This window comes from Streptomyces sp. NPDC054770 (assembly GCF_053611985.1).
Genome location: NZ_JBSHBL010000010.1, coordinates 1 through 109,409 on the forward strand (window position 1 = coordinate 1; position 109,409 = coordinate 109,409).

A 109,409-nucleotide genomic window follows, 5' to 3' on the forward strand; every position below is an offset into this window, starting at 1 on the left:
GTGCGGGGGTCCCCCATATATTGGCCGCCCCCGGGGGGGGGGTTGGGGTAGACGACCCCCCCCCCGGGTTGGTGGGGGCCGGGCCGGGGGGCGTGGCGGGGGGCACCGGGATCGACACCCGGTGCCCCGCCTCCAGGGACCGCCTGGTGTCGTCGCCGGCCTCCGGCTCGACCCCGACGACCCGGATCCCGGGCAGTAGCCCCTTGGCGGCGGTGGCGCTGCCCGCGATCAGCCCGCCGCCGCCGACGGGCACCACCAGGGCGTCCAGCTCGCCGACGTCCTCGATGAGTTCGAGCGCGGCCGTGCCCTGCCCGGCGATGACGTGCGGGTGCTCGTACGGCGGGATGAGCGCGAGCCCGCGTTCGGCGGCGAGGGCCTCGCCGATCGCTTCCCGGTCGCCGGTGTAGCGGTCGTACGTCACGATCTCCGCGCCGTATCCGGCGGTCGCCGCCAGCTTGGCGCGCGGGGTGTCCGCGGGCATCACGATGACGGCGGTGCTGCCGAGTTCACGGGCGGCGAGCGCGACGGCCTGGGCGTGGTTGCCGGAGGAGTAGGCGGCGATGCCCTTGGCCAGCTGTTCGGGGGACAGCCGGGACGCGGCGTTGTAGGCGCCCCGGAACTTGAACGCCCCGACGCGCTGGAGGTTCTCGCACTTCAGGAAGACCTCGGCACCGACCAGCTCGTCCAGGGTGCGCGAGCGAAGCACGGGAGTGCGGTGGGCCGCTCCCTTGATCCGCGCCGCCGCGTCGTGCACGTCCTGGAGGGTCACGGGTGGAGTGTCGGGCATGTTCGTCCTCCGTTCCGGGCGCCGCCGGGCGCCGGATGGGCATCTACCGGATGGACTTATTGTCTATCACCTGGACAAGAAGTCCAGACCCGATCCCGGAGGGGGTACCGCCGGCAGCGCCCCGTCAGGGGCGCTGGGGGTACCCCCGGCCGAAGGCTGGGGGAGGAACTGCGCGACCAGCCACGACGGCGCCGCAGTCGGTAGACGGCAGTCGGCAGACGGCAGAGCGCAGAGTGCGGCACTTCCAGCGGAGCGCTCAGCCGATCTCGACGACCCGTGCCCAGTCGGGCGGTGTGTCCGGTACGTAGTCGGGGTCGTCGTCCTCCTGCCATGACGTGCCGCCGTACTGCCGGGGGAACAGGCCCACCACCGTCCGGCAGGCCGGCTGCGTCTGCGGCCAGGGCGTCTGCCCGTCGGTGAGGACCACCACCACGTCCGGGGCCGGCCGCGCCCGCAGGGCCCTGGCGAAGCCCGCGCGCAGGTCCGTACCGCCGCCGCCGACCAGCGCGATCCCCTCCGCGCGGCACAGCGGCTGCACGGTCCGGGCGGCCGCGTCGCAGGACAGCACGGAGACCAGGTCCCGGCGGCCGCCGACGGCACGGGCGATCGCGGCCACCTCCAGCAGCGCGCTGCCCAGTTCGGCGTCGCTGACCGAGCCGGAGGTGTCGATGACCACCGAGACCCGGGGCGGGCGGCGGCGCAGGCTCGGGAGGACCACGCCGGGCAGGCCGGCCGAGCGGCGCGAGGGGCGGCCGTAGCTGTAGTCGTCGCCGGCGCCCGCCGCCGAGGCGGCCGAGCGGACCGCGGCACCCAGCAGCTCCCGCCAGGGCTGCGGCGGATGGAAGGCCTCCTCGGCCCAGCGCCGCCAGCCCTCCGGGGCGTTGCCCGGCCGGCCGGTGATGGCCTGCGCCACCCGGAACCGGACCCCGTCCCGCTCCTGCTCGCTGAGACCGTGTGCGCCGTCCGGCCCCAGGTCCCACTCCCGGTCCCGGCCGTCGGCGCCGCTGCCGCAGTCCAGCCAGGCGAGGTCCTGGGTCAGCGGCCCGAGCCGGAACTGGCGCAGGTAGTCCTCCATCAGCCCGCCCTCGTCCAGCCGCAGCATGAACGGCAGGACGGCACCCCGGGGCCGCACCAGCCCGTCGCCGTACGCGTCGTCGTTGATCTCCAGGTCCGCCGCGATGTTCATCCGCAGCCGCTCGCCGGCCCCGGTGAGCCCGCGTTCCCTGGCGACCCGGTCGCTGCGCGCGTGGTGCTCGCGGAGCAGGTGGGACACCTCGTGCACCCACACCGCGGCCAGGTCCTCCTCCGGCATCCGGTCCACGAAGGCGGGCGAGACGTAGCAGCGCCAGTGCTTGTCGACGGCCATGGTCGGCACCTGCCGGGACGCCACGACGTGCAGGGCGAACAGGGCCGTCGCGAGGTAGGGCCGGGCGCGGGCGGCGTGCAGCCGGGCGGCGTAGAGCTTGTCCAGGTCCAGTGCTCCGGCGGGCTCCGTGTCCAGCGCCCCGGCCGGCTCCGTGTTCATCGGCCCGCCTGCGCGGCGACGCGTTCGGCCGCCCGGTCGGCGCGGCGGGACACGGACACCGCTCCGGCGAGGCGTTCGATCGCCGCCGGGACGTCCCAGTCGTCCCGGCGCAGCGTGGCCAGGGTGGTGGCGGGGACGACCACCAGGTCGGGGGCTCCGGTGTCCAGTGCCCGCACCAGCAGCGCCCAGGCCGCGTCCCAGCGGGCCCGGTCCGGCCGTTCGCGGACCGCCGCGACCACGCCGTCCAGCACGGCCTGGCGCAGGTCACCGCGCTCCGGCAGGTCGGCCGCGGCCGGGTCGGCGAGCAGCGTCTCGGGGTCCGGGAGCTCCATCCGGTCGACGCTCGCCAGCAGTTCGAGCCCCGGTCCGTCCCCGACCGTGCCCCTGACCAGCAGGGAGAGCACGTCCCGGGAGGAGCCGGCGGCGTGCGCGAAGGCGACCAGGCGCAGCGTCATGTCCCAGCTGCGCGGTGACGGCCAGGCGCCGCCCCGCCGCATCTCGCCGCTCGGCAGCCGGTGGACGAGCGTGGGGCGGGTGGCGAGCAGGCCGCACACCGCGCGGCGGGCGAAGTCCACGGCGGCGGGCAGCCGGTCCGGGTCGAGCCGGGGCAGGGTCGCCCGGGGCCAGGTGCCGCCCAGTCCGCGGACGACGACCTCGTGGTCGTGGGCCCATTGCAGGTGCACGAACCGGTTGGCGAGCGGCGGGCTCAGCTCCCAGCCGTCGGCCGCCGAGGACCGCGGGTTGGCGGCGGCCACGATCCGTACGCCGGGCGGGAGCCGGAGCGCGCCCACGCGACGCTCCAGGACCAGCCGGAGCAGGGCGGCCTGCACGGCAGGGGGCGCGGTGGACAGCTCGTCGAGGAACAGCAGGCCCCGGCCGGCCTGCACCAGCCGTACCGCCCAGTCCGGCGGGGCCATCGGGACGCCCTGGACGGCCGGGTCGTCGCCCACGACGGGCAGGCCGGCGAAGTCGGACGGCTCGTGCACGCTGGCGATCACGGTGGTCAGCGGCAGGTCGAGCGCCTCGGCGAGCCGGTTCAGGGCGGCGGTCTTGCCGATGCCGGGCTCGCCCCACAGGAGGACGGGCAGGTCGGCGGCGACGGCGAGGGTGAGCGCCTCCAGCTGGGTGTCGGTCCGGGGTTCGGTGGTGGAGTCGCCGAGCAGGCCCAGCAGGGCATCTGCGATCGCGAGTTGGTCAGGAGCATGAATGGGCATGAGAGATCACCTGAGGGTGTGAGGGGGCGAGTGGAGGGGGTCAGCGACGGCGGCCGGCGGTGCGGGGGCCCAGGCGGGGGTCGCGGTCGGACCTGCGGTGCCGGGTGCGGACGGGTCCGGTGCGGGATCCGGCGAGGCCCGCCCGGTAGAGGCCGTAGGTGATCCGGCGTTGCGCGGCGGACTCCAGCTCGTCCTTCAACGGGCCGTCGCGCAGCACGGCTTCGGGCCCCAGCAGTCCTTCGACGACGGCGAGCGCGCCGCTGATGTCCCCGTGGTCGAGGCGTTCGCGGACGCCGGTGAGGCAGTCGGGGCGGCGGTGCGCCTCGTCGATCACCCGCAGGCAGGGCAGCGGCGGTCCGCCGAGCGCCACCAGCAGTTCCTCGCGCCGCAGTTCGTCCGGGGAGTGGTCCAGCGGGGACAGCACCCCGTCGACCATGCCGATCCGGTGCGCGGCGCCCCGGCAGTCCACGAGGCGTGGCTGCCGGGCCGGGTCGGGGAGCGGCGCCCGGGCGGCCGCCTCGTGTCCGGGGACGAGTGCCGCGGCGACCAGCGGATGCAGCCGGCCGGCGTCGACCAGCCCGGCGCGCAGCAGCTCCAGATCGGGGAGCCTCCAGGTCGCCGCGTCGGGCAGCACGGGCACCGCGCCGGGCCGGACGGGCACCGCGCCGGTGCCCGGCTCCGGGCCGGTGGTCACGGTCCCGTCGGCCGCGAGATGCAGGGCGAGCCGCTGCCGGCCGCCCAGGCGTACGACGACGGTCCCGGTGTCCCGTCCCTCGGCTCCCAGCACCATCCGCGCCTCGTCCGCCCATCGCTCCGTGGCGCACAACGCCCCCTCATGGGGCTGAAGTCGGCCGAAGAACGAGGGGTGTCCAGCACCCAGTGGCCGGTCGGCGCCCGAGCGGGTGCGCAGTCCGTCGGCGGCGTCGGCGTCCCACAGGTGGCGGTGCAGGTCGAAGCGGAACCGTCGGCTGGGGTGCGGATGCGGGTGTCCCCGGGCGGCGGGCTCGCCCAGGGTGCCGTCCCACAGTGCGAGGCCGATCCGCTGCCCGGCGTCCGCCCAGGCCGGCGGGGTCCGGGCGACGAGGCACAGGGCGCCGTCCCCGGCGTCGTAGTGGGCGAGCGGCATGGTCAGCCCCGGCCGCAGCAGCCCGTCGGGGGCGATCCTCGGCAGATGCCAGCGCAGCAGATCGGGCGCCAGCCGGCGCAGGTCGGCCCGGATCCGGTCCCGGACGTCCCGGCCCCACGTACGGGCCAGTGCGCGCAGGTCGAGGTCGACGTCGAAACCGGCGGCGGCACAGGCGCCCGCCCAGTCCCCGGCGGTGCGCCGGGCGGTCGCGGTCTCGATCATGGCGGGCGGCACGGCGAACTTGCGCACGCGCCGCCACAGGGAGAGGCGGGTGTCCCCGTCCGTGAGGTGAGTGGCCATCAGCACTCACCTGACGTGGACGGGACCCCCAATCTGACAGCAGAGTGAGTGGTCATCGCCGGGAGCATACGGCGGCCTCGCCCCGGTCGGCCAGCCAATTACGCGCGCCTGCCGGGTGGGACCGCTTCAGCCTCCCGAGGGGCGCGGGGAACTGCGCGGACAACCCACGACGACCCGCACCCGCGGGAATACCCCGCACCGGGCCCGCACGTGACGCGGATCACCCCGGCCGAGTGCAGCGTTCTGCCGTCCCCAGGGCCTTTTCCCAGGTGTAGGCAGCCGGGGAGAGCGGGGACCGTGGGAATGGAGCAGGCTCGGGCCGGTGAGTACGACGAGTTCGTGGCGGCCCGCTGGTCGGGGTTGTGCCATCTGGCCCGTCTGCTCACCGGTGGCGATCGGCATCGGGCCGAGGATCTGTTGCAGGAGTCCTTGGTCCGGTTGTGGTTCGTCTGGCCGAAGATCGCCGACGAGGCGCCGGAGGCGTACGTCCGGAAGATCCTGGCGCGCGCGGCGGCCCGCTCGGCGCGGCGCCGGTGGTGGGGCGAGCGCCCCGTCGAGGAGCTGCCCGAGGTCGCGGCGGCCGGTGACATGTCGGCGATCGTCGCGGAGCGTTCCCGGCTGGAGGCCGCGCTGGCGCTGCTGACCCCGCGCCAGCGGGCCGCGGTCGTCCTGCGCTACTACCAGGACCTGCCCGACCGGCAGGTCGCCGAGGTGCTGGGGTGCCCGGTGGGCACCGCCCGGTCGCACGCGGCGCGCGGGGTGGCCCGGCTGCGGGAGCTGCTGGCGGACGTCATCGAGCCGGTGGGGTGAGGAAGAGGCCATGGATCACTTCGAGCGGCAGTTGACGCAGTTGATGCACGGCGAGCGGGAACCGGTGGCGTTCGAGCCCCGGCACCGGGAGCGGCTGCGGGCCGGTGTGCAGGCACGGCGGCGGGTCCGGGCGGCGCGGCGGGCGGCGGGCAGTGTCCTCGCCGCCGCGGGGCTCGGCCTCGGCCTGTTCCTGTGGCCCCACCCCGGCGTCCGTGACGAGCCCGGCGCACCGCACCCCAGGCCCGCGACCAGCCCCACCAGTGGTACGGCACCGACGCCGGGCGTCTCCCCCGGCGCGCCGTCCTCCGGCGCCACGACCTCGGCCCCGCCGCCCACGGACACCACCGCGCCCGAGGACACCCCGTCGGCCACGAGCGGGGACACCGCCTCGACCTCGCCTACCCCGACCTCGACCGCGACGTCCACCCCGGACGCGGGCACGACCCGGAGCACGTCGCAGGGCTCGTCCGGGGGTTCGACCGCCACCACGTCGCCGCCGTCGGGGCCCGCGACCGAGAGTCCCGACCCGTCGGAGGGCTCGTCGGCCCGCTCGTCGGCCGCGGCCGGCTCCACCGGCTAGCCGACGGCACCCGCCCCCCTTCCCCCCTTCCTCCTTCTTCACCCACCCCACCGCCAGGTGTGCCTTCGGCACGCCCCGAGAACGAGTACGGATGCGAAAAAACGCCATGAATCACCCTCGGGCCACCCTGCCGATCCCGGCGCCGCCTCCTCCGGCGCACCACGACGAGCCGGTCCTGGACCTGGCCGTACCGGTGTTCAACGAGGAGACTGACCTGGAACCCAGCGTGCGGCGGCTCCACGCGCATCTGCGGGACACCTTCCCGTACCCCTTCCGGATCACCGTCGCCGACAACGGCAGCACCGACGCCACCCCGCTGATCGCCGCCCGGCTCGCCGCCGAACTGCCCGAGGTGGAGTGGATACGGCTGGCCGAGAAGGGCCGCGGCCGCGCGCTGCGGGCCGTCTGGTCGGCGTCGTCGGCGCCCGTCGTCGGCTATCTCGACGTGGACCTCTCGACCGGGCTCGCGGCGCTGCTGCCGCTCGTCGCCCCGCTGCTCTCGGGCCATTCCGACCTGGCCATCGGCACCCGGCTGGCGCCCGGCGCCCGGGTGGTGCGCGGCCCCAAGCGGGAGGCCGTGTCCCGCTGCTACAACATCCTGCTGCGCTGCACCCTGTCGGTGGGGTTCTCGGACGCGCAGTGCGGATTCAAGGCCGTACGACGGGACGCCATCGCACAACTGCTGCCGCTGGTAAGGGACTCGGCGTGGTTCTTCGACACCGAGCTGCTGGTGGTCGCGGAGCGGGCCGGGCTGCGGATCCACGAGGTGCCGGTCGACTGGGTGGACGACCCCGACAGCCGGGTCGCGCTGCTGTCCACGGCGCTGGCCGATCTGCGCGGCATCGCGAGGGTCGGCCGGGCGCTGGCCCGGGGCGCGCTGCCGTCCGGGCGGTCACCGCGGCCGTACGCCGTCCCCGCGGCCGTCATGGCGCTCGCCCAGCTGCTCCTGTACCCGGCGCTGCGCCCGGCCGCCGCCGAGCAGGTGGCCAACGCGCTCTCCCTGCTGGCGTGTTGGACGCTCGCCCAGCCGCTCCTCGGCCGGCTCCCGCGGCCCGCCCGGCCGGGACTGGCCGCCCGGCTGACCGTCACCGCCGGTTCGCTCGCCGTCCTGCGGCACACGGTCCCCGCCGCCGGGCTCCGCGCGGAACTCGCCGTACTCGCCGCCGCCCACCTGTCCCTCGCCCTGTCCCCCGTCCTCGTACGTTCGGCCGCCGGCGGGCGGCGGCGCCGGACGGAGTCCGCGGCCTCATGACCACGCCCCTCACCCCCTTGAAGAACACGGCACCGCCGCTGCCCGCCGACTCCGGGACCGCCGCGCCGGGCCCCGGACAGCGTCTGCGCGACACGGTCCGCCGCTACGGCCCGGTCCTCGCGATGTACGGCGTCCTGAAGCTCGTCGGCTTCGGCTCCTTCATGTATCTGCTGGACTCGGCCGGGGACTTCCGCAGGAAGAATCCGCGGTTCGGGGGCGGCGCGCACACCTGGGACGTGCTGGGCACCTGGGACGGCTGGTGGTACCAGCAGATCGCCCTGCACGGCTACCACCCCGCGCTGGTCCCGGTCCCCGGTGCCACCGGCCTGATCACCCTCCAGGGCAATTCGGCCGCGTTCTTCCCGCTCTACCCGGCGCTGATGCGGGTGGCGATGGAGGTCACCGGTCTCGGTCCGTTCGGCGCCGGGCTGCTGGTGTCGGTCGTGGCGTCGTTCGCGGCGGCGCTGGGGATCTTCGCGGTCGCCGCGTGGTTCGGCGGTCGGCGGGCGGGGCTGGCGGCGGCCGGGCTGTGGGCGGTGTGGCCCGGCTCCGGCGTGGAGTGGGCGGTCTACTCGGACTCGCTGTACGTGGCCCTGGCCGCCTGGGCCCTGTACGCCGTGCTGACCCGCCGCTGGCTGACGGCGGGGGTGCTGACCTTCACGGCCGGCCTGAACCGGCCCACCGCCGCCGCACTGGTCGCCGCGCTCGCCCTGGCCGCGCTCCTCGCGCTGCGCCGCCGCGCGGACGGCGTCGCCCGTCCGCTGACCGCGATGCTCGTCGCTCCCCTGGGTCTGCTCGGCTATCTGGGCTGGGCGGGTCATCGCATGGGCGACTACGGCGGCTACTTCGCGCTCCAGTCGGGCGCGTGGGGGCACGAGTTCGACTACGGCAGGCAGACCCTGGACGTCCTGACGTCGGTCCCGGTGGGCCACTTCGGCTACCTCTTCGCGCTCCCCTTCGCGGACGTCATCGGGGTCGGGGTGGTCCTGCTCGACCTGGCGCTGCTGCCGCTGCTGTTCCGGCTGCGGCCGCCCGCGGTGCTGGTCGTCCACACGGTGCTCACCCTCGCCCTGGTGCTGGGCAGTCAGCAGTACTTCGCGAACGTCTCGCGCTATCTGCTGCCCGCCTTCCCGCTGTTCGTCCCCCTGGCGGTCGCACTGCGCCGCGTCAGCCTGCCCTGCCTCTGCGTGCTGCTGGGCATCGCGGCGCTGGCCTCCGGCTCGTACGCGGGCTACGCCCTGTTCGAGCTCGGAGTGCCCTGACGACGGCGCGCTCCCGCTCGACCACGGCTCAGTCCTTCTTGACGGCCACTCCGCCGTAGAAGCCGATCTCCTCGGAGCCGGCCGGCGGGGTGGCTTCCGGGCGCCAGAACGGGACTTGGGCGACGCCGGGTTCGACCAGCTCGAACCCGTCGAAGAACCGCTCGACCCGGGCCCGGGGGCGCAGGTTCATGGAGGCGGTCGCGTTGTTGTAGACGGCCTGGGCCTCGCTGCGGTCGTCGGCGAAGTCGTCGGTGGCGTGCGAGAGCACCAGGAAGCTGCCGGCCGGGAGCGCGTCGCGGAGGGTGGCCACGATCCGCTCGGGCTCCTCCTCGTCGCGGACGAAGTGCAGGATGGCGCCGAGGAACAGCGCGACCGGCTCGCCGAAGTCGATGATCCGGCGTACCTCGGGGTGGTCGATGACGGACCGCGGGTCGCGCAGGTCGGCGAGGACGATGCCGGTGGTGCCGGCCCGGCTGAGCAGTGCGTCGCCGTGGGCCTTCACGATCGGGTCGTTGTCGACGTAGGCGACGCGGACGTCCGGCGCCAGCTCCTGGGCTGTCTCGTGCACGTTCGGTGAGGTGGGCAGCCCGGTGCCGATGTCGAGGATCTGGCGGACGCCGCCGAGGACGACGTGCCGGACCGCGCGCTGGAGGAAGCCGCGGTTGGCCCGGACGGAGATCCACACCTCGGGCGCGACGGCGGCGAGCTGGTCACCGGCCCTGCGGTCCACCTCGTAGTTGTCCTTGCCGCCCAGCAGGTAGTCGTAGATCCGCGCCGGATGCGGCTTGCTGGTGTCGATCTCCACGGACCCGTTGCCGTCCTGCGTCACGTGCGCTCCTCTCGACGACCGCCCCGGCCCCCCTTGGCTCACCGACGGATGGCGACAGCTTTCCATATCAACTTCGGCACCAGCGGGCGGAGTTCCGTCCTCGGCGGCGCCTGCCTGGCGCCGGGCGGTGGCCCCGGTCGACCGACCGGGCCGGACTTGACTACCATCGGTCCCAGGTGTCCGGGCAAGTGGCCCGGTTTGGTTTTGTTGGGGGTTCACAACATGGTTTCTGGTCGTGTGGTGCGGTTCGACAGCTCGCGCGGGTACGGGTTCATCGCGCCGGACGGTGGCGGAGAGGACGTCTTCCTGCATGTGAACGACATGCAGATGTCGGAGTCGTACGTCCGCCCCGGCGTGGCCGTGGAGTTCGAGATCGAGGCCGGCGAGCGCGGTCCGAAGGCGTCCGGTGTCCGGCTGGCCCGGAGCGCCGACGTCCGCACGCTCGGGCCGGACGACGACTCGCTGTGCGATCTGCTCAGCGCCGAGGAGTTCACCCGCGAGGTCACCGAGACGCTGCTGGCGTCGGCGCCGACGCTCACCGCCGAGGAGATCGTGCGGGTCCGGGGCGCACTGGCCCAGTTCGCGAAGAACCACGGCTGGATCGAGGGCTGACCCGCCCGCGGCGGGCGCTCGGCTCACGCGTCGCGCGAGCCGAGCAGCCGGCCGCCCGCCGCCAGGGCGGCGACCGCCCACAGGGCCAGGACGCCCAGCCCCTGCCAGGGGCCGATGGGCAGCCGGTCGGTGCCGACGGTCGCCTGGACGGCCAGGCCGGCCGTCATCGGGGCGAACCGCTGGAGGTGGCGCTGCCAGTCCGGGTCGGCCACGACCTGGGCGAGGATCGGGAAGACGAACAGCAGCGCCAGCACGATGCCGATCGCGGTGGCCGAGTTCCGTACGGCGAGCGCCAGGCCCAGGCTCAGCAGGCCGATCAGCGTCAGGTAGAGCACGGAGCCGGCCGCGGCCCGCAGGACGGCCCCGTCGGTCAGCGACAGGGCCGCGTACCCGTGTTTCCGGGTGAAACCCCGGCCCGGCTCGACCAGCCGCCCGACCAGCAGCGAGCCGAGCACCGAGACCGTCGCGGCCGTCAGCGTCACGGCGGTCAGGACGGCGGCCTTGGCGGACAGGACCGTCAGCCGTCGCGGGACCGCCGTGAGGGTCGTGCGCATCATGCCGGTGCCGTACTCGTTGCCGACCGTCAGGACGGCGAGGACCGCGACCGCGACCTGTCCGGCCATGACCCCGGTCAGGCTCAGACGTGCGGGGTCACCGCCGCAGCCCGGGACGTCGCACCGGGCGGACATCGCCACCCCGGCGCCGACCGCCACGGTCAGCGCGACCAGGCTCAGCAGCAGCCAGAAGTTGGCCGCATCGGTGCGCAGCTTCGTCCACTCCGCGTGCCCGGCGCGCCTCATACGTCCCTCCGGCGCAGCAGCACGACGGCGGCCCCGAAGGCGACGGCCGCGTAGCCGCACAGCACCGCGAACCCGGCCCAGGGAGAGAGCGGGAAGTACCCGGACGACGGCGCGTAGACGGTGACCACCTGGTCGTACCGTACGACGCTCTGCTGGACGGCGAACCCGGCCGCCGGGGTGACCCGCAGCAGCCACTCGGCGGCCCCGTCGGGCAGCACCGACGACGTCGCGAGCAGGTAGGGCAGGACCATGCCGGCGATCACCACGGTGATGGCGACGGCGCCGCGCCGCAGGATCGTGCCGACGCCGAGGGCCAGGACGGCGGCGGCGCCGAGCAGCAGGCCGGTGCCGGCGACGACCCGTGCCTCGGTGCCGGCCGGCACGGTGAGCACCGGGAAGCCGCCGGACCGGGAACGCGCCGCGCCGAGCGGGACCATCACGGCGGCGGCGACCGTCCCGGCGAGGAAGGCGACCCCGCCCACCACCAGCGCCTTGGCCGCGAGGACCCGGCCGCGGCGCGGACTGGCGGCGAGGGTGAGGCCGATCAGCCCCCGCCGGTACTCGGCGGTGATGTAGCCGGCGGCGACCACCACGATCACGACGAGCCCGGCGAACGCGCCGACGAGGAAGTTCTCGATCATCCGCACCCCGCTGCCGGCCGGACCGCCGACGACCGGCGCGATGTCCCCGGCCCCGGTCACGGTGTAACCGGAACCGGACCGGACGGCCGTGCCCCTGGTGTCCGCGGTGTAGCTGCCCGAGACCCCGGCGTCGTCGCCGACCTGCTGGTACCGCCAACCGCCCGCCGTCCACCCGCCGTCCAGGGCGATCCGGTCGAAGCCGCCGGTGGCGACCGCGGGCGCGAAGCCGGAACCCGTCCCGGTGGACTGCTCGGCCGACGGCGAGGTCACGAACAGCCCGGCCTGGACGGTGTCCGGGAGCCCGGCGAGGCGGGCGGTGCCGACCTCGCTCCAGGTACGGCCGTCGGCCGACTGGTAGCCGGTGAGGACGTCACCCGCGCGCCGCAGCCGGAGCCAGCGCGGTGACGAGGCGGTGACCGCGCCCGGCGCTCCGGCGACGTCGTGCGTGTAGTCGTACTGCATCCGCACGCCGTGGCCGCCGGTGACCATGACCGCCGCGTACGAAGAGCCCTGCGTCAGGCCGTCCTTGACGATGATCCCGGCCTTCGCCCAGGGGGTGAGGCCGGATCCGGTGTGGCCGGGGTCGGTGGCGAGCACGCCGGTGAGCGAGGTCACGGCCACGGTGAGCGTGCCGTCGCCGGTCAGCGGCCGGTGCACGAAGGAGAAGTCGTCGTTGACCGCTTCGCCGCCAGGGCCGACGGGGAGGGCGGAGCCGGCGCCCGCGTTGCCGGCCGCGGTGGCGAGCAGCCCGACCAGGCAGACCAGCAGGACGGCGCCGAGGCTGCTCACCCACCAGCCGCGCACGGTACGGAACTTGGTCCACTCGGCGTGCAGCAGCGGCCCGAACCCGCCGAGGGTGGCCGTGGTCATCGACCGGCCTCCTCGGGCAGGGTCCCGCGGTACTGGACGGCGTCGCGGGTCAGTTCCATGTACGCCTCCTCGAGGGAGGCGCGGTGCGCGGTGACCTCGGCGAACGGCACGCCGTGCCCGGCGAGCAGCGAGACCACCTGCTCGGCGGCCAGCCCGGTGACGGTGACCGTGCCGGGGCCGGTGGAGCTGACGGTGGCGCCGGCGCGGGCGAGTGCGGTCATGGCGTCGGCGCGCGCGGAGGTGCGCAGGGTGACCTGGCCGCGGGAGACGGACTCCAGCAGCTCACGCACGCCCAGGTCGGCGACGACCCGGCCCCGGCCGACGACGATCACGTGGTCGGCGGTGTCCTGGAGTTCGCCCATGAGGTGGCTGGAGACCAGGACGGCCCGGCCCTCCCCGGCGAGGGCGGCGAGGAAGCCGCGGATCCACTGGAAGCCCTCCGGGTCGAGCCCGTTGAAGGGTTCGTCGAGCATCACCGCGGGCGGGTCGCCGAGCAGGGCGGCCGCGATGCCGAGCCGCTGCCGCATGCCGAGCGAGAAGCCGCCCGCCTTCCGGTGCGCCACGTCCCGCAGGCCGACCTGCCGGAGCACCTCGTCGACGCGTGCGGCGCGCAGGCCCTGGGAGTGCGCCAGCCACAGCAGATGGTGGCGGGCGGTGCGGGCGGGCTGGACGGCCGCGGCGTCCAGCAGCGCCCCGATGTGGGTGAAGGGTGTGCGCAGTCGGTGGTAGGGGCGGCCACCGACGAGGGCGCTGCCCTGGTCGGGCCGGTCCAGGCCGAGGATCACCCGCATCGTGGTGGACTTGCCGGCGCCGTTCGGGCCCACGAAGCCGGTGACCTGGCCGGGCCGGACGGTGAACTCCATCCCGTCCAGCGCCTGTACGCTCCCGAAGCGCTTGCGTAAGTCCCTGACCTCGATCGTCGTTTCCATGACCGCCAGGCTAGGAAGCACGGCGGCCGGATACGTCACCCCTCGGAGCCAGCTTTCGCATCCCTCGCACGGGGGACCACGAGTCCGGACTCGTAGGCGGCGACGACGGCCTGGGTGCGGTCGCGCAGCCCGAGCTTGGCGAGGATCCGGCTGACGTGGGTCTTGACCGTCTCCTCACCGACGACGAGACGGGCCGCGATCTCCGAGTTGGACAGGCCCTCGGCGACGAGCAGCAGCACCTCGGTCTCCCGGGTGGTCAGCGTGCCCAGCCGGGGCGGCGGGGTGCTCGTGGCGGCCCGGTCGGGCAGCCGGGCGAACTCGCCGATCAGCCGGCGGGTGATGGCGGGGGCGAGCAGCGCGTCCCCGGCGGCGACGACCCGGACGGCGTCGAAGAGCCGCTCGGCGGTGACCTCCTTGAGCAGGAAGCCGCTGGCGCCGGCGCGCAGGGCGTCGTAGACGTACTCGTCCAGGTCGAAGGTGGTGAGGATGAGGACCCGCGGTCCGCCGGTCCGCTCCGGTGCCGTGCCGAGCAGCCGACGGGTGGCCTCGATGCCGTCCAGACCCGGCATCCGGATGTCCATCAGGACGACGTCCGGGCGGGTCTCGCGGCACCTGCCGACCGCCTCGGTGCCGTCGGAGGCGGTGCCGACGACGGTGAAGTCGGGCTGGGAGTCCAGCAGGGCGGCGAAGCCGGTCCGGACGACCAGGTGGTCGTCGGCGATCACGACACGGATCGGCGGGGTGGGGGTACTCATGCGCTGTCTTCCGTCCTGGCCTCGGGGTCGTCGCGCGGTGGCGCGGGGAAACGGGCGGCCACCAGGAAGCCGCCGACGTCCGCCGAGCCGGTGCGGACGTCTCCGGCCACCGCGGCGGCCCGCTCGCGCATGCCCAACAGGCCGTGTCCGTCGGGTGGTCGGTCGGTTGCCGGTCCTGGCCCGTTGTCGCGGACGCACAGGTGCAGGCGGTCGTCGGCGTAGTGCAGTTCGACGTCCACGGCGGCACCCGGCGCGTGTTTGCGGGCGTTGGTGAGGGACTCCTGGACGATCCGGTGGACGGCGAGTTCGACCCCCGGGTCGAGGGCGCGGGGAAAGCCGCTGAGGACCAGGCGGACGGAGCCGCCGGCGGCCGAACGGGCCTCGTCGAGGAGGTCGCCCAGGTGGCGCAGGTCCGGCTGGGGGCTGCGCTTGCCGCCGTTCTCGGACCCGGTGTCCTCGCGCAGCACGCCGAGCAGCCGGCGCATCTCGTTGAGCGCGGCGCGGGCGGTGTCCCCGATGCCGAGGAGGCGTTCGGCGCCCTGGGCGGGCATGCCGGGGGTGGCCACCCGGGCGGTCTCGGCCTGCACGGCGATCATGGAGAGGTGGTGGCCGACGACGTCGTGGAGTTCACGGACGATCCGGGCACGCTCGCCCCGCGCCGCGTTCTCCCATTCGGTCACGGCCATGACCCGGCGTGCGGCGGAGTGTGCGCGGCGGTGCTCGGCGGCCCGCCCGGCGAGCCCGGCGCAGGCGGCGGCGGGCGCGAGCACCGCGAGCAGCACCGTGCGGGTGGCCGTGTCCGTGGGGGTGGACAGGGCCAGGGCGAGAAAGGGTGCGCCGAGCAGGAGCGCGAGGAGCGTGGACCCGGTTCGGGCCAGCCGGTACTGGGCGACGAGCTGGGCCGCGAGTCCCGCGGCCGTCAGGGTGTGCAGGATCGTGAGCGAGCCGAGGCTGGCGGCGGTGACCGTGGCCCCGGCCGCGCGCGGGCGCAGGAACAGCACCGGTAGTGCCGTTGCCAGGCAGAACAGCCCTATGACCAGGGTGAGTTGCACATGGCCGGTGCCGGAGGCGGCGTCCGCGAACATCCGCGGGACCGAGCCGTGGCCGACGACGAACTCCGCGAGGGACTCGGCGACCGCGAGGACAGCGGGCAACACCGCCCAGGCGTACGGCCGTCGGGCGATCCGGCGGCACAGCCGGTACCAGGTGTCCTGCCATGCCCCCGCACGCATCACGCCGGTCAGTATGACAGCGGGCCCGTCCGATCATCGAAACGTCATCGTGACGAGGGTCACACTGCCGCGGTCGAACTTTGGCGCCCGTACCGCATCTAGTCCGCGTCGGTTCACGAGCGGCCGCGGAGCAACCCCCCTCCGTTGCCGTCCACTTGATTCAGCAAGGAACATTCAATGGGTTTCATGGCTTACTTCCGCGGCTTCGTCCCGTGGATCGTCGCGGGCGTCGTGTCCGGCTTCGTCGACTGGCGCTGGGGTGCGGTCGCCGGTGTCGTCTCGGGGCTGGTGCTGCTGCTCCAGGACCGCCGTCGCGGGGTCGAGCTCGACGCGCTGATCCTGGAGGCCAGCACCATCCTCTACTTCCTGGTGATCGGCGGCATCTCCTTCGCCGACCCGGAATCGGCGCTGAAGGACCACAGCGACGTCCTCTCGTTCGCCTGGCTGGCCGCCACCGCCTGGGGATCCATGGCGATCCGCCACCCCTTCACGCTGGGCATCGCCAAGCGCCAGACGCCGCGCGAGTACTGGGACATGCCCGAGTTCCTCCAGGTGAACAACTACATCACCGCCAGTTGGGGGGCCGGCTTCACCTTCATCGCCGTCGTCCTTGCCATCGGCAACGCGGTGGACGCCCCGACCTGGGTGGGCATCACCGCCCACGTCATCGGCCTGGCCGCCCCGATCGTCTTCACGAAGGTCTATCCCGAGCGTGCCCAGCGGCGCCTGCTGGAGTCGCAGGGGCTGTCCGCACCCCGGTGACCCGTCACCCGCGTGAGTGCGCTGGTCCGTCACCAGCGTGAGTGCGCCGGTACACGTCGCCGCGTTCGCGGCCGGCCTGCCCGCCGACGAGGCGCGGTCCCTGGCCGGCTCCGAGGACCGCATGATCCCGCCGCACGCCCGGCGCGCGATGGCCGAGCGGGCCGGCGCGACGGTGCCGGAGACCGGCGGCCACCACCTGACCGTGCCACACAGACGGCCGCGGCACCGATCGCCGCGGCCGCCCCGGACCTGATCCAGCATGCGGCCGGCACCGCCCCGCCGGCCCGGACAAGGAAAGCACCATGACCGAAGAGAGCACCCTCCCCCTGTATCTCAAGGGCCGGTTCGCGCCGGTCCCCGAGGAGCACAGCGCCTTCAACCTCACCGTACGCGGCACCCTCCCGCCCGAACTGGACGGCCGCTACCTGCGCAACGGCCCCAACCCGCTGCCCGGCGAGGACGACGGCCACTGGTTCACCGGCCCCGGCATGCTCCACGGCATCCGGCTGCGCGACGGCCAGGCCGAGTGGTACCGCAACCGGTGGATCCGCACCCGGGAGCTGGACGGCCACCCCTTCGTCCGCGAGGACGGCACCATCGACCTGGCCTCGACGCCCGGCAACACCCATGTCATCCGGCACGCGGACACCGTGCTGGCGCTGTGCGAGGTCGGCTTCCCCTACCGGGTCACCCCGGCGCTGGAGACCGTCGGGCCGTACGACTTCGGCGGCAAGCTGACCACCGCGATGACCGCACACCCCAAGGAGGACCCGGTCACCGGCGAACTCCACCTGTTCGGCACCGGGTTCGCCCCGCCGTATCTCACCTACCACCGGGTCACCGCGGCCGGGGAGCTGGTCGACAGCCGCCCGATCGAGGTGCCGGGCCCGACGATGATGCACGACTTCGCCATCACCGAGCACCACATCGTCTGGATGGACCTGCCCGTCGTCTTCCGGCCCGAACTGGCCGGCCGCGGCGGCATGCCCTACCAGTGGGACGACGGCTACGGCGCGCGGCTCGGCATCATGTCCCGTACGCCCGGCAGCACCGAGGTGCGCTGGTTCGACGTCGATCCCTGCTACGTCTTCCACGTCGGCAACGCCTACGAGGACGCGCTGGGGCGGATCGTCCTCGACGCGGTGCGCTACGACCACCGGAAGTTCGAGCAGGCCTGGGGCGACATCGGCGGGCCCACCGGCGTGTCCGTCGTGCCGGAGCCGGGCCTCGTCCAGGCGCCCGCGGTGCTGTACCGCTGGACGCTGGACCCGGCCACCGGCAAGGCCACCGAGCAGCAGCTGGACGACCGGGACGCCGAGTTCCCCACCCACAACGAGACCCTCACCGGGCGCGAGAACCGCTACCTGTACACGGTCGCGGGCGACGGCATAGCCAAGCACGACCTCACGGGCGAGACCACCCGGGTCCATGCGACGCCCGGCGCCCGTTACGCGGGCGAGGCGGTGTTCGTCCCGGCCGGGGACGGCCGGAGCGAGGACGAGGGCTGGCTGCTGTCGCTGGTCTCCGACGACGACGGCAAGGCCGCGGAGCTGCTGGTCCTCGACGCCACCGACCTCTCCGAGCAGGCGGTGGTGGAACTCCCCTACGCTGTCCCGGCGGGTTTCCACGGCAGCTGGCTGCCGGAACTCGGCACCGAGGACTAGCCGGGGCCCGCGAGAACAGAGAGGCCGAGAAGATGCGGTTGCTCCGGTCCCGGCACCGGAAGGACGGGCCCGCAGCCGTGTCCGGCTCCTCCGCCGCCTTCGCCTTCGGCTTCGCCGGTGCGGCCTCATGAGCCCGGTGACGGCCGAGGCCGCCCGCGTGCAGGACGCGGTGCTCGCCCGGGCCGCGCAGGCGGGCGAGGTCGCCGCCCTGGGACTGCTGCTCGAACGCCACCGCGCGGGGATGCGCGCGGTGGCGCTGAGCCTGCTGGGGCCGGGCCCGGACGCCGAGGACGTCATGCAGGACGCGGCCCTGACCGCGCTGCGGCGGATCGGCGACGTCCGCGATCCGGGGGCGGTGGGCGCATGGCTGCGGATGATCGTGCGCAACGCCGCCCGTTCCCTGCTGCGGGACGCGGTTCCCGTGCGGCCGGTGGACGAGGGCCTGCACCTGCCGTCCGCGGAGGCCGGTCCGGAGCAGTGGCTGGAACAGAGCGCGCTGCGGGACTGGATCTGGGAGGCGCTGGAGGAGCTTTCGCCGACGCTGCGCCTTCCGCTGGTGCTGCGCCACTTCACCACGAGTGTCACCTCGTACGAGCGGATAGCCGATGTCTACGGGATCCCCGTCGGCACGGTCCGCAGCCGGCTCAGTCAGGGCCGGGCCAAGCTCGCGGCGGCCCTGGCCGGCACGGCGGACGGCACGCACGGCGACACCGCGCGGCGCACCCGGGACAGCCGGGTCCAGGCCCGGGAGACCCTCGCCGCCGCCGAGAGCGGGCACTTCGGCGCGCTGCTCGCGGAGCGCTGGTCCCCCGAGGTCGCGCTGCTCAGGGGCGGCGAGCGGGTCGGCGGCGGGGACCTGCTGGTGCGTGCCATGGACGGTGACATCGCGGCCGGGGTACGGCAGCGCCTCGTGCATGCCGTCGCCGGCCGGTCGCTGGCCGTCTGGGAGATGGACATCGTCAACCCGTCCGACGACCCCGGGCACTGCCCGCCCGCCGTGGCCTGGCTGATGACGCTGGACGAGGCCGGCCGGGTGCACCGGCTGCGCCTGTTCCATCCGCGGCCGCTGCCGGCCATGGAGCGGCTCCCGGTGCTGTGACCCGGCAGGTGCCGGCCGACTTCGCCTCGGCGGACTCCTACTCGGCGGACTCCGACTCGGCGGCGAGGACCCGGGCGCGCAGGTCCGCCGGGAAGACTCCCTCGAAGTTGGCCTGCGGAGCGCGTCCGTGGCCCTCCGCCGGGAGCAGCGCGTCATGGACGACGACGGCTCCCCAGCCGCTGTGCAGTTCCTCCTCGGTGAAGCACGGGTACCACGGCATGATCGGCCCGTGCCACTGCTCCTGACGCAGCGTCGGGTGCACCCGGGTGGCCAGCGCCCACAGCAGGTCGGAGTCGTTCGCCGGGTCCACGTCGTCGTCGAGGACGTAGACGACCGGGGAGAGCCGGCCGACCCGGGTGCCGTTGAGCACCTCGCCGATGCGGTGCACGAAGCGCGCGGTGTCCATGCCGGGCAGTTGGTCACGCCAGTTCGACGGGACCGTGATCACCGTCCAGAAGCAGGCGGCGCGCAGCGGCAGCCAGGCGGTGGTGACGGGCAGCCCGGCCTTGCGCAGTTCCGCGACGACCTCTCCGGAGATACCGGCGGCGGGTGCGACGTGCGAGTCGTCGACGGGCCGTCCGGCCGGCGCGAGCGGCCAGATGGGGTCGTCCCGGTAGGTGATCGTCTCGATGCTGAACAGCGGCTGCGGCGAGGTCTCGGGCAGCGCCCAGCCGTGGAACTCGGCAAACGGGCCCTCGACGGCGTCGCGGGTCGCGGACAGCCGGCCCTCGATGACGACCTCGGCGGAGGCCGGCACCTCCAGGTCGCTGGTCTCGCACTTCACCACGTCCACCGGCCTGCCGAGCAGCGCTCCGAGATAGGCGCCCTCGTCGACCTCGGTCGGGACGGTCATGCCGCCGACGACGGCGGCGCCCGGGTCCCCGCCCTGGAAGAGGGCGTACGGCATCGGTTCGCCGATGGCCTCCCACTCGCGCCAGATCATCCCGAGGTGCTGGCCCGGCAGCACCAGTCCGGTCATGTGCCGGTCGTCGATCTTCATGATCCGGGAGATGGCCCAGTTGGTCCACCGGCCGTCCGGCGTCCTGGCCACGACGACGCCCCAGGTGTTGACGTAGGGGCCGCCGTCGGCCTGGTGGACGAACGGGATCGGGAACCGGTCGAGCGTGGCGTCCTCGCCGGTCAGGACGTGCTGCTTGCAGGGCGCGCCGGCGGACGGCACCCGCCGGGGCGGGAGCAGTTCCCCGGTGCCCGCCTGCGCGAGCTTCTCGACCAGTTCGGCGGCGGTCGTGGTGTGCGGCAGGCCGAGCGAGAGCGAGATCCGGGCCAGCGGATGCCCGGGGATGCTGGACAGGGCGCCGGGGGCGCCGACCATGCGGAAGCCCTCGTCGACCCCCTTGAGGTGCTCGAAGAACGGGGCGGGGCGGCCGTTCTCGGTGGAGCGCCGGGTGACGGCGGACGCCTCCAGGTAGGGATCGATCACCCGGGAGACGCGCTGGAGGTCGCCCCGCTCTTCGAGGGCGGCGAGGTAGGAGCGGAAGTCATCGGTGGCGGGCATCAGTTGGTTGCGCCTTTCGGTTCGGTCGGGTGGGGCATTCCGTCCCAGCGCTGCGCCGACGGCACCTGGATGCCGATCTGGTCCAGCACCCGGACGGCGATGTGCCCGACGAGGTCGTCGATGGTCTGCGGGCGGTTGTAGAAGGCCGGCATGGGCGGCACGATCCGCGCTCCCATCCGGGAGAGCGCCAGCATGTTCTCCAGATGGATCTCGCTGAGCGGGGTCTCCCTGGGCACGAGCACCAGGGGCCGCCGTTCCTTCAGCGTGACGTCGGCGGCGCGCGGGATGAGGCCGTCGGCGTATCCGGTGCGGATCCCGGCCAGGGTCTTCATGCTGCACGGCGCGATGATCATGCCGTCGACCGGGAACGAGCCGGACGAGATCGCCGCGCCCTGGTCGTTCCAGGCGTACGTCACGTCGGCCAGGTCGGTGACGTCGCGCACCGAGTAGTCGGTCTCCAGATGAATGGTCGCCCTGGCCCACTGGGACAGCACGAGGTGGGTCTCCACGTCCGGCTGCTCCCGCAGTCGGCGCAGCAGTTCGACACCGAAGACGGCACCGGTCGCCCCGGTCATCCCCAGGATCACTCGTCGCGGCATGAGAAATACCTTCCGTACGCGGTAAGTCCGTACACGGATCAATCTAGAGCACCCGCCTTGCGATGGCAAACGCTCCGTGTGCGGAATGACAGTGCACGGAGGTAACCTGGAGTGCATGACGAGTGGTGCTCGATACGACGGAACACTGGAAGACGGCATGGCGCACCAGCTGCGCCGGGCCTCACAGGCGGTGAACGCCTCGTGGCAGCTGCGCAGCGGCGACCTGACTCCGCCGCAGTTCGCCGTGCTCCAGATCCTGGACGAACGCGGGAGCCTGGACCAGAAGACGCTCGGCGCCCTCGCCGCGGTCGACCGGTCGACGCTCACTCCCCTGCTCGACCGGCTCGTGGCCCGCGGTCTGGTCACCAAGAACACGGATCCGGACAACCGCCGCCGCCAGCTGATCGCCCTGACCCCTGCCGGACAGGAGCGCACGGCGCTGGGCCGCGAGCAGGCCCAGGAGACCAGCCGCTGGATCGAGGAACTGCTCGGTCCGGAGCGGCTCACGACACTCACCCTGCTGCTCAGGGAACTCGGGGACGCGGGCCGCGAGGCGTAGCCGCGTTCCCCCGGTCGTCTTGCCGCTCAAGCCTACGCCCGCGCGCTCAGCGCGCGGGCGAGTCGATGCGCTGGAGGATGCGCTCGGCGTCCTGGCCGAGCCGGCGAAGACGCTCGGGAGAGAGGTTGTCCACGACGAGGTGACGGGCGTTGGCCACGTGGCCCGGCGCCGCGGACTCCAGCTTCCGCATGCCGTCGGGCAGCAGGATGGCGTTGGTGAACCGCCCGTCGGTGGGGTCCGGTTCACGCCGGACGTAACCGCGCTTCTCCAGCCGTTTCACCAGGTGCGACAACCGGGACAGCGAAGAGTTGGTCTCCTCGGCCAGCGTGCTCATCCGCAGGGTCCGGTCGGGCGTATCGGCCAGCATCGCCAGGGCCATGTACTCGACCATGCTCAGGTCCGCGTCCCGCTGCAACTGGGCGTCCAGGGCCCAGGGCAGCCGGTTGATCAGACGGACCACCGACATCCACGAGGCCAGTTCGGCGGGCGTGAGCCACAGGTCGGCGTGCTCGTCGTCCTGCCGGGGCTCGTCGGGAGTCGTCACTTCGGGAGCGTATCAGCCCACTTGAGCCTTCACGCGACGCCGTCTCCTCACCCTGCGGGCGGCACGATCTCCTTCTTGAGGATCTTGCCGGTGGGCCCCTTGGGCAGGGCGTCCGCGATCCACACCTTCCGCGGGTACTTGTAGGCGGCGACCTGCCCCTTGACGTAGGCACGCAGTTCCCCGGCCGTCGTACGGGCTCCCGGCACGAGAACGACCGCCGCCCCGACCTCCTCGCCGAGGTCGGGGTCGGGCAGGCCGACGACCGCGGCGTCGGCGACCGCGGGGTGCTCGTACAGCACGTCCTCCACCTCGCGGGGGTACACGTTGTACCCGCCCCGGATGATCACGTCCTTCTTCCGGCCGACGATCCAGAGGTACCCGTCCCGGTCCACCCGGCCGAGGTCACCGGTGTACAGCCAGCCGTCCCGGATCGTCGCGGCGGTCTCCTCGGGCCGCCGCCAGTACCGCTTCATCACGTTGTGCCCGTGCACCGCGATCTCGCCGGTCTCCCCGCGCGGTACTTCCGTGCCGTGCTCGACCACCCGCACCCGGACACCCGGGATCGGGGTGCCGACCGAGCCGGGCCTGGGTCCGGCCCGCAGGGTGTTGACCGAGACGACGGGCGAGGTCTCCGACAGTCCGTAGCCTTCGAGCACCACGCAGTCGAACGCGGCCTGGAAGTCGTACAGCACCTGGACGGGCAGCTCGGCGCCGCCGGCGAGGCACACGCGCAGCCGGGAGACGTCGTGGCGCTCCCTGCCGGGCTGCCGCACCAGCCTGCTGTACACCGTCGGCACCCCGGCGAAGACCGTCACCCGGTGTGCGTCGAGGATCGCGAGGGCCTGTTCCGCGTCGAAGCGCGGCAGCAGGGTGAGGCAGGCGCCGGAGGCCACGGCGGCGTTGAGGGTGCAGGTCTGCCCGAAGGCGTGGAACAGGGGCAGCCCGCCGAAGATCACGTCGTCGGGGGTGAGCCGGAACAGCTCGCCGGCCACCATGTCGCAGTTGCGGGCGAGGTTGGCGTGGGTCAGTTCGGCGCCCTTGGGCCGGCCGGTCGTCCCCGAGGTGTAGAGAATGACCGCGGTGTCGTCGTCGTGACGGTCGGTCAGGTCGTCGAGGGGCGGGGCGGATTCCAGCAGGCCGTCGAGGGCGCCGGGGCGGACGGCGATCGCCGCCGCGTCCGCCTGCCGCGCACCGCCGTGTGCCTCCTCGGCGAAGTCGTGCCAGGCGAACAGCAGCCGGGCCCCCGAGTCGCCCAGGTAGTAGGCGATCTCGCGGGACTTGAGCAGGGGGTTCATCGGGACGACGGTGCCACCGGCCCGGAGTACGCCGTAGTAGACGACGGCGAACTCGGGAACGTTGGGCAGCATGACCGCGACCCGGTCGCCGGGCTTCACACCGTGCTCGCGGAGCAGGCCGGCCATGCGGGCGCTGCCCCGGTCGAGCGCGCGGTAGGAGACGGTGGTGTCTTCGAGGCGGAGCGCGGGGCGGTCCGGGTGTGCCCGGGCGCTGTCGGGCACGTGGTGGGCGAGGTTCATGGCGCGTCCTTCTCAAGCACTCTCCAGCGCTTCTCCAGCACTTCGCAAGCACTTCGCAGGGGCTCGAACGATCAGAGACTAGGCCCGGAACACAGGGAAATCACTGGGCTCGCGATACGACCCCGGGGCCCGAATTGGTGCCGTCGGACCATTCTGCGGTTAGCTTTGAGGCATGGCTGCGGAGCACCCAGAAGCCGTCAAACAACTGTCCGTGGTCGCGGAGAACGTAGGGTCACGTCTTCCGGAGGTCGGCCGCGACATCGGAGACTACGTTCTTGCCGAGATACCCGAGCTCAGGGGCGACGCGACCATCGTCAAGATCCTGCGGGCGAGCATCTCGGAAAACGTCGGCACACTGCTGCACGTCTTCGAGAACGACATTCCCCTGGAAAAGGTCGAAGGGCCCGCGGCCGCCCTCGAATACGCGCGGAGACTGGCCCAGCGGGGCATTTCCCTGAGCGCGTTGATCCGGGCCTACCGGATCGGTCACTGGCGCTTTCTCCAGTGGTGTCTGGACGAACTCAACCGGCAGAACGCCGCCGAGGACCTGGCGGTCGCGACCAACCGGCGGATGCTGCACACGAGCTTCGGCTACATCGACCGGATCACCGAGCACGTCATCGCGGAGTACCAGCACGAACGCGACAACTGGCTGCTCAGCCAGACCGCGGCGCGCGCCGCCCGGGTGCGCGACATCCTGGCCGCGAGCGACGTCGACCTCAACTGGATCGAACCGACCCTCGGTTACCGGCTCCGGCAGCATCATCTCGGGCTGGTGGCGTGGCTGCCCACGCCGACCGACGGGGGCGAGGGGCTCTCCCGGCTGCACCGGACCACCGACGAGATCGCCCAGCGACTGGGCTGCCCGGCACGGCCGTTGTTCGTCCCCCGGGACGCGATCGTGTCCTGGGCCTGGCTGCCGCTGGGCCCGAGGAACGACGTGCCCTGGCACGAGGTCTCGGGCGTGCTGGAGCGCGGCGATCCATCCGTCCGCGTGTGTGCCGGGGGCGTCGGATACGACGTCGAGGGATTCCGGGCCACCCACCGGCAGGCACTGCGCGTACAGGAACTCGCGGCCATGGCCGATCCGGTGCCCCGGTTCACGCACTTCTCCACGGTGGCCCCCATCGCCCTGATGGCCACCAACATCGACGACATACGCGCCTGGGTGTGGGACGTCCTCGGTCCGCTGGCCCTCGATGACGAGAACAGCGCCCGCCTGCGCGAGACCGCGCAGATATTCCTGGACAACAGCTGCAGCTACACGGCCACGGCGAGCGCCCAGATCCTGCACAAGAACACCGTGCAGTACCGCATCCGCAAGGCCGAGGAAATCATGGGGCACCCCATCCAGAAGGAGCACACCGATCTGGAGATCGCGCTGCGCGCCGTCCGGTACCTCGGCTCCACGCTGCTGCGCACGGACACCTGACACAACGCACGGCACGCTCTCCCTGTCAGCGGCCCTGCCAGTGCGGCTGGCGCCGTTCCGCGAAGGCGTGGGCGCCCTCCTGGGCGTCCTGGGAGGCCAGCACCGGGTCGGCGATGAGGTCCTGGTCGGCGAAGGCGTCCTCGTCGCTGAACGCCCGCCGCTCGTTGACGACACGTTTCACGGCCTCCACCGCCAGGGGTGCGTTGAGCACGATGCTGCGGGCCAGTTCCAGGGCCCGGGGCAGCGCCTGCCCCGGCTCCGTGAGCTCGTTGACCAGGCCGAAGCGTTCGGCCCGCTCGGCGGGCAGGGTCCCGCCGGTCAGCAGCAGTTCGAGCGCGATGTTGTGGGGGATGCGCTCGGGCAGCCGCACCATGCCGCCCTCGGGCGGCACGATGCCGTAGCGGACCTCGGTCTGGCCGAAGGTGGCGTTCCGCGCGGCCACGATCATGTCGCAGGCGAGCGCCATCTCGGTGCCGCCGCCCAGCGCATAGCCCTCGACGGCGGCGATGAGCGGCGTCCTGAGGTGGGCGCGGGTGATCCCCGCGAAGCCCCGTCCGGCCACGATCGGCCTGTCGCCGGCCGCGAAGGCCTTGAGGTCCATGCCCGCGCTGAAGACTCCGTCGGCCCCGGTGAGGATGCCGACCCTGAGATCGTCGCGGGACTCCAGCTGGTCGAGGGCGGCGGCGAGGGCCCGCGCGGTGGCCCCGTCGATGGCGTTGCGAGCCCTGGGCCGGTCGATCGTGATCACGAAGATGCCGTCGATCTCCTCGGTCCGTACGGTCGGTGCGTTCCTGGCCGTGGTCATGACGTGTTTCCCTTCTTTCCTGGCGGCCCCCTGGCAGCCCAGGCCTCAGGCGACGGCCTCGGCCTTGTGCAGTTCCTCGATCCCGGCGGTGTCGAAACCGAGGTCACGGAGCACGGAGTCGGTGTGTTCGCCCAGGTCGGGGGCCGGTCGCGGCCGGACCTTGGGTTCCTGGTCCAGCCGTACGGGGCTGTCCACGGTCAGGTGCGGGTCGGTGCCGCCGTCGTCGATCGGTACCAGGATCTTGTTGGCCACCAGCTGCGGGTCGTGGGCGAACTCCTCGATGGTCTGGGCGACGCCGTAGGTGAGGCCCGCGGCGTCGAGCACCTGACGCCACTCGGCCAGCGGACGGGCCGCGAACGTCTTGTCCAGCAGGCCGGCGATCTCGCCGGCGTGGGCGCGGCGGCTCTGCGAGTCGGCGTAGCGCGGGTTCTCCGCGGCCTCGGGGCGGCCGATCGCCTGGAGGAAGAGGGGGACCTGCTTGTCCTCGTTGGCGAAGGCCAGCAGCAGCCAGCGGTCGTCCGCGGTGCGGTAGGCGTTGGCGAGGGCGTTCGGCGGGTCGGTCCTGTCCACCGGGCGGGGGGCCTTCCCGCCGACCAGGACGGCCTGCAGCCACATGCCGGCCGCCCAGGCGCCCTCGGCGACCAGCGACGCGGTGACGCGTGCGCCCTCGCCGGTCCTCTCCCGCCGGTACAGCGCGGTCATGATCCCGGCGAACAGGGTGATCGCCGTCGGGTGGTCGCCCGACCCGAACGCGTTGATCGCCGGGGGCGCCTCGTGCTGGCGGGTGACGTCCATGAGGCCGCTGCGGGCCCAGAACGCGGTCACGTCGAAGCCGGGCAGGTTCGCGTCCGGGCCCTCCTCGCCGAAGCCGGTCACATCGGCGTAGATCAGCCGGGGGTTCAGCGGGGTCAGGTCGTCGTAGTCCAGGCCCAGCTTGGCCCGGGTGTGCGGCGGGAAGTTGGTCACCAGCACGTCCGCCCAGGCCACCAGCCGTTCGACCACGGCCCGGGCGCCGGGTGCCTTGAGGTTGAGTGCGATGCTGCGCTTGTTGCGGTTGTCCAGCTGCCAGGGGTAGTTGACCCCCTCGACACGGGGGTTGGGTGGCATGCGGCTGAGCGAACGGTACGCGTCGCCCACGCCCGGGGGTTCCACCTTGACGACGTCGGCGCCGAAGTCGCCGAGGATGGTGGCCGCGGCGGGCCCTGCGATGAAGCTCGCGAGATCGACGACGTGCAGTCCCTCGAGGAGGGGCGTGCTGCTCATGACGACTCCTTGTCCTCGACGGTCCTCGACGGGGCGCCGGGTCAGTGGTGGCTGGGCGCCGCGGGCACGAAGGCGCTGTAGCCGGTGATGTCCCGGCCGACGATCAGCGCCTGTACGGTGTCGGTGCCCTCGTAGGTGTCGATCGCCTCGATGTCGCACAGGTGCCGGGCCACGTGGTAGTCGAGCAGGATCCCGTTGCCGCCGAGCATGTCGCGGGCGTCGGCGAGGATGGCCCGGGCCCGTTCGGTGTAGTGCATCTTGGCCAGCGCGACCCGGGGCATCGAGTACTCGCCCTCGTCCAGCAGCTGGCTCAGCCGGTGCTGCATGCACAGCATGTCGGTGATGTCCGCGAGCATCCGGGAGAGCCGGTACTGGATGAGCTGGAAGGCGGCCAGCGGCATCCCGAACTGCCTGCGCTGCTTCGCGTAGGCCAGGGCCGTCTCGTAGCCCGCGACCGCGGCCCCGATCGACTCCCAGGCGACGCAGAAACGCGAGGCCAGCAGGACCTTCTCGGTGTCCCGGAAGGTGTTGACGTTCGCCAGCCGGTTCGCGGCCGGCACCCGGACGTCGGTGAGGGAGATCTGCGCGTTCTGGACGCAGCGCAGTGCCGTCTTGCCCGTGATGACCTGTGCGTCGAACCCGGGCGTGCCCTTCTCGACCACATAGCCGCCGACGTGCCCGTCGTCGCCCCGGGCCCAGATGATCGAGTAGTCGGCGAAGGTCGCGTTGCCGATCCACCTCTTGTGACCGTTGATGACGTACGAGTCGCCGTCGCGGCGCGCGGTCGTCTCCAGCTTGACCACGTCCGAGCCGTGCGTGGGCTCGGTCAGGCCGAAGGCGCCGAGCTTCTCCATCCGCGCCATCGCGGGCAGGAAGCGCTGCTTCTGCTCCTCGGAGCCCAGCAGCGCGATCGACATCATGGCCAGGGCCGAGTGGACCCCCATCATGGTCGAGATGCTCAGGTCGCCGCGGGCCAGTTCGAGGATCACCAGGCCCGCCGTCACGTTGCTCATTCCCGGACAGCCGTTCCCGGAGATCTGGAAGCCCGCGATGTCCAGCTGCGCCAGCTTGGGCACCAGCTCGAACGGGAACTCCGCCCGCTCCCAGTACGGGTTGATGACCGGGATGACCTCCTGGTCCATGAACTCGCGGACCTTCTTCTTCAGGGCCCGCTGTTCGTCGGTGAGCAGGTTGTCCAGAAGGAAGTAGTCGGAGAACTCCGACCCGCCCAGCACGGGCGGCTCCACCCCGGACGAGTTCCCGTTGGGGCTCGCGAGAGCGTGTCCCTGATCGGCTGCCGCGCCGTGTGTCGCCTTCATCTGCCGTTCCTTCCGATCGGGGATCCGATGGGTCACTGCGTTCGACGCTAGGAGGCGGCGGAGGCACAGCCACTGGGCGCGGAACACCACATTGCCGACCGATTTGGTGCTCTTGTACCAATTCTTCAGCGAGGCGTCGGCCTTCTCCCGCCGGACAAGCCTCGTACTGTTCTGCCGATCGGCTGCGCGGCAGCGGCTGCCCGGTCCGGTCCAACGGCCCGTTCCCCCGGCCGCCGGCCCTCAAGTACCGCGAGCGGCACAGGTGTTGTGTCAGTAGCCCCAGCAGTTGGCTCCGCACCCGGCCGTACGCACGGCGGTCGGACGCCGCAGTCGCCCGTCGGCCGAAGGGTCCTGTACCGCGGTACCAACAAGCCGCCCGAATCCTGGGCGCGCAGCCCGATGCGCCGCCACTCCCCCGGGCCGAGGGTTGTCCCGTGGCCGCCGCACGGCGCCTCCACGTACCTTCCGTGGCCAACGATCAGGAGCAGTGATCAGCCATGACATCGCACAGGCCCGTCCACCGCGTGGCGATCGTCGGGACCGGCACCATCGGTGCCAGTTGGGCGACGCACTATCTCGTCCGTGGCTTCGACGTCACGGCGACCGATCCCGCGCCCACCGCGGAAACGGCCCTGCGGTCGTACGTGGCGGGCGCGTGGGACGCGGCCGCGGCGATCGGGCTCGCGCCCGGCGCCTCGCCCGACCGCCTCGGTTTCACCCCGGACATGCGTCAGGCCGTCGCGGACGCCGACTTCGTCCAGGAGAACGCCCCCGAGCGCCCGGAGCTCAAGGTGAAGCTGTTCGCCGACCTCGACGACGCCACACCACCGGACGCGATCATCGCGTCGAGTTCGTCTGGCATCACGATGAGTGACATCCAGGTCGACTGCCGGCATCCGGAGCGGACCGTCATCGGTCACCCCTTCAACCCGCCGCACGTCGTCCCCCTGGTGGAGGTCGTCGGCGGCACGCGGACCGCCCCGGAGACGGTCCGGGACGCCATGGAGTTCTACGCCGCGATCGGCAAGAAGCCGATCCACCTGAAGAAGGAGCTTCCCGGGCACGTCGCCAACCGCATCCAGGCCGCGCTGTACCGCGAGGTCGTGTACCTGGTCCAGGAGGGTGTGCTCGACGTGGCCGACTCCGACGACGCGGTGTCCTGGGGGCCGGGGCTGCGCTGGGGCGTGATGGGCCCGCACCTGCTGTGGCACCTCGGCGGCGGCGAGGGCGGCATCCAGCACTTCATGGACACCCTCATGCCGCGGATGGTCGGGTCCTGGGAGGAGCTGGGCACCCCCGAGTTCACACCCGAGCTCAGGGACACGATCGTGAGCGGTGTCCTCAAGGAGGCGGACGGCCACTCCGTCGACGAGCTGTCCGCCCGCCGTGACGCCATGCTCGCCGCCCTGCTGGCCGTACGGGCGCGGCACGACCTGTCCGGACCGCCGACCGGGACCGCGGGCGGGCCGGGCGCGAAGGAGGGGACGTGATGGGAGGCGAGGAGCGGCTCTTCGTGCTGGAGGCCAGCGGCGGTGGCCGTCTGTTCTCGGTGCGCCCCGACGGCTCCGGCAAGACGGTCCTGGTCACCGGGTGCCGGATCCCCGACGGCGTCGCCGTCGACGTCGACGCCGGGTACGTCTACTGGACGAACATGGGCGTCCCGGCGGCGAACGACGGCTCGATCGAGCGCGCGGACCTGGACGGCGGCAACCGGACGACGATCGTCCCCGACGGCGCCACCCACACGCCGAAGCAGATCCACCTGGAAGCGGCCGACCGGAAGCTCTACTGGGGCGACCGCGAGGGCATGCGTGTGATGCGCTGCGACCTCGACGGCTCGAACGTCGAGACCCTCGTGCGGACCGGCGAGGGCGAGGAGGACGGCCGGGACGAGACCAAGTGGTGCGTGGGCGTGGCCGTCGACCCTGTCGGCGGACACCTCTACTGGTCCCAGAAGGGTCCGAGTGACGCGGGACGCGGCAGGATCCTGCGGGCCGGCACCACCCTGCCCGCCGGGCAGACACCGGACGGGCGCACCGACGTGGAGGTGCTGTTCGAGGGGCTGCCGGAGCCGATCGACCTCGAAGTCGACCTCCAGGCACGGGCGTTGTACTGGACGGACCGCGGGGACCCGCCCAAGGGCAACACCGTCAACCGGGCCCCGCTGGACCCGCCGGACGGCCGGTGGACGTCCGAGATCCTCGTGACCCACCTCATGGAGGGCATCGGCATCGCCCTCGACCCGGACCGGGACCACATGTACGTGACCGACCTCGCGGGGACCGTCTACGCCGCCGGCCTCGACGGATCGGACCGGCGGGAGATCCTCGTCGCACAGGGCAACCTGACGGGCATCGCACACGCCGTGGTGCAAGAGGGGTGACCACCATGACCGGAAACTTCGGCGACTTCCAGATCGGCGTCTACTTCGACGCGGTGCACGGCGTCACCTCGCGGTACCCGTTCGACGCCGCGTCCGTCGAGCGCAAGGCGGCCCAGACACTCCCCGACTGGGTGTACCGGTACGTCTCGGCCGCCGCCGGCGACGGGCGCACCCAGCGCGCCAACATCGAGGCGTTCACGCGCTACGGCATCATCCCGCGGATGATGGTCAGCCCGCCCCAACGCGACCTGTCCGTCTCGCTGTTCGGCAAGCGGCTCGACTCGCCGATCTTCATGCCTCCCATCGGCCTGGTCGGCCTGTGCGCGCCGGACTTCCACGGGGACGTGGCCGCCGCCGAGGCGTCGGCCGCCACCGGTGTGCCGTTCACCCTCTCGACCTTCTCCCAGACCCCGATGGAGCAGGTCATCCCGCACTCCGGCGACACGCCCGCCTTCTACCAGCTGTACCTGCCCGGCGACCGGGAGCTGGCGGCCAGCCTCATCCACCGGGCCGCGGACAGCGGCTACTCGGCGCTCGTCCTGACCGTCGACTCCTGGGCACTCGGCTACCGGCCGGCCGACCTGGAGCGGGGCAACTTCCCCCAGTTCCGCGGCTTCTGCATGCAGAACTACTACTCCGACAAGAATTTCCTCAAGCATCTGGACAAGCCGCCGGAGGAGGACCAGCCGGCCGCTCTGCGGCACTACGCGAAGATCTTCCAGCATCCGCTGTCCTGGGAGGACCTGCGGTGGATCCGGTCGCAGACCGAACTCCCCATAGCGATCAAGGGGATCCAGCACCCCGACGACGCCCGGATGGCGATCGACAACGGCGCCGACGTGCTGTACGTCACCAACCACGGCGGCCGGCAGGCGAATTCGGGTATCTCGACGCTTGAGCTGCTGCCGGGTGTCGTGCGGGCCGCGGGCTCCACGCCGGTGATGTTCGACGGCGGTGTGCGCAGCGCGACCGACGCCGTCATCGCTCTGGCGCAGGGCGCGACGGCCGTCGGCATCGGCCGGACGTACGCGTACGCGCTCTCCTACGGCGGCGCCGAGAGCCTGACCCACTTCCTCAAGGCGCTCCTCGCCGAGCTGGACCTCTGCCTGGCGATCTGCGGCTTCAAGGACATCGCCGAGCTCCGCGAGGCCGGCGTCGAACCGGTCGTGCAGCAGCACTGACGCGGCGAGCGAGGCGGAAGGTGAGGAACATGAGAGTCAGGTCGGTCGAGTGCCGCACCCTGCGGACCGAGGTCGGCGAGAACGTCATCCCGGCGAAGGGCAAGGCGAACCGGATGCCCCCGCTCGTGCTCACCTCGGTCACCACCGAGGGCGGCGTCGAGGGCGACTACATCAGCTACTGCACCCCCGAGCGGACCGTCGAGCACGGCGTCGGCATGGTCCGCGACCTGCTGGTCGGCCGCGACAGCTACGACGTCGGCGCGATCTCGCAGGAGCTGGCACATGTCCTGCCGTTCAACACCCACCCGCAGGTGTTCGCCGCGGCGGACATCTGTCTCTGGGACATCAACGCCAAGGCCGTCGGCCTCCCGCTGTACAAGTACCTCGGCGCGTGCCGCGACCGGATCCGCGCCTACGCCAGCACCGTCCCGTACCCCGACGTCGACGGCTACGTCGAGGTCATCTCGGACGCCGTCGCCCGGGGCTGCACCGCGGCCAAGGTGCACCCCTTCGGCGAGGCGAGACGCGACGTCGAACTCGTGCGGGCACTTCGCTCGGAGTTCCCCGGCATCGACCTCATGATCGACCCGGTGTGTGCGTACAACGTTCCCGATGCCCTTCAAGTCGGTTACGTCCTCGACGAGTTGGGCTACTTCTGGTACGAGAACCCGATCTCGGACTACGACCTCGACGGGCTGGCGTACCTCAGCGGCAAGCTCCGGACCCCGCTGGCCGTGGGCGAGCAGAACTACGTCGGGTTCCCGGCGCTGCGCGAGTACCTGAAGTCGGGTGTCGGCTTCTACGTCCGCAGCCTCGGCGAGTACGCCGGCGGCCTGACGCACGTCCTCAAGTCCGCCCACGCGGCCGAGGCGTTCGCCATGAACTACGAGATCCACAGCTACGGTCCGCCGCTGAACCTCGCCATGTACCTCAACGTCGCGCTGGCCGTGCCGAACTGCGAGTTCGCCGAGGTCATCGTCCCGGAGACGCTGCTGGCCATGGGGATGGCCGACATCCCGACGATCGGCGCGGACGGCTGCCTGGAGGCCCCGACCCGGCCCGGCCTCGGCTACCGCATCGACCGGGACGCCGTCGAGAACCTCACCGTCAAGGTGTTCTGACGGCACGTCATGTCCCGTGCGGCCCCTGTGCCGTCGTCCGCAGGCGCGGGCCCCTGATGGACAGCCGGCCGCCGAACTGGGTGATCTGGGAGGCGGTCGCCGCGGTGAACGTGATGGTGCGGGTGACGGCGGGGCGGTGCGGGTGCGAGAGCCAACGGGGCACGGAGTCGGGGGTGACGGTGACGGTGCGGTGCGCCGGGAGGGGGCCGCCGCCGAGGCCCGTGACCCTGCCGGTCAGCTTGCGGACGTAGAGGGTGGCCACCCCGCCGGCGCGCTGCCCCTTGAGCGTGGAGGTGGTCGCCGGCCTGGCCCGGAGGCGGATCGCCGCGCGGCCCCGGCCCGCGGTCAGATCGAGGTTGACGGCGTCCAGCGACCGTACCGTGAACTTCAGGGCCCGGACGGTGCCGGCCCCGGTGCGTACCGAGACCACTCCGCGGAACCGGGCGCCGCGGAGTACGAGCCGGTCGGCACGGAGCACGCAGGGGCCCCTCGCGGGGCGCACCGGGAGCGACGCGTCGAACCGCGCATGAGAAGCGCCTCCGACGCTGTCGGCGCTGCCTGCCTCCTGCGGTACGCCGAGGTGCAGGAGCACGGCGACGCCGGCCATGGCCAGCGCCCCCGCGAGCGGCCGGGCCACACCACCGAACAGGTCAGGTGCCACTGCGCTCTTCTTCCCCCGCAACCGCCGCAACCGTCTGGCCGTCCCCCGCCGTCGGCGGCTCGTCGACCGGTGGCGGCAGCCAGGCACAGGCCAGGGAGCCGCCGACCAGACCGGAGGCCACGCCGAGGAAGAGGCCGCCGAAGTTCGCGACGGGGAAGGAGACAAGGGCGAGCAGGAGGGTGGCGATCCCGGCGAACACCCTGAGGTGGGGGCGGCAGCAGAGCGCGACGCCCAGGGTCAGGAGCAGGGCTCCGATCACCAGCGAACCGGCGCCGGACGTGGTCGACAGGGCGAGCGGAAGGCCGCCCAGGTTCAGGTTCGCGTAGGGCCAGTAGAGGATGGGCAGACCGGCGGCGAAGGTGAACAGCCCGGCCCAGAAGGGTCGTTCGCCACGCCAGGTACCGAACCTCTGCCAGAACTCCGGTGCCCTGACGAGCAGTTCACGTCCTTTGCCGAAAGCGGCCGCCCGGGTCAGAAGCATGAGTGGTCGCCCTGCCGGAGCCGCACCCGCAGGCCCGGGATGTTGAACGTGCCGGCGGAGACGGCGAGCGCGGTCACCCGTACGTCGTTGAGGGTGGTCGACACCGCCTGCTGGGCGACGCCGTCGGGATCGAAGAACCGCGAGTTCCGGTCACCGGACCTGATCGGGCCCTTGGTGACGGCCCCCTGGGCGACGCCGATGTCGAGGCCGTTGAAGTTCGCTTCACCGACCGACTCGGTCGTCGCGTCGATGAAGAGGTTCGAGGCCTCGACCGGCCGGCCGCCACCGCCGGTGAGCCGCAGGGTCTGGGTGCCCACCACCGGGACGTCGACGACGACGGACTGGCACAGTCCCTCGACCGTCGCATGCCGGAAACCGGAGACCGCGACGGGGACGAGCCGGTGCTCCCTGGTCACGTCGATCATGCCGTAGAGGCTGAATCCGCGGGCGGTCAGTGAATCGGCGGAGACCTGGAACTGCTGGCCGGAGATGAAGAAGGAGGCGGCGAGCACGCCCTGTGCCATGGCGACACCGAGGGCGGCACAGGCGGCGACGCCGGGCACCAGGATGACCGCGAAGCGTCTCCAACGGGTCCTTCCCGCGCGGTGCGACATCCCGTCTCCTTCGGTCGTGAGGTGGACCCACCCATGCCGACAAGGCAGCAGATGCACCGATTGTCCGGTGATGGATCCTAGGCTCCCGGCTGCGCGAACCCACTGCACGCCAGGCCCGCCGGACGAGTGACGCAACTTCTGCTGCTCTCTTCGGGCGACCGCCCCGGTCCGGTCCGGTCCTCAGGAGGCGAACGGCACCTGCGCCGACGGTGCTTCGCTCTTCCCGGCGGGGTGCCGCCACACGCCCTCCGCGGCCAGCCGGGGCAGCACCCCTTCGCCGAACCAGTACGCCTCCTCCAGATGCGGATACCCGGAAAGGACGAACTCCTCAATTCCCAGTGCGGCGTACTCCTTGATCCGCTCGGCGACCTCGTCGTGGGAGCCGACCAGGGCGGTCCCGGCGCCGCCCCGCACCAGCCCGATGCCCGCCCACAGGTTGGGGTGGATCTCCAGGGCGTCCCGGCGGCCGCCGTGCAGCGCCAGCATCCGCTGCTGCCCCTCGGACTCGCTGCGGGCCAGCCCCGACTGCACCGAGCGCACGGTGTCCGGGTCGAACCCCTCCAGCAGCCGGCCTGCCTCGGCCCACGCCTGCTCGGAGGTGTCCCGGGTGATGACATGCAGCCGGATCCCGAACCGCAGGGTGCGCCCCTGGGCCGCCGCGAGCCCCCGGATCCAGGCGATCTTCTCGGCGACCTGGGCCGGCGGCTCCCCCCAGGTCAGGTACACGTCCACGGAGCGGGCCGCGACCTCGCCCGCGACCGGCGAGGACCCCCCGAAGTACACCTCGGGCACCGGCTCCGGCACCCGGGCCAGTTTCGCGTCCTCGACCCGGAGGTGCTCCCCGTCCAGATCGACCGTCTTGCCCTCCCACAGCCCTCGTACGACCTCCAGGAACTCACCGGTACGGCGATACCGCGCGTCCTTGTCGAGGAAGTCCCCGTAGGCCCGCTGTTCGTGGCTCTCGCCGCCGGTCACCACGTTGAGCAGCAGCCGTCCGCCGGTCTGCCGCTGGAAGGTGGAGGCCATCTGCGCGGCGAGCGTCGGCGAGACGAATCCCGGCCGGAAGGCGACCAGGAACTTCAGCCGCTCGGTGTGCTGGCTGACCATCGCCGTGGTCAGCCACGCGTCCTCGCACCAGGCGCCGGTCGGGGTGAGCGCCCCCACGAAGCCGAGGTCCTCCGCGGCCCTGGCGATCTGGCTCAGATAGGCGACCGTCGGCGGCCGGTCCCGTCCGGAGGCCGTCGCCGGGGTGCCATGGCCGCCGCCGACGACATGCCGGCTGTCCCCGTTGGTGGGCAGGAACCAGTGGAAGGTGAGGGACACGAGGCGTTCTCCGATCACGAGTGGCCGTTTGTGGGGCGAGACGGGCTGCGGGGCGGTCAGAGCAGGCCGTGGCGGGGCGGCGGGGTGCCGTTGAGGACGTAGCGGCCGATGTGCTGGATCTTCCAGCGGGCCGGATCATGCAGGGTGTGGGTCCGGGCGTCCCGCCAATGGCGGTGCAGATTGAGTGAGTTGAGGGCCGAGCGGGTGCCGGACACCTCGAAGAGCGCGCCGGCGACGGTCACGGCCGTCTCGGCCGCCTGCACCTTCGCGGCGGCCACGGCGATGGACGCCTCGGCGGCCGATGCGTCGGTGAGGTCGGCGCCGGCCGTGTCGACCGCGCGGGCGGCCTCCCGCAGCAGGGCCTCGGACGCCCGCACCTGGACGGCGAGTTCACCGAACCGCTGGATCAGCAACGGGTCCTCGGCGGCGGACTCCACCCCGCTCTCGAACCAGGGCCGGCTCCTGGTGCGGACGAACTCCGCGGCCTCGGCCAGCGCTCCACCGGCGATCCCCACGTCGATGGCGGCGTGCAGCAACTGGGCTACTGCTCCGTGGAGTTGGGGTCCCTGGAAGGTGAGGTGGTGGGGCAGCACGCGGTCGGCGGGGACGGTCACGCCGTCCAGCCGGACGGTTCCGCTGGCAGTCGTACGCTGTCCCATGCCGTCCCAGTCGTCGACGACGGTGAGGCCGGGCGCGTCCCGGGGGACGTACGCCACGTGCAGGTTGTCGTCCTCGGCGCCGGCCAGGACGGGGATCCAGTCGGCGAACAGGGCGCCGGTGGAGTAGTGCTTGATCCCCGTCAGCAGGTAGGTGCCGTCGTCCTGGCGTTCCAGGCGGGTGCGGATGTCCTGGACGTGTTTCGTGCCGGCCTCGGACTGGGCGTTGCCGAAGCGGCTGCCGGCGAGCAGTTCGGCGAAGAAGAACTTCCGCTGCTCCTCGGTGCCCTGACGGCGGATCACGTTGACGTACACGAAGTGGCTCTGCGGGATCTGGGCGAGGCTGCCGTCGGCCGAGCCGAGGAGCCGGAAGATCTCCGCGAGCGTCAGGGCGCCGACGTCGGCTCCGCCGTGCTCGGCGGGCACGGTGACGCTCAGCAGGCCCGAGGCCGACAGGCGGTCCAACTCGGCCCGGGGCAGCCTGCGTTCGGCGTCCCGCTCGGCGGCCCCGGCGCGGAACCCGTCGGCCAGGGTCGCCGCCACGGCGAGGGCCTCGGTGTCGTCGGCGATGACGTGGGCGGTCATCGGGTCAGCTCGCCGCGGCCAGGACGGGCGTGCGGCCGAGGAGCGCGGCCGAGAACTGGTCGACGACCGGGGCGAGCGCCTCGGCGGCGGCCGGTGCGAGGGCCAGGGTGCCGTCCTCGCCCACGGTGATGTCCTTGTCGAGGGTGAACCAGCCCTGGACGATATGGGCGGCGCCCATGGAGTTGAGGACCGGGCGCAGCGCGTAGTCGATGGCGAGGACGTGCGCGACGGAGCCGCCGGTGGCCAGCGGCAGCACGGTCTTGCCGGTGAGCGCGTACTGCGGGAGCAGGTCGAGGAGGGCCTTGAGGACTCCGGAGTACGACGCCTTGTAGACCGGGGTGCCGATCACGACCCCGTCGGCGCGGTCGAACAGCTCGGTCGCCTCGACGATCGCCGGGTGCCGGAAGTCGGCGCCGAGCAGGGCTTCGGCGGGGATGGTGCGGACGTCGAGCGGGACGACCTGGTGGCCCTGGGCGGTCAGCCGCTGGTCCAGGTGGCGCAGCAGACGTCCGGTGCGGGACGAGGCGGAGGGACTGCCGGAGACGGACAGGACGGTGGCCATGGAGCTGCCTCTTTCGTGGCTTCGCAGTGGAGGGAAGGTCAGGCGTGGGCCCGGACGGGCTCGGACTCCCGGTCGGGGAGCCGCGCCTCCGGTTCGCGGACCAGGGGCAGCACCCGCCTGCCGAAGTACTCGACCTCCTCGTGGTAGTGCAGGAAGCCGAGCAGGAAAAGGTCGACGCCGAGCTGCTTGTAGGCGACGATGCTCCCCCAGCCTTCGGCCGGGTGGACCCCCAGGCGATCTGTTCCGGGGTGCCGATCAGGCCGGTGCGGAAGCCGTCGTTGTACCGGACGAGGTCCTCGAAGGAGGCGTCCTGCCACATGCCCTTGCCGTCGGCGGCGGACCGGCCGGCCTGGCGGGCGGCGGTGGAGTTGCCGCCCGGGAAGATCTCCGGGTGCGGGCGCTCGGGGGTGTTGAGCGGCTTGGGCTTGAGCGAGAAGTACCGCAACCGGTAGAAGTCGCCGACGAGTTCGGTGTGGTCCTCGGTCCAGATCCGGCGCAGCGCCCGGATGAACTCCTCGGCGCGGCGGATGGGGGTCCCCCCGGTTCGAGCGAAGCCGAGAACTGGGGGAGTTCGTCGTGCTCCGGCCAGGGCTCGAGGACGCCGGGGTGCCACAGACCGGGGTGGACGGCGGCGATCACCTTCAGGCGCTCGGTGGTGAGCAGCAGGGCGAGGCAGAAGCTGGTCGACTCGTGCTGGTACTCGGCGCCGTAGCCGGCCATGCAGCGGACCTGGCTGAGCGCGTACTCGAAGCCGTTGGTCTCGGCGAGGACGGCGAGTTCGCGGTGGTAGTCGTATCCCCAGTCGGTGCGTTGCTCGATCCTGCTGGTGACGACTCCTCCGCCGACGTCGGGGACCCAGTAGGCGACTTTCACGGGCGCGGCGGGCATGCGGAACTCCTGTTGCGAGTTTTCGGGCACGCCGGAATTCACGGGCCCGGCGCGGTGCGGGCACGGCACGGCACGGCACCGCACGGAAGGCACGGTGAATTCAGGCGGGAAAAGAAGGGAAGAGGGCGCGACGGATCTTGGTGGGGCGATCAGGCCGCGGCGCAACAGGAGGCGCTGGAGACGCGCGCGAGGTCGACGTGGCGTCGCCGCGTGAGGTCCAGTCGCATCTTCATGCCGTCGATGGTCGCAGTCCGCGCCGAGGGCCGTCAAGGAAAACCCGACCGTTCTCGCATCGCGGACCATTGAATTTCACGAACGTGTGACAGGGAAACCCTTGAACACGCTCCGAATAGCGGCGCATTCTGCCGGGGTGCGGACCGAACAGCTGGAATACATAGCGGCCGTGACCCGGCTCGGCTCACTGCGGCGGGCGGCCGACGAACTGCGCCTGTCGCAGCCCGCGTTGAGCGAGACCGTGCGGAACCTGGAGCGGGAGCTGGGCATCGATCTGCTGGAGCGCAAGCGCACCGGCGCGACGATGAGTGCGGCGGGGCAGGAGCTGCTGCCGCACATCGTCGAGGTGCTGGAGGCGGTGGACCGGCTGCGGGTCGCGGCGGGCGAGCAGCACCGGATCAGCCGGATGGTGCGCGTCGGCACGGTCAACGCGGCGACCGTGCCGCTGCTCATCCCGGTGCTGCGGGACTTCCGGGCCACGCATCCGGTCACCCAGGTCGAGGTGGTGGGCGCACAGCAGACGGAGATCCACCGGGGCCTCGCCGAGGGCGGCCTCGACCTGGGGCTGGTGAACCATCTCGACGGGGACGACGTGCCCGCCGGTTTCGAGGCCACCGAACTGCTGCGCGGGCGGCCGGTGGTGTGCGTACGGCCGGACAGTCCGCTCGCCGGCCGGGCCGAGGTGTCGGCCGACGAGCTGCTCACCGTGCCGCTGATCGCCATGCGCACCGGCTATGTGATGCACCGCTATGTGCACCGGCTGCTGGCGGACCGCACCCCGGTCTTCTCGTACTCGACGGACGGTGCCGAGATGGGCAAGCTGATGGTCGCGGAGGGGCTGGGCGCCACGGTGCTGCCGGACTTCAGCGTGGTCGGGGACCCGCTGGAGCGCGGCGGGACGATCGTCTGCCGCCCGCTGGCCGGGGACGCCACCGAGGTGGTGCTGATGCTCCAGCGCCGGCGGGCCGAGTCGGTGCCGCAGGCGGCGCGGGACCTGTACGAGACCTTCGTGCGCCGGGCGGCTGAACTGGGCGGGACGGTGCCGCGGCAGCCCTGACGCCGACTCAGGTGGCGGGCCCGGCCAGGTGGTTCCGCAGTGTCGTGGCGAGCTGTTCCGCCGCGGCGAGCTGGTCCGGGGTGAGGGGGGCCACGAACAGTTCGCGTACGGCGCGCAGATGGGGCAGCGACGCGTTCCGGAAGGCCTCCGCGCCCTCGGGGGTGAGCACCACCTCGGCGCCCCGGCTGTCGGTGGCGCACTCCTCGCGCCGGATCAGCCCGCGCCGCTCCATGCGGCCGATCTGGTGCGAGAGGCGGCTGCGCTCCCAGCCGACGCGGGCCGCCAGTTCCGAGGACCGCAGCCGGCGCCCGTCCGCCTCGCGCAGGGCGAGGAGCACGGCGTAGTCGCCCGGCGACAGGGAGCTCTCGCGTTGCAGGCGGGCGGCGAGCTCGGCGCGGAGCGCTTCCGTCGTCTCGATGAAGTCACGCCAGATCCGCAGTTCCTCAGCGGTGGGGAATTCCCGCCGTCGCGCTGTCATCGTGCCGCCACTCCCTCTTGTTGACATGTCAATCATATGCGAGCGATGATTGATGCGTCAACTACTTCAAGGAGTCCCGTCATGCCCGAACCCGCGACCGATCTCGTCTTCGGTCTCGACACCTTCGGCGATGTGCCCCAGGACGACTCGGGAGCCCTGGTGTCCCACGCGCGGGCCGTCCGGCAGGTCGTCGACGAGGCCGTGCTCGCGGAGGAGACCGGCGTCGACGTCATCGCCCTCGGCGAGCACCACCGCCCGGAGTACGCGATCTCGACCCCGGAGACCGTCCTCGCCGGCATCGCCACGCGCACCCATCGCATCCGGCTGGCCTCCGGCGTGACCGTGCTGAGCTCCGACGACCCGGTCCGCGTCTTCCAGCGCTTCGCCACCGTGGACGCGCTCTCCGAAGGGAGGGCCGAGGTCATCCTGGGGCGCGGCTCCTTCACCGAGTCGTTCCCGCTCTTCGGGTACGACCTGAGCGATTACGACGTGCTGTTCGAAGAGAAGATCGAGCTGTTCGCCAAGCTGCTGGAGGAGAAGCCCGTCACCTGGAGCGGCACCAAGCGGGCCCCGCTGGAAGCCGCCGACGTCTTTCCCAAGACGGAGTCGGGCCGGCTGAGCACCTGGGTCGGGGTCGGCGGCACCCCCCAGTCGGTCATCCGGACCGCCCGCTACGGCTTCCCGCTCATGATCGCCATCATCGGCGGCAATCCGGAGCGCTTCGCGCCGTACATCGACCTCTACCGGCGGGCCGCCGACCAGTTCGGCACGACCGCGCACCCGGTCGGGATGCACTCGCCGGGCTTCGTCGCCGACACGGACGAGGAGGCCCGGGAGCAGCACTGGCCGTACTACCGGGTCATCCGTGACCGCATCGGCGCGCAGCGGGGCTGGCCGCCGATCCGCAGGGAGGAGTACGAGGCCGAGATCGAGCACGGCTCCCTTTACATCGGCTCCCCGGAGACGGTCGCCCGCAAGGTGGCCGGGGCCGTCAAGGCGCTCGGCGTCGGCCGGTTCGATCTCATCTACACGGGTGGGGCGCAGTCGGTCAGCGCCCGCCTGCGCGCCGTCGAGCTGTACGGCACCAAGGTGATCCCGATGGTCCGCGACCTCCTCGCCGGCTGACGCCGTGAACGGAACGGAGAAGGGGGCCACCGGCGTGCGTACGGTCGGGATCCTGGGCGCCGGGAAGGTCGGCACCGTACTGGCACGGCTGGCGGTGGCGGCCGGGTTCCGGGTGCTGATAGCCGGATCCGGCGACCCCGCAGCGATCGCCCTCACCGTCGAGGTGCTCACCCCCGGCGCCGTCGCGGTCGGCGCCGTCCAGGCCGCGGCGGAGGCGGACGTGGTCGTCCTGGCCCTGCCGCTCGGCAAGTACCGCGGCATTCCCGCCGAAGCGCTGCGGGGCAAGCTCGTCGTCGACGCGATGAACTACTGGTGGGAGGTCGACGGTGTCCGCGAGGACCTCACCGACCCGCTGACCTCCTCCAGCCAGACGGTGCAGGCGTACCTGCCGGATTCGCGGGTGATCAAGGCGTTCAACCACATGGGCTACCACGATCTCGAGGACGGGGCGCGGCCCGCGGGCACACCGGGGCGCAGGGCGATCGCGATCGCCGGCGACGATCCGGACGGCCTCGCCACCGTCGCGCACCTCGTGGACGCGCTCGGCTTCGACCCGGTCGTGGCCGGCCCGCTCGCGGAAGGGGTACGGCTGGAGCCGGGCACCGAGCCCTTCGGCGCGTACGTCGGCGCCGAGGAGCTGCGCGCGATGCTCGACCGCTTCCCGGAGTCCGACCGCGGACGCACCGTGCTCGCCGCACGGGCGACTGCCACGACGCCCACCCGACCCGCAGCCTGAAGGCACCTGCCACGACAACGGCTTGCGCACATCGCCCCGATCGTGCGATGCGGGTCTGATTCGTCCGCTTCGCCCCCGGTGTTTCGGTACGGTGGGATCCGCTCCGCGGGAGGGGCCCCGGCCCGGTTTCCCGAGCGCTGACACGGCATTCCGGCCCGGGCAAGGAGACAGCATGCTCTCGGACTCGATCGTCTTCGGCGCCGGGGGCTTCATCGGCCGCTCCCTGGTGGCCGAACTCCTGCGCCGGGGCGGGCGGGTGGCGGCCGCCGTGCGCGGTTCCGGGGACGGACTGACGGCGTGGCTCGACGGGCAAGGCGTGGACCGTACCGCCCTGACGGTGCTCCGGGCCGACGTCACCGCCCCCGGTCTGGGACTGCCCGAGGAGGGGCTGTCCGGGATCCGCGATGTCTACAACACCGCCGCCCGGTTCGCGTTCGGCATCACGGAGACGCAGGCGCGGGCGGTCAACGTGACGGGCGCCGTACACGTGGTCGAGTGGGCGGCGGGTCTGCCGAAGCTGCGCCGGGTGGTCCACATCAGCGGCTACCGCATGGCCGCCGCGGACGGGCGGCCGCCGGACTACCGCCGGCAGGGTGCGTACGAGGCGTCGAAGCAGGACGGCGACGCCGCGGTCCGGGCCCGCGCCCGTGAGCTGGAGGTGCCGCTGAGCATCGCCAATCCCAGTACGGTGATCGGGCCGGGACAGTACCTCGGGCTGGCCGAGGTGGTCTCCGGTCTGTGGCAGGGCCGGCTGCGGGCCCTGCCCGGAGGCCCCGGCGTCTTCCTCCCGGTGGTGCCCCTGGACCACTTCGTCCGGTTCCTGGCAGCTCTTCCGCAGGACCCCGGGAGCACGGACGGCACCTACTGGGTGCTGGACGACTCGACGCCCGAACTCCCGGCGCTGGTCGGCCTGCTCGCGGAGCACCTGGGGGTGCGCCCGCCGCGCCGCTCGATCCCGGTGGGTGTGCTGCGCAGGCTGCCCCGCGCGATCACCCGGGCGGATCCCGAGACCCTCTCGTTCCTGTCGACCGACCGCTACGACACGGCCTCCGCCCGCGCCCTGTCCGCGGCCCACGGACTGTCCATGCCACCCGTGCGGACGGCGCTGCGCGAGTGGGCCGACGACCTGGTCGCCACCCGATTCGGCCGCTCCGGACGGTGCCGCCGCCCCTACGGCTTCCACAGTGTGGCGGGCACCCGGACCTGGGTGACGGGAGAACGGCAGCGCCCCGGATACGTGCTGTTGCACGGGCTCCTGCTCAGCGCGGACGCCTGGGCCGGGGCGGCGGACCACCTGGACGCGCCCGCCCTCGCGGCCGACCTGCCCGGCTTCGGCAGGTCGGGAGCGAGCGAGGCCACTCTCGACGAGTGGCTCGACGACCTGCTGCGGCCGGTGGAGACCCGGCCGGTGCTGGTGGCGCACTCCCTGGCGTGCGGTCCCGCCCTGCGCTACGCCGCGGCCCGGCCCGACCGGCTCTCGGCACTCGTGCTGGTCGCGCCGGCCTTCCTCCAGCGGCCGTCCGCCGCGCTGCTGCGCTCGCCCCTCGCCGTACCGCTGCTGCGCACGGCTTCCGCCGCCCGCCTGGCCCGTTCCCTGGATCTGCCCGAGGGCCCCGGCCTCGACGCTCTCACGCTGGACCTGCGGCGGGCCGGGACCGCACGCCGGGTGGTCGCCGCGGTGCGCGACGCCCATCGGCAGCGTGCGGAACTGCGCCGTGTGCTGCGGGAGTCGCGGCTGCCCGTGGACATCGTCGTCGGGTCGGCGGATCCCCTGGCCGAGCCCGTGGACACACCGGTCACGGTGATCGAGGCCGCGGGGCACTGCCCCCAGGTCACCCATCCGGCGGCTGTCGCGCGCCTGCTGACGTCCTGCCGGGACCGGGCCGCCGCCCCCTAGGCCCCGGTGCCCGTGACGGGCTCCCTCCGCGCGCTACCTCGTGAAGGCGAGGACCACGTTGTGTCCGCCGAATCCGAAGGACGTGGACAGGGCCGCCCGGGCGGGCACCCGCCGCGGGCCGCCGCACACCAGGTCCAGTTCGATCCCGTCGGACGCCCTGTCCAGGTTGCGGACCGGCGGGATCAGACCCTGTTCCAGGGTGAGGACGGTGAAGACGGCCTCGACCGCACCGGAGGCGCCCAGGAGGTGGCCGGTGGCGGACTTGCAGGCGGTGACCGCCGGATGCGGTCCCACGGCCTCCTGTACGGCCCTGGCCTCGGTGGCATCGCCGAGGGGCGTACCGGTGGCATGCGCGTTCACATGGTCGATGTCGGCCCCGGTGAGTCCGGCGTCCCGCAGGGCCGCCCCGATGGCCCGCGTCTGGCCCTCTGCGGCGGGGAGCGTCACGTCGTAGGCGTCGGAGGTGACACCCGCGCCCGACAGGGTCGCGTGCACGTGCGCGCCGCGCGCCCGCGCGAAGTCGGCGCGCTCCAGTACGACCATGCCGGCGCCCTCGGACATGACGAAGCCGTCGCGTTCCCGGTCGAACGGCCGGGACGCCCGGTCCGGGGCGTCGTTGCGCAGGGAGAGGGCGCGCATCCGGGCGAACGCGCCGAGTGCCAGGGGGTGCAGGCAGGCGTCCGTGCCGCCCGCGACGACCACGTCGGCACGGCCGGAGCGGATCAGGAGCGTACCGACCGCCAGGGCCTCCGCACCGGACGCGCAGGCGCTGGTCGGGGCGTGCGTGCCCGCCCGGGCCCCCAGCAGCAGGCCGACCGCCGCGGCACTGCCGTTGGGCATCAGCATGGGCACCGTGTACGGCGAGATGGCGCGCGGGCCGCGCTCCTCCAGCCGGTCGTCCTGTTCGAGGAGGGTGAGCCCGCCGCCGATGCCGGTCCCCACGACCACCGCGAGCCGTTCCGGCTCGACCTGCGGCGCGCCGGCGTCCGTCCAGGCCTCCCGGGCCGCCACCACCGCGGCCGCCTGACTGCGGTCCAGCCGCCGCCGCTGGATCCGGTCCAGCCGGGAGGCGGGGTCCTCGCACATCCCTCCGGCGATACGGACGGGCAACTGCTCGGCCCAGGAGGTGTCCAGGCGGGACACCCCGGACCGGCCGGACAGCAGCGCCCTCCAGCTGGACGGAGCGTCACCGCCGAGCGGGGTGGTCGCGCCGAGGCCCGTCACCAGCACGTCGGGGCTCGGGGGTGTACGCCGGCCGGCGTGGGGCCGGTTCGCTTCAGTGGTCGCGGGCAGCATGAGAGGTTCCTTCCGCGCGGTGTTCCTGTCCCTTGCCTTGCGTCGCCGGCGGCAGGTTCCCCGGCGTCTCCCCGGTCGTCCGGGGGAGTCCGGCCGTCACCAGCGCCATGATGGCGATCAGTAATTCCCCGGTGCTGAGAATTTCTTCGGCCCTTTTCATGCCTTCCCGACGCATTCGAATATCGACCGCTTTCTTCGGCACATCCGCCCGGAGAAATCTACTCGCCCGGCCCGGTCCGGCGCCTCACTCTTTTTCACGAGATCGAGGCGGGCCCGGGAGACCACACAAGGGACCATTAGCAATATAAACAGTCCACCACCTGTCCTATTTTCTTCAGATAGTCGGGCGGCAGGCCCTCTAATTCCGCTGTTGCAGCGACGCTTGAACACGCTGCATAGTGAGGTAGTAATGCCGCAGGGAGAGCTCGACGAACAGGACCTCGCATTTTTCCACCCATCCGAAAGGGGAAGTCAATTCGTGCCTCAATACAGTGAGGGGCAGTTATTCTCAGCCATCCAGGACGTGCGCGTCCTGCGCTGGCCCGTCGAGGTGCAGGAGCTGGAGCAGTTGCGGCGCCGGGGAATCCTCCGGCTCCTCGTGGTGGAGAACGGCGCGACTCCGCCGGTTCCGAGCGACTCGCGGGAGGACTGGATCCGGGCGCCGGTCAGCAGGGCCGACTTCGCGGCCCGGGTCGCGGCGCTCCGGGCCAGAGCCGGCACGCACCGGATCCCCGTCCTCGACCAGGACGGACTGCTCCGGTACGGCACCCGGATGGTCCCCGTGTCACCGACCCAGATGAACCTGCTCCAGCCGCTGGTCGAGCGGTACGGCACCCTCGTGGCCCGGCACGAGCTGATCGCCCTGCTCCGCGACCGGCGCGGAACGGACAGCCAGAACGCCCTGGACCTGCACATCATGAGAATCCGGCGCAAGGTGGTCGCCCTCGGACTGCGTATCAGGACCGCCAGCGGACGGGGATATCTCCTCGAATCCAGCGACTGATCCGCGACTGATCTTCACAACAGCCAATGAAACGAGCCCTGTTGAGCGCCGTGCGCTCGACAGGGCTCGCGCGGAGCACCGCAGGCTCACTGGAGCGCCCCCGGAGCGTGGTCGCCGGTCCGGTGCCGGTCGGGCTCCGGGCCGGGCGGCGCCATCAGGCCCATCCGGTAGGCGTGGATGACCGCGTGCACCCGGTTGCGCAGGTTCAGTTTTTCCAGCAGCCGTTGCACATGGGATTTCACGGTGTTTTCGCTCAGCACCAGCACCGCGGAGATCTCCGTATTGCTCAGCCCGTGGGCCAGCAGCCGGAACACCTCCCGCTCCCGCCGGGTAAGCACCTCGAATCCCGCCGCCCCCGCCGCCGGAACACCGGGGAATTCGGCGGCCCCGGGAAACCGGCCGGCGCCGCCCGCCCGCGGCCCCTCCTCGTCGAAGAAGATCCGGTAGCCGGCCGCCACGACGTGAATCGCGGACAGCAACTGCTCCGGGGTGACACGGTGGCGCACGACCCCGTGCGCTCCGGCCCGCAGGGCGCGCCGGGCGCCCGGGTCCCCCTCGTGGGCCATGAGCAGGACACCGGGCCCTTCGGCGCCGCAGCACGCGGACAGTTCGTCGACCAGTTCGACGGCGTCGGCGGGGTCCGGGAGGGCACCGGCGAGCAGCAGATGCGGCCGGAGTTCGCGAGCCTTTCCCACCGCGCTCGCACGGTCGGACACCTCGCCGACCACCTCGATGCCGCCGTCCTCGTCGAGGACGGACCGGATTCCGGTGCGGGCGATGGACCGGTCGTCCACCAGCAGGACCCGGATCGGTGAGCTCATCGCCGTCCCCTCACACCAGGTCGCCCACGCACCCCGGCACGGCCGGTTCGGGGTCGGCGGGCCGGCCACCGCGGGGGCGCCGCGGTACCAGCAGGACCGCCAGTGCTCCGCAGGCGATCAGGGCGACGCCGGTCCACACCGCCGGAACCATGCCGTCCGTGAACCGGTCCGCGGTGGTGAGGTCGCCGTGCGCGGAGAACACCGAGGCGAGCACCGCGATGCCGAGCACACCGCCGAGTTCGCGCAGCGCGCTGATCGCCCCGGAGGCCATGCCGCGCTCCCCGGCGTCGACCGCGCTCATCACCATGTTCGCGGTGGGCGTGAAGTAGAAGGTCATGCCCAGGCCGCACAGGACCAGGGCGGGAATCAGCGACGGATACGAGACCCCGGGCGAGACCCGGGCGGCGATCCACCCCAGTCCGAGGGCCTGGAAGGCCAGGCCGAGTGCGACGACGGTCCGGCTGTCGACGCGGTCGGAGACCAGGCCCACCAGGGGCGCCACGAAAACGGGCACCGCGGTCCACGGGAGGATCCGCAGACCCGCCTCCAGGGGCGTGTAGCCCAGTGGCCCCTGGAGGAACTGGGTGAGCAGGAAGACCGACCCGAACATGCCGGCGAACATCAGCAGCCCGGCGCCGTTCATCGCACTGAACGTCCGGTGGCGGAACAACTTCATCGGGAACATGGGGTGTTCGACCCGCAGCTCCCGCAGGACGAAGGCGGTCAGGACGGCCGCGCCGCCGGCCAGCGACAGCAGGACGCGCGCGCCGGTCCAGTGGTCCGCATGACCGTTGATGATGCCGAAGACGATCCCGAAGAGCCCGGCACTGGCCAGGACCGTGCCCACCAGGTCCAGGCGGGGGCCGGGGCCGTGGCTCTCGGTGAGCTTCCACCGGGCGACCGGCAGCACCACCGCGCCGATCGGCACGTTGATCCAGAAGATCCACTGCCAGCTCAGGTGCTCCACCACCGCTCCGCCGAGGAGCGGGCCCATGGCGATCGCGACGCCTTCCACGGCGCTCATCGCGCCCAGCAGCGCACCGCGTCGCCGTTCGGGCGCCGCTTCCGTGAGGATCGTCAGGTTCAGCGGCATCAACAGCGCGGCGCCCAGGCCCTGCACGGCGCGGGCGGCGATCAGGGCGCCGATGCCGGGGGCCAGCGCGGCCGCGGCCGACGCGACGACGAAGACGCCCAGCCCGATGCCGAACATCCGCCGCCGGCCGAACCTGTCCCCGAGGGCCGCGCCGGTCAGCATCAGCACCGAGTAGGTGAGGGTGTAGGCGTTGACGGTCCACTCCAGTTGCTGGATGCTCCCGCCCAGGTCCCCGCGGATCGACGGCAGGGCCGTGATGACGACGAGGTTGTCGAGCGACACCATGGCCACGCCCAGGCCACAGCAGAAGAACGTCCACAGCACGGTCCGTTGCCGAACACTCATGTCCACCTCCGTGGTCGGAATGGCTGCGCGGGCACCGGCGTCATTTCCTCGCCCGGGCCCTGCGTCATGGGGCCGCGCGTCCGCACCCGGTTCGTCGCGGGTGAACGCGCGGCCCGTGGGTCGCAACCGCGGTGCCGGGGGCTCAGGGCGCGTCGCGGTCCACCGCGGCCAGCGGTGCCCGGCCCGCACCGCTACCGCGGGCCAGCCGCAGGAGTTCCGGCAGCAGCGCCCCCAGTTCCACCGGCCACCGCGCCCGGGTGCGCCACCGCTCCCCCAGCGGCCTGGCCTGCTGGTGCACGTCGAGCCGGACCTCGGGCCGTACCCGCTGCCCGGCCAGCAGCCGGACCACCATGTGGGAGCTGAGCACGCCGAACGCCATGGCCGTGTAGGCGACCTGCGGAAAGCTGTAGTCGGTCCGGGCGTGGTTGGCCCGGATCTCGGCCAGCATGTCGGTCGGCACGTGCCGCAACGGCACGGCCCGGCGCAGCAGTTCCCACATGTCGTGGCGGTCCGTGTCGTGCGGGGCGATGGCCCCCGCGAACGGTTCGCGGACGTGGCGGTAGTCGTAGCAGCGGACGTACTGGGTGCCCGCCATGTCCCAGCCGGTGATCAGGGGAAGCCTGCGCCGCACGGCGTGGTGATGCAGCAGGAGTTTGGCCCGCCAGCCCTCGGGGGTGGTGACGTCCACCCCGTCGATGATCACCTGGCAGGAGGCCGTCAGCCTCTCGACGGTCTGCCGGGTGACGCCTTCTGTGCAGACCTCGACCGAGGCGTGCGGGTTGATCGCCCGAACCCGGTCCCCGGCCAGCGCGGCCTTGTTCCTGTCGAGGTCGGCGACGGTCGCCGACTGCCGGTTGAGGTTGTTGAGTTCGTACGTCCCCGGGTCGGCGAGGACGAACTTCTGGAGGCCGAGCCGCGTCAGTGGTTCGACGGCGGCGCCCCCGATCGACCCGCAGCCGGCCACCAGGACGGTGGCCGTGCGCAGCGCCCACTGGTCGGCCTCGGGCACCACGCCGGCGTTCCGGGCGGTCAGTTCGGCGTAGAACCCGGCCTTCGCCGTGGGCCCCGCGGTCGTCTCGGGCATCGGTTCCCGGTCGCCGTTCGTCACCTGTGGGCTCCTTCTCGTGCGGGATCGGGACGGTGTCCCGTACGCCTCCTGCGGGCGGCCAGGGTGGTGATCACGGCCTGCCACGAGGCCAGGTCGCTGGTCCCGTCGAGGTAGGAGCGGACCACGTCGCGGTACCAGACGATGTCGGCGGGGACCGGGGCGGCGAACGGCTTGGCCACGACCGTCTGCCGGTAGATCGGCGCCATGGGATCCGATTCGCAGAGGTACGGCGACGTGCCCTCGACGACGTGCAGGTCGAAGCCGGCCAGCCGCAGATGCCGCAGGGCGACGTGCTCCTTGGCGTCGCCGAGTACGACGCGCACGCCGTCGCCCAGGGTGAGCAGCGCCTCGCCGATGCCGAGCATGAGGTGCCAGGGGACCCGGGTGTGCTGCTCGTCCCGTGGCATCGTCTGGTCCCGCAGGAACCGCTTGAACTCGAAGGCCTGGTGGGTGCCCAGGCCGGGCCGTGCGTACCGGCCCAGCAGGTCGATGCCGTGGGCCGCCTCCGTCGGGAACGGGGTACGGCACGCGGAGTCCAGGGGCAGGCTCTCGGTGTCGGCCGAGCAGGCCAGTCCCACGTAGCCGCGGATCTTCCCGGAGCGGGCGCACAGGGTGACGGTGTGAATGCTCTCCACGGACGAGTGCGGCAGTGGCTCGTGGAACGCGGCGGTGCGGTGGACCGCGGCGGCGGAGATCCAGTTCAGCCGGAGGTACTGGGCCAGGCGGAACCCGAGCATCCCCTTGAGGTAGCGGGAGGGGAACTGGCTGTCGCGGCCGGTGACGGTGACCAGTGCGGCGTGCGGGTCCTCGACGAGGGAGAGCGGTTCGCCCCTGAACTCCGTGGGCAGCCGACGGTAGCTGAGCCGGTCGTGGAGCCCGATGATGTCGCGGGCGTAGCGGCGGGCGCGGGGGTCCCGGGTGCCGGCGGGGTCGGCGGCCGAAGCGCCGACGGGCTCCGGGGCCGCAGTGGCGGCGGGCTCCGGGACTGGGGTGGCGGCGGGCTCCGGGACCGAAGTGGTGGCGGGCTCCTGGGCCGGGGTGGCGGGTAAGGCGGGGCCGGTGGCTCGTCCGGCGGCGCTCACCACTCGTCCCGCTCGGCGTAGAGGCTCTCGGTGATGGCGAGCGCCAGGACCTCGGGGGTGCCCTCGTAGATCCGGGTGCCCAGCGCGTCCCGCATCATCTTCTCCACTCCGTAGGAGCGCAGATAGCCGCGGGCGCCGAGCAGGGAGAGGGCCGTCTCCGCCACGTCGATCGCGGTCCGGTCCGCGAACAGCTTGGCCGCGGCCGGTTCGTAGACCGGTGGTGGCAGTTCGTTGTCGACCTTGTCCGCCGCCCGCAGGTACAGCATGCGGGCGGCGTCGACCCTGGCCGCCATGCCGGCCAGCTTCGCCGCCGTGAACTGCTGGTCCTTGAGGTGGCGCCCGCCCTGGACGCGTTCACCGCACCACGCGACCGCCTGTTCCAGGGCGCTGCGCGCCACCCCCGTGGAGATGCCGGCCACCGCGGCGCGCGCCATGTTGCTCTGCGCCATGTTGATGGCCATGCCCTCGCCCTCCGCGCCGACCAGGTATTCGGCGGGCACCCGGACGTCGTGGAACTCCAGCTCGCTGCCCAGACATGCGCGGTATCCCATCTTGTCCGCCACGGGTCCGCGGACCACGCCGGGCAGGTCGAGGGGAACGATGAAGGAGGTGAGTCCGGTCGCCCCCGGGCTGCCCGCCATGTTGGCGAACACGGAGGCGAACGCGGCGACCTTCGCGTTGGTGATGAAGCGCTTGCGGCCCGTCAGTACGTACGCGTCGCCGTCCCTGCGGGCGGTCGTGACATTGCGCGCGTGCTCGGCCTGGTCGGGGACGATGAGGTCGCAGCCCGCGTCCTCCTCGGTGACCGCGTTGCAGGCGAGGACGGGTTCGTCGCCGGAGAACAGGGGCAGGAAGCGGGCCTGCAGCCGCGGATCGCCGGACAGCAGGATCGGCGCCTGGCCGAGCAGGGTGGCCCCGAAGACCAGTGCCGTGCCCGGGCAGATCGCGGCCACCTCCTCGAGGGCGGTGGCGACGCCCAGCATCCCCACCCCCAGGCCGCCGTATTCCTTCGGAATCGCCGCGCGGGTGAGACCGATCCGGTGGCCGTGACCGACGAGGTCCCAGTCGAAATGCGCCGCCGGTTTCTGGTCCAGTTCCTGGACACGGGGCTTGACGATGTTCCGGGCGAATTCCTTCGCGGCCTCCCTGAACTGGTCGACGCCGTTCGGCAGTACGTCGAAGTTCAGCGCCGTCTCGGACACGGATTCAAAGAGAGCGGTGTTCACGTGCGGTGTCACTCCTTGTGCGTCGGTTCGGTGTTCGGGACGGCTTGCCCCGCGGCGGCTCACGCGCCGATGCCGGCGGCGGCCGCGATCTCGGGGTACCGGTCGAACGCGGGGCGCAGCATCGGCACCAGTTCCAGCACCTTGGCGACCTTGCCGCGGATCCGGAGCCGGCCCGTGGCGATGGCGACGGGCACCATGAGCTGCCCCATCCACAGCGCGTGGGCCGTGTCGCAGGACATCCGGAGCGTGATCGCCGCCGGCCCCGCCTGCTCCTCGCCGACCCGGACGCCCTGCGGTGTCACGAGGATCTCGCAGTCGGGCTTCGTGTGGAGGAGCCGCACGGACAGCCCCTCCCGCCGGGCCTTCGCCACGAAATCGTCGTCCTCCAGCAATACGGTGAACAAACCACTGAAGACCTTCACGGCCATTTCACCGGACGGAAAGACGGACATGTTCCCCCTTCGCTCTTCGCTCGTTTTCCCTGCGCGAAAGCGCCCACGAAAGAACGTTAAGGGCCGTCACGGCCTGCATCCACCGTGCCAACACAATGCCGAAGGGAAGCGGACAGGACATGGAAAGGAGGCGCGAGAACCGGGCGGCGGAGAACAGATACCGGAAAGGAAATTCCCTCAGGAGGACCCGGACGATCTGATCCAGCCCAGCGACCGTTCGACGGCCCGCTGCCAGTTGTCGTACTCCGACTCGCGGTGGCCGGGGTCCATTCCCGGCAGCCATCGGGCGGCCGGGTGCCAGTTGCGGCGCAGTACCTCCAGGTCCGGCCAGTAGCCGGCGGCGAGCCCGGCGGCGTAGCCGGCGCCCAGGGAGACCGTCTCGGAGACCATGGGCCGTACGACGGGCACGTCGAGCACGTCGGCGACGAACTGCATGAGCAGGTTGTCCGCGGTCATGCCGCCGTCCACCTTGAGCTCCTTCAGCGGTACCGAGGAGTCGGCGTTCATGGCGTCTACGACCTCACGCGTCTGCCAGCCCGTGGCCTCCAGGACGGCCCGGGCCAGGTGCCCGCTGGTGATGTAGGAGGTGAGGCCGACGATGACGCCGCGGGCGTCGCTGCGCCAGCGGGGTGCGAACAGGCCGGAGAAGGCGGGGACGATGTAGCAGCCGCCGTTGTCCTCGACGGTCCGCGCCAGCGTCTCGATCTCCGGCGCGCTGCTGATCAGTCCCAGCCGGTCCCGGAACCACTGGACCAGTGCGCCGGTGACGGCGATGGACCCTTCCAGGGCGTAGACGGGTTCCCGGTCCCCGATTTTGTAGGCGACCGTGGTGAGCAGTCCGTGGCGGGACCGTATGACCTCGGTACCGGTGTTGAGCAGCAGAAAGCTGCCGGTTCCGTAGGTGCACTTGGCCTCTCCCGGGGCGAAGCAGGTCTGGCCGAAGAGGGCGGCCTGCTGGTCGCCCAGTGCGGCGGTGATGGGAACGCCGGGAAGCAGCGCGTGCGCCTCGTCGTACCTCTCCGCGTTGGATCTGATCTCGGGCAGCATCGGGCGGGGCACGCCGAAGAAGGCCAGGAGTTCCTCGTCCCAGGTGAGGGTGTGGATGTTCATCAGCATGGTGCGGCTGGCATTGGTGGCGTCGGTGATGTGCAGTCCGCCGTCGACGCCGCCGGTGAGGTTCCAGATCAGCCAGCTCTCCATCGTGCCGAACAGCACCTCGCCGTCCTTCGCGCGCTGTTCCAGGCCTTTGACGTGGTCGAACAGCCAGCGGATGCGCAGCGCCGAGAAGTAGGTGGAGGGCGGCAGACCGCACCGGTCGAGGAAGAACTCCTCTCCGGGCCGCTCCCTGAGCTCCTCGACCAGCGGCGCCGTGCGGGTGTCCTGCCAGACGATCGCCCGGCCCAGCGGCGCTCCGGTACGCCGGTCCCAGAGCACCGTGGTCTCCCGCTGGTTGGCCAGCCCGATGGCGGCGACCTGTCCCGCGTCGACGGCCGTACCGGCTCCGGACGTGGCCTCGGACACCACCCGTCGCAGGTTCTGCCATATCTCGACGGCGTCGTGCTCGACCCAGCCCGGCCTCGGAAAGTGCTGCTGGTGCTCCCGCTGCGCGACGGACACCAGCCGCCCGCCCCGGTCGAACAGGATGCATCGTGTGGAATTGGTGCCCTGATCGATGGACATCACATAACGCTCCACCATGATCGGGTCCGCCTTCCGATGGGTCGCGGAGGGAGCAGGGGGCTACCAGCGCGCGGCGCCCAGGTCTCTGGAGATCGCCCGTGCCGCCTCGCGGAGCAGCGTGATCAGGCCGGGCCGGGGGTGGCCCTGGCTGTCGCAGACCCTCTCGACCGGGCCGGACAGCCCGACGGCGCCGACGACGAGGCCGCCGTGCCCCCGGATCGGCGCGGCGAGACCGGCCTCGCCCATGCTCATTTCCTGTATCTCGGCGGCCCAGCCCTGTTCCCGGACCTCGGCGAGGGCGCGGGTGAGCTGTTCCTGGGTGACCAGGGTGTGCCGGGTGTACGCCTCGAGGCCGGATTCCACGGCGGAGTCGAGGGGTGCGGTCCCGTAGGCCAGCAGCACCTTGCCCAGCGAGGAGGCGTGCAGCGGCAGCAGCGAGCCCACGTCCAGGGTCTGGAGCGTGTCGTCCGGCCGGAACACGTGGTGGACGACCAGGACCATGTCTTCCAGGGGCGTGCCCAGGCGCACCGCCTCCCCGCTGCGGGCGGCGAGGGCGTCGGCCCAGTTGATGGACCTGGATCTGAGCTCGTTGACGTCGAGGTAGCTCGTGCCCAGGTGCAGCAGGGCGGCGCCGAGCTGGTACTTCCCGGTCGTCGCGTCCTGCTCCACGAAGTCCACGTGCTGGAGCGTGCGCAGAATGCCGTGAGCGGTCCCCTTGGCGAGCCCGAGGGAGGCCGCCACCTCCCCGAGCCCGAGTCGGCGGGGCCCACCGGCGAGCAGGCGCAGGATCGCGGCCGCCCGTTCGATGGACTGGACCGGACCGGTCATGAATCGAGCCTATTACCGTCTCGGCAGGTCTGCCGTGCGTGCGCAGGGCGCCGCGGCGGCGGGGAGCACGGCGGCGTTCGGTAATGCCGACCCACGTTCATTGACCGACCCCGCCCGGCTGCTTAGCGTGCATTCAGGCCCGGCAACGTGCCGAGGCGCGCGATGCGGGGGCCTGTGACCCTCACCCCTGGAGACACGAGATGGCGGTACAGCTGAACATGCGGGTGCGGGAGGCGAGCGAATACGTCTTCCCGGTGCCGCCCGTCGCCGGTGCCGTCCCGGACATACGACGGCGGGCGGGCGCGGTCCTGGCCGCCTGGCAGGTGTCCCCGGACGTTGTCGAGGACGCACTGCTGGTGGTGTCGGAACTGCTCACCAACGCGATCGTGCATGCCCTGCCCCCGGCGGTGCTGCGGCTTTCGTGGCTGCGGGACGCCGGTCTCGGGACGCTGCACGTCGAGGTCACCGACTCGGGTCCCGCGCGGACGGCGGGACAGCCGCCCGCGGGGATCGATCCGGACGAGCACGGCCGGGGCGAGGGAATCGTCCACGCGCTGGCGACTCGGTACGGCATACAGATCCGTCCGGGCGCGGTCACCCGCTGGGCCGATCTCGTCGCGGTGTGAAACGGCGGGGGTCCACTCCGCCCGGCCCACCTCCCGTCAGCGTCCACGTCCCGATGAGAACGCGGGATCCGTCTGCCTACCGCCCTCGGAGCCGACGACCGCGGACCGGCTGCGCGACACCACGGAAACGGCGCCGCACTCCTCAGGCCCCTCAGGCCCTTCCGGCTCCGGAAGGGCCGTTTCGCGTACCTCCGATGCGGACGGGACCGGTTCGCCCGCGTCCTGCATACGCAGCAGGAGCAGCGCCGCGTCGTCGTGCAACCGGCCGCCCACATGCGCCAGCAGTTCTTCGTGGACCGCCGAGAGGATGTGTTCCGGCTCGCCGGACACATGGCGGGCCACTCGCTCGGCCAGCGGGTAGAAATCCTGAGCACGGTCGCGGGCCTCGATGACCCCGTCGGTGTAGAGCAGCAGCTGGTCGCCGTCGGAGAAGGGCAGGATCTCCAGGCAGGGGGGCTCGCCGACGAGGGCGCGCAGGCCGAGGGGCGGAGCCGGACGGGTGGCCTCGACCGCGATGACGCCTCCTGACCCGGGCATCAGCAGGGGCGGTGCGTGTCCGCAGTTGACCACCTCGAGTTCCCCGGGGCGCGGGTGTCCCACGACCACCGCGGTCACGAAGTCGTCGGGCCCGAGGTTGCGTGCCAGGCTCCGCTCGATCCTGCCGACGACGGCGAGGAGATCGGGCTCGTCGTACGCGGCCTCGCGGAAGACGCCGAGGACGAGTGCGGCGATCTCCACCGCCGGCAGTCCCTTGCCGCGTACGTCGCCGACGATCAGCCTGACCCCGTGCGGGGTGGGCACCAGGGCGTAGAGGTCACCGCCGATCCTGGCCTCCGCCGCCGCGGCGCTGTAGCGGACCGCCACCCGGAACGGGCCGACGGTCTCCGGGATGGGCTTGAGTACGGCGTGCTGGGCGGCCTCCGCGACCGAGCGGACGGCGGCGAGCACCCGTTCCCGGCGCCCGCGCAGTGCGCTGGCCAGGGCGCTCGCCAGGGTGACGGCCAGCACTGCCGAGAGCACGGCCGCCGTTTCGCGTCCCGGACCCGCCTCCTGGATGCCCAGGGTCGCGCCCAGCACCGCGGCGAGGAATCCCACGCACAGGACGCCTCGGGGACCGTTGGTGCTGGCGGCGAGAGCCGGTCCGGCCGCCAGCAGCGGCAGCCAGAACATCCCGGATCCGGCGAAGACGTCGACGAGCGCGATGCCGGAGACGATCAGAACCGGCACCACGGGCATGCCCACGGCCAGTTGTGAGGCGGCGCGCCTGGGGACCGGCGACCCCAGGCCGGGCACTGGTTTCCGGAGCGGCCGCAACGGCCAGTGGTTGCCACCATGGTCTCGCGCCTGCCTCATGTCTCTGTCCGCAATCCTCGCTGATACGAGCCTTAAGCCCTACTTGTCCTTTTCATCCAGGAAAGAGGTTCGGCCCGCAAGCCACAAGGAGACGGATTTCAGATAGTGAGCGAGAGGCCCCTCGTCACACGGTCCGCGGCCGCGAGCAGCCGGGCCCTGGCCTCCGGGAGGCGGGCGATTCGCTCCGCCGGGAGCGAGACACCGAGCGAGCCGAGGATGTCACCGCGGTAGATGGGCACGGCGACGCACACCGTGCCGAGCGAGTACTCCTCGAGGTCCGTGACCGCCGGTGCCATGGGCGAGGCGTCGAGGTTCCGGAGCAGTTCCGGGAGGCTGGTGATGGTCCGTGGCGTCAGGTCGGCGAGATCGTGCCGGGAGAGGTAGTCACGGCGGGACTCCTGGTCCAGTTCGCGCAGTACGGACTTGCCCAGTGCGGTGGCATGCCCGGCGTCCTCGAATCCCACCCAGAGGTCGACCCGGGGCGCGCGAGGGCCGTCGACGATCTCGGCGACGCTGATCTCGCCCTCCTCGTAGAACGTCAGGTAGGTGGCGGTGACCAACTCGTCGCGGAGCGCGGCGAGCGTCGGCCGGACCCGGCTGAGCAGGGCCTGGGTGTGACCCGCGGTGTGCAGCGTCTGCATCTTGTCACCCAGGACGAAGCCACCGTCGTGCAGCTTCCGCACGTACCCGTCGTGGACCATGGTCCGCAGCAGGTGGTAAGCGGTGGCCAGGGGCAGCCCCGTCTCGCGCGCCAGCTGCTTCGCGGGGGCACCGTTCTCGTGCGCGCTCACCGCCTCCAGCAGCCGGAAGGCACGCTGTACGGACATGATGAGCGTGGGACTCTCATGAACGCTCATGCCACAAGCGTGCCCCCGACACCCGGCACGGGCAAGACGCGGAGCTCCGGCCCGCCGACCACCTGGACCGGGGAAGAGACGGATGACGCCGCCACCGAGGTGGGCGCGGAGCTCTTCGCCGACCCGGCCGCCCCTGGAAAGCGGTCACATCACGGCGTCGGTCCGGAGCGGGCCCGCGGTGACGCGGAGCGCCCGGACACGCACCGGCTCTTCCTGGTCGAGGTAGAAGATGTGCATGAACGGGGCGCGCACCACCTGGTCCGGCTCGCTCTTCTTGGCCATGGTCGCCTCGCCACGAAGCAGGCGGACGCCGTCGCCGGCGGCCCAGTACTCCAGGACCTCATGGGTGATGTCCAGCGGTGCGTCGATCTTGACGAAGAAGGCCTTGATGGCCTCGACACCGTGAACGTGTGCGGTGCCGAAGTACATGTCGGTGTCCTCGGTCACTGGCGCGAAGCCCTCATCGAAGTCCAGGGTGTCGATGGCTTCCATGAACTTCAGGACCCAGTCGGGTACGGCCTTCGCGTGTGCGGTGTCTGACATGGTGGTGGTCTCCTGATCAGGCCGCGGTGGGCAGGGCGCCGAGGAACGCGTCGATTTCGGCGTTGACGGCCTCCGGGTTCTCACGCGCGGCGAGGTGGGCCGTGTGCTGCAGCACGCGGAAGGTGCTGCCCTCGATGGCGTCGGCCATCTTCCGCACCACGTGCACGGGGAACTGGCTGTCCTCCTCGCCGGCGATGATCAGGACGGGCACGTTCTGGATGGTGTTCAAGCGGCGGTGCTCGTCCTTACGGCCGATGAGGATGCTGCGCAGCGCCCAGGCGACCGACTTCGGGTCGTCCCGCAGGACGAAGTCGGTGAAGTCGAGGAATTCGGGGTTGGTCGCCTCGGCGGTGGGGCCGGCGAACGCGCCGCGCGCGGCCTTGGCGGCCAACGGCGGCATCTTCGCGTGCAGCGAGAGGTAGGCGGACAGCGCGGTGGCCCAGATGCTCTCGAACATGGTGGGCAGGGATGCGGTGCAGTTGATGCCGATCGCCGCCGCGGTGCGCTGCGGGTGATAGGCGGGGAAGACCCCGGCGAGCATGCCGCCCCAGCTGTTGCCCACGAGGATGCACCTGTCGATGCCGAGCGCGTCGAGTATCTCCACGAGCGCGTCGGAGCAGTCCTTGAGGTCGATGAGCCTGCGCAGAGCGTCGGACTTGCCGTGGCCGGGGCTGTCGACGAGGACGACGCGTTGGGTGGGAGCGAAGTGCTCGTACTGGTACTGCCACATGGTGCCGTCCATCATCAGACTGGGCCAGCACACCATGGCCGGGCCGTCAGGGCGTCCGCCGACGCGGACGTTGACGAGTCCGAGTGAGGTGGGGATCAGCTTCTCGGTGAGTCCCTCGAGCCAGTTGATGGTCATGATCGGTCCTCTCCGCAGTCAAGGAGAAATGCAAGTCCGTCACTGGTAGCGTATGGCTACTAGTATCAAGATGCAACCAACCATGCAACCAACCACTTCCTGCGTCACGTCACATCGATCGGGGTGATCAGCGAGGTCCGTCCTCGGCGGGCACCGGCTGCAGGGCAGAAGCCTCGACCGGCCGATGGCAGCTGCTGCACGCGAGGTACGGGTCGGTCGGATTCCCGCACTCCGTGTGCATCAACAGGTGACGTGTACTGTCGCCGTCCGCCGCGTTGGCTTCGGCCCACCGCGTGATGGTCACGATGGCGGGGACGACGAGTTCGCGGGCGCTGTCGGTGAGCTGGTACTCGTACCACGGCTTGTCCGGCCGGTAGGCGTGCTTGGTGAGCAGCCCCAGCTCGGTGAGGCTGTTGAGCCGCGCGGTGAGGATGTTCGCCGAGATACCGAGCGCCCGCTTGAGTTCACCGAACCGGCCGACACCGAAGAACACCTCACGCAGAATCTGGTAGTTCCAGCGCTCGGAGATCGCGGCCAGGAACTCCTGCCCGTGCTGGAAGGTGACGTGACTCGTACGTTCGGACACGGCTTCTCCTCGTCGACTACCCGGTACCAGTGGTATTGAATTGCAAGTAGTCCTCCAATGTTACTAGTGAACCTCTTGCAGCCGTCGGCGACGCGGACGACCAGCCGAGGGTCCGCCTGGAAGCAACTGCGGCACGACGCCACCAACGACGAGATGGCCGACGTCATCGGCATGTTCGCCAGCTATCCGGGCACGCCGCGCGCGGTCAACGCGCCCAAGGTGCTCCGCGATGGCGGCAGTCTGGACCGGCATCGGCAGCCGCACCATCGCCCTCAGGAATCGCGGGCAACGTTCGCGGATGCGGTCCGGGCAAGGGTGTCCGCCACCGTTGTGCATGCGAGCCGGGCCACGGAGCGCAGCTCGGCGTCCGAGGTGCCGGCACGGCTCAGTACGGCCAGCGACTGGTTGACGGCGACGACGAACATGGCGAGCTCGTCGAGCGTTCGACTGTTGGCAGGGGAGTCCGCCAGTGCGGCGCGTATCCGCCGGCGCTGCATGTCGAGCAGGCCACGCACCCGCACGCCGCCCTCCTCCGTCAGCGTCAGTGACTGCGCGGCGGACTGGGCGATGAGGCACCCCACGGGGACCGACGGGTCGGCGATACGGCCCAGGACGACGTCGAAGAACGCCTCGACCGCGCGCACCGGATCTCCGGGATGCGCCGCGAGCGCCTGCTCGTACTGCGCGCCGTAGATCGACGAGTAGCGGTCGAGGCACTTGCCGAAGAGCGCTTCCTTGTTGCCGAAGGCGCCATAGAGGGAGCCCCGGCCGAGGCCGGTGGCCGAACCGAGGGCATCGAGCGAGGCGTCCGCGTATCCGCGCTCCCAGAACACCCGCATGGCCTGGTCCAGCGCCGCACCGATGTCGAACTGCTTGCGGCCGGACATGGCGTGCACCTCCTCCTTCACGTCCCTGTCGCGTCTGCGCTGCGAGCCTACTCTCATCTTGGATCGATCGGTCGAATTATCTTTGACCGGTCGATCCAAGATGGTTAACGTGGAGGTCTCGGTTCTCGCACTCGAAAAGCCGCACGATGATCGACGACATCGCGCCAGACGTCCGCGTACAGGCCGTTCCGCCCGTCGACGGACGCCGGGCGCGCGCCGGGTTCTGACTGTTCGCCTACACCGGCACGATCGTGTCCACGCTGGCCCTGGGACTCCTCGGCCAGACCATCGACCAGAACGAAGGTGGGCACGCACTCCGGTCGAAAACCCCAGATGAGTTCATAATGGCGCCGTAAACCATAAACATGCCAATTGAATATTTATAGGATCCGGCAACGACACGGACATCGAGCGCCATTCAACGAGCACACCCAACACCGATGAAGGAAAACCATGACCGATCCTGCGATTACCGCCCGTTTCTCCGACAACCCTGTTCGCGACCTGCCGTTGCACGACCTGGCCGGATTCACCCACCGCTGGGTCGACGCGGACGGAATCAGACTTCATGCCGTTGAGGGAGGCCAGGCGAACGGCCCAGCCGTGGTATTGCTCGCCGGATTCCCGCAAACCTGGTGGGCATGGCGAAAGGTGATGTCCCAGCTGGCCGACCGATTCCACGTCATCGCGATCGACCTGCCGGGCCAGGGCCACTCCGAACGCCCGGACGGCAGCTACGACACGCACACGGTCGCCGAGCACGTCCACGACGCGGTGAAAGTGCTCGGGGTTTCCACATACTGGTTGGCCGCCCACGACATCGGCGCGTGGGTCGCCTTCTCCCTCGCGTTGAAGTACGAGAGCCGGCTGCGTGGCGTCGCACTGCTCGACGCCGGAATCCCGGGCATCACGCTCCCCGACACCATCCCGACCGACCCCGAGGTGGCGTGGAAGACCTGGCACTTCGCATTCCATCTCGTGCCCGACCTGCCCGAGACACTGCTCTCAGGCCGCGAACGCGAGTACGTCGGCTGGTTCCTGAGGGCCAAAACCCTCTCCCCCGACACCTTCGACGACGCCGAGATCGAGCAGTACGCCGCGGCCGTCGCCGCTGACGGCGGACTCCGCGCCTCCCTGGCCTACTACCGAGACGCCGCTGAATCGGCTCGGAAGAACCACGAGGCCCTTGAACAACAGCACCTGACGGTGCCGGTTCTCGGGATTTCCAGCAGCCACGGCTCCATCCCTGACATGGCAGGTTCCCTCCGGTTGTGGGCCGACAACATCACCGGGATCGTCGTGCCGGACGCAGGGCACTTCATCCCGGACGAACAACCTGACGCCGTCGCCGCCGCTCTGGCCGGCTTCCTCGCCCAAGGCGACTGACGCCGGCCGAACCTGCCCGCCAGGCGTCCTGCTTGTGCCGGCTCACCGCGAACCCTCTGAGCAGGCTGCGGCTCAAAGCCCCGCCTCTCGACACTCCATCGGCGGGTCGACCGTCAAGGTCCACCTCGCTGCCGACCGCAGGTCCCGCCCCCCGGCGTACGTCCTGACCGCGGAGCAGGCCACGGACAGCCCCCAGTTGATCCCCCTATTGAAGAAGACGGCGAGCCTCAGATCGGCAAGGCCACGTGCCAAGCCCCTCTGTCGAAGGTGTGGGACAGGCCGGCGTGCGGCCACCTCGGCGGCCGGGAGCGCTGCCTACCGGACCCGCGGCTCGGCTCCGGCCCCGGGGTCCGTCTGCTCGGCATCGAACCTGCGCACCTCATTGCGTATGCGCGGTCCCCACTTGGTGAGGAGCGCCGAGACCTCCGGTGTGGCCACGTGCCGGTCGAGGGCTTCCTGGGATGCCCACTGTTCGAGCACCGTGACGGTTCCGGCCGCCGCGTCCTCCACGCAGAACGAGATCATCACGTTCCCCGGGTTCGCCGCAGCAAGTGGGTATGACGTCGCCCGCGCCTCGGCGACAAACGTCTCGACGTCCTCGGCAGGGACGAAAACCCGACCGGCGATGATGACGGCCGTCCGGGCGTCGTCCTGGAGCTTGTTCGGCGAATCCATCGTTCTTCCTCGTCCTTCGTGTCCGGTCAGACGGTGTACTGGTAGGCGGGGTAGGTGACATAGCCCGTGTCGCCGCCCTGGTAGTACGTGGCAGGGTCGGCGGGCGCGAGCGGCAGGCCGGTGCGGAGCCGTTCCACCAGGTCGGGGTTGGCGATGAAGGCGCGGCCGAAGCTGATCAGGTCCGCGCCCAGGCCGAGCCAGTGGTCGGCGGCAGTCCGGTCGGTCTGCTTGGGGCCCATCGGTACCACCGGGTTGACGACCAGGCTGCCCGGCCATGCGCGGCGCAGCCCGGCCAGCACCTCCTCCTCGGCGGTCGCCTCCAGGTGCACGTAGGCGAGGTCGAAACGGGCCAGTTCGGCGAGCAGGGCCGCGTACAGTTCCGGTACCTCGGTCTCCTCGACGCCCCAGAAGGTGCCGCCTGGGGAGAGCCTGATCGCGGTGCGGGCCGCGCCCACGGCGTCGACCGTGGCGGCGACCGCCTCGACGGCGAAGCGGATCCGGTGGGCGATCGGGCCGCCGTAGGAATCGGTGCGCAGGTTGGCGTTGGACGACAGGAACTGTGAGATCAAGTAGCCGTTCGCGCCGTGCAGTTCGACGCCGTCGAAGCCGGCGTCGACGGCGCGTCGGGCGGCCTCGGCGTACGAGCGGGCCTGTCCGGGCACCTCGGAGAGGTCCAGGGCGCGCGGGACCGGCGCGGGCTGCGGCCCCTTCGGGGTGAACACGTCGCCCACGGCGGCGACGGCGGACGGTCCCACCGGCTGGAGGCCGGTGGTGTCGGGGTGCGAGACCCGGCCGCCGTGCATGATCTGGGCGAAGATACGTCCGCCGTTGGCGTGTACGGCGTCGGTGACGGGCCGCCAGGAGTCCACCTGCTCCTCGGTGTACAGGCCTGGGGTGCCCGGGTTGGACTGCCCGACCAGACTGGGCTGCACCCCCTCGGTGACGATCAGCCCTGCGGTGGCCCGCTGGGCGTAGTAGACCGCCATGGACGGGGTGGCGAGGCTCCCGGCCGCCGCCCGGACCCGGCTCATCGGGGCCATCACGATCCGGTTGGGCAACTCCAGACCGCCGAGACGGTAGCGGTCCAACAGCGTGGTCGTGCCGGTCTTGCCGGTCATGCCGGAACTCCTTCGTACGGGGCGAGGGCCCGGGAACGGCGGGCCCGACAGGTACGCTAAAACCTGACATCAATGTGAGATGCAAGTCCTGGGCCAAGGTCACGGTCGGGAGGGTGAGATGCGGATCGGTGAACTCGCGGCGCGGACCGGGGTGAGTGTCCGTTCACTGCGCTACTACGAGGAGCAGGGACTTCTCGTCAGCACCCGCAGCAGCGGCGGCCAGCGGCACTTCACGGAGGACGACATCGAGCGGGTCGATTTCATCCAGCGCCTGTACGTGGCCGGGCTGTCCAGCCGCACGATCCTCGAACTGATGCCGTGCCGCGACGCACCCAGCGACGAGAACTCCGACTCCGCGCTGGAACGCATGGCCCAGGAGCGCGACCGGCTCTCCGCCCACATCGAGGAGTTGCTGCACACCCGCGACTCGCTCGACGGTCTGATGGCCGCGGCCCGGGCCGACCGCGACGGCCGCCGGGCAGCCGCCTGAGGAGGTCGGGACGGTCTCGTCGGCGGCCTTGCGGGAGGTCGCCAGGGGTTCGACGACGAAGGGGTCGTGCTCGGCGAAGGAGTCCTGGCTCCAGGCGCCCGCGGTGCGTTGCAGGAGCACGCCGCTGCCGGAGAGGAAGATCAGTGTCCTGCCGGTTCCGGCCATGGCGCGGATCAGACCGTCGACCGTCGCAGCCTCAACCACCGGGTCGGCCAGGGCGGTGTAGCGGTGTAGAGGACGGCATCGGCCCAGTGCCGCGTCGATCGTGGCGGAGCGCCTGGAATCCAGGTCTGCGGACACGGGGGTGATCCCGTCGGCGGCGAGTGCGTCTGCGGCGAGGTCGGTGCGGGCCAGGCCGGTGACCAGGTGTCCCCGGCCCGTCAGAGCTCAGCCGCGGGGGCTGGTGATCCGTTCGGGCTGGATCACGTAGATCACCCGGACCTGGTCGCGGCCGCCGAACCACGGATAGGGCCCGCCAAGGTACTTCTGCGCGAGCGCCTCGATGTGCTCGACCGCTCCCTCTGTGGTCACCCGCACCACACGGCCGCGGATCTGGACGTAGGAGGACGGCTCCGTGGGGTCGGAGACCGCTAGGGCCACCCGCGGGTCGCGCGCGATGTTCCGGGTCTTCTGATGCAGCTCCACGCTGTTGATCAGGACGTGCTCACCGTCGGTGTCGACCCATGTCTGGGTGAGCTGGGGCGAGCCGTCGGGCATCGTCGTGGCGATGTAGCAGGTGCTGGGGCGTCGCAACATCGCCACCACGTTCTCGCCGAGGGGTACGGGCACGAGGGTTTCTCCAGGTGTAGGACCGGTGGATGCCGGGCCCACGTTAGCCACGCGTGCAGACCGGCCCTCGCCCAGCCCCGGGAACCGCGCACCGGCCGCGGCACAGAGCTCGCGGCACACCTTGTGCAGGGCGGCGTGGGCGCGCGGGCGGACGACGAGCAGGTCGATGTTGACGGGCGAGGGCCGGGGCACCGTCCGGACCCGGGGCATCGCGACCGGTCAAGCTGGCGGAGCGGGGCGCCGCTCTTGGGAGACGGCACTGGGTTTACGTGGGCGAGGATGCAGCCGGGGGCGTCTACTCAGCCTGTTCGCAGGTGACGGTGGCGTCGGGCATGCGGACAGCTCGGCCTCGCGTCGGCGTCTGCCCTCCAGTTCGGTGCGGACCCGCAGCGCGAGGAGTCCGGCCCGCTCCCGGGCGGCGATCCGCTTCGGCCGCCTGCCGCCTGGCGGACTGCACGTGATCGCGAGACATGGTCACAGGATTCCGCATCGTCGCTCCGGCCCGTCGGGCCTGTGGAAAACCCGCGGGCCGCCGGGTACCCGGCCCGTCAGTGGGCGGTCCAGCCGCCGTCGAGCACCAGTGAGGTGCCCGTGACGAAGGACGCCTGGGGGGCGCAGAGATAGGCCACGGCCTCGGCGACCTCTTCCGGTTCGACGAGCCGCTTGACGGCGCTGTCGGTCAGGAGCACCTCGGTCAGCACCCGCTCCTCGGGGATGCCGTGGGCTCGGGCCTGGTCGGCGAGCTGCTTCTCGACCAGTGGGGTGCGCACATAGCCCGGGTTCACACAGTTCGAGGTCACCCCGTGGGGCGCGCCCTCCAGAGCGGCCGTCTTCGACAGACCCTCCAGACCGTGTTTGGCGGCCACATAGGCGGACTTGAAGGCGGAGGCGCGCAGCCCGTGGACGGAGGACACGTTCACGATCCGCCCCCAGCCCTGCCCGTACATGTGCGGCAGCGCGCCCCGGATGAGCCGGAACGGCGCCTCCAGCATCACGGTCAGTACGGTGTGGAAGACGTCGGGCGGGAACTCCTCGATGGGCCGCACCAGTTGGAGGCCGGCGTTGTTGACGAGGACGTCGGTGCCGGCGGCGGTGCGTTCGGCCGCGTCCAGGTCGGTGAGGTCGAGGAGGTACGGTTCGACGGCGCCGCCGCTTGCCGGGTCCAGGGCCCGCCCGGCCGAGTCCACGAGCTCGGCCAGCCCCGTCTCGTCCCGGTCGACGGCTCTGACCCGGGCGCCGGCCGCCGCGAGACGCAAGGTGCAGGCGCGGCCGATGCCCCCGGCGGCGCCGGTGACGAGGGCGGTACGGCCGTGCAGGTCGAGGGCGGGGACGGTATCGGTGCTGGGCGAGCTCATGGCTCGACCCTAGGCGCGACCCGCCCGCTCCCACATGGCGTCAGCACACATACTTCAGCTGAAAGCCGTAGCGTCGAACCATGTGGGTGCGTCCGACAGGGCCTGCTTGATCCGGAACAAGCCGAACTCGTTCAGCTCGGGCAGCGCGTCCACGTCGAACCAGGCCACTTCGAGCGACTCGTCGTCGTTCACGCGGGCCTCGCCACCGACGGCCCGGCAGCGGAAGGTGATGTCCATGTACTGGCAGACATCCCCGTTCGGGTAGGTCATCGGCTCCAGCCCCTGGACGAGGACCACCCGCTCGGCGACACAGTGCACCGCGGTCTCCTCGAAGACCTCGCGCACGGCGCAGGCCGCAGGCTGCTCCCCCGGCTCCGGAATGCCGCCGATGACCGACCACTTGCGGGTGTCGGTGCGGCGGCCCAGCAGCACTCTGTTCTCGTCGTCGAAGACGACGGCGGTGATCCCGGGCAGCCAGAGCAGCTGGTGGCCCGCGGAGGCCCGGATCGTGCGGATGAAGTCAGGAGTAGCCATGAGCCGACCCTAACCGCCCGGTTCCTCGCACACCGCCGAAACGGCGGGGCGTACAGCGGGTGTACGGCTACGCGTCACCGGCGCGACGCCCGCGCAGGCCGGCCCCGATCGCCCAGCCGACGCCACCCGCCGCGACCAGCACCAACGCGATCTCGGGCAGGATGCCCAGCCTGGTCGCGGGCGTCTCGGAGGTGCGCAGCGGCACCTTCTGGACCAGGTAGGCGGGCACGAACATGCCGGTCTTCTGGGTGATCTTCCCGTCCGGCATGATGATCGCGCTGACACCGCTGGTCACCGGCACGGTGACGGTCCGGCTGTGCTCCACCGCGCGGATCCGGGACATGGCGAGCTGCTGGTAGGTCATCTCGCTGCGGTCGAAGGTGGCGTTGTTGCTCGGCACCGAGATCATCTCGGCACCGTGGGTGACGGTGTCCCGGACGTCCCAGTCGAAGGCGGCCTCGTAGCAGGTGGCGAGGCCGACCTTGGTGCCGTCGATGTCGAAGACACCGGGCTTCGTACCCCGGCTGAAGTCCTGGCGGACCATGCTGGTCCAGTCCTTGTTGACGGCGCCGACCAGACCGCGCAGCGGGAGGTACTCGCCGAAGGGCTGGATCTGCCGCTTGTCGTACGTCGAGGTCGGGCCCTTGACCGGGTCCCACAGGATCTGCTCGTTGAGCAGCTTGCCGTCCCGCTCGACCACTCCGCCCACCGAGATGGGCACCCCCATCGCCTTGGCCGCCTCGTCGATCACGGCGGCCGCGTCGGCGTCGGAGAACGGATCGACGTCGGAGGAGTTCTCCGGCCACAGCACGAAGTCGGGCTTGGCGGCCTTGCCCGCCTTGACGTCGGCGGCCAGCTTGAGCGTCTCCTTGACGTGGTAGTCGAGCACGGCCTGCCGCTGCGACGCGAAGTCCAGGCCGGCCCGCGGCACGTTGCCCTGGATGAGCGCGACGGTGACCGAGCCGTTCTCGGCCTTGTCGCTCACCAGCGTCCGCGCGGCGACCGCGCCCACCACGGGCACGGCCACGCTCAGCAGGGCCGCGGCCGCCGCGCCGCGCCGGATGTCGCGGGTGCGCCGGCCCTCGACGGCCAGCCGCCCGGCCTCGTACAGGCCGAACCCGCACAGGACGACGGCGAAACCGAGCACCGGGGTGCCGCCCAGCGCGGCGAGCGGCAGGAAGACGCCGTCCGCCTGGCCAAAGGCGATCTTGCCCCAGGGGAAGCCCCGGAAGGGCACGCGCGCGCGTGCCGCCTCGCCCGCGATCCATATGGCGGCCGCCCACACCGGCCAGGCCGGCAGCTTGGAGACGGCGGCCACCCCCACGCCGACCAGGGCGATGAAGATCGCCTCGATGGCCACCAGCGCGAGCCACGGCCCGGGGCCGACCTCCACGCCGGTCCACACCAGCAGGGGCAGCAGGAAGCCGAGCCCGAAGACGTAGCCGAGACCGAGGGCCGCCTTCCAGGTGCGGCCGCGCAGCACCCACCCGAATCCGGCGAAGGCCGGCAGGGCCAGCCACCACAGGGTGCGCGGCGGGAAGCTGACGTACAGCAGCACTCCGCTGAGCGCGGAGGCGGCGGCCGGGACCAGGCGGCGGAGCAGCCTCAGGGCGCGTGCGCGGGGCGCGGGGCGCGGCGTGAGCTGGTCCGACTGGTCCACGGAAGTTGCGGTGACGGTCACCCCGGGAGTGTACGGCGGTTGACCTTGCGGCCGACAGCACGGTCTCGGCATGCAGGAATCACATGGTTCCCGCGCAAGTCGTCCACAAAGCGGGCATCACCGGTTACGGTGTGCCGAGGCGGGCGGCGGGGCCTGTCACAGGTCGGGGGACCGGGGTACGGGGGGCGACGGTGGGGTCGACCGGGATGACGTCCGCTGCCGACAGGGACGCGGACAACGACAGACGAAACGTTTCTGACGCGGTGGGCGTGGTGGTGCTCGGGGCCTGCGCCGTGTGGTCGCTGATCTCGGCGACCGGACGCGACGCACGGCCCGAGGGCGTGCTGCTGGCGGTCCTCGCGGTGGCCGCGGGCTATGCCGCGGGCCGGATGTCCGGGTCGCTGCTGCCGGTGGCCGCGCCGTGTGCCGGCGCACTGGCCGGGCTGGCGCTCGCGGTGGCGATGCCGCAGGTGGCCCCGGGCCCCCAGTTCACGACCCCGCTCGGCCATGCCGGAGCCGTCGCGGCGCTGCTGGTTCTCGCGACGGGCGGCGCGTGCTGCGCCGCATGGGCGACGCCGGTTCCGGCGCTGCGGTTCGGGCTGCGGATGCTGGCCGCCGGCATCGCGGTGACCGGGGCGGCCGTGGGCTCGGCGACCGGTTGGGCGGGCAGTGCCGTCGTCCTGCTGTGCTCGCTCGCCGCCGGCCGGATGCGGCGGCGGGGGCCCGGCATCGCCGGGCTGGCCCTGGCGGTCGTGCTGGTGACCGGCACGGTCTGGGCGGTCGCCGCTAACGTCCTGCCTGCCGGTCTGACCTCCGCCCTGGAGGGCCCCCTCGGCGAGCCCCGCGTCCAGCTGTGGCGGGACGCCCTGCGTCTCGCGCACCGGAACACCGCCCTGGGCGTCGGCCCCGGGCGCTTCGGCGACCTGAGCGGCACCGCGTCCGAGGCCCTGCTGCCCGACGGCAAACCGCACTCCGCGCCGCTCCAGCAGGCCGCCGAACAGGGGCTGGTCGGCATCCTGCTGCTGGCCACCGCGTTCTGCTGGATCCTCTACGCGCTGTGGCGCTCCCCCCGCTCGACACCGGTGGCCCTCACCGCAGGCGCGTCGCTCACCGCCCTGGCCGCGATCGCCGCGATCGGCAACGCGCTGAGCTTCACGACGGTGTCGGCGGGCGCGGGCCTGCTGGCGGGCCTGGCGACGGCACACCCATGGGTGGCGGGAGTGCCGGGCGGTTGAGCCGTACGGCTGTATGGCCCGGGCACATGTGGCCCGGCCCTACGTGGTCCGGCCCTACGTGGTCCGGCCCTCTATGCGGTGGCGCCTGCGTCAGTGAGCCGTACCCGGTGTGATCGTCCGCAGGCGTTCCCGGATGACCCGCACCGCGGACTCGGCGTTGTCCACGGTGATCGTGAAGGTGTGGCCGTCCCACAGGCGCAGGACGATGCCCTCGCCACGGCGGACGACGACGGCCGTGCCCTTCTCGGGGCGCCAGCGGTAGCCCCAGCCGCCCCAGTTGCGCGGGGTGATCTGCGGGGAGAAGTCGGCGCCGACCACCTGGGAGAGCGGAATACGGCGGCGCGGTACTCCTATATGACCGCAGCGGATTTCGAGGCACTCCCTGTCGAGCTTCAGGTCGACGTGCACGAAGGCGAGGGTGCCGAAGAGGACCAGCAGTCCGGCCGCGATGCAGCCCACGACCGACATCACCAGCGGGGCGATCCCGGAGGTCCAGGCGGAGTCCACGGCCAGCTCGATACCGAGCGCCATGCACGCCGCGCCGACCAGCGCCAGCAGCCACTGGACCCGGTTCGTGGCGCGCCCGGTCCAGACATCCGGGTGCGAGGAGTCCTGGTCCGGGGAGTGGTCGCGGGGGTGGTCCCTCATGTCTACGAGATTACTCAGGTTTCGCTGCGCGGGCACCGCGTTGCGGAGGGTGACTGCTCAGATCGGCGTATCCCCGGCCCCGCGGGCCTCACTGTGACGCGGCAGGACTGGCCGTACGGAGCAGGCGGGCCTCGGCGTAGCCGAGCGCGGCCTCGGGCAGCTCGCCCTCCCGGCCGTTGAGCAGCACCGTCACCGTCCCGGTGGCCGGTGCGCCGGGGGCCGGCTGCGCACCGATCCGGCGCAGCGCCTGGGCGGCCACCGCGCCGGCGGAGCCGTGCAGGGCGAGGGGGGCGGCGCCAGGGCGCTGGACGGCGGCGCGGATACGTTCCGCCAGGAGTTCGTAGTGGGTGCAGCCCAGGACGACGGTCGTCACATCGTCGGGGGTGAGTTCGGCCGCCGCGGCCACGGCGGCGTCGACGGCGGCCTGGTCTGCGTGCTCGACGGCCTCGGCCAGGCCCCAGCAGGGCACCTCGGTGACCGGCACGCCGCCGGCGAAGTCCTCGATGAGGCCCCGCTGGTAGGCGCTTCCCGTGGTCGCGGGGGTCGCCCAGATCGCGACGGGGCCGCCGCCGGCGGCGGCCGGCTTGATCGCCGGGACCGTGCCGATGACCGGGATGCCGGGTTCCAGGCGCGCCCGCAGCGCCGACAGGGAGTTCACGGTCGCCGTGTTGCAGCCGATGATCAGCGCGTCGGGCCGGCGGGCGGCGGCCGCCTCGGCGACGGCCATGGCGCGCTCGGTGATGCCCTCGGGGGTGCGTGGCCCCCAGGGCATGCCCTCGGGGTCGAAGGAGAGGACGAGATCGGCGTCGGGGCGCAGCCGCCGTACCGCTGCGGTGGCCGCCAGGAGGCCGATTCCGGAGTCGATGAGCGCGATCTTCACCCGGCCACGATAGACGATGGGCCGTTGGGGCGAGGTCCCATGGGGCAGACTGCGCGGGTGAGCGCCATCGCGTGGACCGCCGCCGTATCCCTCGCCGCCTGGCTGTGGCTGCTGCTCTGCCAGGGCTTCTTCTGGCGCACCGACGTCCGGCTGCCGCCCCGGCGCGAGCCCGCCGAGTGGCCGGACGTGTGCGTGGTGGTCCCGGCCCGGGACGAGGCCGCCGTACTGCCCCTGAGTCTGCCGTCGTTGCTGGCGCAGGACTATCCGGGGCGGGCGGAGGTGTTCCTGGTGGACGACGGCAGTACGGACGGCACCGGGGAGCTGGCCCGGGAGCTGGCCGGGCGTCAGGGTGGGCTGCCGCTGACCGTGACCTCGCCCGGTGAGCCGCCGGCGGGCTGGACGGGCAAGCTCTGGGCGGTACGGCACGGCATCGCTCTGGCACGCGCGCGCGGTCCCGAGTACCTGCTGCTGACGGATGCCGACATCGCGCACGAGCCGGACAGCCTGCGGCTGCTGGTGGCGGCCGCCCGCACCGGCGGCTTCGACGTGGTCTCGCAGATGGCCCGGCTGCGGGTGGCGAGCCTGTGGGAGCGGCTCGTGGTGCCCGCCTTCGTCTACTTCTTCGCCCAGCTGTACCCGTTCCGGCGGATCGGGCGGAAGGGCTCGCGCACGGCGGCAGCGGCGGGCGGCTGTGTCCTGCTGCGCGCGGACACGGCGGAGCGGGCTCGCGTTCCGGACGCCATCCGGCACGCCGTGATCGACGACGTGGCGCTGGCCCGCGCGGTGAAGGGCACCGGAGGCCACATCTGGCTGGGGCTCGCCGACCGGGTGGACAGCGTGCGCCCCTATCCGCGCCTGCACGACCTGTGGCGGATGGTCTCCCGCAGCGCGTACGCGCAGCTGCGGCACAACCCGCTGCTGCTCCTCGGTACGGTCGCCGGTCTCGCACTGGTGTATCTGGTGCCGCCGGTGGCGGTCCTGGCGGGGGCGTTCACCGGCGGCGCCGCGGCGCTGCTTCTCGGCGCCGCGGCCTGGCTGGTGATGACCGCGACGTACGTGCCGATGCTCCGCTACTACCGGCAGCCGTTGTGGCTCGCTCCCCTGCTGCCGTTCACCGCTTTCCTCTACCTCCTCATGACCGTCGACTCGGCGGTGCAGCACTACCGGGGACGCGGCGCGGCCTGGAAGGGCCGCACGTACGCGCGTCCCGACACGGTCGCCGACGAGGGCTGACCGCCCGGTGTCTCACTTGCGGCCGGGGGTCCAGTTCATGCCCCAGCCGTAGGCGCGGTCGACGGTCCGCTGCGGGCTCACGCCGCGCTCCGGGACCAGATAGCGGGCCTCGCGCTGCACGACCAGGTCGCCGCTGCTGTTGGTGAGCAGGGCGAGGGCGCACACGGTCGAGGGAACCGTGCACTCGTCCAGGGCGAAGTCGACCGGGGCGCCGTGCTGGGGCTGGAGCGTGACCGTGGCATGCAGGTCGGCGAAGGACGTGGCGCCCTGGTAGATCGTCACGAAGACCAGGATGCGGCGGAAGTCCTGTCTGTGGTCGAGGTTGACGGTGAGGTTCTCGCCGCTCGACACGGCACCGGTGCGGTCGTCGCCGTCGAGGTGGATGTACGGCGGCCGGTTCAGGGAGCCGAAGGCGTTGCCCAGCGCCTGGACGACGCCCTTGCGGCCGTCGGCGAGCTCGTACAGGGCACACAGGTCGAGGTCCAGGGCGCCCGCTCCGCCGTGCCGTCCGCCCCAGCCGGAGAGCTGTTTGCGGACCTGCCAGTTGAGGTTGACCCGCAGCGCGCCCGAGGTACCGCCCTGCTTGGCCAGCGAGACGGAGGGCGCCGCCTTGGTGAGCGTCACCTTGGACAGCCGTACCGGGGCGGTCGGCGGGGGCGGCGGCGTGACCGGGCCGGGGACCGGAGCCGGGGCCGGCGGCGTGACCGGCAGGGTGATCGGCGGAGTGACCGGAGCGGGGACCGGCGGCGTGGTGTGCGGCAGGGGCGGCTGGGCCGGATGATGGGGCTCGTCCACCGTGATCCCGAAATCGGTGGCAAGCCCTTCCAGCCCGCTGCTGTACCCCTGCCCCACCGCACGGAACTTCCAGCCGCCCTGGCGGCGGTACAACTCACCCAGCACGAAAGCGGTTTCCGCCGTGGCTCCCGTGCTGTCGAACCGGGCGACCACATTGCCGTCCGCCGCGTTCCGGACCTCGATGTAGAGTCCGGGGACCTGCCCAAACGTTCCGCCGTCGGCCGAGGCCGCGAGGACGATCCGTTCGACCGGGACCTCCACGCGCGCGAGGTCGACGAAAAGGGTGTCGGTGACCAGGTCGCCGGAGCGCCGCTTGCCCTCGTGCCGGACCGCGCCCGAGGAGTGCACCGGCTGGTTGTAGAAGACGAAGTCGCCGTCGGAGCGCACTTTCCCGGCGACCAGCAGCAGCGCGGAGGCGTCCGCGTCGGGGGTACCGGGTTCGGGGCGCCAGCCCAATTCGACCCGCAGTGCCGTGGTCGGCACCGGCGTATTCGATCCTTTCGACATTGACATGTCCGCCCCCATCGCGTGTCGGCATGCCGGGCGCGCCCCGGCGGTCCCAGGTCATCCCTACCCTGACAACCTATTCCCGGGGACAGGGATCTCCCATGAGCGGCACAGGAAGATCCCTGGCCAACTGCGGGTAACCGGCTCGGAACTCGGCCTTTACGTGATCAGAACGTCGATTGCCGTCCTTTTTTGCCGAGTTCGCTCGGATTGGGGATCCGGCGTCACTGCCGACACGGAAAACAACCCTCTTATCGGTCTCCCCAACCAGCACATCGTGGGCTTAACTTATGTGCCATGACCTCCCCCCGCTCCACCTATGGCGGCGGCTACTACTCCGCCTCCTTCCCGGACACCCCGATCTACGACTCGCTCGTCGCCGAGCGGGGCACCCCGCAGATCGCCCCGATCCGGGTCCCACCCGCCTACGACACGGGCAGCAGCTTCAGCAACCTGCCTGCACTGCCGTCGGCACTGCCCGCGCTCCCGGCGGGCCCCTCCCAGCCGGCCCCGGGCTACGGCTACCCGCAGCAGATGCAGCAGCCCGCACCGCTCCAGCAGGCGCCCACGGCGTACATCCCCCAGCAGGCGACGGGACCGCGCGGCTACCCCGCGCAGCAGCCGCAGCCGCCCCGTCCGGCGATGGGCGGCACGGGTTACGAGGCGATGCGTCCGGCGGCTCCGCGCCCCGCGCAGGCGGCCCCGTACCAGGACCCGTACAACAACCAGCAACAGCAGCAGTACCGCGGCTACTGACCGGCACCCCCCGATGTCCGTGCTGCCTGGCACGATGGCGTCATGGGGAAGGCCGAGCTGCAGTCGATTCATGTTCACCCGGTCAAGTCGCTCCGGGGCTTCTCGCCCCGGGAGGCCGTCGTGGAGCCCTGGGGGCTGGCCGGTGACCGACGCTGGGTCCTGATCGACGACGGGGGAAAGGTCGTCACCCAGCGCGTACAGCCGCGCCTCGCGCTCGCCGCCGCCGAGCCGCTGCCCGGCGGCGTTCGCCTGTCCGCGCCCGGGCGCACACCCCTGACGGTGCCGGTCCCCGATCCGGGGGTCACGGTCCCGGTGGACATCTTCGGCACCAAGGTGGAGGCGGTCCTCGCGGCGGACGCGGCCCATGCGTGGTGCCGCGCGTATCTGGGAGCCGATGTCCGCCTCGCCCACATGGACGCCCCCGCGACCCGCCGCCCCATCGACCCGGACCACGCGCTGCCGGGCGAGACCGTGAGCTTCGCCGACGGCTATCCCCTGCTGGTCACCACGCAGAGCTCGCTGGACGCCCTCAACTCCCTGATCGCGCAGGGCGAGCACGCCGACGAGGGCCCGCTGCCCATGAACCGGTTCCGGCCGAACGTGGTCGTGCGCGGCACACCGGCCTGGGCCGAGGACGACTGGAGACGGATCGCCGTCGGTGAGGTCGAGTTCCGGGTCGTGAAGATGTGCGGGCGGTGCGTCGTGACCACGACCGACCAGGTCACCGGCGAGCGCGGCAGGGAGCCACTGCGGACGCTGGCGCGCCACCGCAGGTTCGGCAACCAGCTGGTCTTCGGACAGAACCTGGTTCCGCGCTCCCCCGGCACGATCCGGGTGGGAGACCCGGTGCGGGTCCTCGGCTGAGCTCCGCGCACCCGCCCCGGCCACCCGTACCGATCCGTCCGCAGCGGATCCGCCCGCGCCCCGTCCGCGCCCCGTCCGCCGGCAGCCGAGCCGCCCTCGGCCGAGCGGTCCGCGACCGGAACCCGAGTGATCTGCGTCCCGGCGGGAACCCGAGCGCGCGGCCCGGTCGTTGGGGTCGTGAGAAGTTCATGAAAGTCCCCGCCGGGGGTGATTTCGCTCTCTCTTCGGCAGGGGTCTCGGGTGAACGGACCGGGCGGGGGTTATCACGGAGCGGGAAGGGGGTGGTGGTCGGTGCGAGCGATCCGCGGTCTGTGGCGGTGGCGGCGCAATCCGCTGCGCCGCGCGACCGACCTGGTCGAGGCCTGGGTGGCCCTGGTGACACTGGTGCTGATCGTGGTGGCCGCGCCGTTGCTCGGCTCGTTGGTCGGTGCCGCCGCCCAGGGCACCCTCCAGCGGTCGGTCCGGCAGCAGCAGCACGACCGGCATCTCGTCATGGCCACGGTGGTGCGCAAGCTGGGCGGCGCCCCCGTGGAGCCCGACCCGGACGCCACCAGCGCCCACGACAACCGCAGCCGGGTCCTCGCCGACTGGACCGCACCGGACGGCACCCGGCAGCACGGCCCGGTCCTGACGACTCTCAAATCCCCGCACAAGGGCGACCACTTCGATGTCTGGACGGACCGGCACGGCCTGATAACGGCCCGCCCGCTGGACGCCATGACGGCGACAACCCACGCCGTGCTGGCCGGGTTCGGCGCGGCCCTGCTCACCGCGGGGCTGGTCGACAGCGCCAGACGGATGATCGTCTGGCGTATGGTCCGTCGCAGGTACGCACGTTGGGACCAGGCCTGGGAGCGGGCGGGCCCGGACTGGGGCAAGGCCGGGACGGGCAGCTGACGGCCTTTCCGTCTCTGGTCAATCCACCACCTCGGCGCACGCTACGGTGGACCGGCCGAAGCGTATTCGGCATCGACCCGCGCGCGAGCGAACCGCAGGGGCCCGGCACCGTCCGCGGTGACGCCCCGAAGGCCAGCGAGCGATCTGTACGACGAGGTGGGGGCACGGCAACGCCATGGCACAGGGCACGGTCCAGGTGACGCACACCGGTACATCGAGGTGGCGGCGCCGCACGGGTGAGTACGCGTCGCTCGCCGCCGCCCTGGAGGCCGCCGCCGACGGCGACGTCCTCACGGTCGCGCCCGGCACCTACCGGGAGAACCTCGTCGTCCAGCGCGCGGTGACGCTGCGCGGACCGGAGGGCTCGCCCGGCTCGGTGCGCATCGCCCCGGCGGACGGGGTCCCGCTGACCGTGCGCGCCTCGGCGGTCGTACAGGACCTGCATGTCGAGGGCCAGGACGCGGCCGCGCCCGCGCTGCTCGTCGAGGAGGGCACCCCGGAGCTGCTGGACGTGCGGATCGTCACCAGGTCCGCCGCCGGCATCGAGGTGCGCGGCGGGGCCCGGCCCACCGTACGGCGGTGCACCGTGGACAACCCGGCGGGCATCGGCATCGCCGTACTCGACGGCGGCGGCGGGGTGTTCGAGGAATGCGAGGTCGTGGCGGCCGGCCAGGCGGGCGTGGCGGTGCGCGGCGGCGGCCACCCCCGTCTCGACCGCTGCCGGGTGCACCACGCCTCGGGCCCGGGCATGACGGCGACCGGGGAGAACTCCGCGCTGGAAGCGGTGGGTTGCGAGATCTACGAGGTGCGGGGCTCCGGTGTGCAGGTCACCGCGCGGGCGACGGCGCACCTCACGAACTGCGATGTGCACCGCACCACCGCCGACGGCGTCACGCTGGACACCGACGCGGTGCTGACCCTCGCGGACTGCCGTATCCATGACATCCCGGAGAACGCGGTCGACCTGCGTTCGCGCTCGGTGCTGACACTGACACGGACGACCGTGCGTCAGTTCGGGCGCAACGGGCTGTCGGTGTGGGACCCGGGCACCCGGGTGGACGCCAACCAGTGCGAGATCTTCGACAGCACGGGCGACTATCCGGCGGTGTGGGTCAGCGACGGCGCCACCGCGGTGCTGGACTCCTGCCGGGTGCACGACGTGCCCGACGCTCTGTTCGTGCTGGACCGCGGGTCCCGTGCGGACGTCGTCGACAGCGACCTGTCCCAGGTGCGCAACACCGCGGTGTCGGTGAGCGACGGCGCCACCGCGCAGCTCGACGACTGCCGGATCCGGGACGCGGCCACCGGCGCCTGGTTCCGCGACCACGGCAGCGGCGGCACCCTCAACAACTGCACGGTGGACGGCACCCAGACCGGCGTCATCGTCACCAAGGGCGCCGACCCCACCATCGAGCGCTGCACGGTGGACTCCCCGGCCGAGGCGGGCTTCTACGTCTCGGCGGGCGGCCGCGGCACCTTCCAGAACTGCCGGGTCACCGGCAGCGCCGGATACGGCTTCCATGTGATCGACGGCTGCCGTACGACACTGCGCAAGTGCCGCACCGAGCGGTGCGCGCGCGGGGGCTACGAGTTCGCGGACGGCGGTCCCGACGCGGACTCGGGCACCGGACCGGTGGTGGAGGACTGCACCAGCGACGAGAGCGGCAGCCTGCGGCCGGCCGCGGCGCGCGAGACGGCCGTACAGACGTCGTACCAGTCCCCCGGCCTGCTGGGCGCGATCCCGGGCCAGCGCAGCACCGAGCAGGAGCCGCTCATCACCCCGGCCGCGCCGGAGGAGCCGGCCCGGACCTCCAAGGCCGTGCTCGGTGAACTCGACGCGCTGGTCGGCCTGGACAGCGTCAAGCGCGAGGTCCGTGCGCTGACCGACATGATCGAGGTCGGCAGGCGCCGCCAGCAGGCCGGTCTGAAGGCCGCCTCGGTCAAGCGGCACCTGGTGTTCACGGGCTCCCCCGGCACCGGCAAGACGACGGTCGCCCGGCTCTACGGCGAGATCCTCGCCTCCCTCGGGGTGCTGGAGAAGGGCCATCTGGTCGAGGTGTCCCGGGTCGACCTGGTCGGCGAGCACATCGGCTCCACCGCGATCCGCACCCAGGAGGCCTTCCAGCGGGCGCACGGCGGTGTGCTGTTCATCGACGAGGCGTACGCGCTGTCGCCGGAGGACGCCGGGCGGGACTTCGGCAAGGAGGCCATCGACACGCTGGTGAAGCTGATGGAGGACCAGCGGGACGCCGTGGTGGTGATCGTCGCGGGGTACACGGAGGAGATGGAGCGCTTCCTTTCGGTCAACCCCGGTGTGGCGTCGCGTTTCTCCCGGACCATCACCTTCAGCGACTACGGCCCGGACGAACTGCTGCGGATCGTGGAGCAGCAGGCCGACGAGCACGAGTACCGGCTGGCGCCGGGTGCGTCCGAGGCGCTGCTGACGTACTTCACGGTGCTCCCGAAGGGCCCCGCGTTCGGCAACGGCCGTACCGCCCGGCAGACCTTCGAGGCGATGGTGGAGCGGCACGCCGGCCGGGTCGCCCAGCTCGCCGACCCGAGCACCGACGACCTGACGCTGCTGTACGCGGAGGACCTCCCCGAAGTCGCCTGATCAGCCTGCCTGTTCCTGCTGCGGCCGCGGTCCGGGCAGCTCCGGGCGCAGCCGGGCCAGCAGCCGCTCCCGTTCCACGGCGAAGACCGGGTCCGCCTGGTAGTCGGAGTGGCCCAGGATCGGTGCGGGGAGTGGGTGCCCCGGGGTGCGTCCGTAGGCGAGGGGGTCCTTGAGGGGCGTGTGGTCGACCTCCGGGCCGCCGCCGTCGCAGACCCGCACGGGGCCGCCGATGGGGTCGGTCAGCCGGTAGAGGTTGCGCCAGCAGGCGACCTCGCGGTGCAGGGAGCCGAGTTCGGCCGGGCCGAAGTGCGCCGGGAACCAGCGGCCGTACAGCCGCTCCAGCGGCGAGCCGTAGGTCAGCAGAGCGACCCGCTTGCGGACCGCCGGGGTCAGCTGCCAGGCAGCCGCTGCCGCGAGGACGCTGCCCTGGGAGTGGCCGGAGATCACCAGCCGGCCGCCGGTGCTGCGGGTCCAGGTGTCCATCCGCCAGGTCAGGTCGGGGACCGCGCGCTCGGCGTAGCAGGGCGGGGCGAAGGGGTGGGCGGCGCGCGGCCAGAAGGTGCCGACGTCCCACAGGATGCCGATGGTGCGTCGCGCGGAGGCGTCCTTGTAGGCGCGCCGGCCCCAGGTGACGAAGAGTATGAAGCCGAGCCCGACCAGCCAGGAGCCGAGCGCCTGCGAGACCTGGGCCGCACCGTGCACCAGGGCGAACGTGCGGTCGGCCGCGGCGTCCGGCGCCTTGCCGGTGGCCAGCGCGCCCGCCAGCGCCCCGGCGCCCAGCACCAGCGTGGCGCCGCACAGCACGGTGACGACGAGTGGCGTCCGGTCGGTGAGGACGGCCATCGCCCGGACCCGGGCGATCCGGCGGCTGCGGGCCGTGTCCGCCGGTTCCCCGGGGTGGCCGAGATCGACGGCGGTGCGTTCCACGCGGCTGAGCCGTGAGGTGCCCCAGGACAGCCAGGCGACCGCGGCGAGCAGCACGACGAGCACCAGCGGGATCACCGAGGCCTGCCAGGTCAGCAGCACCGGGGGTCCGGAGATGGAGGTGCCGGTGCCGTCCAGCCAGTCGGAGACCCGCTGGGCGACGCCGCCCGAGATCACCCCGCCCAGCGCGCAGCCGAGCAGCGCGACCGCGGGGCCGCCGAGGCCGCGCATCGCGGCGCGTGCGTCGGGCAGCCGGCGGTGCAGGTCGTGGGCGACGGCGGCGAGGACGATCACCAGCAGGCCCTGGGCCAGGGCCAGGCCGCCGAAGGTGGTGTCCCCGGCGAGCCGCCCCACGGAGTGCCACCCCGGGCGGGACCAGCCGGCGTACACCAGCACGAGCAGCAGCAGGGCCAGCGCGCCGAGCGGCAGGCATCGTACGAGATGCCGGTCGAGTTCCTGGTCGAGGTGGTTCTCGCTGCGGCCCCGGCGGCAGACCACCCACACCACGGCGAGAGCTCCGGCGGTCAGCGCAGCGGTCAGCAGCCACCCGGTCGTGTCCAGTACGGCGGGGCCGCCCCGCCGGCGGTCGAAGGAGGCCGCCGGTGCCAGGACCGCGGCGGCGACGGTGAGCAGGCCCGCCGCGGTGTGGGCGGCACGCAGCCGGGCGACCAGCCGGCGCCCGTACCAGAAGCCGGGGCTGCCGAGGGCGGTGTGGCCGGGCTCGGGGTCGTGGGCCAGTGGCCGGGTGGACTCGTAGGCGCTCCAGGTGCGGTGCGAGAGGTACCAGAGCAGGGCGGTCAGCGCGGTGGGCACCAGGGCGGCCAGCGCGAGCCGGCGTCCGGGGGCGCTCCACCAGCCTCCGTCGGGACGGGCGGGAGACAGGAAGCCGAGCCAGGAGTGCCGGGCGGCGCAGGCGGTGACGCCCGCGCACTGCCAGGCGGCGAGGTCCAGGGCGACCTCGCAGGCGGCGGCGACCAGCAGCACGGTGAGGGTGAGTCCGGCGAGCCGGACCAGCAGTCCGTAGAAGCGCACGGTGCGCTGCCGGTCCTGGGCGGCGGGGCGCATCCAGTGGGCGAGGTTGACCACCATGAACGGCAGGAGCAGCAGCCACAGCGCGCGGGAGGCGTTGCCGGAGGTGAGGTTGCACCACACGTACGCCTCGGGCACCGGCCGGTCGCGGTAGTCGCCGGGCCGGGACTCGGCGTCGACGTCCTCGGCTCGCCGGAAGACGGCGGCGGTGTCGTCGCCGGTGATCCGCACCGTGCGCGGATCACCGAGCATCTTCTCGGGCGTGGTGCCGCCGACGCCGTGGACCAGGAGTTCCAGGTCGATCTCCGGCGCGGCGGGCCGCTCGACGGGGCCGGTCCTCTCGGCGACCGGCCGCTCCTCCGGGTCGGCCCTCGTGACCGTGAGCCGCTGGGCGGAGTCGTTCCTCCCGGCCGTCGTCGGCTCGGCCAGGGCGGTCTTCTCGACGGCCAGTTGCTCGGCCGGGCCGGCCTGCCCGTGCGCGAGCCGCTCGGCCGAGCCGGTCGCCGGGACCGTGCGGCGTTCCGCCGGGGCGGCCCTCGTGGTACCGGGCCGGTCCCCGGGCGCGGTCTCCGTCGCCGTCAGCCGCTCGGCGAGGTCGCCGGCGGTGCGTTCCTGCGCGCGTTCCACTCTTCTCGCACTTCCCCCGTGACGCGCCGATGGTCTGTGTCCGTGCGGATTTCAGGATCGCCGATTCCGGTGTGACGCACACCACTCGTCACTGAATCTCCCCGTTGTGTGTGACACCCAGTGCAACACGTGGTGACCGAATGACGTGTGTGCACCGACACAGGGAGTGGCGCAACCTGTGTGGTCCCGTGAAAGGATGGGGCGCCCGCGCACCGGGGCCCGACGGAATGTGCTGGTCGGGACCGGTACGCAGGGCGTGTCGGACGGCTTGAGGCGAGAGGACCGGAGCGTACGTGAGCGAGAACCAGAACCTCCTCGCGGAGCAGCGCCGCGCCCTGATCCTGGACGAGGTCCGGCGCCGGGGCGGCGTGCGGGTCAACGAGCTGACGCGCAAGCTCGGCGTGTCGGACATGACCGTACGCCGGGACCTGGACGCGCTGGCCCGGCAGGGCGTGCTGGAGAAGGTGCACGGCGGCGCGGTGCCGGTGGTCGAGGCGAGCACGCACGAACCGGGGTTCGAGGCCAAGTCGGGGCTGGAGCTGACCGCCAAGGAGGACATCGCCCGGACCGCCGCCGAACTGGTCGTGCCGGGCACGGCGATCGCGCTGTCCGGCGGTACGACGACATACGCGCTGGCACATCATCTCCTGGAGGTCCCCGACCTGACCGTGGTGACGAACTCGGTGCGGGTCGCGGACGTCTTCCACGCGGCCCAGCGCGTCTCCGGGCAGCGCCAGGGCGCGGCGACGGTGGTGCTGACCGGTGGGGTGCGCACCCCTTCCGACTCCCTCGTGGGCCCGGTGGCCGACCAGGCGATCGCGGCGCTCCACTTCGACCTGCTCTTCCTCGGCGTGCACGGTATATCGGTCGAGGCCGGCCTCTCCACGCCGAACCTCGCGGAGGCGGAGACCAACCGCCGCCTGGTGCAGTCCGCCCGGCGGGTCGTGGTGGTCGCCGACCACACCAAGTGGGGCACGGTGGGCCTGAGTTCGTTCGCCAAGCTGGAGCAGGTCGACACGCTGGTCACCGACGCGGGGCTGCCGGCCTCGGCGCGCGCGGAGATCTCGGAGCATCTGCGCCGGCTGGTGGTGGCGGGCGAGACGGAGGCCTGACCGCGTCGGCGGTGCAGACATCTGACGGGCTGCCAGTTATCGTGGCGAAGCCGATCAACTGCCTTCTCGGCCAAGGGGGTTCTCGTCCATGCCGCGTCGTCTGCGCCCCGTGGGGCTCGACTTCGTCGAGACCGCACCCGTACGTCTGGTCTTCGCGCAGGAGATGTCCGCGCCACCCGAGCGGGTCTTCCACGCACTGAACGACGACGTACCCGGCTGGGCGGAGTGGTTCGCCGCGGTGACCCACGCCGAGTCCGTCGACGACGGTGCCGGGCGGGACATCCGGCTCAAGGGCGGCGGACATTTCCGCGAGACGATCATCGCGGCCAAGGAGGCCGAGGTGTACGCCTACCGGGTGGACCTGACCAACGCGCCCGGCGCGCACGCCATCGCCGAGGAGTGGCGGCTCGTGCCGTCCGGCGGCGGCACCCGCGTGCAGTGGACCTTCGCCGTGGACGGCACGGCACCGTTCCGCCTCGTGGTCAGGGCGGCGCGATCGGGGCTGGGCCGGGCCTTCCGGGGCGCGGTCGTCGAACTGGACCGCCGCCTTTCGAGGTAGCGGCCCGGCCGGACTGCAACGGCGCCCTTCGGGGCAGCGGCTCAGCCGGACTGCACCGGGGCCCTCGCGGCAGCGGCTCAGCCGGGCCAGACTCCCGTCTCCAGCAGCGAGTCGATCGCCGCCGCGTACGGCGTGATGTCCAGGCCCTGCCCGGCGAGCCACTCGTCCGAGTAGTACTTGTCGAGGTAGCGGTCGCCCGGGTCGCAAAGCAGGGTTACCACGCTCCCCTGCCGTCCCCCGGCCACCATCTCGGAGACGATCTTCAGGGCGCTCCACAGCCCGGTCCCGGTGGAGCCTCCCGCCTTGCGGCCGATCGCCCGCTCCAGCGCCCGTACCGCGGCCACGCTCGCCGCGTCCGGGACCTTCATCATGCGGTCGATGGCCCCGGGCACGAAGCTCGGTTCCATGCGCGGCCGTCCGATGCCCTCGATCCGGGAGCCGCAGTCGCAGGTGACGTCCGGATCGCCGGTGGTCCAGCCCTCGAAGAAACAGGAGTTCTCGGGGTCGGCGACACAGATCCGGGTGTCGCGCTGGGTGTAGTGCACATAGCGCGCGAGCGTCGCGGACGTACCGCCGGTGCCCGCCGTCGCGACGATCCACGCCGGCTCCGGGTACCGCTCCAACTCCAGCTGACGGAAGATGGATTCGGCGATGTTGTTGTTTCCGCGCCAGTCCGTGGCCCGTTCGGCGTAGGTGAACTGGTCCATGTAGTGGCCGCCGCTCTCCACCGCGAGGCGCGCGGACTCCTCGTACATTTTCCGTGAGTCGTCCACGAAATGGCACTGTCCGCCGTGGAATTCGATGAGCCGGCACTTCTCGGCGCTGGTGGTGCGGGGCATGACGGCGATGAAGGGCACGCCGATGAGCTTGGCGAAGTACGCCTCGGAGACGGCCGTCGAGCCGCTGGACGCCTCGATCACCGGACGGCCGGGCCGGATCCAGCCGTTGCAGAGCCCGTACAGGAAGAGCGAGCGGGCCAGCCGGTGCTTGAGGCTTCCGGTCGGATGTGTCGACTCGTCCTTGAGGTACAGGTCGATACCCCAGGCCTCGGGCAGCGGGAAGCGCAGCAGGTGCGTGTCCGCCGAACGGTTCGCGTCGGCCTGGACCTTGCGGACGGCCTCTTTGAGCCAGTCGCGATAGGCGGCGTCGCTGCGGTCGACGTCGCGGGTGGCGCCGGTCCGGATCTGCGGGGTGGTGCTCACGGCGGGACTCCTCACGCTTCGCGCCGACGGCGTCCGAACGCGGCCGGCGCATCGATCATAAACACCTTCCACACGCTTCTCACCTGCATAAACGCATCTTTGGGCGGCTCAAAGGAACCCCTGGGGGACAGTGCCGAACAATGGCGCGAACGCTTCGGGGGGCGCATTGCGGCGAGTGCTCCGAGCGCCCCCTGCCCGGCGGTCCGTGCGTACTGGTGCTCCGCGCCGAGGGCGGGCAGACTGCCACCGGACGGGACGAACGTCCCGAACGGGGGCGCACACTGGAGCACGACACGAGCCGGAGCACGCCGGCCGGGGCCACAAGCTTCCGGACCGGCGACCGAGGTACTCGAAAAGGGGCGGGGCAGGATGGCGGAGCCGGAGTTCACGGCGACGGGCGTGCGGATCGACAAGCGGCTGCGTTCACTCACCCGGGCCGGGCAGGTCCGGATAAGCGACGGCAGGCTGCAACTGCTGACCAGCTACGGCAGCGAGATCGACAGCGCTCCCGTGCAGGCGGTACGGGCCTCCAAGCCGTGGTTCGCGTCGGACGACCGGGCCCTGGCCGACCTCAACGGCCAGCGCTACTCACTCACCCTGGGTGACCACGATCCGGCACCGGGCGAGCCCGGACCGCCCGCGGCGCGTCGCTTCATCGAGGCGGTACGGCGGGCCGCGGGGCGCGGCGACTGAGCCGCACCGGCCTGCGGGACGTGAGCACCGAGCCACGGCGAGTTGCGGGACCGTAAGCACTGGGTCACGCTTGTCTCACGTCACTCTGGGTTTACCGGCGATAACGCTGCGAACCAGCCCGCCGGTCACGACAGCAGGCGGCCCCGTGGACGGCGGCACCCTGCTGGATCCGTTCTCCGTGTTCTTCCGGGCCTCACGTCGGGGAGTCGCAGCCGTGATCAAACACCCAAGCAGACACTGCTCGGTGGAGCTCCAAGCATTGCCCTCGCGGATCGGCCAGGTCCGCAGAATCGTATCTGCGCAGTTGCGCTACTGGCATCTCGACCCGTTGATCGACCGGGCCGCGCTAGGTGTGACGGAGTTGCTCACCAACGTCCACCGGCACGCCCAGCCCGACAAGAACTGCACCGTGGAGATCGAGCTCCAGCTCGACCACCTCACGGTGTCGGTCCGTGACCACGATCCACGCCTGCCGGTGGTCGAGGACGGCACGGAGGTCGCGCCGATGGCCACCTGCGGGCGCGGTCTCGCGATGGTGGCGGCGGTCAGCGAGAGCTGGGGAGTACGGCCGCACGACGACGGCAAGGTCGTGTGGTTCACCCTGCCCGCGTCGCCGACGCCCACACCGGTTGCGGCCCGCCCGCAGCGCCGCGCCGCCGAACCGGCCCCCCGCCGGATCGCCGAACCGGAGCCCGCCGTCGCCGGTGCGCCGACCCGGCCACCGCACACGCGGGCGCCGGTGTCCCGGCCACCGCACATGCGACCGCCGCCGCCTCCGGCGCCGTACACGCTCCCGCCCGCTCGGCTGTCGCCAGTTGAGCGGGCGGTGAGTCTCCTCGCCGAGTCTCGCCCGCGGAATCACCGCTTCATGCCGCGCCGCCCTTGCCGATGCGGCCGAACTGCTCCTCCAGGACGGACAGCCTGCGCCAGTACTCGTCCTCGTCGATCTCGCCGGAGGCGAAGCGACGGCCGAGGACCGCGAGGGGCGAGTCGCCGGACGGGCGTCCCGCATCCGCCGGACGCCAGGGTCCGCCGCGTCCGCGCCACGCGGTGCGGCGCAGGAACGTGCCGGCGCCGATCACGACGGCCGCCCAGATCAGCGGGAAGAACAGGATCCACGGGCCGGGGCCGCCGTCCCAGTTCGCCAGGGTCTGCATCTCGGTCAACTCCCTCGTAGCCCCTCGTCGGAAGGGTCTCGTTGTGATGCATCGAGACTGGCCGCGGCGAGGGGTCCGGGTCGTCGTGCAGCCGACGGCAGTCGTTGTACCTCCCGGGGAGTACGCGACGCCGGGCGCTCTGCTCCCGAACGGGCTGGCGTTCTGTAACTACTAGTATGTACAGTCGATGCGTGAGCACGTCGGAACGGTTGATCGAGTCCACCCGTGAGCTGCTGTGGGAGCGCGGTTACGTCGGCACGAGCCCGAAGGCCATCCTGGCGCGCGCGGAAGCCGGCCAGGGCAGCATGTACCACCACTTCAAGGGCAAGCAGGACCTGGCACTGGCCGCGATCCGGCGGACCGCCGCGGAACTGCTGGCCACCGCCGAGGGCGTGCTCACCGGGCCGGGCACGCCGTACGAGCGCATCGAGGCGTATCTGCGGCGCGAGCGCGACGTGCTGCGCGGCTGCCCGATCGGGCGGCTGACGATGGACCCGGACATCATCGCGAGCGACGAACTGCGCGCTCCGGTCGACGAGACGCTGGACCGGATCCAGGAGCTGATCGCCGGGATCGTCGAGGAGGGCAAGGAGCAGGGACAGTTCGGGCCTCGGGTGAACGGCGAGGAGATCGCTGCGACCGTACTCGCGACCGTACAGGGCGGCTATGTGCTCGCCCGGGCCTCCGGTTCCCCGGCCGCGTTCGACGCGGGCGTGCGCGGACTGCTGTCCCTGCTGAGGACGTGACGTACGCACGTGACCGACCACCCGGTCCGAGAGGGAACCAGCGCCATGCACGCCATGCAGTACGAGTTCACCCTGCCCGCCAATTACGACATGGGAATCGTCCGCGCCCGCGTTGCCCGCGTCAGGCATCTGCTGGACGGCTGGGACGGCCTCGGCGTGAAGACCTACCTCATGCGCGAGCGTGGATTTCACGGCTCGCCGGTGAACCAGTACGGGCCGTTCTACCTCTGGAACACCGTGGCGGGCATGAACCGTTTTCTCTGGGGAGGTGCCTTCCAGAGGCCGGTGGACGACTTCGGGCGGCCCCGGATACGGCAGTGGACGGGCCTGGCCTTCGAGGAGGGCACCGGCACCGGCTCCCCTGCCGTGCTCGCCGTGCGGTCGCGGCAACCGGTGCCGGACGGTGTCGAACTGGCCGCCTTCATGGCGGGCGCCGCGGACGAGACGGGACGGCTGGCCGCCGAGGACGGTGCCGTGCTGGCGGCGTCCGCCGTGGACACGGATGCCTGGGAGCTGGTCCACTTCTCGCTCTGGGCGCACCACACGCCCAAGGCCGAGGGCGACGTCTTCCAGGTGCTGCACCTGTCGGAGCCGGGGCGCGGCGCGCTGCCGCGCGGGCGGCAGTGGTGAGCGGTGTCCGTACCGTCGTCCAGGAGCTGAACGACGCGCGCACCGCCCGGGCCGAGCCGGGTGCGGAGCACGTCGAGCGCATCCTCACCGGCAACCCGGCCCGGGCCTTCGCCGTCGACCGGCGCCGACTCGCTCAGGCCACCGAGATGTCCACCGACGGGCGGAGCTTCGCGGCGGCGGCCAGCGCCTCGTGCGCCGGGTGGGCGTCGAAGGCGGCCAACAGGTCCGCGTTCGCGGGGAGTCCGGCCGCCGGGTAGGCGATCTGCTCGAAGGCCGCCTGGAAGCGCGGGCCCCACCGGCGGGTGCCGAGACGGGCCGTGCGGGAGCAGTTGTCGACCATGTACGCCACATCGCGGGCGTGCATGTAGGGCAGCAGCGAGTCGACCGCCTCGATGACGGACTCGTTGACGATCTCCGACCAGGGGTGGCCGCGCTCGGCGAACTCGTCGACCTGCGCCATCATCGTGGCGACGAACACCCCGGCGGTGAACGGCTCGACGGACAGGTCCCGGTCGGCCCGCCGGGCCCGCACCCGCTCCCCCGCCGCCCACATCGGAGAACCGCCGATCCGGCTCATCTCCCGCTTCCCGATGCGCCGTTCGGCCAGGATCACGCTGCGCAGCTCGGTGCCGTCGGCGACCTCGTCGTAGATCTCGGCGACGAGTTCGCGGGCCGGGCCGTACGTCGCCGTGTACGCCCGGTCGAAGACCTCGCGCCCGGCCGGGTCGAGGTCGTCCCGGACGGCCCGCAGCCCCGCCCGGGAGATGGTCCGGGCGATGGGCCCGGTCACGTTCTCGCAGGACCGCTCGTAGGCCGTCACCTCGTCGTCCCCGGCGAGCCGGTAGTGGCTGTACAGGCTCTCCACGATGCCGTGCACGGCGCCGAGCAGGATGGCGCGTTCACCGACGATGTCGGAGCGGTACTCGCTCGCCAGCGTGGTGCGGAAGGTGTACGGCGCGCCGAGCGCGACCGACCAGCCGAGGGCGAGGTCGGTCGCACGGCCGTCCGGGTCGACGGCCACGGCGAAACTGCTGTTGATCCCGGCGCCGTTGATCTCCGCGCCCTGTTCGTAGAGGCGGCGCACGGAGTCGCCCATGCCCTTGGGGCAGACGGCGATCACACCGTGGCCCGCCGGGAAGTCGCCGCCGGTCTCGCGCAGATGGCCGAGCAGGAAGCCGTGCGAGAGGCCGATGACGGCGCCGGGCTTGAGGACGGAGAAGATCTCCTGGTGGTGGGCGGCGAGCGCCGCGTCGGCGATCAGCAGGAGCAGCAGGTCGCTGTCGGCGGCGACGGCGAGCCAGTCGCCGAGGCTGCCGTTCTCCTCGGTGAAGCCGTGCGCGCGGGCGTCGGCGGCCGAGGCGGAGCCCGGGCGCAGGCCGACGGTGACCGTGATGTCGGTACCGGCGAGGGAGTCACGCAGGTTGCGTGCCTGGGCGCGGCCCTGCGGGCCCCAGCCGAGAACGCCGATCCTGCTGATCCCGGCGAACGCCTGGGGCAGCAGCGGGAAGAGGTCCCGTCCGCCGCGCAGGATGGTCTCCGTGCCGCCGGGCACGTCCATCGTTTCGAGTGCGAAGACACCGGAGGTGTAGGTGGTCGTCGAGGTCATGGTCGAGTTGTAGGCTCCGGGCGGATGTTGCGGCAAGCGCAACTTTCGCAGCGCTCTGTTGCGGATCATGAAAGGGACTGGTCAGCGGGTGCGGGACGATCATCGGGGGCTACGGCTCTTCCTCCATCTCGCGCAGTCGCTGAACTTCGGGCGGACCAGCCTGGACTGCCACGTCAGCCCGGCCACACTGACCCGGACCGTGCAGCGGCTGGAGGCGGAGCTGGGCCACCGGCTGTTCGACCGGAGCCCGCGCGGGGTGTCCCTGACGGCGGAGGGGCAGCGCTTCCGCGAATACGCGGTACAAGCACTGGAGTTGTGGCAGACCTACCGCGACGAACACCCCGACCCGGCCGAACTCACCGGCAGACTTGTGGTGTTCGCCACCGTGACCGCCTGCCAGGCGCTGCTGCCCGATCTGTTGGCGCCGTTCCGTACCGCGCACCCCCAGGTACGGCTGGATCTGCGCACCGGGGACGCGGCGGCCGCGCTGGCCCGGCTCGACGAGGGCGAGGCCGACGTGGCCGTGGCCGGGCTCCCGGCGCGGCTGCCGGAACCGCTGATCGGCCGGACGGTCACGGTCACCGACCTGGTCCTGGTCACCGCGCGCGACCGCCCGGACCCCGGCCTGGACGGCCCGTTCGTCCTCCCGCAGCGCGGTCTGGTGCGCGAGGCGGCCGACCGCTGGTTCCGGGCGCGGGGGCGGTCCGTGGACGTCGCCTGTGAACCGGACGGCCACGAGGCCCTGTTGGCCCTGGTCGCCCTGGGCTGCGGCACCGGGGTGGTCCCCCGGCTGGTCCTGGAACACAGCGCGGTGCGGGACCGGATCGCGGTGCTGCCGGCCGACCCCGCACCGGAGCCGTTCCCGATCGGCCTGTGCGTACGCCGAGCCGACCTCAGGCGGCCGCTGGTGGCGGCGTTGTGGAGCCTGACGGCGCAGTGGTAGGGAGGCGCCGGTGGGCCTGCCGGCGGCAGGCCGTTACCGAAGTGCGCCCAGCGGGTCGTCCAGCACCGGCTGCCAGGCCAGCTCGGCGGCTCCCACCAGGCTGTTGTGGCTCAGCGTGCACGGCAGGATCGGCACACTGCCGCTCTGGCCCCACAGGCTGCGGTCGGCGACCACGGCACGCAGCCGCTCCGGATCGGCGTCCAGGAGGGTGCGGTGCAGGCCGCCGAGGATGATGCGGTCGGGGTTGAGGAGGTTGACAAGACCCGCCAGGCCCAGGCCGAGCCGGTCGATCAGGGCCTCGGTGGCCCTGCGGACGGTCGGATCCGCGTAGTGGTCACGGACCAGGTCCTCGGCCTGCCGCAGCAGGGACACCTCGGGGCCGGGCTCGCGGCCCGCCTCGACCAGCAGCGCCAGCGGGTCGGTCTCCACGTCCAGACAGCCCCGGCTGCCGCAGTGGCAGGGGCGGCCCTCCGGATGGACGGCGAGGTGGCCGACCTCCAGGGCCAGGCCCGAACTCCCCGTGTGCAGACGGCCGTCCAGGACCAGCGCGCCACCGACGCCCCGGTGCCCGGTGGCCACGCACAGCAGGTCCCGGGCGCCCCGGCCCGCGCCGTGCCGGTGTTCGGCCAGCGCGGCCAGGTTCACGTCGTTGCCCGCGAACGCCGGACCGGTGATCCCGGCCGCCCGCACGCACTCCGCGAAGATCCGGCGCACCGGCGCGCCCACCGGCCAGGCCAGGTGGAGGGGGTTGAGGGCGAGGCCCTCCGGTTCGGCGACGGCGGACGGCACGGCGAGACCGGCGCCGACACAGCGCAGGCCGGTGGTCCGCAGCAGGTCGGCGCCCGCCTCGACCACCGAGCCGAGCACCTTCGCCGGGTCGGCGTCGACCGTCTCGCAGCCGGGTGCGGTCGCGACGATCCGGCCGCCCAGGCCGACCAGCGCCGCACGGAAACCGTCGGCATGGACCTGGGCGGCGAGCGCGACGGGGCCGTTCTCGGCGACCTCCAGGCGGTGCGAGGGGCGGCCCTGCGACCCGGCGGCGGCGCCCGGGTGGGCGTCGACCCTGATCAGGCCGAGCGCCTCCAGCTCGGCGGCGACGGCGCCGGCCGTGGCCCGGGTGACGCCGAGTTCCGCGGTGAGGACCGCGCGGGTGGGGGCGCGGCCGGTGTGCACGAGTTCCAGTGCGGGTCCGAGTGCGCCGCGTCCTCGGTCCAACCGGGGTTTCGAGATTCCGTTCCCCGCCGGGCCGGGGGCCGTTTTGCCGCTCATGAGAGGGAGTCTGCCATGATCCGTAGTCCTGAACGGTGCCGGTACATTGTGGCTGGTCGCGCTCACGCGGCGGAGCCGCGCACCGATCCGGCCCCGCGTCCCTTGGGGGGCGCGCTCCAGCTGAGGCTTGTCAGAAGCCGCTCACCCTCAGAGTGACGTTGAGGCGGCCGGTCAGACCGAGCTCGGCCGGTCCCGTGCCCGGGTACACCCTCGGCACCCCGTGATAGGCGAGCCGCGACTCACCCCCGAACACGACCAGGTCGCCCGACCGCAGCTCCACGTCCGTGTACGGCTTCACCCTGCTCTCCGTGTTCCCGAAGCGGAAGACGCAGGTGTCCCCCAGGCTCAGTGACACCACCGGTGCGGGCGACTTCTCGTCGGCGTCGCGATGCATGCCCATGCGGGCGTCCGCGTCGTAGAAATTGATCAGCGCGATGTCGTACGACAATCCGCCGACCGCTTCCGGGCCCAGCGCGTCGGTCACCGCGCGGCGGCCCAGTTCGTCGAGCCAGGCCGGGAACGGCTTCACGGGGCTGCCGTCGCCGTCGACGACCGTGCGGGCGTAGGCGTACGGGTACCAGTGCCAGCCCAGACAGACCTGGCGGGCGGTCATCGTGCCGCCCCCGGGTGTGCGGACCGTGCGCAGACCCGCCGGGGGCCGGGCCCAGTCGCGGCAGGCGGTGAGCAGCGCGCGCTGCCGGTCCGTGTCCAGCCAGTCGGGGACGTGCACGGCGCCCGGCGCGATGCGGGCGTACGCCCTCGGGAACAGCTCATCCTCCATGCCCCCATCCTGCCCGACCGGTCCTGAGCTGCGGTTCGGTTAGCCTGGACGCACGATGAGCGACCGTATGACGACTGCCTGGGGCGAGTTCGAGCTGTCCCGCTTCCCGGAGGATCCGCCCGACCGGCTGCGTGCCTGGGACGCCTCCGACGCCTACCTGCTGCGGTATCTCGACCGGGAGCGGATCGGGCTGTCCGGCACCGTCGTGGTGCTCGGCGACCGCTGGGGAGCGCTGGTGACGGCGCTGGCGGAGCACCGGCCGGTGCAGATCACCGACTCGTACCTGAGCCAGGAGGCGAGCCGCGCGAACCTGGCGCGCGCGGGTGTCGAGACGGGCGCGGTGCAGTTGCTGACCACCCAGGATCCGCCGCCGGAGCGGGTGGACGTGCTGCTGGTGCGGGTGCCGAAGAGCCTTGCGCTCCTTGAGGACCAGCTGCTGCGGCTGGCGCCCGCGGTGCACGCGGGCACGGTCGTGATCGGCACCGGCATGGTCAAGGAGATCCATACGTCGACGCTCCGGTTGTTCGAGCGGATCCTCGGCCCGACCCGGACCTCGCTGGCCGAGCAGAAGGCCCGGCTGATCCACTGCACGCCGGATCCGTCGCTGGAGCGCCCGGAGAATCCGTGGCCGTACAGCTACGCACTGCCCGACGGCATCGGCGCGGTCTCCGGGCGTACGGTCGTCAACCACGCGGGGGTCTTCTGCGCCGACCGGCTCGACATCGGTACCCGGTTCTTCCTGGCGCATCTGCCCGAGGGGGGCCGCCGGCTCGTGGACCTGGGGTGCGGGAACGGGGTCGTGGGTACGGCGGTGGCGCTGGCCGATCCGACGGCCGAGGTGCTGTTCGTGGACGAGTCGTTCCAGGCGGTCGCCTCGGCGGAGGCCACCTACAAGGCCAACGGGGTGCCCGGGCACGCCGAGTTCCGGGTCGGGGACGGGCTGGCCGGGGTCGCGGCCGGGAGCGTGGACGTGGTGCTGAACAACCCGCCGTTCCACTCCCACCAGGCGACCAGCGACGCGACGGCGTGGCGGATGTTCAGCGGGGCGAAGCAGGCACTGCGGCCGGGCGGCGAACTGTGGGTGGTCGGCAACCGGCACCTGGGCTACCACGTGACGCTGCGCCGCCTGTTCGGCAACAGTCAACTGGTCGCGAGCGACCCGAAGTTCGTGGTGCTGAAGGCGGTCAGGCGCGGGTAGCCCCGGCGGCGCCGGCCAGCACGCCGATGATCCTGGTCACCTCCCGGGCCATCGCCTCACGGCCGGCGCCGAGGTAGGCGCGGGCGTCGACGGCCTCGGGATGGTCCGCGAGGAAACGGCGGACGGATCCGGTCATCGCCATGTTGAGCGCGGTGCCGACGTTGACCTTGGCGATGCCGCCGGCCACCGCGGCGACCAGGCCCTCGTCCGGGACCCCGGAGGAGCCGTGCAGGACGAGCGGGACCGGCACGGCGGTGGCGAGGCGTTCGAGCAGGTCGTGGTCGAGGGCGGCGGTGCGGGTGGTCATGGCGTGCACGCTGCCGATCGCCACGGCCAGCGCGTCGACGCCGGTGCCGGCGACGAAGTCCCGCGCCTCGGCCGGGTCGGTACGCGCCCCGGGTGCGTGCGCGTCCGGCACCGGCCGGCCGTCCTTGCCGCCCACCTCGCCCAACTCGGCCTCGATCCACAGGCCTTGGGCGTGTGCCCAGTCGACGGCGGCCGCGGTCGCGGCGCGGTTCTCGGCGTACGGCAGCCCGGACGCGTCGTACATCACCGAGCTGAACCCGGCGGCGGAGGCCTGGCGCAGCAGGTCGTCGCTGCGGACGTGGTCGAGGTGCAGGGCGACGGGGACGTGGGCGTGTTCGGCGGCGACGGTGGCGGCGCGGGCCAGCGGGAGGAGTCGTCCATGGCGGAACCTGACCGCGTTCTCGCTGACCTGGAGGACGACGGGTGAACCGGCGGCCTCGGCGCCGGTGATGACGGCTTCGACGTGTTCCAGGCTGATGACGTTGAACGCGGCGACGGCGGACCGGACTTCGGCGGCCCGGGTGAGCAGCGCGCCGGTGGTTGCGAGGGGCACGCTCACTCCTCGCCGGACGGGGCGAGGATCACCGAGCGGGTGAGATGGCGCGGCCGGTCGGGGTCGAGGCCACGGGCGGCGGCGACGGCGACCGCGAGACGCTGGGCGCGGACGAGTTCGGCGAGCGGGTCGAGGGTGCCCTGGATCCACAACCCGCCGGTGGCGCCGACCTGTTCGCCGAGTCCGGCGGGGGCCGGACCGAACATCCAGGTGGCCGTGGAGCGGGTGGTGACGCTGATCGGGCCGTGCCGGTACTCCGTCGCCGGGTAGGCCTCGGTCCAGGACAGCGAGGCCTCGCGCATCTTGAGCGCGGCTTCGCTCGCGAGTCCGACGGTCCAGCCGCGCCCGAGGAAGGTGAACTGGGCGCACTCGACCAGCCCCGGCGGCAAGGGCGTCGACAGGGCGGCGCGGGCGTCCGCGACCACGGCGTCGGTGTGCAGGCCGACATGGGCGCGGAGCAGGGTGAGCGCGCTGGTCGCGAACCGGGTCTGGACGACGGAGCGTTCGTCGGCGAAGTCCAGGACGACGAGGTCGTCCGCCGCGTCCGGCACGGGGGTGTCGGGGTCGGCGGTGATCGCGGCGGTGCGCACGCGCCCCTTCAACCGGCCCAGCAGGTCCAGCACTTCGGTGGTGGTGCCGGAGCGGGTGAGGGCCAGTACCCGGTCGTACGGCCGCCCGTGCGGGAACTCCGAGGCGGCGAAGGCGTCCGTCTCGCCGTGCCCCGCGGACTCGCGCAGTACGGCAGCGGCCTGGGCCATGAAGTACGAGGTGCCGCAGCCGACGATCGCGACCCGCTCGCCCGGGGCCGGGAGCGCGTGTGCTTGGCGGGTGGCCTCGGTGGCGGCTCGTATCCAGCACTCGGGCTGGCTGTTCAGCTCTTCGGTGGTATGTGACATACCACTGTCCCTCCCCTGGGCACCGCATCGTGATTGTTCTTGCAAGATAGAGCCAGTTTCCAATCACAATCAAGCATCTCACCGAAAAGCGGGTGCGCTAGGGTCACCGGAAGATCGAGGAACGGAGGCCGCGGATGTCGCGTGACGCCCGCTGGAAGGCACTGCTCGAGCTGCTGGTCGAGCGCGGCCGCCTCGAGGTCGAGGAGGCCGCGGCCGAGCTGGCGGTCTCGGCGGCCACCATCCGCCGGGACCTCGACCAGCTCGCCGAGCAGCAGATGCTGGTGCGCACCCGGGGCGGCGCGGTGGTCCACGGGGTGTCGTACGAGCTGCCGTTGCGCTACAAGACGGCCCGGCAGGCCTCCGAGAAGCAGCGGATCGCCAAGGCGGTGGCGGACCTGGTCGCGCCGGGCGAGGCGGTGGGGCTGACGGGCGGTACGACCACCACGGAGGTGGCCCGCGCCCTGGCCGTGCGGGGCGATCTGGCCACCGGTGCGCCGGCGCTCACGATCGTCACGAACGCGCTCAACATCGCCAACGAGCTCGCGGTGCGGCCCCAGTTCAAGATCGTGGTGACGGGCGGGGTGGCACGCCCGCAGTCGTACGAGCTCATCGGGCCGCTCGCGGACGGGGTGCTGGGGCAGATCACCCTCGATGTGGCGGTGCTCGGGGTGGTCGGCTTCGACGTCACGCACGGGGCGGCGGCCCATGACGAGGCGGAGGCCGCGGTCAACCGGCTGCTGTGCGAACGTGCGGCCCGCGTGATCGTAGCCGCCGACTCCAGCAAGCTGGGCGGGCGGGCGTTCGCCCGGATCTGCGCGGCGGAAGTGGTGGACACGCTGGTGACGGACACGGCGGCGGCGCCGGAGGAGGTACGCCGGTTCGAGGAGGCGGGGATCCGGGTCCTGAGCGTGTGACGCGGCCTGCCCCGGTGCCTCGGCTCCGGGTCACATCCCGCTGGTGTCGGCACTGACGAATCCCGCGCCCCGCTGGTCGTTGCAGCCGAACACCGGCCGGCCGGCCGGGTCGGGCCAGCTCTTGTGGGCCTGGAGGGCGACGCTGACCAGGGTCAGCAGCAGGTCGACATCGCTCGCGGCGTCGAGTCGTATGGTCACCCACTGGGAGCCCGGGACGATCCGGATCGCCCCCGTGCTCCTGAGGTCCTTGGCGAAGTGCCGGATGGCGTGGGTGGTGAGACGCAGGTCCACATCGCGCTCGGAGTGGAAGTGCGCGATCTCGCCCTCCGCCGAACTCACGGCCTGCCCCAGACCGCAGCTCGGTACGGCCTGGCTCAGGTCGGGCCAGGTCGCCAGTTGCGCCAGAGCGCGCGAGGCCAACGTCATGGGGTCATCATGGCCCGCTCACTCTCCGGTAACCAACCAGCGAGCAGTTATTAACCGAGCTGTTGCCTGACTCTGTCCGAACACAGACGCCGGGGGCGAGTGAATATCCGCAGGATTTCAGTGGTTCGAGTGATCCGAGGGACGAAAGACACCTCTCGGGCATCCGGGACGACTGTGCCCGACGTCACGTTCTCCACAGATCCGGCACCTGCCCTACGCCCGCCTGACCGCCGTCGCCGCGAACGCGTCGGCAGCGGCGAGGTCGAAGTCGCCGTGGTCGCTGCCGAGGCCCTGGGCGACCAGTGCCGCCACGGCGTTGCCGAGGACGGCGGAGTCGTACGGGGTGCGGCCCAGCCCGATGCCGTAGACGAATCCGGCCGAGAAGGCGTCGCCGCAGCCGGTGGTGTCCACGACGTCGATCTCGAAGGCGGGCACCGGCTCGGCGCCCTCCGCGGTGACCAGCAGCGCGCCGTCGCCGCCCCGGGTGACCGCGACCAGCCCGGCGCCGGCGCCGACCAGCTTCTTGGCGCCCGCCAGCAGGTCGTCCTCGCCGGAGAAGCCCAGTACCTGGTCGTCGTTGGGGAGGAGGTGGTCGACGTACGGCAGCGCCGCCGCGATCTGCTTGAAGCTGCCGAGCACTCCGGGCGCGAGCAGGTCCACGGAGGTCGTCACGCCGTGTTCCTTGGCGAAGTGCAGGATGCGCGCGGCGGCGTCGACGCCGATCAACTCCGGGCCGCCGAGGTGGAGATGGGTGGCGTCGGCGAGGGCGTCCCAGGGCACGTCGTCGACGCCGTAGGTGATGTTGGCGCCGAGCAGGTGCAGGGAGGGCCGGTCGCCGTTGGGGCGGATGGGCAGCACGCTCGCCGAGGTGGCGGTGTCGGCACGCCGGACCAGGAAGCCGGTGTCGATCCCGGCCTTGCCGAGCAGTTGCACCAGCATGTCGCCGGTCGCGTCGGCGCCGACGGCCCCGGCGCTCTGCACGGTGGCGCCGAGCTTGGCGAGGCTGAGCGCGGTCCCGCCGGCGGTCCCGGCCGCGGTCATCCTGATGTCCTCGACCAGGGTGGCGTCCTGGCCCTCGGGTATCGCGTCCACCGGCCGGACGAGTACGTCCAGCACATGCACGCCCATCGTGACGACTCTCATGACTTGCCCTCCTGGAGGGATCGAGTGGTGCCGTAGTTCCGGGCGATCGCGGCCTCGATCACCGCGAGTTGCTGCCGTTCGTCCAGGACGCGGGGCGTGCCGAGGGCCGCCGCGTGCTGGTAGACGCCGCAGGCCCATTCGAGCAACAGGGCGTTCTCGACGGCCTTGTCGAGGGTGGGACCGACGGTGACCGAGCCGTGGTTGGCCAGCAGGGCGGCGCTGCGGCCGTCGAGTGCGGCGAGGACCGACTCGGCGAGTTCCGGGGTGCCGAAGGTGGCGTACGGCGCCACCCGCACGGTGCCGCCGAGGGACAGCAACTGGTAGTGGATGCACGGTAGTTCGTCGAGCACACAGGAGAGGGCGGTGGCCATCGGGGCGTGGGTGTGGACGACCGCGCCGGCGCCGTAACGCCGGTAGACACCGAGGTGCAGGTCGAGTTCGGAGGTGGGCTGCAGGGTTCCGGCGACGGCCTTTCCGTCCAGGTCGACCACCGTCACCTGGCCCGCGGTGAGTTGGGCGAGCACCGCGCCGGTCGCGGTGACCGCCACCCGGTCCCCCACCCGCACGCTGACGTTTCCCGCCGTACCGATGAGCAGGCCCGCCGCTCCCAGACGACGGCAGACGTCCGCCACCGCCGCCCGCTCCTGGACCAGCGCGGAGCTTGAGTCCGTCATGGCCGCGACGGTAACGTAAACCTGAAACAATGTCACGTTCAGATTCAGGAGCCACGGGTGACCGAGCCGACCGCCGAGGAGTCCGGGGTCGTGCTGCGCCGTACTCCCCAACAGGCCCGCAGCAAAGCCCGGTTGGCGCGTGTGCTGAAGGCGGCGGAGCGGGTTCTGATCGCCGAGGGCGTACCGGCCCTGACCACGACCCGGGTCGCGGCGGAGGCCGGGGTGTCGGTCGGCTCGCTGTACCAGTACCTGCCCGACCGGGACGCGATCATCGACGCGCTGGCGGCGACGTACTTCTCGCAACTCGAAGCGGTGATGGAGGAGTTCGTGCGGGGCGCGGCGACCGAGCGCTGGTCGGACCCGGTCGGCGTGCTGATCGACGCCTATGCCGGGCTCTACCGCACCGAACAGGGCTTCCGGGCCCTGTGGTTCGGCAGCGGTCTGACCGACCGGACCCGGGCGGCGGACCGGGAGCACAAGCGCCGGATGGCCGACGGGGTGCGCCGGGTGCTGCTGGCGCTCGGCGTCGCCGGCGACCCGGAGGGGCTCGGCCGGGCCTGCCATGCCGCCGTCCTCGCCGCCGACGCGCTCGCCCAGGAGGCCTTCCGCCGCGACGCCGAGGGCGACACGGCCCTGCTCGACGAGGCGAAGGTGATGCTGCGCGGCTACCTCACGGACGTCGCCGGGAGGCGGGGGCCGCGGGACGGCGGAGCGGCGGGCACCTCTCCGCTCGGTGGGCCCGTTCCCGGACCGGCCGGAGGCCAGGAGCCGACGCGGTGAAGCCGGGCGGCTCCCGCAGGTCCGCCCGGCGCGGGCCCGCCCGGTCGGTCGGCGGGCCACGAGCCGTCCCGGAGTTCCTTGCGGAAGCCGGCCGGCGCGCCGCCGAGCGCGTCCCCGGCGACCTGGAACCGTCAGTTCCGGTGGAGCGGAACGGCGGCCGAAGCAGGTACCCGGACTCCCACGGACTCGGTCATCGCGGCGCCTTCCCCCTGGTCGCGCGAATCTCCTCCCCCGATCGCCGGGACGGTCCGGGCCCGGCCCCGCCGACCCGCCGCCCTTGTCCCAGTCCCGGCGCTCACCTAGCCTGCGTTTGTGCCGCTAATAAACAAAACCCGGACGCACAACGTCGTGCCCGGTAACGACCTCACCCGACTCCGCATCGCCCTGACCGTCTTCTTCGCCATGGACGGCTTCGTCTTCGCCGGTTGGGTCGTCCGCATCCCGGCCATCAAGGAACAGACCGGCGCCTCGGCCAGTGCCCTGGGACTCGCCCTGCTCTGCGTCTCGGCCGGAGCAGTGATCACGATGATGTTCACCGGACGGCTGTGCCGCCGTTACGGCTCCCACCCGGTGACCGTCGTCTGCGGCGTCCTGCTCTCCCTCAGCGTGGCCCTGCCCCCGCTCACCCATTCGGTCCTGGCCCTCGGCGCCGTACTGCTCGTGTTCGGCAGCGCCTACGGCGGCATCAACGTGGCCTTCAACAGTGCCGCGGTCGACCTGGTGCGAGCCCTGCGCCGCCCGGTCATGCCCAGCTTCCACGCCGCTTTCAGCCTGGGCGGCATGACCGGCGCCGGCCTGGGCTCGCTGATCGCCGGAGTGCTGACCCCCACGCAGCACCTGCTCTGCCTCACCGTCGTCGGCCTCGTGGTCACCCTTCTCGCGGGCCGCACCCTCCTCGGCACCCCCGCACCGGCGACGCCCGAAACGCCGGCCAGGACGGCCACTGCGGCCACACCCGAGAACGACGCCCCGCGGGCGGCATCCGCCCCGCACCCCCTGGCACCCCGCACCCGCCTGCTCGTCGTCACGTTCGGCCTGATCGCCCTGTGCACGGCCTACGGCGAGGGGGCCATGGCCGACTGGAGCGCCCTGCACCTGGAGCAGGACCTCGGCGCCGCACCCGGCGCGGCCGCCATCGGCTACACCTGCTTCGCCCTCGCCATGACCGTCGGCCGGCTCAGCGGCACCAAACTGCTGGAAGTCCTGGGACAGACCCGCACCCTGGTGTTCGGCGGCACCACCGCCGCGCTCGGCATGCTGCTCGGCGCGCTCGCCCCGGCCCTGTGGGCGGTCCTCCTCGGATTCGCGGTCACCGGCCTCGGTCTCGCCAACCTCTTCCCCGTCGCCGTCGAACGCGCGGGCAGGCTGGCCGGCCCCGAAGGCGTCGCCGTCGCCTCCACCTTCGGCTACGGCGGCATGCTGCTGGGACCGCCCGCCATCGGATTCATGGCGGACTGGATCTCCCTCCCCGCCGCCCTCACCACCGTCGCCGCCCTCGCCGCCACCGCCGCGGCCATCGCCCTGCTGACCCGGCGCACGGCAGGGCACTGACCTCGGGCAGGAGGCCCTCAGGCGGGCGGCCCGCTCAGTCCAGCAGCCCCGGTTCCCGTACCGACTCCAGCAGCCCGGAGAGTCTTGCCGTGTCGGCGGCCGTCCAGTCCGGCGGGCTCGTGATCCGCGCCCACGCGCTCGTCGGGAGGGTCCCGTACCGGTGGCCGAATCCGTCCGGCACGCTGTCGGCGCCGGCCAGGTCGCAGGCCACCTGCCAGAACGTCAGCAGCGGATACCACCGCATCGCCGGGGAGACGTCCCGGGCCCGCGGCCGGTCCAGCCAGTCCGGCTGGTGGAAGGCGAGGGCCGGCGACCACCACACGACCGGGTCGGAGCCGTTCTGCAGGTAGACCGCGCGCGGCTCGCCCCAGGGCGCGTCCGGGATGCCGAAGTCCGCCGGTACCTGCGCGAAACGCATCTGCGCCCCGTCGGCGACCACCGGCCGCCATTCGGGGCTGCCCGGCTGCCGCTGGGCGGTGACCGTCTTCCACAGCGGGTTGTCGTAGGTCGGCCCGACGAACAGCGCGCCGCCGGTCTCCGCGACGAGCGTGGCCAGGGAGCCGTTCAGGGCGGACTCCATGGAGAAGGAGCCGAGGCTCTCGCCGTAGACGAGGAGCCGGGGACGGGAAGCGGCGGGCAATGTCCGCCACTTGGCGTAGACGGCGTCGAAGAGGGCGCGTCCGGTGTCGGCGGCCTCGTCCTCGGTGAGCGCGGAGACCCAGCTGGGGAGGTAGGAGTACTGCATGGCGACCTGCGCGGTGTCGCCGCCCCACATGTACTCCAGGGGTTTGCTGCCCTGGTCGTTGATCCAGCCGGTGCCGGTGGTGCCCATGACGGCGAGAATCCGGCGGGAGAAGCCGCCGGTGCGTTCGAGTTCGCGTACGGCGAGGGCGGCGCGTTCGTCGAGGGTGCCGGCGGAGCGCAGGCCGACGTAGACCCGTACCGGATCCTTCGCCGGGCGGCCGGTGAAGGCGGCGATGCCGGCGCGGGGCGTGGCCGTGCCGACGAAGTCACGGCCCTTGGCGCCCAGCGTGTCCCAGGGTGCGGCGGAGTCGGGGCTGCCGGAGAGGGTGGGCAGGCCGGGCTGGTGGACGCCCTTGGTGGTGCCCTGGTCGGCGAGGGACGCGCCGCTCTCGATCGCGTCCAGAGCGGCGCGCAGCAGGAAGCCCTGGACGACTCCGACGATCACGAACGCGGCGAGGACGACCCCGGTGGCGTACGCGACGGGACGGGGCAGATGGGCGCCGAAGGCACGGGCGGCGAGGCGGGTGCCGAGCCGTACCGTACGGGCGGCCAGGAGCAGCAGTGTCCCGACCAGTGCGGCCACCACCGGGACGAGCGCCCACTGCCACCAGACGATGTGCGGGGGCAGGGTCACCGCCCGGCGGACCTGGCCCTCCCAGCGGACGCTCCACGCGGTGACGGTGACCACCGCGGCGGCGCCGAGCACGCCCAGCGCGGCCCAGAGGGTACGGCGGACCCGTGGGCGGATGCGGGCGCCGGCCCAGCGGAGCAGCAGCCGGGCGAGGGTCTCCAGCACGGCACCGACGGCGTAGCCGACGGCCGCCGAGACGCCGGCCGCGAGCCCCTGGAGCCACCAGGCCCGCGGGAGCAGGGAGGGGGTGAGGGACAGGCAGTAGCACAGGACCGCCACCGCGATTCCGCCCCAGCACGGCCGCCGCCGGACCACCCGGCCGGGGCCCAGGTGCCGGCGCACCCGTTCCGCCGTCCGCCGGGTCCAGTCCTTCGCATGATTCAGAGCCCTGCCCGCACCACTCACTTGGCCACCTCGGGACCACGATCCGCCACCGCACCCGGCACCGCATCCGGAAGATCTTTCCTGGCCGCTCCTCCCTTCCGGGAGCAGGGCCCTCCCCCATCCGGGAAAAGGTGCAAAGAGCACCGGGGTGTCCCATCGTGGTGAGCATGGCCCAGGCCCGGACGACCGAGCATCCCCGCCCCGCACCACCTGCGGCCGAGGCGACGTGTCCGCCGCTGCGCGACCCGTTCGAGTTCTGACACCCCGCCCGGCATGCCGCTCCCCCGGCTCCCCACCCGCACCGCCGTGGCGGCGGTGGTGGTCGTGCTGGTGCTCGCGAATCTGCTGGACAACCGCTGGGCCGGGTCCTGGATCCTGCTCACCGCGGTCGTCGCCTCGGCCGTCCTGGTGGGGCTGTTGTTCTGGGCCGGGGGGACCTGGGCGGAGCTGGGACTGGGCCGGACCACCCTTGCGGACGGGGTGCGTTGGGCGACCGCCCTGATCGGGATCGTCGCGGCGGTCTATCTGTGCGGGGCCCTGCTGCCGGTCACCCGCGGGCTGTTCGCGGACCAGCGGACGGACGCGCTGAACGGCTCCGAGATCGCCTTCAAGGCGCTGGTCGCGGTGCCCGTGGGGACGGTACTGCTGGAGGAGACGGCGTTCCGCGGGGTGCTGTTCGCGCTGCTGTGCCGCCTGCGCACGGCCACGACGGCGGCCGTGCTCTCCTCCGTGCTCTTCGGGCTGTGGCACATCCTGCCCTCGCTGAACCTCAACAAGGAGAAACCCGCGCTGGGTTCGCTCTTCGGGCACTCGGTCGCCGGGGCGGTCCTGGTGGACATCGGCGCCGTACTCTTCACGGCCGTGGCGGGCTGCCTCCTGTGCTGGCTGCGCGACCGCAGCGGCTCCCTGCTGGCGCCGATGGCCCTGCACTGGGCGGTCAACGCGCTGGGGTACGCCGTGGGATTCCTGCTGCGCTAGGGCCTGTCGCGACGCCGGCATGATCCAAACGACAGGCCCTGGCACCGGGAACTCCGTCGCATCCGGCAGACTCACGGCATGGAGACTGCCGACTTTCTCGAGATCCTCGACCGGGAGGGCCGATTGCTGGCCGCGGCCGCCGAGGAGGCGGGGCTCGACGCCCCGGTGCCCGCCTGCCCGGACTGGCGGGTGCGCGATCTGCTGCGGCACACCGGCACCGTCCACCGGTGGGCCGCCGGTGTCGTGGCCGACGCCGAGACCGCGCCCCGTCCCTTCCCGGACTCGCCGGACATCGACGGCGCCGAGCTGACCACCTGGTACCGGGAGGGCCACCGCCGGCTCGTCGACACCCTGGACGGCGCACCGCAGGACCTGACGTGCTGGACCTTCCACCCCGCCCCGGTCCGCTCACCGCTGGCCTTCTGGCTCCGCCGGCAGGCCCATGAGACGACCGTCCACCGGTACGACGCGGAGGCCGCCCGGGGTGGCCCGGCATCCCCGATCGGCACGGCCTTCGCGGTCGACGGCATCGACGAACTGCTGCGCGGCTTCCACGCCCGCGCACGCAGCCGGGTCCGCAGCGAGTCCCCGCGGGTGCTGCGGGTGCGTACGGCGGACACCGACGCGGCATGGACCGTACGGCTGTCGGCCGAACCGCCGGTCACGGAACCCGGCGCACTCGATGGCGCGACGGCCGAACTCGCCGGTCCCGCCGATCAGTTGTACCTCGCCCTGTGGAACCGGGTGCCGGTGCCGACGGTGACCGGCGACCCGGAACTGGCCGGTCTGTGGCTGACGAACTCCGGGATCTGACCGGCCGGTTCGGACGCCCGGCCGACTGGAACGACCGGCCGGGCTCAGCCTGATCCGACGGCCAGCATCCGGGTGAGCACCGCGCGCTGCACCGGCAGCACCTCGCCGTGCAGCGCGCGCCCCTTGCCGGTGAGCGCCACCCGCACACCCCGGCGGTCCTCCGGACACATGGCCCGCTCGACCAGGCCGTCCTTCTCCAGGCGGGCGATCAGCCGGGACAGCGCGCTCTGGCTGAGGTGCACCCGCTCGGCGATCTCCTGCACCCGGAAGCTGCAGGCGCCGTCCGCCGCCGGACCGTCGGAGAGCAGGTCGAGGACCTCGAAGTCACTGGCGCACAGGCCATGGCCGTGCAGGACGCGGTCGAGCTCGCACTGGGTGCGGGCGTGCAGGGCCAGGATGTCCCGCCATTGCTCCACGAGCGCCTGCTCGGGCTTCTTCGCCGCCATCCCGGCACGGTAGCAGAGAATCCGGTTTGTTGCATCGTAATTAAATGCGTTTGCATTCGATGCATGTGCATGTAGTGTCTGGGTTCATGACCTCTCCGCTCACCGCCCCTGCTCCCGAGGGACGCTGGACTCCCCGGCTCTGGGGCACGCTGCTGGTGCTCTGCGCCGCCATGTTCCTGGACGCACTGGACGTGTCGATGGTCGGCGTCGCCCTGCCGTCGATCGGCTCCGACCTGCACCTCTCCACCTCGACACTGCAATGGATCGTCAGCGGCTACATCCTGGGATACGGCGGCCTGCTGCTGCTCGGCGGCCGCACCGCCGACCTGCTGGGCCGGCGCCAGGTGTTCCTCGTGGCCCTCGGCGTCTTCGCGCTCGCCTCGCTCCTCGGCGGTCTGGTCGACTCGGGTCCCCTGCTGATCGCCAGCCGCTTCATCAAGGGACTCAGCGCCGCCTTCACCGCGCCGGCCGGACTCTCGATCATCACGACCACGTTCCCGGAGGGCCCGCTGCGCAACCGCGCCCTCTCCATCTACACCACCTGCGCGGCCACCGGCTTCTCCATGGGCCTGGTGCTGTCCGGCCTGCTCACCGAGGCCAGCTGGCGCCTCACCATGCTGCTGCCCGCCCCCATCGCCCTGATCGCGCTGCTCGCCGGCCTCCGGCTGCTGCCGCGCAGTTCCCGCGAACGCGACCACAACGGCTACGACATCCCCGGCGCGGTCCTCGGCACCGCCTCGATGCTGCTCCTGGTGTTCACCGTCGTGGAGGCCCCGCAGGTCGGCTGGGCGTCAGCCCGCACCCTGCTCTCCTTCCTCGCGGTCGCCGTCCTGCTCACCGTGTTCGTCCAGGTCGAACGCCGCTCCCCCGGCCCGCTCATCCGCCTCGGCGTGCTGCGCTCGGGCAACCAGGTCCGCGCCCAGTTCGGCGCGATCGCCTTCTTCGGCTCGTACGTCGGCTTCCAGTTCCTGACCACCCTGTACATGCAGTCCCTGCTCGGCTGGTCCGCACTGCACACCGCCCTGGCCTTCCTCCCGGCGGGCGCACTGGTCGCGGTCTCGTCGACCAAGGTCGGCGCGATCGTGGACCGCTTCGGCACCCAGCGGCTGATCGCGGCGGGCTTCGCGTTCATGGTCCTCGGCTACGCCCTGTTCCTCCGTGTCGACCTGAGCCCGGTCTACGCGGCCGCGATCCTGCCGTCGATGCTCCTGATCGGCGCGGCCTGCGCCCTGGTCTTCCCCTCCCTGAACATCCAGGCCACCAACGGCGTCGACGACCACGAGCAGGGCATGGTCTCCGGGCTCCTCAACACCTCGGTGCAGGTGGGCGGTGCGATCTTCCTGGCGATCGTCACCGCCGTGGTCACCGCGGGCGCGCCCGCCCACGCGACCCCGCAGGCGGTGCTCGACAGCTACCGCCCCGGCTTCGTGGTGGTCGCGGTCGTGGCCTTCGCCGGGCTGCTGATCACGCTGACGGGGCTGCGCGCCCGGCGCCCGCAGCAGACCGTCGTGATCGCCAAGTCCACCTCCCTGGAGGCGGAGCGCGTGTCCGCACGCGACTGAGCTGGGACGCCTGCGAACCTGTGCCCGGCGGGAGCCTGTTGCCCCGCCGGGCACCCGGCTGTGAGACTGCCGGAATGACGATGCACGGGGGACGGCGCGGTCAGGCCGAGCGGGACGCGATCACCGTCGAGATCGGATACGCGCTGTGCAGTGCGGTGTTCGCGGCCGTGGTCGTCTTCGGGGCGGTGGCCGGTCCGGCGCTGCTGTTCGACCTGCCCCGCGGCCTGGAACGCATGCTGCCCGTCGTGGGCACGGTGCTCGCCGCCGTGCTGTTCCTCGCCCGGGTGATCAGCGTCCTGGTCCGTTTCCAGCGTTCTTCTCAGCCCAGCCAGCCGGGCCGCACCAGCCCCGACTCATAGGCCAGGACGACCAGTTGGGCCCGGTCACGGGCGCCCAGCTTCACCATGGTGCGGCTCACGTGGGTCTTGGCGGTGAGGGGGCTGACGACCAGGCGGCGGGCGATCTCCTCGTTGGACAGGCCGATGCCGACCAGGGCCATCACCTCCCGCTCCCGCTCGGTGAGCCGGGCGAGGGCGTCGGCGGCGGCCGGCTCCTTGGAACGGGCCGCGAACTCCGCGATCAGCCGCCGCGTCACCCCCGGCGACAGCAGCGCGTCCCCGGCCACCACCGCCCTGACGGCACGCACCAGTTCGTCCGGCTCGGTGTCCTTGACCAGAAAGCCGGAGGCGCCGGAACGGATCGCCTCGAAGACGTACTCGTCGAGCTCGAACGTCGTCAGCATGACCACCCTGACGTCCGCCAGCTCCTCCTCCCCGGTGATACGGCGGGTCGCGGCCAGGCCGTCCAGACGCGGCATGCGGATGTCCATCAGGACGACGTCGGGGCGCAGTTCACGCACCCTGCGCAGCGCCTCCTCGCCGTCCGCCGCCTCGCCGGTCACCTCGATGTCCGGCTGTGCGTCGAGCAGCGCCCGGAAACCGGCCCGCACCAGCGACTGGTCGTCGGCGAGCAGCACCCGGATCATCGGTCCTCCCGGTCGTCCAAGGGCAGTGCGGTCGGCAGTACGGCCAGCACCCGGAAACCTCCGTCGGCACGCGGTCCCGCCTCGATCGTGCCACCCAGGGCCGCCGCCCGCTCCCGCATCCCGGCCAGCCCGTTCCCGCTGCCGCCCGCGTCCGCCCCGGTCGCCGGACCGTCGTCGTCGATCCGCAACCGCAGCTCCCCTCCGCCGTGTTCGAGCCGCACACGCGCGTGCCGCGAACCCGAGTGCCGTACGACGTTGGTGAGGGCCTCCTGCACGATGCGGAAGGCGGCCAGGTCGGCGCCCGGCGGCAGGCGCGGCGGCTCCCCGGTCACGTCCACGGTGAGTCCGGCGCTTGCCGCCTGTTCCACCAGTTCCGGCAACCGCTCGAGCCCTGGCGCCGGCGCCCGCGGCGCGGCTCCCGGGGCGCGCAGGGTGGCGAGCACCTGGCGCACCTCGCCGAGCGCCTCCTTGCTGGCTGCCTTGATCGTGGTGAGCGCGGCCCTGGCCTGCTCCGGGTCGGAGTCGAGGAGCGCGAGGCCCATGCCGGCCTGGACGTTGATGACCGAGATGCTGTGCGCGAGGACATCGTGCAACTCCTGGGCGATCCGCAGCCGTTCCGCGTCCGCGCGCCGCCGGGCCGCCTGGGCTCGGTCGGCCCGCTCCCGTGCCCACTGCTCGCGCCGCAGCCGGAACAGTTCGGCCAGCGAGACGATGATCAGCACCCAGGTGGCGACGATCACCTCCTGGCCGAGGTTCGCACCCCTGTCGCCCGGCGGCGGCAGCAGGCGGTACAGCCAGAGCGCGATCAGCAGATGCCCGGCCCACAGCATCCCGAGCGCCGCCCAGGCGGCCCGGCGGTGCCCGGCGACGACGGCGCTGAAGCAGGCCACGGCGACGGCCGCGAAGACCGGTCCGTACGGGTAGCCGGCGCCCAGATAGAGCAGGGCGAGCCCGGCCGTACCGAACGCCACGGCCACCGGGTGCCGGTGCCGCCACAACAGCAGGGCGCAGGCGGCGAGGAGCAGGAGGCGGGCGTACGGGTCGAGCGGCTCGCGGTGGGGCTGCGTGTGGGCGGCGAAGTTCGAGCCCACCAGGACCAGGACGGTGAGCAGGAAGGTGGAGCGCCACGGCAGGCGGGAGCGGGGGGTGTCGGCGGCGGTGCCTGTTTCGGCCGGAGCGCCGGTGGCGGTGGCGGTGGCGGTGGCGTCCGGGTGGTTCCACCACGGGGGTCCGTAGCGCCACCACCGCGCGGGGCCGCGCTCCCGTACCCGCTGCTCGTCCATGACCGCCACGCTAGACGTCACCGGCCCGCGCGAGCGTCAGCCCGGCGGGGTGATCACGCGTACTCCCGGGGAAGTAGGCCGCCGGGCCTGCTCAGCGGCCGGACGTCAGCTCCGCCACCTCCGCGTCGAACAGCCGGTCCGGGTCGAAGCCCATGCCCGTGAAGTGGCCGGCGA

The 109,409-nt window shown here is 72.3% G+C and carries 109 protein-coding genes and 2 pseudogenes (1 of these 111 running past the window's edge); 44 read left to right on the top strand and 67 right to left on the bottom strand.

The features are described from left to right. The 4 genes from ACWGKQ_RS11615 to ACWGKQ_RS11630 all read right to left on the bottom strand — a co-directional run. Positions 1-787, bottom strand: a 787-nt coding sequence (locus ACWGKQ_RS11615) for a pyridoxal-phosphate dependent enzyme (protein WP_453291704.1), incomplete at its 3' end; no start/stop codon positions are given. 256 nt (positions 788-1,043) lie between these two features. Continuing rightward, the gene (locus tag ACWGKQ_RS11620) at positions 1,044-2,312 is read right to left on the bottom strand and encodes a vWA domain-containing protein (protein WP_453291705.1); all 1,269 of its coding nucleotides are present in this window, start codon (positions 2,310-2,312) and stop codon (positions 1,044-1,046) included. After that, on the bottom strand, positions 2,309-3,526 hold the full coding sequence (locus ACWGKQ_RS11625) for an AAA family ATPase (protein WP_453291706.1): 1,218 nt from the start codon (positions 3,524-3,526) through the stop codon (positions 2,309-2,311). The genes ACWGKQ_RS11620 and ACWGKQ_RS11625 overlap by 4 nt, the downstream gene beginning before the upstream one ends. A gap of 40 nt (positions 3,527-3,566) precedes the next feature. Then, the gene (locus ACWGKQ_RS11630) at positions 3,567-4,952 is read right to left on the bottom strand and encodes a hypothetical protein (protein WP_453291707.1); all 1,386 of its coding nucleotides are present in this window, start codon (positions 4,950-4,952) and stop codon (positions 3,567-3,569) included. Between the two features lie 303 nt (positions 4,953-5,255). Between ACWGKQ_RS11630 and ACWGKQ_RS11635 the strand changes: the two genes are divergently transcribed. From ACWGKQ_RS11635 to ACWGKQ_RS11650, 4 genes are all read left to right on the top strand, one after another. Then, positions 5,256-5,762, top strand: a complete 507-nt coding sequence (locus ACWGKQ_RS11635; RefSeq protein ID WP_453291708.1) for a SigE family RNA polymerase sigma factor — start codon at positions 5,256-5,258, stop codon at positions 5,760-5,762. Between the two features lie 10 nt (positions 5,763-5,772). Beyond that, positions 5,773-6,342: a hypothetical protein gene (locus tag ACWGKQ_RS11640; RefSeq protein ID WP_453291709.1), complete on the top strand. Its 570-nt coding sequence runs from the start codon at positions 5,773-5,775 to the stop codon at positions 6,340-6,342. Between the two features lie 106 nt (positions 6,343-6,448). Further along, positions 6,449-7,594, top strand: a complete 1,146-nt coding sequence (locus ACWGKQ_RS11645) for a dolichyl-phosphate beta-glucosyltransferase (protein WP_453291710.1) — start codon at positions 6,449-6,451, stop codon at positions 7,592-7,594. Continuing rightward, complete coding sequence (locus tag ACWGKQ_RS11650) at positions 7,591-8,856, top strand: hypothetical protein (protein ID WP_453291711.1); 1,266 nt, start codon at positions 7,591-7,593, stop codon at positions 8,854-8,856. The genes ACWGKQ_RS11645 and ACWGKQ_RS11650 overlap by 4 nt, the downstream gene beginning before the upstream one ends. Positions 8,857-8,884: 28 nt before the next feature. On the opposite strand, the gene ACWGKQ_RS11655 is transcribed toward ACWGKQ_RS11650, so the two are convergent. Further along, entirely contained in the window at positions 8,885-9,685 is an 801-nt protein-coding gene (locus ACWGKQ_RS11655; RefSeq protein ID WP_453291712.1) for an SAM-dependent methyltransferase, read from the bottom strand. A 222-nt stretch (positions 9,686-9,907) separates the two neighbouring features. Here ACWGKQ_RS11655 and ACWGKQ_RS11660 point away from each other — a divergent pair, with 222 nt between their 5' ends. Beyond that, entirely contained in the window at positions 9,908-10,297 is a 390-nt protein-coding gene (locus ACWGKQ_RS11660) for a cold-shock protein (RefSeq protein WP_453291713.1), read from the top strand. A 23-nt stretch (positions 10,298-10,320) separates the two neighbouring features. Here the strand turns inward: ACWGKQ_RS11660 and ACWGKQ_RS11665 are convergent, their stop codons facing one another. The 5 genes from ACWGKQ_RS11665 to ACWGKQ_RS11685 are packed head-to-tail and all read right to left on the bottom strand — an operon-like array spanning position 10,321 to position 15,524. Continuing rightward, positions 10,321-11,097: an ABC transporter permease gene (locus ACWGKQ_RS11665; protein WP_453291714.1), complete on the bottom strand. Its 777-nt coding sequence runs from the start codon at positions 11,095-11,097 to the stop codon at positions 10,321-10,323. Then, positions 11,094-12,608 carry an ABC transporter permease subunit gene (locus tag ACWGKQ_RS11670; protein WP_453291715.1) on the bottom strand — a complete coding sequence of 505 codons (1,515 nt, stop codon included), beginning with the start codon at positions 12,606-12,608 and terminating at the stop codon, positions 11,094-11,096. Before ACWGKQ_RS11670 ends, ACWGKQ_RS11665 begins: the two co-directional genes overlap by 4 nt. After that, positions 12,605-13,537 (bottom strand): ATP-binding cassette domain-containing protein, encoded by a 933-nt coding sequence (locus ACWGKQ_RS11675; protein WP_453291716.1) that lies wholly within the window; start codon positions 13,535-13,537, stop codon positions 12,605-12,607. Before ACWGKQ_RS11675 ends, ACWGKQ_RS11670 begins: the two co-directional genes overlap by 4 nt. A gap of 35 nt (positions 13,538-13,572) precedes the next feature. Then, positions 13,573-14,292 carry a response regulator gene (locus ACWGKQ_RS11680; RefSeq protein WP_453291717.1) on the bottom strand — a complete coding sequence of 240 codons (720 nt, stop codon included), beginning with the start codon at positions 14,290-14,292 and terminating at the stop codon, positions 13,573-13,575. Continuing rightward, on the bottom strand, positions 14,289-15,524 hold the full coding sequence (locus ACWGKQ_RS11685) for a sensor histidine kinase (RefSeq protein ID WP_453291887.1): 1,236 nt from the start codon (positions 15,522-15,524) through the stop codon (positions 14,289-14,291). Before ACWGKQ_RS11685 ends, ACWGKQ_RS11680 begins: the two co-directional genes overlap by 4 nt. Positions 15,525-15,701: 177 nt before the next feature. Here ACWGKQ_RS11685 and ACWGKQ_RS11690 point away from each other — a divergent pair, with 177 nt between their 5' ends. The 4 genes from ACWGKQ_RS11690 to ACWGKQ_RS11705 all read left to right on the top strand — a co-directional run bounded on the left by ACWGKQ_RS11690 (position 15,702) and on the right by ACWGKQ_RS11705 (position 19,049). Next, on the top strand, positions 15,702-16,286 hold the full coding sequence (locus ACWGKQ_RS11690) for a hypothetical protein (RefSeq protein WP_453291718.1): 585 nt from the start codon (positions 15,702-15,704) through the stop codon (positions 16,284-16,286). 37 nt (positions 16,287-16,323) lie between these two features. Continuing rightward, positions 16,324-16,539 (top strand): hypothetical protein, encoded by a 216-nt coding sequence (locus ACWGKQ_RS11695; RefSeq protein WP_453291719.1) that lies wholly within the window; start codon positions 16,324-16,326, stop codon positions 16,537-16,539. A 49-nt stretch (positions 16,540-16,588) separates the two neighbouring features. Continuing rightward, positions 16,589-17,950, top strand: coding sequence for a carotenoid oxygenase family protein (locus tag ACWGKQ_RS11700; protein WP_453291720.1), 1,362 nt, complete (start codon positions 16,589-16,591; stop codon positions 17,948-17,950). A 127-nt stretch (positions 17,951-18,077) separates the two neighbouring features. After that, positions 18,078-19,049, top strand: coding sequence for an RNA polymerase sigma factor (locus ACWGKQ_RS11705; RefSeq protein ID WP_453291721.1), 972 nt, complete (start codon positions 18,078-18,080; stop codon positions 19,047-19,049). A 37-nt stretch (positions 19,050-19,086) separates the two neighbouring features. Here ACWGKQ_RS11705 and ACWGKQ_RS11710 read toward each other — a convergent pair whose 3' ends face one another. Together ACWGKQ_RS11710 and ACWGKQ_RS11715 are read right to left on the bottom strand one after the other, a co-directional pair. Then, complete coding sequence (locus ACWGKQ_RS11710) at positions 19,087-20,565, bottom strand: UbiD family decarboxylase (protein ID WP_453291722.1); 1,479 nt, start codon at positions 20,563-20,565, stop codon at positions 19,087-19,089. Next, the gene (locus tag ACWGKQ_RS11715) at positions 20,565-21,164 is read right to left on the bottom strand and encodes a non-oxidative hydroxyarylic acid decarboxylases subunit B (protein ID WP_453291723.1); all 600 of its coding nucleotides are present in this window, start codon (positions 21,162-21,164) and stop codon (positions 20,565-20,567) included. The genes ACWGKQ_RS11710 and ACWGKQ_RS11715 overlap by 1 nt, the downstream gene beginning before the upstream one ends. 115 nt (positions 21,165-21,279) lie before the next feature. Between ACWGKQ_RS11715 and ACWGKQ_RS11720 the strand changes: the two genes are divergently transcribed. Further along, complete coding sequence (locus ACWGKQ_RS11720) at positions 21,280-21,723, top strand: MarR family winged helix-turn-helix transcriptional regulator (protein WP_453291724.1); 444 nt, start codon at positions 21,280-21,282, stop codon at positions 21,721-21,723. A gap of 46 nt (positions 21,724-21,769) precedes the next feature. Here the strand turns inward: ACWGKQ_RS11720 and ACWGKQ_RS11725 are convergent, their stop codons facing one another. Together ACWGKQ_RS11725 and ACWGKQ_RS11730 are read right to left on the bottom strand one after the other, a co-directional pair. Then, positions 21,770-22,267, bottom strand: coding sequence for a MarR family winged helix-turn-helix transcriptional regulator (locus ACWGKQ_RS11725; protein ID WP_453291725.1), 498 nt, complete (start codon positions 22,265-22,267; stop codon positions 21,770-21,772). 47 nt (positions 22,268-22,314) lie between these two features. After that, on the bottom strand, positions 22,315-23,802 hold the full coding sequence (locus tag ACWGKQ_RS11730) for a long-chain-fatty-acid--CoA ligase (RefSeq protein ID WP_453291726.1): 1,488 nt from the start codon (positions 23,800-23,802) through the stop codon (positions 22,315-22,317). 172 nt (positions 23,803-23,974) lie between these two features. Here ACWGKQ_RS11730 and ACWGKQ_RS11735 point away from each other — a divergent pair, with 172 nt between their 5' ends. Continuing rightward, entirely contained in the window at positions 23,975-25,234 is a 1,260-nt protein-coding gene (locus ACWGKQ_RS11735) for a PucR family transcriptional regulator (RefSeq protein WP_453291727.1), read from the top strand. Between the two features lie 25 nt (positions 25,235-25,259). Here ACWGKQ_RS11735 and ACWGKQ_RS11740 read toward each other — a convergent pair whose 3' ends face one another. The 3 genes from ACWGKQ_RS11740 to ACWGKQ_RS11750 are packed head-to-tail and all read right to left on the bottom strand — an operon-like array spanning position 25,260 to position 28,621. Further along, on the bottom strand, positions 25,260-26,039 hold the full coding sequence (locus ACWGKQ_RS11740) for a crotonase/enoyl-CoA hydratase family protein (RefSeq protein WP_453291728.1): 780 nt from the start codon (positions 26,037-26,039) through the stop codon (positions 25,260-25,262). Between the two features lie 45 nt (positions 26,040-26,084). After that, entirely contained in the window at positions 26,085-27,302 is a 1,218-nt protein-coding gene (locus ACWGKQ_RS11745) for a CaiB/BaiF CoA transferase family protein (protein WP_453291729.1), read from the bottom strand. Between the two features lie 41 nt (positions 27,303-27,343). After that, on the bottom strand, positions 27,344-28,621 hold the full coding sequence (locus ACWGKQ_RS11750) for an acyl-CoA dehydrogenase family protein (protein ID WP_453291730.1): 1,278 nt from the start codon (positions 28,619-28,621) through the stop codon (positions 27,344-27,346). Positions 28,622-29,118: 497 nt separating this feature from the next. Between ACWGKQ_RS11750 and ACWGKQ_RS11755 the strand changes: the two genes are divergently transcribed. The 4 genes from ACWGKQ_RS11755 to ACWGKQ_RS11770 are packed head-to-tail and all read left to right on the top strand — an operon-like array spanning position 29,119 to position 33,306. After that, positions 29,119-30,111 (top strand): 3-hydroxyacyl-CoA dehydrogenase NAD-binding domain-containing protein, encoded by a 993-nt coding sequence (locus ACWGKQ_RS11755; protein WP_453291731.1) that lies wholly within the window; start codon positions 29,119-29,121, stop codon positions 30,109-30,111. Continuing rightward, positions 30,111-31,004, top strand: a complete 894-nt coding sequence (locus ACWGKQ_RS11760) for a 3-hydroxyacyl-CoA dehydrogenase (protein WP_453291732.1) — start codon at positions 30,111-30,113, stop codon at positions 31,002-31,004. Before ACWGKQ_RS11755 ends, ACWGKQ_RS11760 begins: the two co-directional genes overlap by 1 nt. Positions 31,005-31,009: 5 nt before the next feature. After that, positions 31,010-32,185, top strand: coding sequence for an alpha-hydroxy-acid oxidizing protein (locus tag ACWGKQ_RS11765; RefSeq protein ID WP_453291733.1), 1,176 nt, complete (start codon positions 31,010-31,012; stop codon positions 32,183-32,185). Between the two features lie 29 nt (positions 32,186-32,214). Beyond that, the gene (locus ACWGKQ_RS11770; protein WP_453291734.1) at positions 32,215-33,306 is read left to right on the top strand and encodes a mandelate racemase/muconate lactonizing enzyme family protein; all 1,092 of its coding nucleotides are present in this window, start codon (positions 32,215-32,217) and stop codon (positions 33,304-33,306) included. A gap of 7 nt (positions 33,307-33,313) precedes the next feature. Here the strand turns inward: ACWGKQ_RS11770 and ACWGKQ_RS11775 are convergent, their stop codons facing one another. From ACWGKQ_RS11775 to ACWGKQ_RS11810, 8 genes and pseudogenes are all read right to left on the bottom strand, one after another. After that, entirely contained in the window at positions 33,314-33,967 is a 654-nt protein-coding gene (locus ACWGKQ_RS11775; protein WP_453291735.1) for a hypothetical protein, read from the bottom strand. Next, the gene (locus ACWGKQ_RS11780; RefSeq protein ID WP_453291736.1) at positions 33,957-34,448 is read right to left on the bottom strand and encodes a DUF6114 domain-containing protein; all 492 of its coding nucleotides are present in this window, start codon (positions 34,446-34,448) and stop codon (positions 33,957-33,959) included. The genes ACWGKQ_RS11775 and ACWGKQ_RS11780 overlap by 11 nt, the downstream gene beginning before the upstream one ends. Continuing rightward, positions 34,439-35,062: a DUF6230 family protein gene (locus ACWGKQ_RS11785; RefSeq protein WP_453291737.1), complete on the bottom strand. Its 624-nt coding sequence runs from the start codon at positions 35,060-35,062 to the stop codon at positions 34,439-34,441. The genes ACWGKQ_RS11780 and ACWGKQ_RS11785 overlap by 10 nt, the downstream gene beginning before the upstream one ends. 180 nt (positions 35,063-35,242) lie before the next feature. After that, on the bottom strand, positions 35,243-36,385 hold the full coding sequence (locus tag ACWGKQ_RS11790; protein WP_453291888.1) for an LLM class flavin-dependent oxidoreductase: 1,143 nt from the start codon (positions 36,383-36,385) through the stop codon (positions 35,243-35,245). 56 nt (positions 36,386-36,441) lie between these two features. Then, a complete protein-coding gene (locus ACWGKQ_RS11795) occupies positions 36,442-37,626 on the bottom strand; it encodes an SfnB family sulfur acquisition oxidoreductase (protein WP_453291738.1) in 1,185 nt (394 codons plus the stop codon). Positions 37,627-37,630: 4 nt separating this feature from the next. Then, a complete protein-coding gene (ssuE, locus tag ACWGKQ_RS11800) occupies positions 37,631-38,188 on the bottom strand; it encodes an NADPH-dependent FMN reductase (protein ID WP_453291739.1) in 558 nt (185 codons plus the stop codon). A 38-nt stretch (positions 38,189-38,226) separates the two neighbouring features. Continuing rightward, positions 38,227-39,076: pseudogene (locus ACWGKQ_RS11805) on the bottom strand (LLM class flavin-dependent oxidoreductase). Between the two features lie 149 nt (positions 39,077-39,225). After that, on the bottom strand, positions 39,226-39,309 hold the full coding sequence (locus ACWGKQ_RS11810) for a putative leader peptide (RefSeq protein WP_350760414.1): 84 nt from the start codon (positions 39,307-39,309) through the stop codon (positions 39,226-39,228). Between the two features lie 137 nt (positions 39,310-39,446). On the opposite strand from ACWGKQ_RS11810, the gene ACWGKQ_RS11815 reads away from it, so the two are divergent. Next, a complete protein-coding gene (locus tag ACWGKQ_RS11815) occupies positions 39,447-40,367 on the top strand; it encodes a LysR family transcriptional regulator (RefSeq protein WP_453291740.1) in 921 nt (306 codons plus the stop codon). Positions 40,368-40,374: 7 nt separating this feature from the next. Here ACWGKQ_RS11815 and ACWGKQ_RS11820 read toward each other — a convergent pair whose 3' ends face one another. Continuing rightward, positions 40,375-40,845 (bottom strand): MarR family winged helix-turn-helix transcriptional regulator, encoded by a 471-nt coding sequence (locus ACWGKQ_RS11820; RefSeq protein WP_453291741.1) that lies wholly within the window; start codon positions 40,843-40,845, stop codon positions 40,375-40,377. Between the two features lie 81 nt (positions 40,846-40,926). On the opposite strand from ACWGKQ_RS11820, the gene ACWGKQ_RS11825 reads away from it, so the two are divergent. From ACWGKQ_RS11825 to ACWGKQ_RS11835, 3 genes are all read left to right on the top strand, one after another. Further along, entirely contained in the window at positions 40,927-41,970 is a 1,044-nt protein-coding gene (locus ACWGKQ_RS11825; RefSeq protein ID WP_453291742.1) for an LLM class flavin-dependent oxidoreductase, read from the top strand. A gap of 4 nt (positions 41,971-41,974) precedes the next feature. Then, positions 41,975-42,706, top strand: a complete 732-nt coding sequence (locus ACWGKQ_RS11830) for an NADPH-dependent F420 reductase (RefSeq protein ID WP_453291743.1) — start codon at positions 41,975-41,977, stop codon at positions 42,704-42,706. Between the two features lie 172 nt (positions 42,707-42,878). Continuing rightward, positions 42,879-44,603: an alpha/beta fold hydrolase gene (locus ACWGKQ_RS11835; RefSeq protein WP_453291744.1), complete on the top strand. Its 1,725-nt coding sequence runs from the start codon at positions 42,879-42,881 to the stop codon at positions 44,601-44,603. Between the two features lie 33 nt (positions 44,604-44,636). Here the strand turns inward: ACWGKQ_RS11835 and ACWGKQ_RS11840 are convergent, their stop codons facing one another. Further along, positions 44,637-45,899 carry a beta-ketoacyl-[acyl-carrier-protein] synthase family protein gene (locus tag ACWGKQ_RS11840; protein WP_453291745.1) on the bottom strand — a complete coding sequence of 421 codons (1,263 nt, stop codon included), beginning with the start codon at positions 45,897-45,899 and terminating at the stop codon, positions 44,637-44,639. Continuing rightward, entirely contained in the window at positions 45,880-46,101 is a 222-nt protein-coding gene (locus ACWGKQ_RS11845; RefSeq protein WP_453291746.1) for a hypothetical protein, read from the bottom strand. Before ACWGKQ_RS11845 ends, ACWGKQ_RS11840 begins: the two co-directional genes overlap by 20 nt. A 276-nt stretch (positions 46,102-46,377) precedes the next feature. Here ACWGKQ_RS11845 and ACWGKQ_RS11850 point away from each other — a divergent pair, with 276 nt between their 5' ends. Further along, entirely contained in the window at positions 46,378-46,902 is a 525-nt protein-coding gene (locus ACWGKQ_RS11850; RefSeq protein ID WP_453291747.1) for a helix-turn-helix domain-containing protein, read from the top strand. Positions 46,903-46,988: 86 nt separating this feature from the next. Here the strand turns inward: ACWGKQ_RS11850 and ACWGKQ_RS11855 are convergent, their stop codons facing one another. The 8 genes from ACWGKQ_RS11855 to ACWGKQ_RS11890 all read right to left on the bottom strand — a co-directional run bounded on the left by ACWGKQ_RS11855 (position 46,989) and on the right by ACWGKQ_RS11890 (position 55,537). After that, positions 46,989-47,723, bottom strand: a complete 735-nt coding sequence (locus tag ACWGKQ_RS11855; protein ID WP_453291748.1) for a LuxR C-terminal-related transcriptional regulator — start codon at positions 47,721-47,723, stop codon at positions 46,989-46,991. A gap of 10 nt (positions 47,724-47,733) precedes the next feature. Beyond that, positions 47,734-49,161, bottom strand: a complete 1,428-nt coding sequence (locus tag ACWGKQ_RS11860) for an MFS transporter (RefSeq protein ID WP_453291749.1) — start codon at positions 49,159-49,161, stop codon at positions 47,734-47,736. 142 nt (positions 49,162-49,303) lie between these two features. Continuing rightward, positions 49,304-50,269, bottom strand: coding sequence for a HesA/MoeB/ThiF family protein (locus tag ACWGKQ_RS11865; protein ID WP_453291750.1), 966 nt, complete (start codon positions 50,267-50,269; stop codon positions 49,304-49,306). Continuing rightward, on the bottom strand, positions 50,266-51,351 hold the full coding sequence (locus ACWGKQ_RS11870) for a hypothetical protein (RefSeq protein ID WP_453291751.1): 1,086 nt from the start codon (positions 51,349-51,351) through the stop codon (positions 50,266-50,268). The genes ACWGKQ_RS11865 and ACWGKQ_RS11870 overlap by 4 nt, the downstream gene beginning before the upstream one ends. Then, complete coding sequence (locus tag ACWGKQ_RS11875) at positions 51,348-52,577, bottom strand: acyl-CoA dehydrogenase family protein (RefSeq protein ID WP_453291752.1); 1,230 nt, start codon at positions 52,575-52,577, stop codon at positions 51,348-51,350. Before ACWGKQ_RS11875 ends, ACWGKQ_RS11870 begins: the two co-directional genes overlap by 4 nt. Before the next feature lie 59 nt (positions 52,578-52,636). Beyond that, positions 52,637-53,029 carry an SCP2 sterol-binding domain-containing protein gene (locus ACWGKQ_RS11880; protein WP_453291753.1) on the bottom strand — a complete coding sequence of 131 codons (393 nt, stop codon included), beginning with the start codon at positions 53,027-53,029 and terminating at the stop codon, positions 52,637-52,639. A 177-nt stretch (positions 53,030-53,206) separates the two neighbouring features. Continuing rightward, positions 53,207-54,727: a glycerol kinase GlpK gene (glpK, locus tag ACWGKQ_RS11885; protein ID WP_453291754.1), complete on the bottom strand. Its 1,521-nt coding sequence runs from the start codon at positions 54,725-54,727 to the stop codon at positions 53,207-53,209. Positions 54,728-54,769: 42 nt separating this feature from the next. After that, positions 54,770-55,537: an IclR family transcriptional regulator gene (locus tag ACWGKQ_RS11890; RefSeq protein WP_453291755.1), complete on the bottom strand. Its 768-nt coding sequence runs from the start codon at positions 55,535-55,537 to the stop codon at positions 54,770-54,772. A 200-nt stretch (positions 55,538-55,737) separates the two neighbouring features. Between ACWGKQ_RS11890 and ACWGKQ_RS11895 the strand changes: the two genes are divergently transcribed. Then, positions 55,738-56,163, top strand: coding sequence for an ATP-binding protein (locus ACWGKQ_RS11895; RefSeq protein ID WP_453291756.1), 426 nt, complete (start codon positions 55,738-55,740; stop codon positions 56,161-56,163). 36 nt (positions 56,164-56,199) lie between these two features. Here the strand turns inward: ACWGKQ_RS11895 and ACWGKQ_RS11900 are convergent, their stop codons facing one another. The 6 genes from ACWGKQ_RS11900 to ACWGKQ_RS11925 form a co-directional block, all read right to left on the bottom strand. Next, positions 56,200-57,399 carry a PP2C family protein-serine/threonine phosphatase gene (locus tag ACWGKQ_RS11900; protein WP_453291889.1) on the bottom strand — a complete coding sequence of 400 codons (1,200 nt, stop codon included), beginning with the start codon at positions 57,397-57,399 and terminating at the stop codon, positions 56,200-56,202. A gap of 215 nt (positions 57,400-57,614) precedes the next feature. Beyond that, positions 57,615-58,373: an IclR family transcriptional regulator gene (locus ACWGKQ_RS11905; RefSeq protein WP_453291757.1), complete on the bottom strand. Its 759-nt coding sequence runs from the start codon at positions 58,371-58,373 to the stop codon at positions 57,615-57,617. Between the two features lie 144 nt (positions 58,374-58,517). Continuing rightward, positions 58,518-58,916, bottom strand: coding sequence for a nuclear transport factor 2 family protein (locus ACWGKQ_RS11910; RefSeq protein ID WP_453291758.1), 399 nt, complete (start codon positions 58,914-58,916; stop codon positions 58,518-58,520). Positions 58,917-58,932: 16 nt separating this feature from the next. Beyond that, on the bottom strand, positions 58,933-59,781 hold the full coding sequence (locus tag ACWGKQ_RS11915; protein ID WP_453291759.1) for an alpha/beta fold hydrolase: 849 nt from the start codon (positions 59,779-59,781) through the stop codon (positions 58,933-58,935). Positions 59,782-59,908: 127 nt separating this feature from the next. After that, positions 59,909-60,367 carry a winged helix-turn-helix transcriptional regulator gene (locus tag ACWGKQ_RS11920; RefSeq protein ID WP_453291760.1) on the bottom strand — a complete coding sequence of 153 codons (459 nt, stop codon included), beginning with the start codon at positions 60,365-60,367 and terminating at the stop codon, positions 59,909-59,911. A 272-nt stretch (positions 60,368-60,639) separates the two neighbouring features. Further along, positions 60,640-61,254, bottom strand: a complete 615-nt coding sequence (locus ACWGKQ_RS11925) for a TetR/AcrR family transcriptional regulator (RefSeq protein ID WP_453291890.1) — start codon at positions 61,252-61,254, stop codon at positions 60,640-60,642. A gap of 453 nt (positions 61,255-61,707) precedes the next feature. On the opposite strand from ACWGKQ_RS11925, the gene ACWGKQ_RS11930 reads away from it, so the two are divergent. Beyond that, the gene (locus tag ACWGKQ_RS11930) at positions 61,708-62,640 is read left to right on the top strand and encodes an alpha/beta fold hydrolase (protein ID WP_453291761.1); all 933 of its coding nucleotides are present in this window, start codon (positions 61,708-61,710) and stop codon (positions 62,638-62,640) included. Between the two features lie 315 nt (positions 62,641-62,955). On the opposite strand, the gene ACWGKQ_RS11935 is transcribed toward ACWGKQ_RS11930, so the two are convergent. Both ACWGKQ_RS11935 and ACWGKQ_RS11940 read right to left on the bottom strand, forming a co-directional pair. Then, a complete protein-coding gene (locus ACWGKQ_RS11935; protein ID WP_453291762.1) occupies positions 62,956-63,315 on the bottom strand; it encodes a putative quinol monooxygenase in 360 nt (119 codons plus the stop codon). Between the two features lie 26 nt (positions 63,316-63,341). Continuing rightward, positions 63,342-64,433, bottom strand: coding sequence for an alkene reductase (locus tag ACWGKQ_RS11940; RefSeq protein ID WP_453291763.1), 1,092 nt, complete (start codon positions 64,431-64,433; stop codon positions 63,342-63,344). 118 nt (positions 64,434-64,551) lie between these two features. Here ACWGKQ_RS11940 and ACWGKQ_RS11945 point away from each other — a divergent pair, with 118 nt between their 5' ends. Then, the gene (locus tag ACWGKQ_RS11945; RefSeq protein WP_453291764.1) at positions 64,552-64,923 is read left to right on the top strand and encodes a MerR family transcriptional regulator; all 372 of its coding nucleotides are present in this window, start codon (positions 64,552-64,554) and stop codon (positions 64,921-64,923) included. A 387-nt stretch (positions 64,924-65,310) separates the two neighbouring features. On the opposite strand, the gene ACWGKQ_RS11950 is transcribed toward ACWGKQ_RS11945, so the two are convergent. The 4 genes from ACWGKQ_RS11950 to lnt form a co-directional block, all read right to left on the bottom strand. Then, the gene (locus tag ACWGKQ_RS11950; protein WP_453291765.1) at positions 65,311-65,712 is read right to left on the bottom strand and encodes a PPOX class F420-dependent oxidoreductase; all 402 of its coding nucleotides are present in this window, start codon (positions 65,710-65,712) and stop codon (positions 65,311-65,313) included. A gap of 548 nt (positions 65,713-66,260) precedes the next feature. Continuing rightward, the gene (locus ACWGKQ_RS11955) at positions 66,261-67,067 is read right to left on the bottom strand and encodes a 3-hydroxybutyrate dehydrogenase (protein WP_453291766.1); all 807 of its coding nucleotides are present in this window, start codon (positions 67,065-67,067) and stop codon (positions 66,261-66,263) included. A 54-nt stretch (positions 67,068-67,121) separates the two neighbouring features. After that, on the bottom strand, positions 67,122-67,601 hold the full coding sequence (locus tag ACWGKQ_RS11960) for an NUDIX hydrolase (protein WP_453291767.1): 480 nt from the start codon (positions 67,599-67,601) through the stop codon (positions 67,122-67,124). 67 nt (positions 67,602-67,668) lie between these two features. Continuing rightward, on the bottom strand, positions 67,669-69,282 hold the full coding sequence (gene lnt, locus ACWGKQ_RS11965; protein ID WP_453291768.1) for an apolipoprotein N-acyltransferase: 1,614 nt from the start codon (positions 69,280-69,282) through the stop codon (positions 67,669-67,671). 185 nt (positions 69,283-69,467) lie between these two features. Between lnt and ACWGKQ_RS11970 the strand changes: the two genes are divergently transcribed. Next, positions 69,468-70,496: an O-antigen ligase family protein gene (locus ACWGKQ_RS11970; RefSeq protein ID WP_453291769.1), complete on the top strand. Its 1,029-nt coding sequence runs from the start codon at positions 69,468-69,470 to the stop codon at positions 70,494-70,496. 90 nt (positions 70,497-70,586) lie between these two features. On the opposite strand, the gene ACWGKQ_RS11975 is transcribed toward ACWGKQ_RS11970, so the two are convergent. Together ACWGKQ_RS11975 and ACWGKQ_RS11980 are read right to left on the bottom strand one after the other, a co-directional pair. Further along, positions 70,587-71,144, bottom strand: a complete 558-nt coding sequence (locus ACWGKQ_RS11975) for a hypothetical protein (RefSeq protein WP_453291770.1) — start codon at positions 71,142-71,144, stop codon at positions 70,587-70,589. Between the two features lie 88 nt (positions 71,145-71,232). After that, positions 71,233-72,024 (bottom strand): glutamate racemase, encoded by a 792-nt coding sequence (locus ACWGKQ_RS11980; protein WP_453291771.1) that lies wholly within the window; start codon positions 72,022-72,024, stop codon positions 71,233-71,235. A gap of 39 nt (positions 72,025-72,063) precedes the next feature. Here ACWGKQ_RS11980 and ACWGKQ_RS11985 point away from each other — a divergent pair, with 39 nt between their 5' ends. Beyond that, on the top strand, positions 72,064-73,257 hold the full coding sequence (locus ACWGKQ_RS11985; protein ID WP_453291772.1) for a glycosyltransferase: 1,194 nt from the start codon (positions 72,064-72,066) through the stop codon (positions 73,255-73,257). Positions 73,258-73,269: 12 nt separating this feature from the next. Here the strand turns inward: ACWGKQ_RS11985 and ACWGKQ_RS11990 are convergent, their stop codons facing one another. Further along, entirely contained in the window at positions 73,270-74,577 is a 1,308-nt protein-coding gene (locus ACWGKQ_RS11990; protein ID WP_453291773.1) for a TerD family protein, read from the bottom strand. Positions 74,578-74,856: 279 nt separating this feature from the next. On the opposite strand from ACWGKQ_RS11990, the gene ACWGKQ_RS11995 reads away from it, so the two are divergent. The 4 genes from ACWGKQ_RS11995 (at position 74,857) to ACWGKQ_RS12010 (ending at position 79,690) form a co-directional block, all read left to right on the top strand. Further along, on the top strand, positions 74,857-75,315 hold the full coding sequence (locus ACWGKQ_RS11995) for a DUF6643 family protein (RefSeq protein WP_453291774.1): 459 nt from the start codon (positions 74,857-74,859) through the stop codon (positions 75,313-75,315). 42 nt (positions 75,316-75,357) lie between these two features. Then, positions 75,358-76,179, top strand: a complete 822-nt coding sequence (locus ACWGKQ_RS12000; RefSeq protein WP_453291775.1) for an MOSC domain-containing protein — start codon at positions 75,358-75,360, stop codon at positions 76,177-76,179. Between the two features lie 291 nt (positions 76,180-76,470). After that, complete coding sequence (locus tag ACWGKQ_RS12005; protein WP_453291776.1) at positions 76,471-77,076, top strand: Rv1733c family protein; 606 nt, start codon at positions 76,471-76,473, stop codon at positions 77,074-77,076. 175 nt (positions 77,077-77,251) lie between these two features. Next, positions 77,252-79,690, top strand: coding sequence for a right-handed parallel beta-helix repeat-containing protein (locus tag ACWGKQ_RS12010; protein ID WP_453291777.1), 2,439 nt, complete (start codon positions 77,252-77,254; stop codon positions 79,688-79,690). On the opposite strand, the gene ACWGKQ_RS12015 is transcribed toward ACWGKQ_RS12010, so the two are convergent. Further along, positions 79,691-81,946, bottom strand: a complete 2,256-nt coding sequence (locus ACWGKQ_RS12015) for a hypothetical protein (protein ID WP_453291891.1) — start codon at positions 81,944-81,946, stop codon at positions 79,691-79,693. It lies immediately after the preceding gene. A 617-nt stretch (positions 81,947-82,563) separates the two neighbouring features. Here ACWGKQ_RS12015 and ACWGKQ_RS12020 point away from each other — a divergent pair. Further along, positions 82,564-83,382 (top strand): DeoR/GlpR family DNA-binding transcription regulator, encoded by an 819-nt coding sequence (locus ACWGKQ_RS12020; RefSeq protein ID WP_453291778.1) that lies wholly within the window; start codon positions 82,564-82,566, stop codon positions 83,380-83,382. An 88-nt stretch (positions 83,383-83,470) separates the two neighbouring features. Continuing rightward, complete coding sequence (locus tag ACWGKQ_RS12025) at positions 83,471-83,941, top strand: SRPBCC family protein (protein WP_453291779.1); 471 nt, start codon at positions 83,471-83,473, stop codon at positions 83,939-83,941. A 77-nt stretch (positions 83,942-84,018) separates the two neighbouring features. Here ACWGKQ_RS12025 and ACWGKQ_RS12030 read toward each other — a convergent pair whose 3' ends face one another. Next, positions 84,019-85,143 carry a PLP-dependent cysteine synthase family protein gene (locus ACWGKQ_RS12030; protein WP_453291780.1) on the bottom strand — a complete coding sequence of 375 codons (1,125 nt, stop codon included), beginning with the start codon at positions 85,141-85,143 and terminating at the stop codon, positions 84,019-84,021. Between the two features lie 369 nt (positions 85,144-85,512). Here ACWGKQ_RS12030 and ACWGKQ_RS12035 point away from each other — a divergent pair, with 369 nt between their 5' ends. Both ACWGKQ_RS12035 and ACWGKQ_RS12040 read left to right on the top strand, forming a co-directional pair. Next, on the top strand, positions 85,513-85,836 hold the full coding sequence (locus tag ACWGKQ_RS12035) for a hypothetical protein (protein ID WP_453291781.1): 324 nt from the start codon (positions 85,513-85,515) through the stop codon (positions 85,834-85,836). 214 nt (positions 85,837-86,050) lie between these two features. Beyond that, positions 86,051-86,506 (top strand): annotated as a pseudogene (locus ACWGKQ_RS12040) (ATP-binding protein); the annotation flags it as partial. A gap of 196 nt (positions 86,507-86,702) precedes the next feature. Here the strand turns inward: ACWGKQ_RS12040 and ACWGKQ_RS12045 are convergent. Continuing rightward, on the bottom strand, positions 86,703-86,993 hold the full coding sequence (locus ACWGKQ_RS12045; protein ID WP_453291782.1) for an SHOCT domain-containing protein: 291 nt from the start codon (positions 86,991-86,993) through the stop codon (positions 86,703-86,705). A gap of 176 nt (positions 86,994-87,169) precedes the next feature. On the opposite strand from ACWGKQ_RS12045, the gene ACWGKQ_RS12050 reads away from it, so the two are divergent. Further along, complete coding sequence (locus tag ACWGKQ_RS12050) at positions 87,170-87,739, top strand: TetR/AcrR family transcriptional regulator (protein ID WP_453291783.1); 570 nt, start codon at positions 87,170-87,172, stop codon at positions 87,737-87,739. Positions 87,740-87,784: 45 nt separating this feature from the next. Beyond that, positions 87,785-88,369 carry a DUF4865 family protein gene (locus ACWGKQ_RS12055; protein ID WP_453291784.1) on the top strand — a complete coding sequence of 195 codons (585 nt, stop codon included), beginning with the start codon at positions 87,785-87,787 and terminating at the stop codon, positions 88,367-88,369. A 133-nt stretch (positions 88,370-88,502) separates the two neighbouring features. Here the strand turns inward: ACWGKQ_RS12055 and ACWGKQ_RS12060 are convergent, their stop codons facing one another. Continuing rightward, a complete protein-coding gene (locus ACWGKQ_RS12060) occupies positions 88,503-89,975 on the bottom strand; it encodes a ketol-acid reductoisomerase (RefSeq protein ID WP_453291785.1) in 1,473 nt (490 codons plus the stop codon). An 88-nt stretch (positions 89,976-90,063) separates the two neighbouring features. Between ACWGKQ_RS12060 and ilvY the strand changes: the two genes are divergently transcribed. Next, positions 90,064-90,918 (top strand): HTH-type transcriptional activator IlvY, encoded by an 855-nt coding sequence (ilvY, locus tag ACWGKQ_RS12065; protein ID WP_453291892.1) that lies wholly within the window; start codon positions 90,064-90,066, stop codon positions 90,916-90,918. Between the two features lie 33 nt (positions 90,919-90,951). Here the strand turns inward: ilvY and ACWGKQ_RS12070 are convergent, their stop codons facing one another. Together ACWGKQ_RS12070 and ACWGKQ_RS12075 are read right to left on the bottom strand one after the other, a co-directional pair. Then, positions 90,952-92,187: an ROK family protein gene (locus tag ACWGKQ_RS12070; protein WP_453291786.1), complete on the bottom strand. Its 1,236-nt coding sequence runs from the start codon at positions 92,185-92,187 to the stop codon at positions 90,952-90,954. A gap of 130 nt (positions 92,188-92,317) precedes the next feature. Beyond that, positions 92,318-92,968, bottom strand: a complete 651-nt coding sequence (locus tag ACWGKQ_RS12075) for an alpha-ketoglutarate-dependent dioxygenase AlkB family protein (protein WP_453291787.1) — start codon at positions 92,966-92,968, stop codon at positions 92,318-92,320. 67 nt (positions 92,969-93,035) lie between these two features. Between ACWGKQ_RS12075 and ACWGKQ_RS12080 the strand changes: the two genes are divergently transcribed. Continuing rightward, positions 93,036-94,166: a methyltransferase gene (locus ACWGKQ_RS12080; protein ID WP_453291788.1), complete on the top strand. Its 1,131-nt coding sequence runs from the start codon at positions 93,036-93,038 to the stop codon at positions 94,164-94,166. On the opposite strand, the gene ACWGKQ_RS12085 is transcribed toward ACWGKQ_RS12080, so the two are convergent. Further along, a complete protein-coding gene (locus ACWGKQ_RS12085; protein WP_453291789.1) occupies positions 94,153-95,025 on the bottom strand; it encodes a class II fructose-bisphosphate aldolase in 873 nt (290 codons plus the stop codon). The two genes, ACWGKQ_RS12080 and ACWGKQ_RS12085, sit on opposite strands and share 14 nt — an antisense overlap. Before the next feature lie 2 nt (positions 95,026-95,027). Then, complete coding sequence (locus ACWGKQ_RS12090) at positions 95,028-95,921, bottom strand: SIS domain-containing protein (protein WP_453291790.1); 894 nt, start codon at positions 95,919-95,921, stop codon at positions 95,028-95,030. A gap of 134 nt (positions 95,922-96,055) precedes the next feature. Between ACWGKQ_RS12090 and ACWGKQ_RS12095 the strand changes: the two genes are divergently transcribed. Beyond that, positions 96,056-96,835, top strand: a complete 780-nt coding sequence (locus tag ACWGKQ_RS12095) for a DeoR/GlpR family DNA-binding transcription regulator (protein WP_453291791.1) — start codon at positions 96,056-96,058, stop codon at positions 96,833-96,835. A 30-nt stretch (positions 96,836-96,865) separates the two neighbouring features. On the opposite strand, the gene ACWGKQ_RS12100 is transcribed toward ACWGKQ_RS12095, so the two are convergent. The 3 genes from ACWGKQ_RS12100 to ACWGKQ_RS12110 all read right to left on the bottom strand — a co-directional run bounded on the left by ACWGKQ_RS12100 (position 96,866) and on the right by ACWGKQ_RS12110 (position 99,078). Continuing rightward, entirely contained in the window at positions 96,866-97,261 is a 396-nt protein-coding gene (locus tag ACWGKQ_RS12100) for a luciferase domain-containing protein (RefSeq protein WP_453291792.1), read from the bottom strand. Positions 97,262-97,474: 213 nt separating this feature from the next. Continuing rightward, entirely contained in the window at positions 97,475-98,404 is a 930-nt protein-coding gene (locus ACWGKQ_RS12105) for a carbohydrate kinase family protein (RefSeq protein ID WP_453291793.1), read from the bottom strand. After that, positions 98,401-99,078, bottom strand: coding sequence for a class II aldolase/adducin family protein (locus tag ACWGKQ_RS12110; RefSeq protein WP_453291794.1), 678 nt, complete (start codon positions 99,076-99,078; stop codon positions 98,401-98,403). Before ACWGKQ_RS12110 ends, ACWGKQ_RS12105 begins: the two co-directional genes overlap by 4 nt. Positions 99,079-99,135: 57 nt before the next feature. Between ACWGKQ_RS12110 and ACWGKQ_RS12115 the strand changes: the two genes are divergently transcribed. Then, a complete protein-coding gene (locus ACWGKQ_RS12115; protein ID WP_453291795.1) occupies positions 99,136-99,858 on the top strand; it encodes a TetR family transcriptional regulator in 723 nt (240 codons plus the stop codon). A 348-nt stretch (positions 99,859-100,206) separates the two neighbouring features. Then, a complete protein-coding gene (locus ACWGKQ_RS12120) occupies positions 100,207-101,409 on the top strand; it encodes an MFS transporter (RefSeq protein ID WP_453291796.1) in 1,203 nt (400 codons plus the stop codon). Positions 101,410-101,443: 34 nt separating this feature from the next. On the opposite strand, the gene ACWGKQ_RS12125 is transcribed toward ACWGKQ_RS12120, so the two are convergent. Further along, positions 101,444-103,126, bottom strand: a complete 1,683-nt coding sequence (locus ACWGKQ_RS12125; RefSeq protein ID WP_453291797.1) for an alpha/beta hydrolase — start codon at positions 103,124-103,126, stop codon at positions 101,444-101,446. Positions 103,127-103,441: 315 nt separating this feature from the next. On the opposite strand from ACWGKQ_RS12125, the gene ACWGKQ_RS12130 reads away from it, so the two are divergent. Together ACWGKQ_RS12130 and ACWGKQ_RS12135 are read left to right on the top strand one after the other, a co-directional pair. After that, positions 103,442-104,146, top strand: coding sequence for a CPBP family intramembrane glutamic endopeptidase (locus ACWGKQ_RS12130; protein ID WP_453291798.1), 705 nt, complete (start codon positions 103,442-103,444; stop codon positions 104,144-104,146). Positions 104,147-104,224: 78 nt separating this feature from the next. Continuing rightward, positions 104,225-104,959 carry a maleylpyruvate isomerase family mycothiol-dependent enzyme gene (locus ACWGKQ_RS12135; RefSeq protein ID WP_453291799.1) on the top strand — a complete coding sequence of 245 codons (735 nt, stop codon included), beginning with the start codon at positions 104,225-104,227 and terminating at the stop codon, positions 104,957-104,959. A 44-nt stretch (positions 104,960-105,003) separates the two neighbouring features. Here ACWGKQ_RS12135 and ACWGKQ_RS12140 read toward each other — a convergent pair whose 3' ends face one another. Further along, positions 105,004-105,405, bottom strand: coding sequence for a MarR family winged helix-turn-helix transcriptional regulator (locus ACWGKQ_RS12140; RefSeq protein WP_453291800.1), 402 nt, complete (start codon positions 105,403-105,405; stop codon positions 105,004-105,006). 86 nt (positions 105,406-105,491) lie between these two features. Between ACWGKQ_RS12140 and ACWGKQ_RS12145 the strand changes: the two genes are divergently transcribed. Together ACWGKQ_RS12145 and ACWGKQ_RS12150 are read left to right on the top strand one after the other, a co-directional pair. Next, positions 105,492-106,967, top strand: a complete 1,476-nt coding sequence (locus ACWGKQ_RS12145; protein ID WP_453291801.1) for an MFS transporter — start codon at positions 105,492-105,494, stop codon at positions 106,965-106,967. A 74-nt stretch (positions 106,968-107,041) separates the two neighbouring features. After that, positions 107,042-107,326: a DUF6332 family protein gene (locus tag ACWGKQ_RS12150; protein ID WP_453291802.1), complete on the top strand. Its 285-nt coding sequence runs from the start codon at positions 107,042-107,044 to the stop codon at positions 107,324-107,326. Here the strand turns inward: ACWGKQ_RS12150 and ACWGKQ_RS12155 are convergent. The 3 genes from ACWGKQ_RS12155 to ACWGKQ_RS12165 all read right to left on the bottom strand — a co-directional run. Next, positions 107,287-107,952, bottom strand: coding sequence for a response regulator (locus ACWGKQ_RS12155; RefSeq protein WP_453291803.1), 666 nt, complete (start codon positions 107,950-107,952; stop codon positions 107,287-107,289). The genes ACWGKQ_RS12150 and ACWGKQ_RS12155 overlap by 40 nt on opposite strands. After that, positions 107,949-109,244, bottom strand: a complete 1,296-nt coding sequence (locus tag ACWGKQ_RS12160; protein WP_453291804.1) for a sensor histidine kinase — start codon at positions 109,242-109,244, stop codon at positions 107,949-107,951. The genes ACWGKQ_RS12155 and ACWGKQ_RS12160 overlap by 4 nt, the downstream gene beginning before the upstream one ends. A gap of 82 nt (positions 109,245-109,326) precedes the next feature. Then, positions 109,327-109,409 carry the end of a TetR/AcrR family transcriptional regulator gene (locus tag ACWGKQ_RS12165; protein WP_453291805.1) on the bottom strand. 580 nt of this gene lie beyond the right edge of the window, so only the last 83 of its 663 coding nucleotides appear in the window; the start codon falls outside the window, past its right edge; its stop codon occupies positions 109,327-109,329.

Excerpts from the sequence above, each read along its gene's own strand:
- ACWGKQ_RS11620 (WP_453291705.1), bottom strand. The coding sequence starts at position 2,312 with ATGAACACGGAGCCGGCCGGGGCGCTGGACACGGAGCCCGCCGGAGCA.
- ACWGKQ_RS11625 (WP_453291706.1), bottom strand. The coding sequence starts at position 3,526 with ATGCCCATTCATGCTCCTGACCAACTCGCGATCGCAGATGCCCTGCTG.
- ACWGKQ_RS11630 (WP_453291707.1), bottom strand. The coding sequence starts at position 4,952 with ATGGCCACTCACCTCACGGACGGGGACACCCGCCTCTCCCTGTGGCGG.
- ACWGKQ_RS11635 (WP_453291708.1), top strand. The coding sequence starts at position 5,256 with ATGGAGCAGGCTCGGGCCGGTGAGTACGACGAGTTCGTGGCGGCCCGC.
- ACWGKQ_RS11640 (WP_453291709.1), top strand. The coding sequence starts at position 5,773 with ATGGATCACTTCGAGCGGCAGTTGACGCAGTTGATGCACGGCGAGCGG.
- ACWGKQ_RS11645 (WP_453291710.1), top strand. The coding sequence starts at position 6,449 with ATGAATCACCCTCGGGCCACCCTGCCGATCCCGGCGCCGCCTCCTCCG.
- ACWGKQ_RS11650 (WP_453291711.1), top strand. The coding sequence starts at position 7,591 with ATGACCACGCCCCTCACCCCCTTGAAGAACACGGCACCGCCGCTGCCC.
- ACWGKQ_RS11660 (WP_453291713.1), top strand. The coding sequence starts at position 9,908 with ATGGTTTCTGGTCGTGTGGTGCGGTTCGACAGCTCGCGCGGGTACGGG.
- ACWGKQ_RS11665 (WP_453291714.1), bottom strand. The coding sequence starts at position 11,097 with ATGAGGCGCGCCGGGCACGCGGAGTGGACGAAGCTGCGCACCGATGCG.
- ACWGKQ_RS11670 (WP_453291715.1), bottom strand. The coding sequence starts at position 12,608 with ATGACCACGGCCACCCTCGGCGGGTTCGGGCCGCTGCTGCACGCCGAG.
- ACWGKQ_RS11675 (WP_453291716.1), bottom strand. The coding sequence starts at position 13,537 with ATGGAAACGACGATCGAGGTCAGGGACTTACGCAAGCGCTTCGGGAGC.
- ACWGKQ_RS11680 (WP_453291717.1), bottom strand. The coding sequence starts at position 14,292 with ATGAGTACCCCCACCCCGCCGATCCGTGTCGTGATCGCCGACGACCAC.
- ACWGKQ_RS11685 (WP_453291887.1), bottom strand. The coding sequence starts at position 15,524 with ATGCGTGCGGGGGCATGGCAGGACACCTGGTACCGGCTGTGCCGCCGG.
- ACWGKQ_RS11690 (WP_453291718.1), top strand. The coding sequence starts at position 15,702 with ATGGGTTTCATGGCTTACTTCCGCGGCTTCGTCCCGTGGATCGTCGCG.
- ACWGKQ_RS11700 (WP_453291720.1), top strand. The coding sequence starts at position 16,589 with ATGACCGAAGAGAGCACCCTCCCCCTGTATCTCAAGGGCCGGTTCGCG.
- ACWGKQ_RS11705 (WP_453291721.1), top strand. The coding sequence starts at position 18,078 with ATGAGCCCGGTGACGGCCGAGGCCGCCCGCGTGCAGGACGCGGTGCTC.
- ACWGKQ_RS11710 (WP_453291722.1), bottom strand. The coding sequence starts at position 20,565 with ATGCCCGCCACCGATGACTTCCGCTCCTACCTCGCCGCCCTCGAAGAG.
- ACWGKQ_RS11715 (WP_453291723.1), bottom strand. The coding sequence starts at position 21,164 with ATGCCGCGACGAGTGATCCTGGGGATGACCGGGGCGACCGGTGCCGTC.
- ACWGKQ_RS11720 (WP_453291724.1), top strand. The coding sequence starts at position 21,280 with ATGACGAGTGGTGCTCGATACGACGGAACACTGGAAGACGGCATGGCG.
- ACWGKQ_RS11730 (WP_453291726.1), bottom strand. The coding sequence starts at position 23,802 with ATGAACCTCGCCCACCACGTGCCCGACAGCGCCCGGGCACACCCGGAC.
- ACWGKQ_RS11735 (WP_453291727.1), top strand. The coding sequence starts at position 23,975 with ATGGCTGCGGAGCACCCAGAAGCCGTCAAACAACTGTCCGTGGTCGCG.
- ACWGKQ_RS11740 (WP_453291728.1), bottom strand. The coding sequence starts at position 26,039 with ATGACCACGGCCAGGAACGCACCGACCGTACGGACCGAGGAGATCGAC.
- ACWGKQ_RS11745 (WP_453291729.1), bottom strand. The coding sequence starts at position 27,302 with ATGAGCAGCACGCCCCTCCTCGAGGGACTGCACGTCGTCGATCTCGCG.
- ACWGKQ_RS11750 (WP_453291730.1), bottom strand. The coding sequence starts at position 28,621 with ATGAAGGCGACACACGGCGCGGCAGCCGATCAGGGACACGCTCTCGCG.
- ACWGKQ_RS11755 (WP_453291731.1), top strand. The coding sequence starts at position 29,119 with ATGACATCGCACAGGCCCGTCCACCGCGTGGCGATCGTCGGGACCGGC.
- ACWGKQ_RS11760 (WP_453291732.1), top strand. The coding sequence starts at position 30,111 with ATGGGAGGCGAGGAGCGGCTCTTCGTGCTGGAGGCCAGCGGCGGTGGC.
- ACWGKQ_RS11765 (WP_453291733.1), top strand. The coding sequence starts at position 31,010 with ATGACCGGAAACTTCGGCGACTTCCAGATCGGCGTCTACTTCGACGCG.
- ACWGKQ_RS11770 (WP_453291734.1), top strand. The coding sequence starts at position 32,215 with ATGAGAGTCAGGTCGGTCGAGTGCCGCACCCTGCGGACCGAGGTCGGC.
- ACWGKQ_RS11780 (WP_453291736.1), bottom strand. The coding sequence starts at position 34,448 with ATGCTTCTGACCCGGGCGGCCGCTTTCGGCAAAGGACGTGAACTGCTC.
- ACWGKQ_RS11785 (WP_453291737.1), bottom strand. The coding sequence starts at position 35,062 with ATGTCGCACCGCGCGGGAAGGACCCGTTGGAGACGCTTCGCGGTCATC.
- ACWGKQ_RS11795 (WP_453291738.1), bottom strand. The coding sequence starts at position 37,626 with ATGACCGCCCACGTCATCGCCGACGACACCGAGGCCCTCGCCGTGGCG.
- ssuE (WP_453291739.1), bottom strand. The coding sequence starts at position 38,188 with ATGGCCACCGTCCTGTCCGTCTCCGGCAGTCCCTCCGCCTCGTCCCGC.
- ACWGKQ_RS11810 (WP_350760414.1), bottom strand. The coding sequence starts at position 39,309 with ATGAAGATGCGACTGGACCTCACGCGGCGACGCCACGTCGACCTCGCG.
- ACWGKQ_RS11820 (WP_453291741.1), bottom strand. The coding sequence starts at position 40,845 with ATGACAGCGCGACGGCGGGAATTCCCCACCGCTGAGGAACTGCGGATC.
- ACWGKQ_RS11825 (WP_453291742.1), top strand. The coding sequence starts at position 40,927 with ATGCCCGAACCCGCGACCGATCTCGTCTTCGGTCTCGACACCTTCGGC.
- ACWGKQ_RS11835 (WP_453291744.1), top strand. The coding sequence starts at position 42,879 with ATGCTCTCGGACTCGATCGTCTTCGGCGCCGGGGGCTTCATCGGCCGC.
- ACWGKQ_RS11840 (WP_453291745.1), bottom strand. The coding sequence starts at position 45,899 with ATGCTGCCCGCGACCACTGAAGCGAACCGGCCCCACGCCGGCCGGCGT.
- ACWGKQ_RS11855 (WP_453291748.1), bottom strand. The coding sequence starts at position 47,723 with ATGAGCTCACCGATCCGGGTCCTGCTGGTGGACGACCGGTCCATCGCC.
- ACWGKQ_RS11860 (WP_453291749.1), bottom strand. The coding sequence starts at position 49,161 with ATGAGTGTTCGGCAACGGACCGTGCTGTGGACGTTCTTCTGCTGTGGC.
- ACWGKQ_RS11880 (WP_453291753.1), bottom strand. The coding sequence starts at position 53,029 with ATGTCCGTCTTTCCGTCCGGTGAAATGGCCGTGAAGGTCTTCAGTGGT.
- glpK (WP_453291754.1), bottom strand. The coding sequence starts at position 54,727 with ATGGTGGAGCGTTATGTGATGTCCATCGATCAGGGCACCAATTCCACA.
- ACWGKQ_RS11890 (WP_453291755.1), bottom strand. The coding sequence starts at position 55,537 with ATGACCGGTCCGGTCCAGTCCATCGAACGGGCGGCCGCGATCCTGCGC.
- ACWGKQ_RS11895 (WP_453291756.1), top strand. The coding sequence starts at position 55,738 with ATGGCGGTACAGCTGAACATGCGGGTGCGGGAGGCGAGCGAATACGTC.
- ACWGKQ_RS11900 (WP_453291889.1), bottom strand. The coding sequence starts at position 57,399 with ATGCCCGTGGTGCCGGTTCTGATCGTCTCCGGCATCGCGCTCGTCGAC.
- ACWGKQ_RS11905 (WP_453291757.1), bottom strand. The coding sequence starts at position 58,373 with ATGAGCGTTCATGAGAGTCCCACGCTCATCATGTCCGTACAGCGTGCC.
- ACWGKQ_RS11910 (WP_453291758.1), bottom strand. The coding sequence starts at position 58,916 with ATGTCAGACACCGCACACGCGAAGGCCGTACCCGACTGGGTCCTGAAG.
- ACWGKQ_RS11915 (WP_453291759.1), bottom strand. The coding sequence starts at position 59,781 with ATGACCATCAACTGGCTCGAGGGACTCACCGAGAAGCTGATCCCCACC.
- ACWGKQ_RS11925 (WP_453291890.1), bottom strand. The coding sequence starts at position 61,254 with ATGTCCGGCCGCAAGCAGTTCGACATCGGTGCGGCGCTGGACCAGGCC.
- ACWGKQ_RS11930 (WP_453291761.1), top strand. The coding sequence starts at position 61,708 with ATGACCGATCCTGCGATTACCGCCCGTTTCTCCGACAACCCTGTTCGC.
- ACWGKQ_RS11935 (WP_453291762.1), bottom strand. The coding sequence starts at position 63,315 with ATGGATTCGCCGAACAAGCTCCAGGACGACGCCCGGACGGCCGTCATC.
- ACWGKQ_RS11940 (WP_453291763.1), bottom strand. The coding sequence starts at position 64,433 with ATGACCGGCAAGACCGGCACGACCACGCTGTTGGACCGCTACCGTCTC.
- ACWGKQ_RS11945 (WP_453291764.1), top strand. The coding sequence starts at position 64,552 with ATGCGGATCGGTGAACTCGCGGCGCGGACCGGGGTGAGTGTCCGTTCA.
- ACWGKQ_RS11955 (WP_453291766.1), bottom strand. The coding sequence starts at position 67,067 with ATGAGCTCGCCCAGCACCGATACCGTCCCCGCCCTCGACCTGCACGGC.
- ACWGKQ_RS11960 (WP_453291767.1), bottom strand. The coding sequence starts at position 67,601 with ATGGCTACTCCTGACTTCATCCGCACGATCCGGGCCTCCGCGGGCCAC.
- ACWGKQ_RS11970 (WP_453291769.1), top strand. The coding sequence starts at position 69,468 with ATGACGTCCGCTGCCGACAGGGACGCGGACAACGACAGACGAAACGTT.
- ACWGKQ_RS11975 (WP_453291770.1), bottom strand. The coding sequence starts at position 71,144 with ATGAGGGACCACCCCCGCGACCACTCCCCGGACCAGGACTCCTCGCAC.
- ACWGKQ_RS11985 (WP_453291772.1), top strand. The coding sequence starts at position 72,064 with ATGGGGCAGACTGCGCGGGTGAGCGCCATCGCGTGGACCGCCGCCGTA.
- ACWGKQ_RS11990 (WP_453291773.1), bottom strand. The coding sequence starts at position 74,577 with ATGGGGGCGGACATGTCAATGTCGAAAGGATCGAATACGCCGGTGCCG.
- ACWGKQ_RS11995 (WP_453291774.1), top strand. The coding sequence starts at position 74,857 with ATGACCTCCCCCCGCTCCACCTATGGCGGCGGCTACTACTCCGCCTCC.
- ACWGKQ_RS12000 (WP_453291775.1), top strand. The coding sequence starts at position 75,358 with ATGGGGAAGGCCGAGCTGCAGTCGATTCATGTTCACCCGGTCAAGTCG.
- ACWGKQ_RS12010 (WP_453291777.1), top strand. The coding sequence starts at position 77,252 with ATGGCACAGGGCACGGTCCAGGTGACGCACACCGGTACATCGAGGTGG.
- ACWGKQ_RS12025 (WP_453291779.1), top strand. The coding sequence starts at position 83,471 with ATGCCGCGTCGTCTGCGCCCCGTGGGGCTCGACTTCGTCGAGACCGCA.
- ACWGKQ_RS12035 (WP_453291781.1), top strand. The coding sequence starts at position 85,513 with ATGGCGGAGCCGGAGTTCACGGCGACGGGCGTGCGGATCGACAAGCGG.
- ACWGKQ_RS12045 (WP_453291782.1), bottom strand. The coding sequence starts at position 86,993 with ATGCAGACCCTGGCGAACTGGGACGGCGGCCCCGGCCCGTGGATCCTG.
- ACWGKQ_RS12050 (WP_453291783.1), top strand. The coding sequence starts at position 87,170 with ATGTACAGTCGATGCGTGAGCACGTCGGAACGGTTGATCGAGTCCACC.
- ACWGKQ_RS12055 (WP_453291784.1), top strand. The coding sequence starts at position 87,785 with ATGCACGCCATGCAGTACGAGTTCACCCTGCCCGCCAATTACGACATG.
- ACWGKQ_RS12060 (WP_453291785.1), bottom strand. The coding sequence starts at position 89,975 with ATGACCTCGACGACCACCTACACCTCCGGTGTCTTCGCACTCGAAACG.
- ACWGKQ_RS12070 (WP_453291786.1), bottom strand. The coding sequence starts at position 92,187 with ATGAGCGGCAAAACGGCCCCCGGCCCGGCGGGGAACGGAATCTCGAAA.
- ACWGKQ_RS12075 (WP_453291787.1), bottom strand. The coding sequence starts at position 92,968 with ATGGAGGATGAGCTGTTCCCGAGGGCGTACGCCCGCATCGCGCCGGGC.
- ACWGKQ_RS12080 (WP_453291788.1), top strand. The coding sequence starts at position 93,036 with ATGACGACTGCCTGGGGCGAGTTCGAGCTGTCCCGCTTCCCGGAGGAT.
- ACWGKQ_RS12090 (WP_453291790.1), bottom strand. The coding sequence starts at position 95,921 with ATGTCACATACCACCGAAGAGCTGAACAGCCAGCCCGAGTGCTGGATA.
- ACWGKQ_RS12095 (WP_453291791.1), top strand. The coding sequence starts at position 96,056 with ATGTCGCGTGACGCCCGCTGGAAGGCACTGCTCGAGCTGCTGGTCGAG.
- ACWGKQ_RS12100 (WP_453291792.1), bottom strand. The coding sequence starts at position 97,261 with ATGACGTTGGCCTCGCGCGCTCTGGCGCAACTGGCGACCTGGCCCGAC.
- ACWGKQ_RS12105 (WP_453291793.1), bottom strand. The coding sequence starts at position 98,404 with ATGAGAGTCGTCACGATGGGCGTGCATGTGCTGGACGTACTCGTCCGG.
- ACWGKQ_RS12110 (WP_453291794.1), bottom strand. The coding sequence starts at position 99,078 with ATGACGGACTCAAGCTCCGCGCTGGTCCAGGAGCGGGCGGCGGTGGCG.
- ACWGKQ_RS12130 (WP_453291798.1), top strand. The coding sequence starts at position 103,442 with ATGCCGCTCCCCCGGCTCCCCACCCGCACCGCCGTGGCGGCGGTGGTG.
- ACWGKQ_RS12135 (WP_453291799.1), top strand. The coding sequence starts at position 104,225 with ATGGAGACTGCCGACTTTCTCGAGATCCTCGACCGGGAGGGCCGATTG.
- ACWGKQ_RS12140 (WP_453291800.1), bottom strand. The coding sequence starts at position 105,405 with ATGGCGGCGAAGAAGCCCGAGCAGGCGCTCGTGGAGCAATGGCGGGAC.
- ACWGKQ_RS12145 (WP_453291801.1), top strand. The coding sequence starts at position 105,492 with ATGACCTCTCCGCTCACCGCCCCTGCTCCCGAGGGACGCTGGACTCCC.
- ACWGKQ_RS12150 (WP_453291802.1), top strand. The coding sequence starts at position 107,042 with ATGACGATGCACGGGGGACGGCGCGGTCAGGCCGAGCGGGACGCGATC.
- ACWGKQ_RS12155 (WP_453291803.1), bottom strand. The coding sequence starts at position 107,952 with ATGATCCGGGTGCTGCTCGCCGACGACCAGTCGCTGGTGCGGGCCGGT.